This is a genomic window from Pseudomonas sp. ABa2 (assembly GCF_056676075.1).
This window is the reverse complement of the sequence record NZ_CM155239.1, coordinates 168,036-278,508: the sequence shown is the minus strand read 5'-3', so window position 1 is coordinate 278,508 and position 110,473 is coordinate 168,036. Positions and strand designations below refer to the sequence as shown.

The 110,473-nt window shown below is 68.2% G+C and carries 106 protein-coding genes and 1 tRNA gene (2 of these 107 only partly in view); 49 read left to right on the top strand and 58 right to left on the bottom strand.

Features of this window, described 5'->3' with window-relative positions:
- A protein-coding gene (locus tag AC1G9C_RS01355) for an NADPH:quinone oxidoreductase family protein (RefSeq protein WP_021443358.1) crosses the window boundary here: on the top strand, positions 1-426 show its 3' end. The gene continues 555 nt to the left of window position 1, outside the view; 426 of the gene's 981 nt are visible here — the last part of the coding sequence; the start codon falls outside the window, past its left edge; the stop codon is at positions 424-426.
- 77 nt (positions 427-503) lie between these two features.
- Here the strand turns inward: AC1G9C_RS01355 and AC1G9C_RS01350 are convergent, their stop codons facing one another.
- The 5 genes from AC1G9C_RS01350 to AC1G9C_RS01330 all read right to left on the bottom strand — a co-directional run bounded on the left by AC1G9C_RS01350 (position 504) and on the right by AC1G9C_RS01330 (position 5,688).
- Positions 504-1,472: a CDP-6-deoxy-delta-3,4-glucoseen reductase gene (locus tag AC1G9C_RS01350; protein ID WP_480409254.1), complete on the bottom strand. Its 969-nt coding sequence runs from the start codon at positions 1,470-1,472 to the stop codon at positions 504-506.
- Complete coding sequence (gene ubiD / locus AC1G9C_RS01345; RefSeq protein WP_480409253.1) at positions 1,472-2,938, bottom strand: 4-hydroxy-3-polyprenylbenzoate decarboxylase; 1,467 nt, start codon at positions 2,936-2,938, stop codon at positions 1,472-1,474. The genes AC1G9C_RS01350 and ubiD overlap by 1 nt, the downstream gene beginning before the upstream one ends.
- Positions 2,939-3,070: 132 nt before the next feature.
- Positions 3,071-4,330 (bottom strand): transcription termination factor Rho, encoded by a 1,260-nt coding sequence (gene rho / locus AC1G9C_RS01340; protein WP_021443361.1) that lies wholly within the window; start codon positions 4,328-4,330, stop codon positions 3,071-3,073.
- 232 nt (positions 4,331-4,562) lie between these two features.
- Positions 4,563-4,889 (bottom strand): thioredoxin TrxA, encoded by a 327-nt coding sequence (trxA, locus tag AC1G9C_RS01335; protein ID WP_021443362.1) that lies wholly within the window; start codon positions 4,887-4,889, stop codon positions 4,563-4,565.
- Between the two features lie 94 nt (positions 4,890-4,983).
- Positions 4,984-5,688: a FadR/GntR family transcriptional regulator gene (locus AC1G9C_RS01330; protein ID WP_021443363.1), complete on the bottom strand. Its 705-nt coding sequence runs from the start codon at positions 5,686-5,688 to the stop codon at positions 4,984-4,986.
- A gap of 286 nt (positions 5,689-5,974) precedes the next feature.
- Here AC1G9C_RS01330 and AC1G9C_RS01325 point away from each other — a divergent pair, with 286 nt between their 5' ends.
- From AC1G9C_RS01325 to ppx, 6 genes are all read left to right on the top strand, one after another.
- Positions 5,975-6,760 carry a transporter substrate-binding domain-containing protein gene (locus AC1G9C_RS01325; protein WP_457788278.1) on the top strand — a complete coding sequence of 262 codons (786 nt, stop codon included), beginning with the start codon at positions 5,975-5,977 and terminating at the stop codon, positions 6,758-6,760.
- 20 nt (positions 6,761-6,780) lie between these two features.
- Positions 6,781-7,446, top strand: a complete 666-nt coding sequence (locus AC1G9C_RS01320) for an amino acid ABC transporter permease (protein ID WP_480409252.1) — start codon at positions 6,781-6,783, stop codon at positions 7,444-7,446.
- Entirely contained in the window at positions 7,443-8,093 is a 651-nt protein-coding gene (locus AC1G9C_RS01315; RefSeq protein ID WP_177342887.1) for an amino acid ABC transporter permease, read from the top strand. The genes AC1G9C_RS01320 and AC1G9C_RS01315 overlap by 4 nt, the downstream gene beginning before the upstream one ends.
- Entirely contained in the window at positions 8,080-8,811 is a 732-nt protein-coding gene (locus AC1G9C_RS01310) for an amino acid ABC transporter ATP-binding protein (protein WP_480409251.1), read from the top strand. The genes AC1G9C_RS01315 and AC1G9C_RS01310 overlap by 14 nt, the downstream gene beginning before the upstream one ends.
- Positions 8,808-9,329, top strand: coding sequence for an ureidoglycolate lyase (locus tag AC1G9C_RS01305; RefSeq protein ID WP_480409250.1), 522 nt, complete (start codon positions 8,808-8,810; stop codon positions 9,327-9,329). The genes AC1G9C_RS01310 and AC1G9C_RS01305 overlap by 4 nt, the downstream gene beginning before the upstream one ends.
- Before the next feature lie 86 nt (positions 9,330-9,415).
- Positions 9,416-10,918 (top strand): exopolyphosphatase, encoded by a 1,503-nt coding sequence (gene ppx, locus AC1G9C_RS01300; RefSeq protein ID WP_397497560.1) that lies wholly within the window; start codon positions 9,416-9,418, stop codon positions 10,916-10,918.
- Positions 10,919-11,036: 118 nt separating this feature from the next.
- On the opposite strand, the gene ppk1 is transcribed toward ppx, so the two are convergent.
- Positions 11,037-13,226: a polyphosphate kinase 1 gene (gene ppk1, locus AC1G9C_RS01295; RefSeq protein ID WP_480409249.1), complete on the bottom strand. Its 2,190-nt coding sequence runs from the start codon at positions 13,224-13,226 to the stop codon at positions 11,037-11,039.
- Positions 13,227-13,245: 19 nt separating this feature from the next.
- Positions 13,246-14,259: a porphobilinogen synthase gene (gene hemB / locus AC1G9C_RS01290; RefSeq protein ID WP_021443371.1), complete on the bottom strand. Its 1,014-nt coding sequence runs from the start codon at positions 14,257-14,259 to the stop codon at positions 13,246-13,248.
- Between the two features lie 196 nt (positions 14,260-14,455).
- On the opposite strand from hemB, the gene AC1G9C_RS01285 reads away from it, so the two are divergent.
- Complete coding sequence (locus AC1G9C_RS01285; protein ID WP_021443372.1) at positions 14,456-15,010, top strand: DedA family protein; 555 nt, start codon at positions 14,456-14,458, stop codon at positions 15,008-15,010.
- Here the strand turns inward: AC1G9C_RS01285 and AC1G9C_RS01280 are convergent.
- Entirely contained in the window at positions 14,978-16,228 is a 1,251-nt protein-coding gene (locus AC1G9C_RS01280) for a sterol desaturase family protein (protein ID WP_480409248.1), read from the bottom strand. The two genes, AC1G9C_RS01285 and AC1G9C_RS01280, sit on opposite strands and share 33 nt — an antisense overlap.
- A gap of 211 nt (positions 16,229-16,439) precedes the next feature.
- Here AC1G9C_RS01280 and elbB point away from each other — a divergent pair, with 211 nt between their 5' ends.
- Both elbB and AC1G9C_RS01270 read left to right on the top strand, forming a co-directional pair.
- Complete coding sequence (gene elbB / locus AC1G9C_RS01275) at positions 16,440-17,099, top strand: isoprenoid biosynthesis glyoxalase ElbB (RefSeq protein WP_021443374.1); 660 nt, start codon at positions 16,440-16,442, stop codon at positions 17,097-17,099.
- Positions 17,100-17,340: 241 nt separating this feature from the next.
- A complete protein-coding gene (locus AC1G9C_RS01270) occupies positions 17,341-17,808 on the top strand; it encodes a thioesterase family protein (RefSeq protein ID WP_397497556.1) in 468 nt (155 codons plus the stop codon).
- Between the two features lie 111 nt (positions 17,809-17,919).
- Here AC1G9C_RS01270 and AC1G9C_RS01265 read toward each other — a convergent pair whose 3' ends face one another.
- Positions 17,920-18,369 (bottom strand): YaiI/YqxD family protein, encoded by a 450-nt coding sequence (locus AC1G9C_RS01265; RefSeq protein WP_021443376.1) that lies wholly within the window; start codon positions 18,367-18,369, stop codon positions 17,920-17,922.
- Between the two features lie 66 nt (positions 18,370-18,435).
- Here AC1G9C_RS01265 and AC1G9C_RS01260 point away from each other — a divergent pair, with 66 nt between their 5' ends.
- Complete coding sequence (locus tag AC1G9C_RS01260; RefSeq protein WP_457788286.1) at positions 18,436-19,209, top strand: SDR family NAD(P)-dependent oxidoreductase; 774 nt, start codon at positions 18,436-18,438, stop codon at positions 19,207-19,209.
- A gap of 1 nt (position 19,210) precedes the next feature.
- Here AC1G9C_RS01260 and AC1G9C_RS01255 read toward each other — a convergent pair whose 3' ends face one another.
- The 6 genes from AC1G9C_RS01255 to AC1G9C_RS01230 all read right to left on the bottom strand — a co-directional run bounded on the left by AC1G9C_RS01255 (position 19,211) and on the right by AC1G9C_RS01230 (position 25,704).
- Positions 19,211-19,546, bottom strand: a complete 336-nt coding sequence (locus AC1G9C_RS01255; RefSeq protein ID WP_122109427.1) for an enhanced serine sensitivity protein SseB C-terminal domain-containing protein — start codon at positions 19,544-19,546, stop codon at positions 19,211-19,213.
- Between the two features lie 119 nt (positions 19,547-19,665).
- A complete protein-coding gene (locus tag AC1G9C_RS01250; RefSeq protein ID WP_480409247.1) occupies positions 19,666-21,558 on the bottom strand; it encodes an FTR1 family protein in 1,893 nt (630 codons plus the stop codon).
- 167 nt (positions 21,559-21,725) lie between these two features.
- Positions 21,726-22,358: a LysE family transporter gene (locus tag AC1G9C_RS01245; protein ID WP_480409246.1), complete on the bottom strand. Its 633-nt coding sequence runs from the start codon at positions 22,356-22,358 to the stop codon at positions 21,726-21,728.
- A gap of 58 nt (positions 22,359-22,416) precedes the next feature.
- Positions 22,417-23,184, bottom strand: coding sequence for a TerC family protein (locus tag AC1G9C_RS01240; protein WP_021444988.1), 768 nt, complete (start codon positions 23,182-23,184; stop codon positions 22,417-22,419).
- Between the two features lie 70 nt (positions 23,185-23,254).
- On the bottom strand, positions 23,255-23,794 hold the full coding sequence (locus tag AC1G9C_RS01235; RefSeq protein WP_021444987.1) for a mechanosensitive ion channel family protein: 540 nt from the start codon (positions 23,792-23,794) through the stop codon (positions 23,255-23,257).
- On the bottom strand, positions 23,794-25,704 hold the full coding sequence (locus tag AC1G9C_RS01230) for an ATP-binding cassette domain-containing protein (RefSeq protein ID WP_480409245.1): 1,911 nt from the start codon (positions 25,702-25,704) through the stop codon (positions 23,794-23,796). The genes AC1G9C_RS01235 and AC1G9C_RS01230 overlap by 1 nt, the downstream gene beginning before the upstream one ends.
- Before the next feature lie 38 nt (positions 25,705-25,742).
- On the opposite strand from AC1G9C_RS01230, the gene AC1G9C_RS01225 reads away from it, so the two are divergent.
- Positions 25,743-26,183 carry a TIGR02444 family protein gene (locus tag AC1G9C_RS01225; RefSeq protein ID WP_397497552.1) on the top strand — a complete coding sequence of 147 codons (441 nt, stop codon included), beginning with the start codon at positions 25,743-25,745 and terminating at the stop codon, positions 26,181-26,183.
- Here the strand turns inward: AC1G9C_RS01225 and AC1G9C_RS01220 are convergent.
- Complete coding sequence (locus AC1G9C_RS01220) at positions 26,180-27,148, bottom strand: AlgP family protein (RefSeq protein ID WP_480409244.1); 969 nt, start codon at positions 27,146-27,148, stop codon at positions 26,180-26,182. The two genes, AC1G9C_RS01225 and AC1G9C_RS01220, sit on opposite strands and share 4 nt — an antisense overlap.
- 136 nt (positions 27,149-27,284) lie before the next feature.
- Here AC1G9C_RS01220 and AC1G9C_RS01215 point away from each other — a divergent pair, with 136 nt between their 5' ends.
- Positions 27,285-27,932 carry an FKBP-type peptidyl-prolyl cis-trans isomerase gene (locus AC1G9C_RS01215; RefSeq protein ID WP_480409243.1) on the top strand — a complete coding sequence of 216 codons (648 nt, stop codon included), beginning with the start codon at positions 27,285-27,287 and terminating at the stop codon, positions 27,930-27,932.
- Positions 27,933-28,020: 88 nt separating this feature from the next.
- Here the strand turns inward: AC1G9C_RS01215 and AC1G9C_RS01210 are convergent, their stop codons facing one another.
- From AC1G9C_RS01210 to AC1G9C_RS01175, 8 genes are all read right to left on the bottom strand, one after another.
- A complete protein-coding gene (locus tag AC1G9C_RS01210; RefSeq protein ID WP_021444668.1) occupies positions 28,021-28,494 on the bottom strand; it encodes an Rsd/AlgQ family anti-sigma factor in 474 nt (157 codons plus the stop codon).
- A gap of 307 nt (positions 28,495-28,801) precedes the next feature.
- Positions 28,802-29,293, bottom strand: a complete 492-nt coding sequence (locus AC1G9C_RS01205) for a disulfide bond formation protein B (RefSeq protein ID WP_021444667.1) — start codon at positions 29,291-29,293, stop codon at positions 28,802-28,804.
- A gap of 143 nt (positions 29,294-29,436) precedes the next feature.
- Entirely contained in the window at positions 29,437-30,684 is a 1,248-nt protein-coding gene (locus tag AC1G9C_RS01200) for a heme biosynthesis HemY N-terminal domain-containing protein (RefSeq protein WP_480409242.1), read from the bottom strand.
- Positions 30,681-31,799: a uroporphyrinogen-III C-methyltransferase gene (locus AC1G9C_RS01195; RefSeq protein WP_480409241.1), complete on the bottom strand. Its 1,119-nt coding sequence runs from the start codon at positions 31,797-31,799 to the stop codon at positions 30,681-30,683. Before AC1G9C_RS01195 ends, AC1G9C_RS01200 begins: the two co-directional genes overlap by 4 nt.
- A gap of 13 nt (positions 31,800-31,812) precedes the next feature.
- Entirely contained in the window at positions 31,813-32,586 is a 774-nt protein-coding gene (locus AC1G9C_RS01190) for a uroporphyrinogen-III synthase (RefSeq protein WP_480409240.1), read from the bottom strand.
- Positions 32,583-33,521 carry a hydroxymethylbilane synthase gene (gene hemC, locus AC1G9C_RS01185; protein ID WP_480409239.1) on the bottom strand — a complete coding sequence of 313 codons (939 nt, stop codon included), beginning with the start codon at positions 33,519-33,521 and terminating at the stop codon, positions 32,583-32,585. The genes AC1G9C_RS01190 and hemC overlap by 4 nt, the downstream gene beginning before the upstream one ends.
- A gap of 97 nt (positions 33,522-33,618) precedes the next feature.
- Positions 33,619-34,365, bottom strand: a complete 747-nt coding sequence (locus AC1G9C_RS01180) for a LytR/AlgR family response regulator transcription factor (protein ID WP_021443294.1) — start codon at positions 34,363-34,365, stop codon at positions 33,619-33,621.
- Positions 34,362-35,444, bottom strand: a complete 1,083-nt coding sequence (locus AC1G9C_RS01175; RefSeq protein ID WP_021443295.1) for a sensor histidine kinase — start codon at positions 35,442-35,444, stop codon at positions 34,362-34,364. Before AC1G9C_RS01175 ends, AC1G9C_RS01180 begins: the two co-directional genes overlap by 4 nt.
- A gap of 245 nt (positions 35,445-35,689) precedes the next feature.
- On the opposite strand from AC1G9C_RS01175, the gene argH reads away from it, so the two are divergent.
- The 4 genes from argH to AC1G9C_RS01155 all read left to right on the top strand — a co-directional run bounded on the left by argH (position 35,690) and on the right by AC1G9C_RS01155 (position 40,770).
- A complete protein-coding gene (gene argH, locus AC1G9C_RS01170) occupies positions 35,690-37,084 on the top strand; it encodes an argininosuccinate lyase (RefSeq protein WP_480409238.1) in 1,395 nt (464 codons plus the stop codon).
- Positions 37,085-37,163: 79 nt separating this feature from the next.
- Positions 37,164-37,439, top strand: a complete 276-nt coding sequence (locus AC1G9C_RS01165) for a hypothetical protein (protein WP_480409237.1) — start codon at positions 37,164-37,166, stop codon at positions 37,437-37,439.
- Positions 37,440-37,543: 104 nt separating this feature from the next.
- Positions 37,544-37,795 (top strand): TIGR02647 family protein, encoded by a 252-nt coding sequence (locus tag AC1G9C_RS01160; protein WP_480409236.1) that lies wholly within the window; start codon positions 37,544-37,546, stop codon positions 37,793-37,795.
- A gap of 116 nt (positions 37,796-37,911) precedes the next feature.
- Positions 37,912-40,770, top strand: a complete 2,859-nt coding sequence (locus tag AC1G9C_RS01155) for a class I adenylate cyclase (RefSeq protein ID WP_480409235.1) — start codon at positions 37,912-37,914, stop codon at positions 40,768-40,770.
- Positions 40,771-40,776: 6 nt separating this feature from the next.
- On the opposite strand, the gene AC1G9C_RS01150 is transcribed toward AC1G9C_RS01155, so the two are convergent.
- The 5 genes from AC1G9C_RS01150 to AC1G9C_RS01130 all read right to left on the bottom strand — a co-directional run bounded on the left by AC1G9C_RS01150 (position 40,777) and on the right by AC1G9C_RS01130 (position 43,799).
- Complete coding sequence (locus AC1G9C_RS01150) at positions 40,777-41,577, bottom strand: lipase family protein (protein ID WP_480409234.1); 801 nt, start codon at positions 41,575-41,577, stop codon at positions 40,777-40,779.
- Positions 41,578-41,637: 60 nt separating this feature from the next.
- Positions 41,638-42,045: a nucleoside diphosphate kinase regulator gene (gene rnk / locus AC1G9C_RS01145; protein ID WP_021443480.1), complete on the bottom strand. Its 408-nt coding sequence runs from the start codon at positions 42,043-42,045 to the stop codon at positions 41,638-41,640.
- Between the two features lie 119 nt (positions 42,046-42,164).
- Positions 42,165-42,371 carry a DUF1289 domain-containing protein gene (locus tag AC1G9C_RS01140; protein WP_122109444.1) on the bottom strand — a complete coding sequence of 69 codons (207 nt, stop codon included), beginning with the start codon at positions 42,369-42,371 and terminating at the stop codon, positions 42,165-42,167.
- Entirely contained in the window at positions 42,361-42,693 is a 333-nt protein-coding gene (gene cyaY / locus AC1G9C_RS01135; protein WP_021443482.1) for an iron donor protein CyaY, read from the bottom strand. Before cyaY ends, AC1G9C_RS01140 begins: the two co-directional genes overlap by 11 nt.
- Positions 42,694-42,761: 68 nt before the next feature.
- The gene (locus tag AC1G9C_RS01130) at positions 42,762-43,799 is read right to left on the bottom strand and encodes an AraC family transcriptional regulator (RefSeq protein WP_480409233.1); all 1,038 of its coding nucleotides are present in this window, start codon (positions 43,797-43,799) and stop codon (positions 42,762-42,764) included.
- Positions 43,800-43,977: 178 nt separating this feature from the next.
- Here AC1G9C_RS01130 and lptM point away from each other — a divergent pair, with 178 nt between their 5' ends.
- From lptM to AC1G9C_RS01100, 6 genes are all read left to right on the top strand, one after another.
- Entirely contained in the window at positions 43,978-44,103 is a 126-nt protein-coding gene (lptM, locus tag AC1G9C_RS01125) for an LPS translocon maturation chaperone LptM (RefSeq protein ID WP_003242379.1), read from the top strand.
- Between the two features lie 11 nt (positions 44,104-44,114).
- Positions 44,115-45,362 (top strand): diaminopimelate decarboxylase, encoded by a 1,248-nt coding sequence (gene lysA / locus AC1G9C_RS01120; RefSeq protein WP_480409232.1) that lies wholly within the window; start codon positions 44,115-44,117, stop codon positions 45,360-45,362.
- A 10-nt stretch (positions 45,363-45,372) separates the two neighbouring features.
- Positions 45,373-46,203 carry a diaminopimelate epimerase gene (gene dapF / locus AC1G9C_RS01115; RefSeq protein ID WP_031302963.1) on the top strand — a complete coding sequence of 277 codons (831 nt, stop codon included), beginning with the start codon at positions 45,373-45,375 and terminating at the stop codon, positions 46,201-46,203.
- Complete coding sequence (locus AC1G9C_RS01110) at positions 46,200-46,898, top strand: DUF484 family protein (RefSeq protein ID WP_021443486.1); 699 nt, start codon at positions 46,200-46,202, stop codon at positions 46,896-46,898. Before dapF ends, AC1G9C_RS01110 begins: the two co-directional genes overlap by 4 nt.
- Before the next feature lie 140 nt (positions 46,899-47,038).
- Complete coding sequence (gene xerC / locus AC1G9C_RS01105) at positions 47,039-47,941, top strand: tyrosine recombinase XerC (RefSeq protein WP_122109447.1); 903 nt, start codon at positions 47,039-47,041, stop codon at positions 47,939-47,941.
- Positions 47,938-48,630, top strand: a complete 693-nt coding sequence (locus AC1G9C_RS01100) for an HAD family hydrolase (protein WP_480409231.1) — start codon at positions 47,938-47,940, stop codon at positions 48,628-48,630. The genes xerC and AC1G9C_RS01100 overlap by 4 nt, the downstream gene beginning before the upstream one ends.
- A gap of 64 nt (positions 48,631-48,694) precedes the next feature.
- Here the strand turns inward: AC1G9C_RS01100 and sutA are convergent, their stop codons facing one another.
- The 4 genes from sutA to glnK all read right to left on the bottom strand — a co-directional run bounded on the left by sutA (position 48,695) and on the right by glnK (position 51,530).
- Entirely contained in the window at positions 48,695-49,015 is a 321-nt protein-coding gene (gene sutA, locus AC1G9C_RS01095; RefSeq protein ID WP_021444673.1) for a transcriptional regulator SutA, read from the bottom strand.
- Positions 49,016-49,092: 77 nt separating this feature from the next.
- A complete protein-coding gene (locus AC1G9C_RS01090; RefSeq protein WP_480409230.1) occupies positions 49,093-49,518 on the bottom strand; it encodes a secondary thiamine-phosphate synthase enzyme YjbQ in 426 nt (141 codons plus the stop codon).
- Between the two features lie 98 nt (positions 49,519-49,616).
- On the bottom strand, positions 49,617-50,867 hold the full coding sequence (locus tag AC1G9C_RS01085; RefSeq protein WP_480409229.1) for an ammonium transporter: 1,251 nt from the start codon (positions 50,865-50,867) through the stop codon (positions 49,617-49,619).
- Positions 50,868-51,191: 324 nt separating this feature from the next.
- A complete protein-coding gene (glnK, locus tag AC1G9C_RS01080) occupies positions 51,192-51,530 on the bottom strand; it encodes a P-II family nitrogen regulator (protein ID WP_003096476.1) in 339 nt (112 codons plus the stop codon).
- A gap of 409 nt (positions 51,531-51,939) precedes the next feature.
- On the opposite strand from glnK, the gene AC1G9C_RS01075 reads away from it, so the two are divergent.
- Both AC1G9C_RS01075 and AC1G9C_RS01070 read left to right on the top strand, forming a co-directional pair.
- Positions 51,940-52,200, top strand: coding sequence for an accessory factor UbiK family protein (locus AC1G9C_RS01075; protein WP_037052746.1), 261 nt, complete (start codon positions 51,940-51,942; stop codon positions 52,198-52,200).
- A 30-nt stretch (positions 52,201-52,230) separates the two neighbouring features.
- The gene (locus tag AC1G9C_RS01070; protein WP_457788306.1) at positions 52,231-53,724 is read left to right on the top strand and encodes a YifB family Mg chelatase-like AAA ATPase; all 1,494 of its coding nucleotides are present in this window, start codon (positions 52,231-52,233) and stop codon (positions 53,722-53,724) included.
- Positions 53,725-53,734: 10 nt separating this feature from the next.
- On the opposite strand, the gene AC1G9C_RS01065 is transcribed toward AC1G9C_RS01070, so the two are convergent.
- Positions 53,735-54,652 carry a LysR substrate-binding domain-containing protein gene (locus AC1G9C_RS01065; RefSeq protein WP_480409228.1) on the bottom strand — a complete coding sequence of 306 codons (918 nt, stop codon included), beginning with the start codon at positions 54,650-54,652 and terminating at the stop codon, positions 53,735-53,737.
- A 139-nt stretch (positions 54,653-54,791) separates the two neighbouring features.
- On the opposite strand from AC1G9C_RS01065, the gene AC1G9C_RS01060 reads away from it, so the two are divergent.
- Positions 54,792-56,177: a NorM family multidrug efflux MATE transporter gene (locus AC1G9C_RS01060; RefSeq protein WP_480409227.1), complete on the top strand. Its 1,386-nt coding sequence runs from the start codon at positions 54,792-54,794 to the stop codon at positions 56,175-56,177.
- 16 nt (positions 56,178-56,193) lie between these two features.
- On the opposite strand, the gene AC1G9C_RS01055 is transcribed toward AC1G9C_RS01060, so the two are convergent.
- Complete coding sequence (locus AC1G9C_RS01055) at positions 56,194-57,867, bottom strand: putative bifunctional diguanylate cyclase/phosphodiesterase (RefSeq protein WP_457788309.1); 1,674 nt, start codon at positions 57,865-57,867, stop codon at positions 56,194-56,196.
- A gap of 220 nt (positions 57,868-58,087) precedes the next feature.
- Positions 58,088-59,749 carry a putative bifunctional diguanylate cyclase/phosphodiesterase gene (locus AC1G9C_RS01050; RefSeq protein ID WP_021445824.1) on the bottom strand — a complete coding sequence of 554 codons (1,662 nt, stop codon included), beginning with the start codon at positions 59,747-59,749 and terminating at the stop codon, positions 58,088-58,090.
- A gap of 177 nt (positions 59,750-59,926) precedes the next feature.
- Between AC1G9C_RS01050 and rep the strand changes: the two genes are divergently transcribed.
- Both rep and AC1G9C_RS01040 read left to right on the top strand, forming a co-directional pair.
- Positions 59,927-61,936 carry a DNA helicase Rep gene (gene rep, locus AC1G9C_RS01045; RefSeq protein WP_480409226.1) on the top strand — a complete coding sequence of 670 codons (2,010 nt, stop codon included), beginning with the start codon at positions 59,927-59,929 and terminating at the stop codon, positions 61,934-61,936.
- Positions 61,937-62,053: 117 nt separating this feature from the next.
- On the top strand, positions 62,054-62,626 hold the full coding sequence (locus AC1G9C_RS01040; protein WP_021445826.1) for a xanthine phosphoribosyltransferase: 573 nt from the start codon (positions 62,054-62,056) through the stop codon (positions 62,624-62,626).
- Between the two features lie 108 nt (positions 62,627-62,734).
- On the opposite strand, the gene AC1G9C_RS01035 is transcribed toward AC1G9C_RS01040, so the two are convergent.
- The 5 genes from AC1G9C_RS01035 to dadA form a co-directional block, all read right to left on the bottom strand.
- Positions 62,735-63,154: a c-type cytochrome gene (locus AC1G9C_RS01035; RefSeq protein WP_021445827.1), complete on the bottom strand. Its 420-nt coding sequence runs from the start codon at positions 63,152-63,154 to the stop codon at positions 62,735-62,737.
- A 113-nt stretch (positions 63,155-63,267) separates the two neighbouring features.
- A complete protein-coding gene (locus AC1G9C_RS01030) occupies positions 63,268-63,816 on the bottom strand; it encodes a cupin domain-containing protein (RefSeq protein WP_031303843.1) in 549 nt (182 codons plus the stop codon).
- A 302-nt stretch (positions 63,817-64,118) separates the two neighbouring features.
- Positions 64,119-65,192 carry an alanine racemase gene (alr, locus tag AC1G9C_RS01025; protein WP_480409225.1) on the bottom strand — a complete coding sequence of 358 codons (1,074 nt, stop codon included), beginning with the start codon at positions 65,190-65,192 and terminating at the stop codon, positions 64,119-64,121.
- 178 nt (positions 65,193-65,370) lie between these two features.
- Positions 65,371-65,721, bottom strand: coding sequence for a RidA family protein (locus AC1G9C_RS01020; RefSeq protein ID WP_011920546.1), 351 nt, complete (start codon positions 65,719-65,721; stop codon positions 65,371-65,373).
- 38 nt (positions 65,722-65,759) lie between these two features.
- Complete coding sequence (dadA, locus tag AC1G9C_RS01015; RefSeq protein ID WP_480409224.1) at positions 65,760-67,058, bottom strand: D-amino acid dehydrogenase; 1,299 nt, start codon at positions 67,056-67,058, stop codon at positions 65,760-65,762.
- Between the two features lie 156 nt (positions 67,059-67,214).
- On the opposite strand from dadA, the gene dadR reads away from it, so the two are divergent.
- Entirely contained in the window at positions 67,215-67,703 is a 489-nt protein-coding gene (gene dadR, locus AC1G9C_RS01010) for a transcriptional regulator DadR (RefSeq protein ID WP_013713454.1), read from the top strand.
- Positions 67,704-67,948: 245 nt separating this feature from the next.
- On the opposite strand, the gene AC1G9C_RS01005 is transcribed toward dadR, so the two are convergent.
- Entirely contained in the window at positions 67,949-68,302 is a 354-nt protein-coding gene (locus tag AC1G9C_RS01005; RefSeq protein WP_480409223.1) for a YkgJ family cysteine cluster protein, read from the bottom strand.
- A gap of 206 nt (positions 68,303-68,508) precedes the next feature.
- Between AC1G9C_RS01005 and AC1G9C_RS01000 the strand changes: the two genes are divergently transcribed.
- On the top strand, positions 68,509-69,822 hold the full coding sequence (locus AC1G9C_RS01000; RefSeq protein ID WP_480409222.1) for an NAD(P)/FAD-dependent oxidoreductase: 1,314 nt from the start codon (positions 68,509-68,511) through the stop codon (positions 69,820-69,822).
- Between the two features lie 331 nt (positions 69,823-70,153).
- Here AC1G9C_RS01000 and AC1G9C_RS00995 read toward each other — a convergent pair whose 3' ends face one another.
- Positions 70,154-71,479, bottom strand: a complete 1,326-nt coding sequence (locus AC1G9C_RS00995; RefSeq protein ID WP_480409221.1) for a tetratricopeptide repeat protein — start codon at positions 71,477-71,479, stop codon at positions 70,154-70,156.
- Positions 71,480-71,630: 151 nt separating this feature from the next.
- On the opposite strand from AC1G9C_RS00995, the gene AC1G9C_RS00990 reads away from it, so the two are divergent.
- A complete protein-coding gene (locus AC1G9C_RS00990) occupies positions 71,631-72,590 on the top strand; it encodes an AraC family transcriptional regulator (RefSeq protein ID WP_021445351.1) in 960 nt (319 codons plus the stop codon).
- 147 nt (positions 72,591-72,737) lie between these two features.
- On the opposite strand, the gene AC1G9C_RS00985 is transcribed toward AC1G9C_RS00990, so the two are convergent.
- A complete protein-coding gene (locus tag AC1G9C_RS00985; RefSeq protein ID WP_457788317.1) occupies positions 72,738-72,959 on the bottom strand; it encodes a DUF1127 domain-containing protein in 222 nt (73 codons plus the stop codon).
- A gap of 173 nt (positions 72,960-73,132) precedes the next feature.
- Between AC1G9C_RS00985 and AC1G9C_RS00980 the strand changes: the two genes are divergently transcribed.
- Positions 73,133-74,554, top strand: a complete 1,422-nt coding sequence (locus AC1G9C_RS00980; protein ID WP_397497526.1) for an aminotransferase-like domain-containing protein — start codon at positions 73,133-73,135, stop codon at positions 74,552-74,554.
- A gap of 1 nt (position 74,555) precedes the next feature.
- Here AC1G9C_RS00980 and AC1G9C_RS00975 read toward each other — a convergent pair whose 3' ends face one another.
- Both AC1G9C_RS00975 and AC1G9C_RS00970 read right to left on the bottom strand, forming a co-directional pair.
- Entirely contained in the window at positions 74,556-75,728 is a 1,173-nt protein-coding gene (locus tag AC1G9C_RS00975) for an MFS transporter (protein ID WP_122109466.1), read from the bottom strand.
- Between the two features lie 163 nt (positions 75,729-75,891).
- Positions 75,892-77,385 (bottom strand): aldehyde dehydrogenase, encoded by a 1,494-nt coding sequence (locus tag AC1G9C_RS00970; RefSeq protein WP_480409220.1) that lies wholly within the window; start codon positions 77,383-77,385, stop codon positions 75,892-75,894.
- A 226-nt stretch (positions 77,386-77,611) separates the two neighbouring features.
- On the opposite strand from AC1G9C_RS00970, the gene aptA reads away from it, so the two are divergent.
- Together aptA and AC1G9C_RS00960 are read left to right on the top strand one after the other, a co-directional pair.
- Entirely contained in the window at positions 77,612-78,928 is a 1,317-nt protein-coding gene (gene aptA / locus AC1G9C_RS00965) for an omega-aminotransferase AptA (protein WP_480409219.1), read from the top strand.
- A 23-nt stretch (positions 78,929-78,951) separates the two neighbouring features.
- Positions 78,952-79,314 (top strand): cupin domain-containing protein, encoded by a 363-nt coding sequence (locus AC1G9C_RS00960; RefSeq protein WP_480409218.1) that lies wholly within the window; start codon positions 78,952-78,954, stop codon positions 79,312-79,314.
- Positions 79,315-79,716: 402 nt separating this feature from the next.
- Here the strand turns inward: AC1G9C_RS00960 and gabT are convergent, their stop codons facing one another.
- Positions 79,717-80,997, bottom strand: a complete 1,281-nt coding sequence (gene gabT / locus AC1G9C_RS00955; RefSeq protein ID WP_021443611.1) for a 4-aminobutyrate--2-oxoglutarate transaminase — start codon at positions 80,995-80,997, stop codon at positions 79,717-79,719.
- A 256-nt stretch (positions 80,998-81,253) separates the two neighbouring features.
- Positions 81,254-82,705, bottom strand: a complete 1,452-nt coding sequence (gene gabD / locus AC1G9C_RS00950) for an NADP-dependent succinate-semialdehyde dehydrogenase (protein ID WP_480409217.1) — start codon at positions 82,703-82,705, stop codon at positions 81,254-81,256.
- A gap of 334 nt (positions 82,706-83,039) precedes the next feature.
- On the opposite strand from gabD, the gene AC1G9C_RS00945 reads away from it, so the two are divergent.
- Positions 83,040-83,116, top strand: a tRNA-Arg gene (locus AC1G9C_RS00945).
- 68 nt (positions 83,117-83,184) lie between these two features.
- Here the strand turns inward: AC1G9C_RS00945 and AC1G9C_RS00940 are convergent.
- On the bottom strand, positions 83,185-84,615 hold the full coding sequence (locus AC1G9C_RS00940; RefSeq protein WP_480409216.1) for an HD domain-containing phosphohydrolase: 1,431 nt from the start codon (positions 84,613-84,615) through the stop codon (positions 83,185-83,187).
- A 116-nt stretch (positions 84,616-84,731) separates the two neighbouring features.
- Between AC1G9C_RS00940 and AC1G9C_RS00935 the strand changes: the two genes are divergently transcribed.
- Positions 84,732-85,508 carry an alpha/beta fold hydrolase gene (locus AC1G9C_RS00935; protein ID WP_480409215.1) on the top strand — a complete coding sequence of 259 codons (777 nt, stop codon included), beginning with the start codon at positions 84,732-84,734 and terminating at the stop codon, positions 85,506-85,508.
- Between the two features lie 92 nt (positions 85,509-85,600).
- On the opposite strand, the gene AC1G9C_RS00930 is transcribed toward AC1G9C_RS00935, so the two are convergent.
- Together AC1G9C_RS00930 and AC1G9C_RS00925 are read right to left on the bottom strand one after the other, a co-directional pair.
- Positions 85,601-86,206, bottom strand: a complete 606-nt coding sequence (locus AC1G9C_RS00930) for a glutathione S-transferase (protein WP_480409214.1) — start codon at positions 86,204-86,206, stop codon at positions 85,601-85,603.
- 188 nt (positions 86,207-86,394) lie between these two features.
- The gene (locus tag AC1G9C_RS00925; protein WP_480409213.1) at positions 86,395-87,369 is read right to left on the bottom strand and encodes a GGDEF domain-containing protein; all 975 of its coding nucleotides are present in this window, start codon (positions 87,367-87,369) and stop codon (positions 86,395-86,397) included.
- 311 nt (positions 87,370-87,680) lie between these two features.
- Here AC1G9C_RS00925 and AC1G9C_RS00920 point away from each other — a divergent pair, with 311 nt between their 5' ends.
- The 6 genes from AC1G9C_RS00920 to AC1G9C_RS00895 all read left to right on the top strand — a co-directional run bounded on the left by AC1G9C_RS00920 (position 87,681) and on the right by AC1G9C_RS00895 (position 96,136).
- On the top strand, positions 87,681-89,492 hold the full coding sequence (locus tag AC1G9C_RS00920; protein ID WP_480409212.1) for a DUF1302 domain-containing protein: 1,812 nt from the start codon (positions 87,681-87,683) through the stop codon (positions 89,490-89,492).
- 20 nt (positions 89,493-89,512) lie between these two features.
- Positions 89,513-90,874 (top strand): DUF1329 domain-containing protein, encoded by a 1,362-nt coding sequence (locus AC1G9C_RS00915; protein WP_003242248.1) that lies wholly within the window; start codon positions 89,513-89,515, stop codon positions 90,872-90,874.
- 134 nt (positions 90,875-91,008) lie between these two features.
- Positions 91,009-91,932 (top strand): LysR family transcriptional regulator, encoded by a 924-nt coding sequence (locus tag AC1G9C_RS00910; RefSeq protein WP_480409211.1) that lies wholly within the window; start codon positions 91,009-91,011, stop codon positions 91,930-91,932.
- A gap of 127 nt (positions 91,933-92,059) precedes the next feature.
- A complete protein-coding gene (locus tag AC1G9C_RS00905) occupies positions 92,060-93,355 on the top strand; it encodes an MFS transporter (protein ID WP_480409210.1) in 1,296 nt (431 codons plus the stop codon).
- 17 nt (positions 93,356-93,372) lie between these two features.
- A complete protein-coding gene (locus AC1G9C_RS00900; protein ID WP_480409209.1) occupies positions 93,373-94,842 on the top strand; it encodes a CapA family protein in 1,470 nt (489 codons plus the stop codon).
- Positions 94,843-94,984: 142 nt separating this feature from the next.
- The gene (locus tag AC1G9C_RS00895; RefSeq protein WP_480409208.1) at positions 94,985-96,136 is read left to right on the top strand and encodes a M14 family metallopeptidase; all 1,152 of its coding nucleotides are present in this window, start codon (positions 94,985-94,987) and stop codon (positions 96,134-96,136) included.
- 42 nt (positions 96,137-96,178) lie between these two features.
- On the opposite strand, the gene glcC is transcribed toward AC1G9C_RS00895, so the two are convergent.
- On the bottom strand, positions 96,179-96,952 hold the full coding sequence (gene glcC / locus AC1G9C_RS00890) for a transcriptional regulator GlcC (protein ID WP_021443330.1): 774 nt from the start codon (positions 96,950-96,952) through the stop codon (positions 96,179-96,181).
- A gap of 239 nt (positions 96,953-97,191) precedes the next feature.
- Here glcC and glcD point away from each other — a divergent pair, with 239 nt between their 5' ends.
- From glcD to AC1G9C_RS00855, 7 genes are all read left to right on the top strand, one after another.
- Positions 97,192-98,691 (top strand): glycolate oxidase subunit GlcD, encoded by a 1,500-nt coding sequence (glcD, locus tag AC1G9C_RS00885; protein WP_480409207.1) that lies wholly within the window; start codon positions 97,192-97,194, stop codon positions 98,689-98,691.
- Positions 98,691-99,746, top strand: a complete 1,056-nt coding sequence (gene glcE / locus AC1G9C_RS00880) for a glycolate oxidase subunit GlcE (RefSeq protein WP_480409206.1) — start codon at positions 98,691-98,693, stop codon at positions 99,744-99,746. Before glcD ends, glcE begins: the two co-directional genes overlap by 1 nt.
- 3 nt (positions 99,747-99,749) lie before the next feature.
- The gene (gene glcF / locus AC1G9C_RS00875) at positions 99,750-100,967 is read left to right on the top strand and encodes a glycolate oxidase subunit GlcF (RefSeq protein ID WP_480409205.1); all 1,218 of its coding nucleotides are present in this window, start codon (positions 99,750-99,752) and stop codon (positions 100,965-100,967) included.
- A gap of 89 nt (positions 100,968-101,056) precedes the next feature.
- On the top strand, positions 101,057-101,455 hold the full coding sequence (locus AC1G9C_RS00870; protein WP_480409204.1) for a heme-binding protein: 399 nt from the start codon (positions 101,057-101,059) through the stop codon (positions 101,453-101,455).
- 78 nt (positions 101,456-101,533) lie between these two features.
- Complete coding sequence (locus AC1G9C_RS00865; RefSeq protein ID WP_480409203.1) at positions 101,534-103,711, top strand: malate synthase G; 2,178 nt, start codon at positions 101,534-101,536, stop codon at positions 103,709-103,711.
- 305 nt (positions 103,712-104,016) lie between these two features.
- Positions 104,017-105,717, top strand: coding sequence for an L-lactate permease (locus AC1G9C_RS00860; protein WP_480409202.1), 1,701 nt, complete (start codon positions 104,017-104,019; stop codon positions 105,715-105,717).
- A gap of 111 nt (positions 105,718-105,828) precedes the next feature.
- Positions 105,829-105,996, top strand: coding sequence for a rubredoxin (locus AC1G9C_RS00855; RefSeq protein ID WP_021442321.1), 168 nt, complete (start codon positions 105,829-105,831; stop codon positions 105,994-105,996).
- 179 nt (positions 105,997-106,175) lie between these two features.
- On the opposite strand, the gene flgN is transcribed toward AC1G9C_RS00855, so the two are convergent.
- The 6 genes from flgN to AC1G9C_RS00825 all read right to left on the bottom strand — a co-directional run.
- A complete protein-coding gene (flgN, locus tag AC1G9C_RS00850) occupies positions 106,176-106,619 on the bottom strand; it encodes a flagellar protein FlgN (RefSeq protein WP_021442320.1) in 444 nt (147 codons plus the stop codon).
- On the bottom strand, positions 106,616-106,894 hold the full coding sequence (gene flgM / locus AC1G9C_RS00845) for a flagellar biosynthesis anti-sigma factor FlgM (protein ID WP_480409201.1): 279 nt from the start codon (positions 106,892-106,894) through the stop codon (positions 106,616-106,618). Before flgM ends, flgN begins: the two co-directional genes overlap by 4 nt.
- Positions 106,895-107,029: 135 nt before the next feature.
- Entirely contained in the window at positions 107,030-107,455 is a 426-nt protein-coding gene (locus AC1G9C_RS00840; protein WP_480409200.1) for a flagellar FliJ family protein, read from the bottom strand.
- Positions 107,452-108,768 (bottom strand): flagellar protein export ATPase FliI, encoded by a 1,317-nt coding sequence (fliI, locus tag AC1G9C_RS00835; RefSeq protein ID WP_021442317.1) that lies wholly within the window; start codon positions 108,766-108,768, stop codon positions 107,452-107,454. The genes AC1G9C_RS00840 and fliI overlap by 4 nt, the downstream gene beginning before the upstream one ends.
- Before the next feature lies 1 nt (position 108,769).
- Positions 108,770-109,462, bottom strand: coding sequence for a flagellar assembly protein FliH (gene fliH, locus AC1G9C_RS00830; RefSeq protein WP_021442316.1), 693 nt, complete (start codon positions 109,460-109,462; stop codon positions 108,770-108,772).
- A 1-nt stretch (position 109,463) separates the two neighbouring features.
- Positions 109,464-110,473 carry the 3' portion of a FliG C-terminal domain-containing protein gene (locus AC1G9C_RS00825; RefSeq protein ID WP_480409199.1) on the bottom strand. It continues 55 nt past the right edge of the window, so the window shows 1,010 of its 1,065 coding nt (coding positions 56-1,065); its start codon lies off the right edge, out of view — the gene reads right to left on this strand; the stop codon is at positions 109,464-109,466.

Here is a 110,473-nt window from a genome sequence, read left to right as displayed (position 1 = left end):
GACGAGCTGATCAACTACAGCGAGCAGAGCCTGAAGGACGAGGTGAAGAAGCTCACCGGCGGCCAGGGCGTCGACGTGATCTACGACCCGGTGGGCGGCGCGCTGTTCGAGGAAGCCTTCCGCAGCATCGCCTGGAACGGCCGCTTCCTGGTGGTCGGCTTCGCCGCCGGCGGCGGCATCCCGGCGCTGCCGGCCAACCTGCCGCTGCTCAAGGGTGCGTCGCTGGTGGGCGTGTTCTGGGGCTCCTTCGCCCAGCGCCAACCGCAGGACAACGCCGAGAACTTCCAGCAGCTGTTCGCCTGGCACGCCGAAGGCAAGCTCAAGCCGCTGGTGTCGCAGAGCTTCCCGTTGGCGCGGGGCGGCGAAGCGATCGACGCCCTCGGCCAGCGCAAGGCGGTGGGCAAGGTGGTGGTGCAGGTTCGCTAGGGTGCGCCATGCGCACCGAGCCCGACTCGGTGCGCACACCGGCATGAGCAAAGCCGCCCTGGGGCGGCTTTTTCAATTCAGCCTCTTGGCGCGTAGGCGAATACGTCGGCGCGCATCTGGTGGGCGTCCATGCCGGCTTCGACCAGCGCATCCAGCGTGGCGTAGACCATCGCCGGCGAGCCGCTGGCGTAGACGTGCAGCGCCTTGAGATCGGGAAAGTCCTCGCGCACCGCCTCGTGCAGCAGACCGCAACGGCCCGCCCAGACGCCCGAATCGCTGACCACCTGATGCAGGTGCAGGTTGGTCAGGCGCTGCCAGTCGCTCCAGTGCGGCAGGGCGTAGAAGTCCTCGGGCCGCCGCGCGCCCCAGTACAGGTGCACCGGATGGGCGAAACCGGCGGCGCGACAGTGTTCGATCAGGCTGTGCATCTGCGCCATGCCGGTGCCGGCGGCGATCAGCACCAGCGGTCCGTCCGGCAACTCGGCCAGGTGGGTGTCGCCGAACGGCAGCTGCACGCGGGCCAGCCCCTGCTCACGCAGATAGACGAGCAATGCCCGGGTGTTGTCGTCGCGCGCCAGGATATGCAGCTCCAGCTCGCGCCCGCAGTGCGGTGCCGAGGCCAGGGAGAAGGCCGCCATCTCGCCGTCGTGCCGCTGCAGCAGCAGGTATTGCCCGGCGTGGTAGCGCGGCGGCTTGCCGGCCGGCGCGCGCAGGCGCACGCGGAACACGTCGCCACCGACGTCCTGGCATTCGATCAGCTGGCAGCTGAGTTCGCGCACCGGCAGCTCGCCGGGCGCCAGCACGCCGTCCCAGTGCAGCACGCAGTCTTGCAGCGGCTCGGCCAGGCAGGTGAACAGCTCGCCGTGATCCAGCTCGGCGCCGTTCTGCCGCACCCGCCCTTCCACCAGCAAGGCGGCACAGATATGGCAGTTGCCGTTGCGGCAGCTCTGCGGGCAGTCGTAGCCGAGGCGGCGGGCGCCGTCGAGGATGCGTTCGCCGGGCTGCAGGGCGAGGGTGACGCCGGAGGGTTGCAGGGTGACGTTCATCAATCGATTCCCAGCTCACCCCAGAGTGCGTCGACGCGCGCCACCACGGCCGCATCCTTCTCGATCACCCGCCCCCATTCGCGACTGGTCTCGCCCGGCCACTTGTGGGTGGCGTCGAGGCCCATCTTCGAGCCGAGGCCGGAGATCGGCGAGGCGAAGTCGAGGTAGTCGATCGGCGTGTTGTCGATCATCACCGTGTCGCGCTTGGGGTCCATGCGCGTGGTAATCGCCCAGATCACGTCGTTCCAGTCCCGTGCGTTGATGTCGTCGTCGGTGACGATAACGAACTTGGTGTACATGAACTGTCGCAGGAACGACCACACCCCCAACATTACGCGCTTGGCGTGGCCCGGGTACTGCTTCTTCATGGTCACCACCGCCATGCGGTAGGAGCAGCCCTCCGGCGGCAGGTAGAAGTCGGTGATCTCGGGGAACTGCTTCTGCAGGATCGGCACGAACACCTCGTTCAGCGCCACGCCGAGAATCGCCGGCTCGTCCGGCGGCCGGCCGGTGTAGGTGCTGTGGTAGATCGGCTGGCGACGACGGGTGATGCGCTCGACGGTGAACACCGGGAAGGTGTCGACCTCGTTGTAGTAGCCGGTGTGATCGCCGTAGGGGCCTTCCGGCGCGGTCTCGCCCGGATGGATCACGCCTTCCAGGACGATCTCGGCGCTGGCCGGCACCTGCAGGTCCGAGCCGATCGCCTTGATCAGTTCGGTGCGATGCCCGCGCAGCAGGCCGGCGAAGGCATATTCGGACAGGGTATCCGGCACCGGGGTGACGGCGCCGAGAATGGTCGCCGGGTCGGCGCCGAGGGCCACGCATACCGGGTAGGGCTGATCCGGATGCTTCTGGCACCACTCGCGGTAATCCAGCGCGCCGCCACGGTGGCTGAGCCAGCGCATGATCACCTTGTTGCGGCCGATCACCTGCTGACGGTAGATGCCGAGGTTCTGCCGTTCCTTGTTCGGCCCCTTGGTGATGGTCAGCCCCCAGGTGATCAGCGGCGCTACGTCGCCCGGCCAGCAGTGCTGGATCGGCAGCCGGTTCAGATCGACCTCGTCACCCTCCTCGATCACTTCGTGGCAGGGCGCGTCCTTGACCACCTTGGGTGCCATGGAAATGACCTTCTTGAAGATCGGCAGCTTGCTCCAGGCATCCTTGAGGCCTTTCGGCGGCTCCGGCTCTTTCAGGAACGCCAGCAGCTTGCCGATCTCGCGCAGCTCGCCCACATCCTCGGCGCCCATGCCCAGGGCCACACGCTTTGGAGTGCCGAACAGGTTGCCGAGCACCGGCACGTCGAAGCCGGTGGGCCGCTCGAACAGCAGCGCCGGACCACCCTTGCGCAAGGTGCGATCGCAGATTTCGGTCATTTCCAGGATGGGCGAAACCGGGGTCTGGATACGCTTGAGTTCGCCGCGCTGTTCAAGTTCGCGGATGAAGTCGCGTAGGTCGCGATACTGCATGCAGGAGCCTCGTGTCGGGCTGGCTGGAGTCGGGCGCAAAGTTTAGCGCCGAAGTCGGGCTTTCAGAAGGCGCGGCGGGAGCGCAGATAGCAAAAGGCCGGGTTTCCCCGGCCTGGTGACAAGACGCGACGCTTACTTGCGCTTCATCGACAGGAAGAACTCGTCGTTGGTCTTGGTCGCTTTCAGCTTGTCGATGAGGAACTCGATGGCGGCGATTTCGTCCATCGGGTGCAGCAGCTTGCGCAGGATCCACATGCGCGACAGCTCTTCCTCGCCGGTCAACAGCTCTTCGCGACGGGTGCCGGACTTGTTGATGTTGATCGCCGGGAACACGCGCTTCTCGGAGACGCGGCGGTCGAGGATCAGCTCCATGTTGCCGGTGCCCTTGAATTCCTCGTAGATCACCTCGTCCATCTTCGAGCCGGTTTCCACCAGCGCGGTGGCGATGATGGTCAGCGAGCCGCCCTCCTCGATGTTGCGCGCGGCGCCGAAGAAGCGCTTGGGCTTCTCCAGGGCATGGGCATCGACACCACCGGTGAGCACCTTGCCGGAGCTGGGGATGACGGTGTTGTAGGCGCGCGCCAGGCGGGTGATGGAGTCGAGCAGGATGACCACGTCCTTCTTGTGCTCGACCAGGCGCTTGGCCTTCTCGATCACCATCTCGGCGACCTGCACGTGGCGGGTCGGTGGTTCGTCGAAGGTGGAGGCGACCACTTCGCCGCGCACGGTGCGCTGCATTTCGGTCACTTCTTCCGGGCGCTCGTCGATCAGCAGAACGATCAGGTGGCACTCGGGGTTGTTGCGGGTGATGTTCGAGGCGATGTTCTGCAGCATGATGGTCTTGCCCGCCTTCGGCGGGGCGACGATCAGGCCGCGCTGGCCCTTGCCGATCGGCGCGCAGAGGTCGATCACCCGGCCGGTGATGTCCTCGGTGGAGCCGTTGCCGGCCTCCATGGTCAGGCGCTTGGTCGGAAACAGCGGCGTCAGGTTCTCGAACAGGATCTTGTTCTTGGCGTTTTCCGGACGGTCGAAGTTGATGCTGTCGACCTTGAGCAGGGCGAAGTAACGCTCGCCTTCCTTCGGCGGACGGATCTTGCCGACGATGGTGTCACCGGTACGCAGGTTGAAACGGCGGATCTGGCTGGGCGAGACGTAGATATCGTCGGGGCCGGCCAGGTAGGAGGAGTCGGCGCTACGGAGGAAGCCGAAACCGTCCTGGAGAATCTCCAGCACGCCGTCACCGGAAATTTCCTCGCCGCTTTTGGCATGCTTTTTCAGCAGGGCGAAGATGATGTCCTGCTTGCGCGAACGGGCCATGTTTTCCAGGCCCATCTGTTCGGCCATGTCCAGCAGTTCGGCAATCGGCTTTTGCTTGAGTTCGGTCAGATTCATAGGAATGACGTGATCATCGAGAGGAGAAGAAAGCTGTTAGCTTGAGAGGCCGCGCCGCAGGGAAGGCGACAGGATCGCGAACGAGTTCGTATAGGAATGAGTCGGCGACGGCATGCAGAGGGCTGCATAGGAAATGCAGCGAGGCCGAATTTAACACCGTGAAAAATCAGCGTCTAGCCCCGAAAACGAAAAAACCCCGCACCAGGCGGGGCTTCTTCACGAGCGACGAAACTCAGATATTGCTGTCGAGGAAGGCCGCCAGTTGCGACTTGGACAGCGCGCCGACCTTGGTCGCCTCGACGTTGCCGTTCTTGAACAGCATCAGGGTCGGGATGCCGCGTACGCCGAACTTCGGCGGGGTTTCCTGATTCTCGTCGATGTTCAGCTTGCACACCTTGAGCTTGCCTTGGTAGTCCTTGGCGATCTCGTCGAGCACCGGCGCGATCATCTTGCACGGGCCGCACCACTCAGCCCAGTAGTCGACCAGAACCGGACCCTCGGCCTGGAGGACGTCCTGGTCGAAGCTGGCATCGCTGACGTTGGTGATGAATTCGCTCATGGGGAGTCTCCGTGATCGGAAGCAAAAAGTGGCGCCATCATAGCCCGGCTTGCCTGACACCGAAAGGCACTGGCGATTGAGCCACTCAATAGTTTCAATCACCAAGCGTGATGAAGGCTATTCCAGTGCGCAGCGCGGCGGCGCGAATGTGCTGCTGCATGGCCTTCTGCGCCGGGCCCGCGGCATGCCGGGCCAGGGCCTTGAGGATCTTGCGGTGCTCCTGCCAGGTTTCCATGGCCCGCTCCGGGCGGATGAACGGCAGCTTCTGGCTCTCCAGGAAAATCTCGGCGCTGGAGGCCACCAGGGCGAACATCGCCTGGTTGCCGCTGGCGGCGAGGATGCGCTGGTGGAACTCGAAATCCAGCCGCGCCGCCCGCTCGAAGTCGCCGGCGCGCAGCTCGCGGCGCATCTGCTCGACGTTGTCTTCGAGCAGGTCCAGCTCCTGCGCGGTCAGCACCCCGGCCGCCAGGCCGCAGGCGAAGCCCTCCAGGGCGAAGCGCAGCTGAAAGGTATCGGCCGCCGACACCTGCGCGGCGAAGGGCCAGACGAAAGCGCCGGCCGCCTCGCCCTTGGCCGGCTCCTGGACGAACACGCCCTTGCCGGCCTGCACGCTGACCAGGCCCAGCGCGCTGAGCGACGACAACGCCTCGCGCAATGACGCACGGCTGACGCCCAGGCGTTCGGCCAGGTCGCGCTGCGACGGCAGCGCATCGCCCGGGCGATAGCCCTCGCTCTCGATCAGCTGACGGATCGCCTGCAGGGCGTATTCGGGTACGGCGCGGGGAGCGGTGGCGTGCATGACTGTTCGGGCCGGTCAGTCCAGTGAAGCCGCCTTTGTACGGCCAGACGCCCACTCCAGGCAAGCGACGCCCCCTTGTGGAACAGCACTCCGCGCGAACGCACCGAGATGGCACAGCCCCTCCCTGACCAATTGGTCAGCTACGCCAACTGTTCAGACCAGTAAGACCTTGCTTCCACTCGCCTGCAGCGATGCAAGCCCTGATTTCATTGAATTTGGCACAGGCAATGCACTGCACGAGCCAGGCAAAACGCTGCAGTTTTCGTTTATTCATCGGGAGTTCGACATGCGCACATTTCACCGCACCCTGCTGGGTACCCTGTTCGCCGCCCTGGCCTTCGGCGCCAGCACCGTTCACGCCGATGCGCTCGACGACATCAGCAAGGCCGGCGTGCTGAAAGTCGCCGTGCCGCAGGACTTCCCGCCGTTCGGCTCGGTCGGCCCGGACCTGCAGCCGCGCGGCCTGGATATCGACACCGCGCAGCTCTTGGCCGACAAGCTGGCGGTGAAGCTGGAGCTGACCCCGGTCAACAGCACCAACCGCATTCCCTTTCTCACCACCGGCAAGGTCGACCTGGTGATCTCCAGCCTCGGCAAGAACCCCGAGCGTGAAGCGGTGATCGACTTCTCCGCCGCCTATGCGCCCTTCTACCTTGGCGTGTTCGGCCCGGAAGACGCCGCCATCGCCAGCCTCGACGACCTGGCCGGCAAGACCATCAGCGTCACCCGCGGCTCCATCGAGGACATCGAACTGAGCAAGGTCGCGCCGCAAGACGCCACCATCAAGCGCTTCGAGGACAACAACTCGACCATCGCCGCCTACCTGTCCGGCCAGGTCGAGCTGATCGCCAGCGGCAACGTGGTGATGGTGGCCATCGCCGAACGCAATCCCAAGCGCATTCCGAGCATGAAACTCAAGCTCAAGGACTCGCCGGTCTACGTCGGCGTGAACAAGAACCAGACCGCGTTGCTGGACAAGGTCAATGCCGTCATCGCCGCCGCCAAGGCCGACGGCAGCCTCGAGGCGATCAGCCAGAAGTGGCTGAAGCAGCCGCTGCCGGCCGGCCTCTGAGCCGCGCGGAGCGCTGAGCCATGGCCTACCAGTTCGACTTCGCCGCCGTCCTGCAACAGTCCGACCTGCTGCTGCAGGGCGCGGCCTTCACCCTCGGCCTGACCGCCGTCGGCACAGTGCTTGGCGTCGGCCTGGGCATAGTCGGGGCGATACTGCGCGCCTGGCGCATCCGTCCGTTCGACCGCCTGTTCGGCGTCTACGTGGAGCTGATCCGCAACACGCCCTTCATCGTCCAGCTGTTCTTCATCTTCTTCGGCCTGCCCTCGCTCGGCGTACGCCTAAGCGAATGGGAAGCCGCGGTGCTGGCCATGGTGATCAACCTCGGCGCCTACTCCACCGAGATCATCCGCGCCGGCATCCAGGCCATTCCCCACGGCCAGCTCGAGGCGGCCGCGGCGCTGGCCATGAGCCGCTTCGAGAGCTTTCGCCACGTGGTGCTGCGCCCGGCGCTGGGCAAGGTGTGGCCGGCGCTGTCGAGCCAGATCATCATCGTCATGCTGGGTTCGGCGGTGTGCTCGCAGATCTCCACCGAGGAGCTGTCGTTCGCCGCCAACTTCATCCAGTCGCGCAACTTCCGCGCCTTCGAGACCTACCTGCTGACCACCGCGCTGTACCTGCTCATGGCCATCCTGATTCGCCAGCTGCTGGCCTGGATCGGCCGGCGCTTCGTCATGGGAGAGCGCTGATGGACTTCACCCTCTGGGACATCCTGCGCAACCTGCTCACCGGCCTGCAGTGGACGCTGTTGCTGTCGCTGGTGGCCTTCGTCTGCGGCGGCATCGCCGGCCTGCTGGTGCTGCTGGCGCGTATCGCCCCGCTACGGGTGCCGCGCCTGTTGGCCAAGGGCTATATCGAACTGTTCCAGGGCACGCCGCTGCTGATGCAGCTGTTCCTGGTGTTCTTCGGCATCGCCCTGCTCGGCATCGACGTGTCGCCCTGGCTGGCCGCCGCCTGCGCCCTGACCCTGTTCACCAGCGCCTTTCTCGCCGAGATCTGGCGCGGCTGCGTCGAGGCCATCGGCCGCGGCCAGTGGGAGGCCGCCGAGAGCCTGGCCATGAGCCGCCTGGAAACCTTGCGCCATGTGGTGCTGCCGCAGGCGCTGCGCATCGCCGTGGCGCCCACCGTGGGCTTCTCGGTGCAGGTGGTCAAGGGCACCGCGGTGACCTCGATCATCGGCTTCACCGAGCTGACCAAGACCGGCAGCATGCTGGCCAACGCCACCTTCGAGCCCTTCATGGTCTACGGCTTCGTCGCCCTCGGCTACTTCCTGCTCTGCTACCCGCTCTCGCTCGCCGCATACCGCCTGGAAAGGAGGCTGAATGTCACTGCTTAACGTCACCGCCCTGCACAAGTATTACGGCGACAACCACGTGCTCAAGGGCATCGACCTGGCGGTCGAGGAAGGCGAAGTGGTCGCCATCATCGGGCGCAGCGGCTCGGGCAAGAGCACCTTCCTGCGCACCCTGAACGGCCTGGAATCGATCAACGACGGCGTGATCGAAGTCGACGGCGACTACATCGACGCCGCCCGCGCCGACCTGCGCAGCCTGCGGCAGAAGGTCGGCATGGTGTTCCAGCAGTTCAACCTGTTTCCCCACCTGACGGTCGGCGAGAACGTCATGCTGGCGCCGCAGGTGGTGAAGAAGATCCCGCGCGCCGAAGCCGAGCAAGTCGCGCGGCAGATGCTCGACCGGGTCGGCCTGGCGGAGAAGTTCGACGCCTACCCCGAGCGCCTGTCCGGCGGCCAGCAGCAGCGCGTGGCCATCGCCCGCGCCCTGGCGATGTCGCCGAAGGTGCTGCTGTGCGACGAGATCACCTCGGCGCTCGACCCGGAGCTGGTCAACGAAGTGCTGGCGGTGGTCAAGCAGCTGGCCAGCGAGGGCATGACCCTGATCATGGTCACCCACGAGATGCGCTTCGCCCGCGAGGTCGGCGACAAGCTGGTGTTCATGCACCAGGGCAAGGTGCACGAGATCGGCGACCCCAGGGCGCTGTTCGCCGCGCCGCAGACCGAGGAGCTGCGCAACTTTATCGGCTCGGTGAACCTGTGAACGCGCCGGCGCCCCTGGCGCTGCGCATCGAGCCGCTGAGCCGCGAAGCCTTCGCCGCCTTCGGCGAGGTGATCGAAGCGGCCGGCGCCACATCTTTTGCGATCAACGCCGGCACCACCACCCGCTACCACGACCTGGCCCGCATCGAGACGGCCGGGAGCGCATCACGGGTGCTGCTGAGCCTGTTCGAGGGCCAGGCCTGGCACGCGCCTATCGAGATCCGCATGCTCGAACGCCACCCGCTGGGCAGCCAGGCCTTCTACCCGGTGGACGGCGCGCGCATGCTGATCGTCGTCGCCCCGCCCGGCGCGCTGGACGAGTCGAAGATCCGCGCCTTCGTCAGCGCACCGGATCAGGGCGTCAACTATGCCCGCGGCACCTGGCACCACCCGCTGCTGTGCCTGGAGCGCCCCGGGCGCTTCCTGGTGGTGGATCGCGGCGGCGCCGGGTCCAACTGCGACGAGCAGTACCTGCGGCAGCCCTTGCTGGCGCTGGCGCTCGGGGCGCCAGCGGTCTAGACCAGTTTCATGCGACATCCGTATGCGTTGGCTCATCCGCTCAGTCGTGGCACGATGGCGCGGATATCGACCGAGATGCCGCCACCATGCCCCAAGCCCCCGCCGAGAGTTTTCCCCTGATCGCCGCCATCGACCTGGGCTCGAACAGCTTCCATATGGTGCTGGCCAAGGCCGACCATGGCGAGATCCGCATCCTCGAGCGCCTCGGCGACAAGGTGCAGCTGGCCGCCGGCATCGACGACGAGCGCCAGCTCAGCGAAGAAGCCATGCAACGCGGGCTCGACTGCCTGCGCCGCTTCGCCCAGCTCACCGCCAGCCTGCCGGAAGGCGCGGTGCGCATCGTCGGCACCAACGCCCTGCGCGAGGCGCGCAACCGCGCGGTGTTTATCCGTCGCGCCGAGGAGATTCTCGGCCACCAGGTGGAGGTGATCTCCGGCCGCGAGGAAGCGCGGCTGATCTACCTCGGCGTGTCGCACAGCATCGCCGACACCCCCGGCAGGCGCCTGGTCGCCGATATCGGCGGCGGCAGCACCGAGTTCATCATCGGCCAGCGCTTCGAGCCGCTGCTGCGCGAGAGCCTGCAAATGGGCTGCGTCAGCTACACCCAACGCTATTTCAAGGACGGCAAGATCACCCCGGCGCGCTACGCCCAGGCCTATACCGCGGCGCGCCTGGAACTGATGGGCATCGAGCAGGGCCTGCGCCGGCTCGGCTGGGAGGACGCCGTCGGCGCCTCCGGCACCATCAAGGCCATCGGCCTGACCATCAAGGGCGCCGGCCTGGGCAACGGCGAGGTCAACGCCGAGGGCCTGGCCTGGCTCAAGCGCAAGGTGTTCAAGCTGGGCGAGGTGGACAAGCTCGAACTCGACGGCATCAAGCCGGACCGGCGCAGCATCTTCCCCGCCGGCCTGGCGATCCTCGAGGCGATCTTCGACGCCTGCGAGATCCAGCGCATGAGCCACTCCGAAGGCGCGCTGCGCGAAGGCGTGCTCTACGACCTGCTCGGTCGTCACCAGCACGAGGACGTGCGCGAACGCACCCTGTCGGCCTTTATGGAGCGCTACCACGTCGATGTGGATCAGGCCGCACGGGTCGAGGCCAAGGCGCTCTCGGCGCTGGACAAGGTGGCCGACGACTGGGGGCTGAACGACGACTGGCACCGCGAACTGCTGAGCTGGGGCGCCAAGGTGCACGAGGTGGGCCTGGACATCGCCCACTACCAGTACCACAAGCACGGCGCCTACCTGATCGAGCACTCCGACCTGTCCGGCTTCTCCCGCCAGGATCAGCAGATGCTCGCCCTGCTGGTGCGCGGCCACCGGCGCAACATCCCCAAGGACAAGTTCGCCGAGTTCGGCGAGGAAGGCGTCAAGCTGATGCGCCTGTGCGTGCTGCTGCGCTTCGCCATCCTCTTCCACCATATCCGCGGCAGCCAGGACATGCCGCAGGTGCAGCTCAAGGCCGGCGACAACAGCCTGGAGATTCACTTCCCGGATGGCTGGCTGGCGGCCAACCCGCTGACCCAGGCGGACTTCGAGGCCGAAGCGGCCTGGCTCAAGCGCATCGACCTGGACCTGAGCGTCAGCTGATCACTTGAGCCAGCGGGATTTGTCACCCCTCTCCCGTTTACGGGAGAGGGGCTGGGGGAGAGGGCCAAAAACACCGTGAAACAGGGCCACGAAGCCCTCTCCCGGCCTGCGGCCTTTTTTATCGAGCGCTGATCAGCGGTGCGGTGAGCTTCTCCAGCAAGCCGGACTGGGCGCTGCGCGGGTTCTGGTTGCCGGTGGGCTGCAGGCGCAGGTAGCGGCCGTCGGGCTGCAGCACCCAGGCCTGGGTATTGTCGGTCAGGTAGGCCTCCAGCTCCTTCTTCACCCGCAGGATCAGCTTCTTGCCCTCCACCGGGAAGCAGGTCTCGACGCGCTTGTCGAGGTTGCGCTCCATCCAGTCGGCGCTGGACAGGTAGATCTTCTCGTCGCCGCCGTTGAGGAAGTAGAACACCCGGGTGTGTTCGAGGAAGCGGCCGATGATCGAGCGCACCTGGATGTTGTGCGACACCCCGGCGATGCCCGGGCGCAGGCAGCACATGCCGCGCACCACCAGGTCGATCTTCACCCCGGTCTGGCTGGCCTTGTACAGCGCGCGGATCACCTTGGGGTCGGTCAGCGAGTTGAACTTGGCGATGATCTGCGCCGGCTTGCCCTCGGCGGCCGCCGCGGTTTCCTTGGCGATCAGCTCGAGCAGGGTCTTCTTCAGGGTGAAGGGCGCGTGCAGCAGCTTCTTCATGCGCAGGGTCTTGCCCATGCCGATCAGCTGGCTGAACAGCTTGGCCACGTCCTCACCGAGCGCCACGTCGGCGGTCAGCAGGCTGTAGTCGGTGTACAGGCGGGCGTTGCCGGCGTGGTAGTTGCCGGTGCCGAGGTGGGCGTAGCGGACGATCTCGCCGTTCTCGCGGCGCAGGATCAGCATCATCTTGGCGTGGGTCTTGAAGCCGACCACGCCGTAGATCACCACCGCGCCGGCCTGTTGCAGGCGGCTGGCCAGCTGCAGGTTGGACTCCTCGTCGAAGCGCGCGCGCAGCTCGATCACCGCGGTGACCTCCTTGCCGTTGCGCGCCGCTTCCACCAGGGCATCGACTATCTCCGAGTTGGCCCCGGAGCGGTACAGGGTCTGCTTGATCGCCAGCACGTGCGGGTCCTTGGCGGCCTGGCGCAGCAGATCGACCACCGGGGTGAAGGACTCGAAGGGGTGCAGCAGGAGGATGTCCTGCTTGCTGACCACGCTGAAGATGTTCTCGGCGTTCTGCAGCAGCTTGGGGATCACCGGGGTGAACGGCGTGTACTGCAGCTCCGGGTGGCTGTCCAGGCCGGTGATGCTGAACAGCCGGGTCAGGTTGACCGGGCCGTTGACCTGGTACAGCTCGTGCTCGGTCAGGCCGAACTGCTTGAGCAGGTGGTCGCGCAGGTGCTTCGGGCAGGTGTCGACCACCTCCAGGCGCACCGCATCGCCGTAGCGGCGGGAAAACAGCTCGCCGCGCAGCGCGCGGGCCAGGTCCTCGACGTCCTCGGTGTCCACCGACAGGTCGGCGTTGCGGGTCAGGCGGAACTGGTAGCAACCCTTGACCTTCATGCCCTGGAACAGGTCGTCGGCGTGGGCATGGATCATCGAGGAGAGGAACACGTAGTTGTCGCCGGCACCACCGACCTCCTCCGGCACGCGGATGATCCGCGGCAGCAGGCGCGGCGCCGGGATGATCGCCAGACCGGAATCGCGACCGAAGGCATCCACGCCTTCCAGCTCGACGATGAAGTTCAGGCTCTTGTTCACCAGCAGCGGGAAGGGGTGGGTCGGGTCGAGGCCGATGGGGGTGATGATCGGCGCGATCTCGTCGCGGAAATAACGCCGCACCCAGGCCTTGAGCTTGGTGGTCCAGAAGCGCCGGCGGATGAAGTTGATATTGTGCTTGGCCAGGGCCGGGAACAGGGTGTCGTTGAGGATGGCGTACTGCCGCTCGACCTGTTCGTGCACCAGCTCGCTGATGCGCGCCAGCGCCTGGTGCGGCTGCAGGCCGTCGGCGCCGGCCTGCTCGCGGGCGAAGTTAATCTGCTTCTTCAGGCCGGCGACGCGAATCTCGAAGAACTCGTCGAGGTTGCTGGAGAAGATCAAGAGGAACTTCAGCCGCTCCAGCAGCGGGTAGGACTCGTCCAGCGCCTGCTCCAGCACGCGGATATTGAATTGCAGCTGCGACAGCTCGCGGTGGATGTACAGGCTGCTGTCGTCCAGGCCGGGCACCGCCACCGGTGCCGGCGGCGGGCTTTCCACCGCGGGCGGATCGACCGCCACCTCCGCCGGCACCAGGGGTGCGTCAAGCAATTCGCTACTGAGTCCTTCGGTGTTCATTGCTGGGTTCCTGGGGGCGTCAGCGCCCCTGTTGCAAGAGTTCTGCCGCACGTACGGCGAAGTAGGTGAGGATGCCATCGGCGCCGGCGCGTTTGAAGGCGGTCAGCGATTCCAGTATGACCGCCTCGGACAGCCAGCCGTTCTCGATCGCCGCCATGTGCATGGCGTACTCGCCGCTGACCTGGTAGACGAAGGTCGGCACCTTGTAGGCATCCTTCACCCGCCAGAGGATGTCCAGGTAGGGCATGCCGGGCTTGACCATGACCATGTCGGCGCCTTCGGCCAGGTCGGCGGCCACTTCGTGCAGGGCCTCGTCGCCGTTGGCCGGGTCCATCTGGTAGCCGAGCTTGTTGCCCTTGCCGAGGTTGGCGGCCGAGCCCACCGCGTCGCGGAACGGGCCGTAGTAGGCGCTGGCGTACTTGGCCGAGTAGGCCATGATGCGCACGTTGGGGTGATCGGCCAGCTCCAGCGCCTCGCGGATCGCCTGCACGCGGCCGTCCATCATGTCCGAGGGGGCGACCACCTGGGCGCCGGCCTCGGCGTGCGACAGCGCCTGCTTGACCAGCGCATCGACGGTGATGTCGTTCTGCACGTAGCCGGACTCGTCGAGGATGCCGTCCTGGCCGTGGGTGGTGAAGGGATCCAGGGCCACATCGCTGATCACCCCCAGCTCGGGGAATTTCGCCCGCAGGGCGCGAATGGCACGCTGGGCGATGCCATCCGGGTTCCAGGCCTCGGCGCCGTCGAGGGATTTCTTCTCCAGCGGCGTGACCGGGAACAGCGCCAGCGCCGGAATACCCAGCGCCACCCAGTGCTCGGCCTCTTGCAGCAGCAGGTCGATAGACAGCCGCTCGACGCCCGGCATCGACGGCACGACCTCGCGGCGGTTGTCGCCGTCGAGGACGAACACCGGCAGGATCAGGTCGTCGACGCTCAGGCGATGCTCGCGCACCAGGCGGCGGGAGAATTCGTCGCGGCGGTTGCGGCGCAGGCGGGTGGCGGGGAACAGGCGATTGGCGGGGGTAACGCTCACGGCAGACTCCAGAGCCCGCACGGGCGGGCCAGTGTGACGGTTATAAGCGGCCATTATGACCAAATGATGACAGCTGAATGACCGGATGCGACGGCGGGTCGCACGCTTTGCCGGGCATTGTGGCATGCGCCGGCGCTTTTCGGGCGCACCGCGGCAGGAGTAGGCTGAGCGCCTTTCCCATAGGCGCAGACCGTCCATGCTGCACGACCTGATCCGCCAGTTCGGCTACCCGGCGCTGATCCTCGGCACCTTCCTCGAAGGCGAGGTATCGCTGCTGCTGGCCGCCTACCTGGCAGTGCGCGACCTGCTGCAGATCGAATGGGTGGCGCTGTGCGCCTTCCTCGGCACCTTCGCCAGCGACCAGCTGTGGTTCCACCTCGGCCGCCGTCACGGCCGCGCGCTGCTCGCCCGGCGGCCGCGCTGGCAACCGCTGGGCGAGCGCGCCAGCGCCCTGCTCAGGCGTCATCCGGACCTGTGGGTGCTGGGCTTTCGCTTCCTCTACGGGCTGCGCACGGTGATGCCGCTGGCCATCGGCCTGTCCGGCTACTCCTGGCGCCGCTACCTGCTGCTCGACGCCATCGGCGCCGGGCTCTGGGCCGGCGGTCTGAGCCTGCTGGCCTACAGCCTGGGCCACGCCATGGAGGGCCTGCTCGACGAACTGCGCCGCTACCAGCTGTACCTGCTCGGCGGCCTGGCCCTGCTGCTGACGCTGACCTGGCTATACCGGCGGCGCCAGGGCCGCAGTGGCTGAGCCGCGCGAGCGCGCCAGCCACATTGCCAGCAGGCTGGCCAGGCTGTAGACGGCCAACCCGCACCAGGCGGCCAGGTCCATGCTCAGCAGACCGAGCGCTTCGGCAAGCCAGAACGCCGGCAGATTCAAGCCCAGCCGCAGGCACTCCAGGCGCACGGCGCCAGCGCGATTCTCCAGCCACAGGCCGATGCTGGACAGACCCAGGCCCAGCCACAGGCACGCCAGCAGCACGCCGCCCACTGCCAACGAATCGCCCCGCGCCAGCAGCCACACCCCGGCCAGCAGGTAGCAGACGAACTGCAGCAAGGCATAGAGCTGCGCACCGCGCCCCAGCGTCACCTCGAACTTGCGAAAGCGGCTCAGGTCCGGCTTCTCCTGCGGGTAGCGCGCCGCCACATCGGCCGGGCGCCAGCCGGTGGGCATAAACCAGATGCGCAAGCGATCCCACCAGGACGCCGCGCGCCGCGCATCGCGCCACAGCCCGGCATACACCTGCAGGTTGGCCCATAGAGGGTTCCAGCTGGCCAGCGGCGTGGTCACGCCGAAGATCACCGGTTCGTCGTCCAGCTCCTCCTGGAAGGTGGCGAACATTCGATCCCAGACAATGAACACGCCGCCGTAATTGCGATCCATGTACACAGGGTTCTGCGCATGATGCACGCGGTGGTTGGAGGGCGTGATGAACAGCCACTCGAACCAGCCCAGCTTGGGGATATGCCGGGTATGCACCCAGAACTGATAGAGCAGGTTGAGCGCCGCCACCGTGAGGAACACCAGCGGCGGCACACCGGCCACCGCCATCGGCAGGTAGAACAGCCAGCCGAAGACGAAGCCGGTGCTGGTCTGGCGCAGCGCGGTGGAGAGGTTGTAGTCCTCGCTCTGGTGGTGCACCGCATGGGCTGCCCAGAGCACGTTGCGTTCGTGGCCCAGGCGATGGTTCCAGTAGTAGCAGAAGTCGTAGAAGACGAAGGCCAGCAGCCACACCCACAGGCTATCGGCGGAAAGCTCGAACAACGCCAGCTGTTGCCAGGCGAAGGTGTAGGTGAGCAGGCCGACCGCCTTGGTCAGCAGCCCGGTGGCCTGCGACAGCACCCCGGTGCTGAGGCTGCTGACGGCATCGGCCAGGCGATAGCTGCGCATGCCGCGCCAGCGATCGGCGAGCAGTTCGAGGCCGATCAGGAGAAAGAAGAAGGGCACCGCATAGAGGACGTAATTCATGGCCGAGCCGTATCGTTGTGCTTGTCTTGGGGCTAGTCTGTTATTCATCCTAGTCCTCGGACCGCCGCGGCTCGCGGCGGCAAATGACAGTCTGAGCGGCATTTGACGACAGCATGCGCACGCCTCGCCGCCACCCCGCATCGGCAACAGCCGCCGCCCGCCGCACCCAGGTGCCGGCGCGGGCGACCTTTACCCTCACCAGGAGTCGAGCATGAACAAAAAAGTCGCAGTGATTCTGTCCGGCTGCGGCGTCTACGACGGCGCCGAAATCCATGAAAGCGTGATCACCCTGCTGCGCCTCGACCAGCGCGGCGCCACGGTGCAGTGCTTCGCCCCCAACGTGACGCAGCTGCACGTGGTCGATCACTACAGCGGCGACGAGATGGACGAGACGCGCAACGTGCTGGTGGAGTCGGCGCGCATCGCCCGCGGCAAGATCAAGGACGTCAAGGAGCTGCACGTGGCCGACTTCGACGCACTGATCCTGCCCGGCGGCTTCGGCGTGGCGAAGAACCTCTCCGACTTCGCCATCAGCGGCGCCGCCTGCAGCGTGCAGCCCGACGTGCTGGCCGCGTGCAAGGCCTTCGCCAGCGCCGGCAAGCCGCTCGGCCTGATCTGCATCGCCCCGGCCCTGGCGGCGAAGATCTTCGGCGCCGGGGTGATCTGCACCATCGGCACCGACCACGACACCGCCGCCGCGCTGACCCAGATGGGCGCCGAGCACCATGAATGCGAAGTCAGCGAAATCGTCGAGGACCACGCGCACAAGCTGGTCACCACCCCCGCGTACATGCTCGCCCAGTCCATCGCCGAGGCGGCGTCGGGCATCAACAAGCTGGTCGACCGGGTGCTGGAGCTGGCGCACCACTGACGGGTTGGAGCGCAGGTGGCGTTGCGCTGTACTTGGCGATAACGCCAAGCCGTGCCCTGTAGGGTGGTCTTTAACCCACATTGAGCACCATTGGTGGGCTAAAGCGGAACGCCGCCCGACCCACCCTACAGGCTGCCAGCCGAGGCCGATCCGGCCAATGCTCAGGGTACTCCTGCATTGCCTCTGGCCAAGCCTGGCGCGCTGCGGCAGCGTGGCGACAGGATTTCCCGGAGCCCCTGCCATGTCCCAACCCTTCGTCCTCAGCCCCGACCTGCAACAGGCGGTGGCCGGCTTCTTCCAGCGCATCCCGTTCAACCAGGTGCTCGGCATCGAGCTGGACGAACTGAGCCTGGAGCGGGTGACCATGCACCTGCCGATGAAGCCCGAGCTGATCGGCAACTTCGTCCACGGCATCCTCCACGGCGGGGTGATCTCCTCGCTGCTCGACGTCTGCGGTGGCGCCATGGCGTTGATCGGCGCCTTCGCCAACCACCAGCACCTGCCGGCCGCCGAGCGCATGGCCAAGCTGTCCAAGCTGGGCACCATCGACCTGCGCATCGACTACCTGCGTCCCGGCCGCGGCCAGCGCTTCACCGCCACCGCGGTACCGCTGCGCGCCGGCAACAAGGTGGCGGTGGTGCGCATGGAGCTGCACAGCGACGACGGCACCCTGGTGGCGGTGGGCACCGGTACCTATCTGTGTGGGTAGCGATGTCCAGGCATTGTGGGAGGGGCTTTAGCCGCGACTGGCTCCACCTCGATCGCCGCTAAAGCGCCTCCCGCCAAAGCTGTCCGTAGCCCGGATGCGATCCGGAACGAGTTACCGGCTCAAGCGGGTCAGGATCCGGTCCAGCGCATTGGCGAAGGCCTGCCGATCCTTTTCCGCGTAAGGCGCCTGGCCGCCGCCGACCTGGCCCTGCTCGCGCAGGTCGGTGAACAGGTTGCGCACTGCCAGGCGCTCGCCCATGTTGCGCTCGTCAAACTCGCGGCCGCGCGGATCGAGCGCCGCCACGCCCTTCTTCACCAGGCGGTCGGCCAGCGGCACGTCGCTGCAGATCACCAGCTCGCCGGGCTGGGCGTGTTCGACCAGATGATCGTCGGCGGCGTCGGGGCCGCTGGGCACCACGACCAGTTTGACGCAGGCGAAATTCGGCCGCGCCACCGCCTGGCCCGCCACCAGCACCACCTCGAACCCCCGCTTGAGGGCGAACTTCACCACCTGGTCCCGCGCCGCCCGAGGGCAGGCGTCGGCATCGATCCACACGCGCATGCTGCACTATCCTGAACAAGCCAGCGGCCAGTATGCCAGCTGCGCCCCCACCAGCAGGAGCACCCCATGACGTTCTGGCAGCGCCTGTCCGCCCCCGCCGAAGTGCTGATCTGCGGCGCCAGCCGCGGCATCGGCCTGGCCCTGACCGAGCGCTTGCTGGCGCGCGACGACGTCGCCCGGGTGTGGGCGCTGGCGCGCCATGCCAGCCAGTCGGCGCCGCTCGACGACCTCGCCGGGCGCCACGGCGAACGCCTGCAATGCCTGGACGTGGACGCCTGCGACGAACGCGAACTGCACAGCCTGAGCCGCCACCTGCAGAACGCCGAGGTGCGCCTGAACCTGCTGCTGTGCAGCGTCGGCACCCTGCAGGAAGGCGCCAGCCGCGCCGAGAAGACCCTCGCCCAACTCGACCTGGCCGGCCTGCAGGCGACCTTCGAGCGCAACACCTTCGCCCCCATCCTGCTGCTCAAGCACCTGCTGCCGCTGCTGCGCGGCCAGCACCCCTGCACCGTGGCGGCGCTGTCGGCGCGGGTCGGCTCGATCGGCGACAACCGCCTCGGCGGCTGGTACAGCTACCGTGCCAGCAAGGCGGCGCTGAACCAGCTGCTGCGCAGCGCCAGCATCGAACTGCGCCGGCTCAACCCGCAGAGCTGCGTGCTGGCGCTGCACCCGGGCACCACCGACACCGAGCTGTCGCGGCCGTTCCAGGCCAACGTACCGGCGGATCAGCTGTTCACCCCGGCCTTCGCCGCCGAATGCCTGCTCGCCGTGCTGGAAGGCCAAGGCCCGGAACAGAGCGGCAGCTTCTGGGCCTGGGACGGCCAGCCGATTCCCTGGTGACTCAGGCCGGGTAGAAAGCCTGGCAACGCTCGCGCACCGCACGCGACAGGTTGTCGTCGGCCAGCTCGATCAGGTCCAGCTCGACCTCGTCCGGCAGCAGCTCGGCCACCAGCGCCGCCAGGCGCCGCTGCACCCGCACGTCGGCGCCGGCCACCGCCAGCAGCAGGCGCGGCTGCGGACCGATGGCCGGGTCGCGCAGCGCCGCCAGATAAGCCTGCCGCACCGCCAGCTCGGCACAGGCGGCAGACAGCGCCTGCTCCAGCGGCGGATGACGCAACGCCGCCAGGGCCAGGTCGGGACTGTCGGCGTAATGGGTGGAGTTAATGGTGGAAGACATGCGCGCACTCGCCAGAGGGAAATCGGATCAGCCTAGGCGCACTGAGACCGGCTGTCGTGGCGGCGGTTCACGCTCTCGGCATGCGCAGGCGACGCACGGCCGCCTGCACTCGCCTCGCCTCAATCCAGCGCCGCTACCCGATGCCGCTCGGCCAGCCGGCTACGCCCATACAGCAGAGCGATGGCGGCCAGCGCCAGGCCCTGGGCCGACAGGCTCCAGGCGTCGGCGTGGATGCCCAGCCAGTCGAACTCGAAGAAGGCCACCGGCTGCGTGCCGAGCACCCCGGCCTCCTGCAGCGCCGCCACGCCATGGCCGGCGAACACCACCGAGAGCAGGCACAGCAGCACCGCGTTGACGCCGAAGAAGGTCGCCAGCGGCAGCCTGCGCGAGCCGCGCAGGATCGCCCAGGCCAGGCCGAGCAGCAGCACCAACGCCGCCGCCGCACCGGCCAGCACCGCGCCGTGGCCCTGCGGCCCGGCCTGCAGCCAGAGGGTCTCGTAGAACAGGATGACCTCGAACAGCTCGCGATAGACCGAGAAGAACGCCAGCACGGCGAAGCCGAAACGGCCGCCGCCGCCGACCAGGCTGCTGTTGATGTAATCCTGCCAGGCCGCGGCGTGGCGACGGTCGTGCATCCACACCCCGACCCACAGCAGCACCGCACTGGCGAACAGCGCCGTGGCGCCTTCCAGCAGTTCGCGCTGGGCGCCGCTGATGTCGATCAGATAGGCCGCCACTGCCCAGGTGGCGAGGCCGGCCAGCAGTGCCAGGCCCCAGCCGACATGCACGCTGCGCAGCGCCTGCGGCTGGCCGGTGTTACGCAGGAAGGCGAGGATCGCCGCCAGCACCAGGATCGCCTCCAGGCCTTCGCGCAGCAGGATCAGCAGGCTGGCGAAGAAGCTCAGGCTGCCATCCATGGCGCCATCGGCCAGCAGCGCGGCGGACTTGTCCAGCTCCACCCTCGCCTGTTCCAGCGCCTGCGCCGCCTGCGCCACGCTGGCGCCGTCCTGCAGCACCTGGCGGTAGGCCATCAAGGCGCGCTCGGTGGTCTTGCGCTGGACCGCATCGAGGTTGTCGAGGGCACTTTCCACCAGCTCGAAGCCCTCCAGATAGGCGCCGACGGAGAGGTCGTAGGCCTGCTCCCGGTCGCCCGCGCGATAGGCCGCCAGGCTGCTCTGCAGGGTGCTGCGGCTGTAGTCGATCAGCGCCTGCGGGCCGCGCTGCTGCAGCGGCGGATGGCTGCGCTGGGCGCGGAAGGCGGCCGCATCACCGCCGTCGGCCGCCACCTCGGCGGGCGTGCGCGCGGCCAGTTGCGCCAGGCTGAAGCCGGCCTGCCCGGCCGCCTGGGGCGGCGCGCTGAAGCCGGCGATATAGCTGGCCAGGTCCCAGCGCTGGCGTTCGTCCAGCTGATCGGCGAAGGCCGGCATATCGGTGCCGTCGATGCCCAGGCCGAGGGTGTTGAACAGGTCGTACAGACTCAGTCGATCCAGCCGCGCGGCGTCGCCCAGGTTGGCCGGCGGCGGCTCGAGGCCGAGCCCGGCCGGGCCGTCGCCGGCGCCGTGGTCGCCGTGGCAGACCGCGCAGTGCTGGGCGTAGAGCGGCGCGCCGCGCGCGGGGTCGGGGGTCAGCGCCGGCGTCTGCGCGACCCGGTACAGCTCGGCCAGACGCGCGGCGAGCCGCCGCGCCGCGCCGGCCACCTGCTCGCCGGGTTGGCGCCGGGCGACGGCCTGGCGCAGGGCGGCGGCCCCCTGCTCCAGCTCGGCGCGCTCGGCCTGGGCCGGCAGGGCGAGGATCAGCCCCTGCAGCACATCGAGAAACTCCAGCTGTTCCTGGTATTCCGTGGCGTCGACCACCTGGCCGGCGGCCACGCTGGCAGGGTAGTCGGCGCCGATATAGCCGAGCAGGTGCAGGGCCTGGGCGGCGCCGTCGAGGGGTTCGCCGAGGGCGAGAAAACTGAGACTGGCCAGCAGCGGCAGCAGCAGCCAGGCCAACAGGGATCGAGAACGACTCATCAATGCATCCCAAACGAGAATGGGTGGCATTAAATTGTTGCCGTCCTAAGGATCGCACACAAGGACAATCTGACACATCTGGTAACAATCAGGCGAACGGACTGTTCGAAGAAGCGCCGGCACCCCGCACCTCGGCCGCCATTGCGGCGGCCGAAGGGGGGCAGGCGTCACACCGCGGCGCGCTTGACCGTGGCCAGCAGCCCGGCGGCGGCGACGAACAGCGCGGCGAAGCTGCGGTTCATCAGGCGCTGCTGACGCGGCGTGCGCAGCACCCGCAGCACCCGCGAGGCGAGGCCGGTGTAGCCGGCCATGACGATCAGGTCGACCACTATCATGGTCGCGCCCATCAGCAGGTACTGCGGCAGCAGCGGCTGCTGCGGGGCGATGAACTGCGGCAGCACGGCGAGCATGAAGACGATCGCCTTGGGGTTGCTGGCGTTGACCAAAAAGCCACGCAGCACCAGGGTCAGCGGCCGGCCGCTGGGACGCTCGGCGGCGCCGGTGGCGAGGTCGCTGGGCAGCGCGACCCACTGCCGGTAGGCCAGGTACACCAGGTAGGCGACGCCGAACCACTTGATCAGGCTGAAGGCCAGCGCCGAGGCGGCGAGGATGGCGCCGACACCGGCGGCGACTATGGCGATCTGCAGGGCCAGGCCCAGTTGCAGGCCGAGGGCGTTCCAGTAGCCGCGCCAGAAACCGTATTGCAGGCCGGCGGACATGGAGGCCACGGCACCGGCGCCGGGCGACAGGCTGATCACCCAGCAGGCGACGAAGAAAGCGAGCCAGGTTTCCAGGGCCATGGCGGATTACCTCGGGAGGGAAGAACGGGAGCAGGCCCTACAGCCTACTCCCGGCCGCTCAATCCGGCGAGCCCTTGCGCAGCTGCACCGGCTCCAGCTCCTCCTTGCGCGCCCGCGCCTGGGCGCTGCGCAGGCGGATATTGATCGCCTCCACGGCCAGCGAGAAGGCCATGGCGAAGTAGACGTAGCCCTTGGGCACGTGCACGCCGAAGCTCTCGGCAATCAGCACGGTGCCGACCACGATGAGGAACGACAGCGCCAGCATCTTCAGGCTCGGGTGCTTGTCGATGAAGGCGCTGATGGTGCCGGCCGACAACATCATGACGATCACCGAGATGACGATGGCCGCCACCATCACCGGCACGTGCTGCACCAGGCCGACGGCGGTGATCACCGAGTCGAGGCTGAAGACGATGTCGATGATGGCGATCTGGATGATGATGCCCATGAAGCCGTAGCTCTTCTTCGGCCCGCCCTGCGCGGCCTCCTCGGCGCCTTCCAGGCTGTGGTAGATCTCCGCGGTGCTCTTGAACAGCAGGAACAGGCCGCCGAAGAACAGGATCAGGTCGCGCCCGGAAATCCCCTGCTCGAAGACGTGGAACAGGTCGTCGGTCAGGCGCATCACCCAGGTGATCGACAGCAGCAGCAGGATGCGCGTGCCCATGGCCAGGGCCAGGCCGAAGAAGCGCGCCTTCGGCTGCTGCTCGACCGGCAGGCGGCTGACCAGGATCGAGATGAAGATGATGTTGTCGATGCCGAGGACGATCTCCAGGGCGGTCAGGGTCAGAAACGCGACCCAGATTTCCGGGTTGCTCAGCCATTCCATTCAGGGATGCTCCAATGAGTTCAGGTTGTGTAGGAAAGGTGCCGCATATGGGGCAGCTTTCGTGCAAAACCTAGCGCCAACGGCGCACGGATTTCTGGAAGAACAGGCTGTTGGGCACCTGCAGCAGCGCGCCGGCGGCCTCTTCGCTGACATCCTGCAGCGTGGTGTAGAACAGGTTGATGGCCAGCACCCGCCCCTTCACGCCCGGCTTGTCGGCGCTCTCGATCACCTCCACGGTATCGCCCAGGCGGAACGGCCCCATGGCGAAGATCAGTAGCGCGCAGAACATGTTCGACAGCACGCTCCAGATGGCGAAGAAGGCCACCGCCGCCACGGCGGTGAAGCCGGTGATGGCGGTCCACAGCACCGTGGCCGACACGCCCAGGCGCTCGAGCACCAGCATGAAGGCGCTGCCCAGGATCAACCAGCGCAGCAGGCCGCGCAGCGGCAGCAGCACCTCCTGCGGCAGCAGGCTGTAGCGCGCGCCGAGGCGGCTGATGGCGCGGGTCAGGATGCGCTGGGCGAGCCACGCCAGCAGCAGGATCAGCAGCACCTGGCCGGCGCGGATCAGCGGTTCGCGCCAGGCCGTGAGCAGTTCCAGCGATTCCATCACTCGGTCTCCTCCAGTTGCTGCTGCAGCGCTTCGAGCGTCTCCAGGGCCAGCAGCCAGCTTTCCTCCAGCTCGGCCTCGCGCGCCTTGAGCGTCGCCTGCTCGGCCAGGCGTTCGCGCAGCTCGTCCTTGCGCGCCGCCTCGTACAGGCCGCTATCGGCCAGCTGCGCTTCCACCTTGGCCAGGGCCTGGTGCAGCTTGTTCAGCTCCTGCTCGAGCTTGTCGGCCTGCTTCTTGTGCGGCGCCAGCTGCTGGCGCAGGGCGGCGGCGGCCTGGCGCTGGGCGCGCTTGTCGGTCTTGTCCGCCGCCGGGGTCGCCGCGCTCGGCGGCTGCTGGCGGGCGCGGAAGTCGATCAGCCAGCGCGCGTAGTCGTCGAGATCGCCCTCGAACGGCTGGATGCGGCCGTCGGCCACCAGGAGGAATTCGTCGGTGGTGCTTTTCAGCAGGTGGCGGTCGTGCGACACCACCAGCACGGCGCCGGAGAACTCCTGCAACGCCATGGTCAGGGCCAGGCGCATTTCCAGGTCGAGGTGGTTGGTCGGTTCGTCGAGCAGCAGCAGGTTGGGCTTCTGCCAGGCGATCAGGGCCAGGGCCAGGCGCGCCTTCTCGCCACCGGAGAAATTCAGCACCGGCTCGTCGCAGCGCTCGCCGCGGAAATCGAAGCCGCCGAGGAAGTCGCGCAGGGTCTGCTCGCGCTCGCTCGGCGCCAGGCGCTGCACGTGCAGCAGCGGGCTGGCCTTGGGGTCCAGCGCATCGAGCTGGTGCTGGGCGAAGTAGCCGATGGCCAGGTTCTCGCCGCGGGCCAGCTCTCCGCCGAGCGCGGCGAGGTCGCCGGCCAGGGTCTTGATCAGGGTCGACTTGCCGGCGCCGTTGGGCCCCAGCAGGCCGATGCGCGCGCCGGGCGCCAGGCTCAGCTTGACCTTGTCCAGCACCACCTTGTCGCCGTAGCCGAGGCGCGCCTCGGACAGGTTGAGCAGCGGACTGGAGACCTTGTCCGCTTCACGGAAGACGAAGTCGAAGGGCGAGTCGACATGCGCCGGGGCCAGCTCCTCCAGGCGTTCCAGGGCCTTGATCCGGCTCTGCGCCTGGCGCGCCTTGGTCGCCTGGGCCTTGAAGCGGGCGATGTACTTTTCCATGTGCGCGCGCTGCGCCTGCTGCTTCTCGTAGGCCTGCTGCTGCTGCGCCAGGCGCTCGGCGCGGGTGCGCTCGAAGGCCGAGTAGCCGCCGCGGTAGAGGGTCAGCTTCTGCTGCTCCAGGTGCGCCACATGGTCGACCACGGCATCGAGGAAGTCGCGGTCGTGGGAGATCAGCAGCAGGGTGCCGGGATAGCCCTTGAGCCACTCTTCCAGCCAGAGGATGGCATCGAGATCCAGGTGGTTGGTCGGCTCGTCGAGCAGCAGCAGCTCGGACGGGCACATCAGCGCCTGGGCCAGGTTCAGGCGCATGCGCCAGCCGCCGGAGAAGTCGCCGACGCGCCTGTCCATCTGCTCGCTGGTGAAACCGAGGCCGGCCAGCAGCTTGCGCGCGCGGGCGTCGGCCGTGTAGCCCTGGGCATTGTCCAGTTCGCTGTGCAGGCGGGCGATGGCGGCGCCGTCGTGGACCGCCTCGGCCCGGGCCAGCTCGGCCTGGATCGCGCGCAGGTGCAGGTCGCCGTCGAGCACGTAGTCCACCGCCAGGCGCTCGAGGTTGTCCACCTCCTGGCGCATATGGGCGATGCGCCAGTCCGGAGGCAGCCGGCAGTCGCCGGCGTCGGGGCCGAGTTCGCCGCGCAGCAGGGCGAACAGGCTGGACTTGCCGGCGCCGTTGGCACCGATCAGGCCGACCTTCTGGCCGGCGTGCAGGGTCAGCTCGGCGCCTTCGAGCAGGCGCTGCGGACCACGCTGTAGAGTGAGGTTCTGGAGTCGGATCATAATGGCGGCGGAGTCTATCAAATCGCCCTGGAGGCCGCGTGCAGGATCTGTGGAATTTCGCCGTACGGCTCTATGCCCGACCGGGCGTGGAAGACGCCTGCCTGCAGCTGCAGGAGGCCGGCGGCGACGTCTGCCTGTTGCTCGCCGGCGCCTGGCTGCAACGCCGCGGCGTGCCCTGTCGCGCGCCCTACCTCGAGGCGCTGCAGGCGCTGGCCGAACCCTGGCAGCGCGAGGTGGTCGCGCCGCTGCGCCAGTTGCGGTGCGACTGGCGCACGGCCGCCGCCGCGGACGCCGAGCTGGCGACGCTGCGTGAACGGATCAAGCAACTGGAACTGGAAGCCGAACGGCTGCTGTTGCAGCGGATCGAGACGCTGGTGGAGAACTGGCCGCGCGAGGACGGCGAAAACGACTGGCTGAGTCGCCTGGCGGGAGACGACAGCGCCGCGCTGCAGGTGCTGCGCGGCGCCGCCGATTCTTAAGAGGCGCTCGGCGCCGTCGCACCATTGCTGGCGACGGGTGCCACGGCGGCTGCCGGGACCTCCGGCTTGGCCGGCGCAGCAGCGGGGGCGGCGGCGGCCGGTTTCGCCGCGGGCTTGGCCGGGGCCTTCTTCACAGCGGCCTTGGGCGCCGCCGGCTTCTTCACCGCGACCGGCTTGCTGGCGGACTTGGCTGCCGGTTTGGCAGGTGCGGCCTTGGTCGCCGGCTTGGCGGCAGCCGGCTTGGCGGCAGCAGGTTTAGCGACAGGCTTGGCCGCCGCTGGCTTGGCCGGTGCTTTGGCGGCGAGTTTACCGGCGGTAGGCTTGGCAGCGGCTTTGGCGGCCACGGGTTTCGCCGCGGCCTTAGTTGCCACGGTTTTGCTCGCAACCGCTTTGCTGGCGGCCGCCTTGCTGGCCACCGGCTTGGCGGCGGGCTTGCTTGCTGCGGCGAGCTTGGCCGCGGCAGGTTTGGCGGTGGCCTTCTTCGCCGGCGCCTTCGCGGCAGCGGGTTTCTTCGCCGCCACGGCTTTGCCGGCCGGTTTCGCGGCCGGGGCGGCCGCCTTGGCCTCGCGACCATCGAGCGCCTTGCCGGCGGCCTCCTTGACCTTGCCCACGCCCTGGGCCAGCTTCAGGCTCTCCTGGGCGTCGCGCTTGAGCTGCAGGATATAGGCGCGGGTCTCGCTCTGACGGGCCTTGAGAGCGTCGAGCAGCTCTTCCAGCTCGGCCACCGCGTCCTTGGCCTTGGCCTGCGCCTTGGCCTTGCCGGCGACGGCGGCGTCCTGCAGCTTGCTGCGTGCCTTGTGCAGTTTTTCCTGGGCCTTGCCGCGCTGCTTCTCCAGCTTGGCGAGCAGTTTCTCGGCATCGACCAGCGCTTGCGAGCAGGCGTTTTCCAGGTGCTCGAGCAGGCTGGTGGAGAGTTGGTGCAGCAGGTGCAAAGGGGTACTGATGGTCTTCTTCTTGGCCGACATGGCGCGCCTCCTGGCGGATGTGGATGCGCCCATACTAGACGCCCGCGCCCGACCCTGCCATAGGCCTTTTGGCGACCCGGGCAGGCAGCCGCGCGGGCTGGCATAATCGCCGCCATCTTGATCGGGAGACATCGCCATGAGCCGCGCCGCCTTCGCCCTCTTCGTTCTCTGCTCGAGCCTCGCGGCACAGGCCGACAGTCACCAGCGGGATCTGGCCTACAGCCTCGGCGCACGCCTGGGCGAACGCCTGCGCGAGGAGGTGCCGCAACTGCCGCTGAACGACCTGCTGGAAGGTCTGCGCCAGGCCTACGCCGGCCAGCCGCTGCGCCTGGAAGAGGCGCGCATCGAAGAGTTGCTCGACCAGCACGAGGCGCGCATCGCCGCCGACCCGCAGCGCCATGCCCAGGCCATCGCCGCGCAGCGGCGCTTTCTCGCCGAGCAGCGAATCCGCCCCAATGTGCGGGTGATCGAGGGCGGCGTGCTGGTCAGCGAGCTGCGCGCCGGCAGCGGCGCCAAGCCTGGCCCCGGCAGCCGGGTGCAGGTGCGTTACCGCGGCACCCTGGCCGACGGCAGCTCGTTCGACGAGAGCAGCGAACCGCAGTGGTTTCGCCTGGACAGCCTGATCGCCGGCTGGCGCAGCGCGCTGCTGCAGATGCCCAGCGGGGCACGCTGGCGCCTGGTGGTACCGTCGGATCAGGCTTACGGGGAAGAGGGCGCGGGCGATCTGATTCCGCCCCATGCGCCGCTGGTATTCGATCTGGAACTGCTCGACGTGGCCGACTAAACGTCGGCCCGGCTGACAGCTTCTGGCCCGGATGCAAGCCAGGGCCGCCGACCTGTTGCCCGGATGCAGCTAAGCGGCCGTCGCAGGCTCAGAGCGCCGGCGCGGCCTGCTCCTGGTGGGCGTTGTGCAGCACCTCGATCAGGCAGTCTTCCAGCTCGAAACGTTCGTGCAGCAACTGTCCCAGGCGACCCAGCTCGGCCACCAGCGACACGCTGTCGCGGCAGTCGCCGTTGTCGCAGTGATCGTTGAAGGCCAGCGCCACCTCGGTGATGGCTTCGATGCGCGGGTAGATCTGCTTGGCCAGTTCCAGGCCGCGCTGGTCGTTGAACGCCTTGGCCTCGCTGGTGAGCTGCTCGTAGACCTCGAAGTGACCGGCCGAGACGTAATCCACCAGGATTTCGCAGAAGCCCTGCAGGGCCTCGCCGTTGGCCGCCGGCGCCTGTGGCGACTCGACCAGGGCACTGTAGGCCTGCACCAGTTCATGGCGCTCGCCCAGCCAGCGATCGATCAGTTGGTGGACCCCACCCCAGCGTTCCTGTGCGTTCTGGCAACTTTCGAGCATGATGGACCTCGCTTCCCTTATCGCTAATGCCTGTTATGCGTCCGCTCCCGAGACGATTTTTCTGTGGCCTACCGGCGGCCAGCCTGCGCGGGGCGTCGCACTCGACGCCACAAATCGCTCCCGACGCTTTTTTGTCAATCGGTGCTTGGCTTTGGGAAGGCAACCGCGAAACGGCGTTTTTCCGGCGGTGCGTGCGAGCCAGATTATGCCCGTGGGCAGGCGCCATCAAGGCACCGCCGGGAGATAATTTCATACGAGCGTTTAATCGACGACCCGCGACAGCCGTGGCCTGGGCGATGGACCGCGATCAGCTGCGGCGCAGCAACTGGAACAGGCAGAAACCGAGCATGGCGACGAAACCGAGCAGGCTCCACTCGGGAATGCTCATGCCGAACAGGCTCCACTTGACCTCAGCGCAGTCGGCGCTGCCCTGGAACACCAGGCGCACGATGTCCTGCATCGGCAGGGCCTGCATCATGAATTCCAGGCTCGGCAGGCAGGCCTCCAACTGGTCGGCCGGCACGCTCTGCAGCCAGATCTGCCGACCGGCCGTGGCGGCGCCGGCGCCGGCGAACAGCAGCGCCAGCAACGCATAGACCCGCCGGCCGAAACGCGCCGGACCGTGCACGGCGGCCACCAGGCAGACCAGGCCGAAGGCGATCACGCAGATGCGCTGCAGCACGCACATCGGGCAGGGCTCCAGGCCGACCACGTGTTCCAGGTACAGGGCCGCCGCCATCAGCAGCAGACTGCCGACGAATGCCAGGAAGAACAGGGGACGCGGACTGGCCAGGTACATGGAGGCTCCGGGGGAGAGAAATCGAGGGCAGTTACGGTAGAGGAAAGCGCGGGCGCCTTTCAAGGCGCCTCACGTGCTGCCGCGCGCTGTTCGTCCACCCAGCGCGCCCCTTCGTCCGCTGCGCGACGATCGGCCGCAGCGGCTCAGCCGCGCACGCCCTGCGGCTGCGGCAGCGCCGGCAGGCCCTGATGGAGCAGGCCGAGGCTCTCCTGCAGCAGCTGGTTGCTGCGCTCCAGCTCGCCCAACTGGGCCAGCAGGCGCGCCAGCTCGGCGCAGGTTTCCGGGTGGCGCTCCAGCTTCAGGCTGGTCTCGAAGTAGTCGCGCGCCTTGCCCCACAGCTGGTTCTGCAGGCACAGCCGACCGAGGGTCAGCAGCAGCGCCGGGTCCTGCGGGTGCTGCTTGAGCCAGAGCTCGGCGGTGTGCAGCTGCTGCGCCGGATCGGCGCCGCGCAGCACGCCGTAGAAGCGCGCCAGGCGGCTGTCGTAGGCGCGCTTGAGGGCGCTGCGCAGCACCTGTTCGGCCTCTTCCTGGGCGCCCAGGCGACGCAGCTGCTCGACGTAGGCGGCGATCAGCTCGGGCTCCTGGCGCAGCGGCGCGGAGAGCTGCTGCCAGGCCTGGGTCAGCGGCTGCAGGGCGGTTTCGCCATGGCCCAGACCGGCCTGCCCGGCATCACCCAGGCGACCGCGCCAGGTCGCGCGCTCCAGCTCGTCCAGCTCGGCGGCCGGCAGGGCCTTCTCCTTGCGCAGCTCCGGCAGCAGGCCGAGCAGCGCCGACCAGTCCTGGCGCTGCAGGTACAGGCGCTGCAGCTGGCGCAACACCAGGTGATGGCCGGGATGGCGCTCGCGCATCGCCTGCAGGGTCTCCAGCGCCGCGTCGCTCTCGCCGCGGCTCTGCTGCAGTTCGGCATGGGCCAGGGCGATGGCCAGTTCGGCCTGCGGCTGGCGCGCCAGGGCGCGCTCGAGCATGGCGTCGCTCTGCTCGTGCTGGCCCAGCTTGTGCGCCGCGCGGGCGGCGCCGAGGTAGTACATCAGCGGCTGGGGTTCGTCTTCGGCGGCCCGACTCAGCTGGCGCAGCGCGCGCGCCCAACGGCCCTCGGCCAGGTCGAGCAGGCCCTGCTGCGAGGCCAGCCGCGCCCGACGGTGGCGATGCAGGCGCGACCAGGGATTGGCCAGGCGCGTCGAGGCGAGCAACAGGCGCAGGCTGGCGCGCAGCAGGTAGAGCAGCAGCACCACCACCAGCACCAGGGCGAGGAAGGCCCACAGCCCGGACTGGTAGCGGAAGCCCTGGTAGGCGAACAGCACGTAGCCGCGGTCGGCCTGGATCGCCAGGCCGAGCAGATACAGCAGGCCGCCGACGGCGAGCAGGAGCAGCAACCAGAGCAGGCGCTTCATGGCGCCTCCCCGGCCGCGGCGGCCCCCTGCCGGCGCTGCGCCTGCTTGCGCTGCAGGTAGGCCTGCAGCGCCTCGAGCGACTCGCTCAGATCCGGCACCTGCACCTCGACCCGCTCGTCGGCCAGCTCGGCGAAGCGCTGACGCAGGGCGCGACTATCGGGGTTGTCCAGATTGAAATGGGCGTCGAGGATCTCCCCGGCCTGCTTCAGCGCCTGCCGATAGACCCCGCTCTGGCCATGCAGCGCGGCCCACTGCGCCTGCTCCAGGGCCAGCGACAGGCTCAGGCGCACCTGGCTCAGGCTCTGCCCGGAGAGCAGCGGACGGATGTTGCGGTCGGCGTCGAACTCGATGCGGAAGTACTGCGCCAGGGTCGCCAGCCATTCGCTCCACCAGGCGCGGCCATCGCCCTCGGCGGCCAGGTCGGCGAGCACGTCGCCCTGCCCCGCGAAACTCGGCGCCAGCGGGTTGAGGCTGGCGGCCTGCTCGCGCAGCGCGCCCAGTTGCAGGAACAGGCCGACGCGATCCGGCCGCTGGGTGGTGCGCAGCGCTTCCAGGCTACGGCTGAGCTGCTCGCGGGCGGCGAAGGCGGCGGGGTCGTCCTGCTCGCGGAGGATCTCGTCGGCGGCCAGCACCAGGGCCTCGGCGCTGGCCACGTCCTGCAGCGCGGACAGGCGCAGGGTGGCCAGGCGCAGCAGGTGCTCGGCCTCGTCCAGGCGCCAGTCCTGGCGGCTGCCGTCGAGCACGCTTTCCAGGCGCTGGCTGAGGCGCTGCTGATCGCCCTGCAGATTGGCCAGCAGACGCCGGCGCTCGTCCAGCTCATCGGCGCTGGGCAGCTGGTTCAGACGGCGTTCGAGTTGCCCGATCAGCTCGCCGACCTTGCCGCTCTCGGCGCGCGCGCTCTGCAGCTGATCGCGCTGCTGCTGATCCTGCTGCTGCAACTGCTGCAGCTGCCACAGGCTCCAGCCACCGGCACCGGCGCCGCCCAGGCCGACCAGCAGGGCGAACGCGGCGAGGCCGCGGCCGGCGTTGCGCGGGGCCTTGGCGGGAGCTGCGGGGGGAGTGGCGGTGGCCTCGCTGGCCGGCGTCTGGTCTTGCGGGGTGGCTGCTTCGCTCACGTATCCATCCTTTCTAGAGGGCAGCGGCCGGGTATCGTTCCAGCGCTGCCAGCAAGGCCGCGGCGCTGGCGCCGCGACAATCCACAACGATCTGTGCACCCGCGCGGCGTGCCTGCTCGGCGACCCGCGGGCTGGGCAGGAACAAGGGTAGCCGAGCCAGTTCGGGCCAGTCGGCAGCGGCCAGTTCGATCAGGTGTTCGAGCCCCTGCCCACTGCTGACCACCAGGGCGTTCAGGCGTTCCGCACGCACCCGTGCGGCCAGTTCGCCCGGCGCGTAGCTGGGCAGCAGGCGGCGGTACAGTGGCAGATAGTCGACCGTCGCACCTTGGCCGCGCAAGCGTTCGGCGAGGAATTCTCGGCCACCCTCGCCGCGCAGGATCAGCACCCGCGGCGCCGGCGCGGCGGCGAGCGCCTGCTGCAGGCGCGGCAGGGCCAGCAGCGCCTCGCTGTCGTCGCCGTCGTCCGGGCAGTGGGCGTTGAGGCCATGCTCGGCGAGCACCGCGGCGGTCGCCGCGCCGACCGCGAACCAGGGCTGCTCGGCCGGCGCCGGCACGCGGTGGCGTTCAAGCAGGGCCAGGCCCAGGCGCGCGGCCGGCTTGCTCACCGCGATCACCGCGCTGTAGTGCGCCAGCTCGAGGGTGGCGGCGCGCTGCGCGGGCGTTTCCGCCAGCGGCTCGATGACCAGCAACGGCAGGCTGTGACTGGCGATGCCGCGCTCGGCCAGGGTCTGCGCCAACGCCGCGCACTCCTCGGCCGGCCGCGTCAGCAGCAGGCGCCAGGCGCTCACGGATGGCCGGCCTCGCCGTAGACCGCCTTGAGGATGGCCTCGGCGCCCTGCGCCAGCAGCGCTTCGGCCACCCGCACGCCGAGCGCTTCGGCATCGGCGGCGGCGGCACGCGCCTCGGCGCGCAGCAGCTGGCCGCCATCGGGCTGGCCGACCAGGCCGCGCAGCCACAGCTGCTCGCCTTCGAGCAGGGCGTAACAAGCGATGGGCACCTGGCAGCCGCCGTTGAGGCGCTTGTTCAGCGCACGCTCGGCGGTGACCCGCAGCGCGGTCTCGCGGTGGTGCAACGGCGCCAGCAGGGCGTGGATCTCGGCGTCGGCGCTGCGGCACTCGATGCCGACGGCGCCCTGGCCGCCGGCCGGCAGGCTGTCCTCGGCGCTGAGTGAGCTGCGGATGCGCTCCTCGAAGCCGAGGCGGATCAGCCCGGCGGCGGCGAGAATGATGGCGTCGTACTCGCCGGCATCCAGCTTGGCCAGGCGGGTGTTGACGTTGCCGCGCAGGAACTGGATCTTCAGGTCCGGCCGGCGCGCCAGCAGCTGGGCCTGGCGGCGCAGGCTGGAGGTGCCGACCACGGCGCCGGCCGGCAGCGCATCGAGGCTGGCGTAGCGGTTGGAAACGAAGGCGTCGCGCGGGTCTTCGCGCTCGCAGATGCAGTACAGGCCCAGGCCTTCGGGGAAGTCCATCGGCACGTCCTTCATCGAGTGCACGGCGATGTCGGCCTGGTTCTCCAGCAGCGCGGTTTCCAGCTCCTTGACGAACAGGCCCTTGCCGCCGATCTTCGCCAGCGGCGCGTCGAGCAGTTTGTCGCCGCGGCTGACCATGGGCACCAGGCTGACCTTGAGGCCAGGGTGGGCCGCTTCGAGACGGGCTTTGACGTGCTCGGCCTGCCACAGGGCCAGGGCACTCTTACGGGTGGCGATACGGATTTCGCGGGACATGGGGCAAATTCCAGAAAACGGATTGCCGCGAATCATAACAGGCTCGCCCGGCGCCAGCTGATGGGTGGCGGCTATCGGCCGCAGCCGGCACCCGGCGCTACAGCGACTGCATCAGCTTGCGCACCCCGGCCACATGGCGCCGGCTGACCACCAGCGAATCGCCCTCCAGCCCCTTGAGGAACAGCTGGAAGTGCCCCAGCGGCGTGCGCTGCAGGCGCTCGATGCGCTCGCGGGCGACCAGGGCGTTGCGGTGGATGCGCACGAAGCGCTCGCCGAACTCGTCTTCCAAGGCCTTCAGCGGCTCGTCCAGCAGCACCTCGCCACCCTCGTGGCGCAGGGTCACGTACTTGTGATCGGCGATGAAATAGACCACGTGATCCAGCGGGATCAGCTCGATGCCCTTGCGCGTGCGCGCGCTGATATGGCTGCGCGGGCCGCTGCCGCTCTCGGCGGCCGGCCGGGTCAGCGCCGCCAGCTGCACCCGGTTGGGCCGCTCGGCCTTCTTCAGCGCCTCGCTGAGGCTCTCGGCGCGCACCGGCTTGACCAGGTAGCCGACCGCGCTGACCTGGAAGGCTTCCAGGGCGAATTCATCGTGCGCCGTGCAGAAGATCACCGCCGGCGGCGCCTCGCGCTCGCACAGCTTGGCGGCGACCTGCAGACCGTCCAGCCCGGGCATGCGGATATCCAGCAGGACCACGTCCGGCTTGAGACTGTCAATCAGGGTCAGGGCCTCCTCGCCATTGCTGGCGGCGGGCTCCAGGACCCGGTAGCCCTCGAGTTCGCCGACCATGCGGCTGAGGCGCTCGCGGGCGAGGGGTTCGTCGTCGACGATCAGGACATTCATATTGCTCTGGCTTCCTGCGTGAGTCTCGCACAAGGATAGCGTAGACAGCTGTAATGGCGGCCGTCACGGCGCTCCACGCTGAGACTGGCGCGCGGCCCGAAAAGTGCCGCCAGGCGCGCGTCGATATTGCTCAGCGCTTGGTGCGTTCCCCGCGACGGGTGCTGCTCGCCCCGCTCTTCATACGGATTGCTGACACACAAGCTGAACACACCATCCTGGTAGTCCGCCTCGATCCGCACCAAGCCGCCCTCGATGCGCGGCTGAATGCCGTAGATCAACGCATTTTCCAACAGCGGTTGCAGGGTCAGCTGGGGAATCGGCAGATCCTCCGGCACACCCTCGACCTCCCACTGCAACTGTAGCCGTTCGCCGAGCCGATAGTGCTCGATCGACAGATATCGTTTCGCCAGTTCCAGTTCCTCCTTCCAGGGCACCAGACTGCCGGGCTTGGCCAGACTGGCGCGAAACAGGTCGGACAGATCCAGCACCGCCTGTTCGGCCTTGAGCGGGTCGACCGCCACCAGGCTGGCGATGCTGTTCAGGCTGTTGAACAGAAAATGCGGGCGGATGCGCGCCTGCAGCGATTCGATGCGCGCACGCAGCTCGGCCTGCTCCTGCCGCCGCCATTGGCTCTGCAGGTAGAAATAGCGTAGCAGCAGCGCGGACATGATCAGGCCGATCAATGCATGGCGCAGATAAAGGTTGACCTCGCCGCTGCGTGGCAGCGGCCCGCCCAGCTCGTAGTAGTCGGCCACCGCCGTGCAGCCCAGGGTCAGCAGCACCACCAGGGCGCAGCACAGGCCGCCGGCCAGCGCCGGACGCAGGCGCGCCAGCAGCGGCCGCAGGCGGCACAGCAGCGCCGCCGAAAGCAGCACGATCCACTGCACGAACAGCGAGGTCAGCGCCAGGCGCACCCAGTCGAAGCCGGGCAGCATCGGCTCGGACAGCACCAGCACCAGCACCAGCAGCTCGGCCAGCAGCACCATGCTCAGCAGCGCTTCCGGCTGGCACAGTTCGGGAACGAAGAAGTCGTCGGCAGACGCGTTGTGGTTGTTCTTGGCAGGGACTTGTTTTGGCATCGACGCAGTTTCCGTGTCGCCCGGCGAGCCGGCAAGCCAGACGGCTCCGGCCGGGCAAAATAAAGCACCGAAATGCCGCCGCCGCGACAAAATTGTGAAGCAGCCGACAGCGCCGACGCCTGCCGGGCGGCAAACGCAGCGCGGCGAAAGGGCCGCCGACCCTGTTATTATCGGCGCACTTTGTCCGCCATGCCGGCCGCCGCACGCGGCCCGCCCGATCCAGAGCCCGAACCAGAGCACGTGCCATGAGCAGCGAAAAAACCAACCAATCCTGGGGCGGCCGCTTCAGCGAGCCCGTCGACGCCTTCGTCGCCCGCTTCACCGCCTCGGTCGAATTCGACAAGCGCCTGTATCGCCACGACATCATGGGTTCCATCGCCCACGCCAGCATGCTGGCCAAGGTCGGCGTGCTCACCGATGCCGAGCGCGACGCCATCATCGACGGCCTGAAGCAGATCCAGGCCGAGATCGAGGCCGGCAGCTTCGACTGGCGCGTCGACCTGGAAGACGTGCACATGAATATCGAGGCGCGCCTGACCGACCGCATCGGCGTCACCGGCAAGAAGCTGCACACCGGGCGCTCGCGCAACGACCAGGTGGCCACCGACATCCGCCTATGGCTGCGCGACGAGATCGACCTGATCCTCGCCGAGATCACCCGCCTGCAGCAGGGCCTGCTGGGTCTGGCCGAAGCCGAGGCGGACACCATCATGCCCGGCTTCACCCACCTGCAGACCGCCCAGCCGGTGACCTTCGGCCACCACCTGCTGGCCTGGTTCGAGATGCTGTCGCGCGACTACGAGCGCCTGGTGGACTGCCGCAAGCGCACCAACCGCATGCCCCTGGGCAGCGCCGCGCTGGCCGGCACCACCTACCCGATCCAGCGCGAGATCACCGCACAGTTGCTGGGTTTCGACGCCGTTGGCGGCAACTCCCTGGACGGCGTGTCGGATCGCGACTTCGCCATCGAATTCTGCGCCGCCGCCTCCCTGGCGATGATGCACCTGTCGCGCTTCTCCGAAGAGCTGGTGCTGTGGACCAGCGCCCAGTTCCAGTTCATCGACCTGCCGGACCGTTTCTGCACCGGCAGCTCGATCATGCCGCAGAAGAAAAACCCCGACGTACCGGAGCTGGTACGCGGCAAGAGCGGCCGGGTGTTCGGCGCGCTGATGGGCCTGCTGACCCTGATGAAAGGCCAGCCGCTGGCCTACAACAAGGACAACCAGGAAGACAAGGAACCGCTGTTCGACGCCGCCGACACCCTGCGCGACAGCCTGCGCGCCTTCGCCGACATGGTCCCGGCGATCAAACCCAAGCGCGCGATCATGCGCGAGGCGGCGCTGCGCGGCTTCTCCACCGCCACCGACCTGGCCGACTACCTGGTGCGCAAGGGCCTGCCGTTCCGCGACTGCCACGAGATCGTCGGCCACGCGGTGAAATACGGCGTGGACAGCGGCAAGGACCTGGCCGAGATGAGCCTGGACGAGCTGCGCCAGTTCAGCGGCGAGATCGAGCAGGACGTGTTCGCCGTGCTGACCCTGGAAGGCTCGGTCAATGCCCGCGACCATATCGGCGGCACCGCGCCGAACCAGGTGCGCGCCGCTGTGGTGCGTGGCCGCGAGCTGCTGGCAGCACGCTGAACGAGCAGCGCAACGGGCCTGCCTTTTCTCCAGCGGAAGAAGGCAGGCGGCACGCAACACTTAGCGGAGAATCCCTCGCATGAGCGACCACGACGACAACGAAGAAGACTTCGCCGAAGCCACCCTGGTCCAGGCTATCGAGAACCAGCTGGAAGCCGGCGAGCCGGCCGCCGCGCAGGCGGTGTACAACAAGCTCAGCCTGGTCGGCTACGCGCGTGAGGAAATCCTCCAGTTGATGGCCCTGGTGCTGGCCCACGAGGTCGACGCCATGCTGCGCGACGACCGCCCGTTCGACTCAGCCTGGTACGAGCAGGCCCTGCGCGCCCTGCCGGAGTTGCCCGAGCAGCAGGACTGAATGCGGCGAAGGTCGCACAGGCAAGCGCGCAAATCCCTCACTACACTGCATAGACCCAAGCCCGGCAGTCGCGTCGGCCTAATAACAACAAGAGCGGAGTCGCCATGAAATCCTTTACCCCCGAACTGATCGACGAGCTGGAAATCCTCGCCCTGTACAACCTGGACAATCACCAGGAGGGGCTCAAGGTGCACAACAACGCCTCGTTCAAGGCCCAGGGCGCCATCACCCGCCTGCATGAGAAGGGCCTGGTCAGCCAGGCCGACGGTGGCTATCTGACCAGCCTGGGCATCGATGCCGCCGAACACGCGCAGTGCCTGCTGACCATTCTCAGCACCAGCAAGACGCCCGCTTAAGCAAGATCCTTCGCCCGCCGCCCTACACTATCGGCCCCGGCGGGCGATATAGCGTCAGGCACTGCAGTGGATGCGCGCCGCTGATAGGCTTGCACCATTCCCCGTAGAGCTCGAGCATGACGCGCACCCTGGAAATTCGCCCGGACATCGACGACGGCATCGACCGCAAGGTGCTGGCGCAGCTGCGCGCGCGCTTTCTGCAGATCAACCAGGGCCGCCTGCAGCGCGCGAGGCAGGGTCTGTCGACGCGCCAGCAGCTGGTGCTCAAATTGCTGCCGCTGCTGCTGCACGTCAACCACCCGCTGCTGCCGGGCTATGTCTGCGCCAACACGCCGGCCGGCCTGAGCGGCTTCGAGCCGGACGACGAGGTGCTCGCCGAAGTCCAGCGTCTGACCCGCTCCTTCGTCTACAAGCCGCGCCGCGGCCAGGGCGCCGCGCCGCTGCACGGCCTGTTCCTGATGGGCAGCCTGGGCACCGTGGCGCAGGCCGAGCAGAGCGACATGGACCTGTGGCTGTGCCACGCGCCGATCCTCAGCACCCGGGAACTGCAGGACCTGCGCAAGAAGTGCGACCAACTGGAAAGCTGGGCCGCCACCCAGGGCGCCGAGGTGCACCTGTTCCTGGTCGACCCGCAGCGCTTCGCCCAGGGCGCGCGCGAGGCGCAGCTGAGCTCCGACGACTGCGGCACCACCCAGCACTACCTGCTGCTCGACGAGTTCTACCGCACGGCGATCTGGCTCGGCGGACGCACGCCGATCTGGTGGCTGGTGCCGGTCTACGAAGAGCCGCGCTACCACGACTACTGCCGCACCCTGCTGAGCAAGCGCTTCGTGCGCGCCGAGGACGTGCTCGACCTCGGCCACCTGGCGCACATCCCGCCGGAGGAGTTCATCGGCGCCGGCATGTGGCAGCTGTACAAGGGCATCGAGTCGCCCTACAAGTCGGTGCTCAAGCTGCTGCTCACCGAGGTCTACGCCAGCGAGCACCCCAGGGTCGAGTGCCTGTCGCTGCGCTTCAAGCAGGCGGTGTTCGAGGGCCGCCTCGACCTCGACGAGCTCGACCCCTATATCGTCGTCTACCGGCGCCTGGAGGAGTACCTCGGCGCCCGCGGCGACCGCGAGCGCCTGGAGCTGATTCGCCGCTGCCTGTACCTGAAGGTGAACAAGAAGATCAGCCGGCCGCCGACCCGCGGCCGCACCAAGAGCTGGCAGCGCCTGCTGCTCGAACGCCTGACCGGCGAGTGGGGCTGGGATGCGCGCCAGCTCAGCCTGCTCGACAGCCGCAGCCAGTGGAAGGTGCGCCAGGTCGGCGCCGAGCGGCGCGTGCTGGTCAACGAACTGACCTACAGCTACCGCTTCCTCTCCCAGTTCGCCCGCAGCGCACAGACCGGCAGCTCGCTGAACAACCGCGACCTCAACGTACTGGGCCGACGCCTGTACGCCGCCTTCGAGCGCAAGGCCGGCAAGGTCGAGTTCATCAACCCGGGCATCGCCCCGGACCTGGCCGAGGACACCCTGACCCTGGTGCGCCACCCCAGCCCGGAATCGCCCGAGGAACATCAGTGGGCGCTGTTCAACGGCAGCCTGGGCACCCAGGAATGGCCCGACTTCGCCCCGCTGAAGCGCGCCCGCGAGCTGATCGAACTGCTCGCCTGGTGCCACCGCAACGGCGTGATCGACGCCAGCACGCGGCTGTCGCTGCACCCGGGCAACAGCGATCTCAGCGAGTTCGAGCTGTCCAACCTGATCGCCAGCCTGCAGCAGGCCTTCCCCCTGCCGCTGCCCAGCGTGGCGGAGGCCGCCCTGCTGCGCGCCAGCCGCCCCAGCCAGGTGCTGCTGCTGGTCAACGTCGGCGTCGACCCGCTGCCGCAGCACAGCCAGATGAACGTGCACATGACCAGCGGGCGCACCGACGCCCTGGGTTATTCCGGGGTGCGCGAGAACCTGGTACTGACCCTCGACCAGATCGTGCTCAACAGCTGGAACGAGTTGCAGGTCAGCCGCTACGACGGCGCCGACGCCCTGCTCGACTGCCTGCGCGACCTGCTCAACAGCCTGCCGTCGGACGGCGCGCAGCCCCAGGTGCAGGTGCGCTGCTTCTGCCGCAACCGCGCGACGGCCATCGCCGAGCGGGTCGAGGAGCTGCTGCGCGACCTGCTCGCCACCTACGCCGAGGGCCGCCAGGCGCGCTACCTGGTGCAGATCCGCCAGCACTACCACGTGCTGCAGCTGACCCCGGGCCAGGTCAGCCATGCCGTGCTGGGCGATTTGCCGGCGCTGCTCGACCACCTCGGCGGCGAGCAGGAGCTGTACAGCCCGCTGCACCTGGACCGCCACGCGCTGGACGGCGATGACCTGGCGCTGATCCTGCCGATGGGCCGGCCGCAGTGCATCCAGCTGTTCTATCGCCTGCACGAGAGCACCGGCGACGCCGAGCTGACCCTGCTCGACGAACACAACGCGCTGTGGCGCCGGCGCCTGCCGTTTCGCGACGAACAGAGCCTGCTCACCCCGCTGCAGCGCTTCCTGCAGTCGCTGCTGTACCGGCGCAACGCCATGCTGCCGCTGGACAGTGGCGATGCCGGGCCGGCGCTGGAAATCCTCTACTACCAGCTGCTGCCCGCCGCGCCGCTTCGCGCCCAGCGCCTGGAGCGCCGGCCGCCGCCGCAGGCGCCGGTCAGCCACCCGTTCTACGACGTGCAGGCGATCCTCGAACCGGGCGACGGCCGCCAGCCGCACGTCACCCTGTACTGCAACCACCGCGAGTTTTCCGAGCTGGAGTACGGCCGCGAGCTGTACCGCGCCGTGGCCCGGCATATCCTCGCCCAGCGCGCCGGCGGCGAGCGCTACCCCTGCTACATCACCGACCTCGACCTGTCCGCCCTGCTCGCCAGCCAGCAGGCGCAGACCGTGCACTACCTGCGCTACAAGAGCGAACTGGAGGATGCACTGAACGCGGCGCTGCAGCAGGCCTGAGAGCCCTCAGTCGCGCATCGGCGCCTGGGGATGGAGCAGGGCGTAGAGATAGCAGTCGGCCAGGCTGTGGTTGTCGGCTACACCGCCGTAGCTGGCAGTGAAGCTCACCGCCAGGCCCAGGTGCTGGTACAGCCAGCGGTCGCTGACCGCGGGCGGCACCTCGGGCACCAGGTCGCTGTCGTTGACCAGGCGATAGGTGGGTACGTCCAGACCGTTGTAGTAGGCGGCAAAGGCCGGTGCGGCCAGGCGCGGACTGGCGAAGTTGTAGTGCTGCAGCGGCAGCGAGGGCCAGCGCAGGCGCAGATCGGGCACCGCCAGGCTGCTCAGTGCGCAGCCCAGGCTATGCCCGCAGAGCCATAGCGCCTGACTCGGCTGCAGGTCGTCGAGTGCCTGCAGGGCCTGGTCGCGCAGCGAAGCATAGAGCGTGAGGAAACCGTCATGCACCTGACCGACGCCGGCCTGCCAGGGGTAGGCCCGCTGGTCCAGGTCGAGGTCGTCGAGCCAGTCCTGCACCGACTCGGTGCCGCGGAACACCAGGTAGCAGTCGCCCCGCGGATCGCAGGCGGCGAAACCGAAAGGCTCCGCCTCGTCGAATATCCAGAACTCGGTGAGGCTGCTCCACACCACCGCGGAAAAACGCCAGCCCGGCAGCGCCGGCGCTTGCCAGTGGAAATCCTGTGCCCGTCGCGGCCGGCCCTGGGCCTGCCACTGCTGGTACTGATCGTAGGCCGCGACCACCAGCTGGGCGCAGCCCAGGGCGCGGGACAACTGGAAACCTTGGGGGAAATAGAGGGGCAGACTGGGCATCGCAGGGCCTCCTTGCCGGACAAGCTCATACTCTAGTCCAGCGCCCCGCGCAGCGGCCACTCAGCGAACGTATTCGCCCGCGGCCTCCGGCTGGTATTCCACCGCCAGCAGGGTCAGCTTGAGCAGTTTGCCGCCAGGCGCCGGCCAGTCGATATGCTGGCCGACGGACAGGCCGAGCAGGGCGCAGCCGATCGGCGCGAGGATGCTGACGGTGCCCTCGCCGCCGGCGTCCTGCGGGTAGACCAGGGTCAGGTGGTAATCCTTGCCGCTGCTCTCCTCGCGGCAGTGCACGCGCGAGTTCATGGTCACCACGCCGGCCGGCACCTCGTCGTGCCCGACCACCTCGGCACGATCCAGCTCGGCCTGCAGCGCGGTGGCGCCGGGGCCGAAATCCTCCAGGCTGTCGAGCAGACGCTCGAGGCGCTGCAGGTCGAGACGGGTAATGGTGATAGCGGGCGTGTTGCTCATGATGGCGGCCTGACTCCTCGTGCTGGGCGCAGAAAAAGCAAAACCCCGCCCGAAGGCGGGGTTTTGCGAAACCTTAGGCCGACCCTAACACAGCCGGGCAAATAAACAAGACCGCCCGGTCAGGGCGCCGCCTTGCGCTGGCGCAGGCGCTGTTCGGCCTCGCGGCAGATCTGCCGGCGCCGGGCGTCGTCGGCCGCGCCCCAGTCGAGGATGTCCTGCAGGGTGCGACCGCAGCCGAGGCAGACGTCGCCGCCGTCCAGGCAACACTGGCGTCGGCAGGGCGAGGCCAGCGGCGCGGTGTCGCGCGAGCCGGGCTCAGAGCTCATCGAACTCCAGCTCGGTGCCGCACTGCTCGAGGGTGATACGCACCAGCATCTCGCCCAGCTGCTCGTCGCTGCTGTCGCAGATCCAGCGCTCGCTGGCTTCGTCGAAGTCGAAGTGGAAACCGCCGGAACGCGCCGCCAGCCACAGCTGACGGATCGGCTCCTGACGGCTGAAGATCAGCTGGCTGCCGTTGTCGAAACGCACGGTGAGCACGCCGCCGCTGTTCTCCAGGTCGACGTCCAGACCGCTGTCGTCAAAGATGTCTTCCACCGCCTGCTGGGTGGCATCGACCAGGTCGTGGAAGCGGGCTTCGCTCAGGCTCATCGGGGTGTCCTCACAAGGTGCAGCGACTGCAGAAAAATAGGCGAAAACGCCAGACCGGGGTAGCCGGCCTAGCCGAGAAGGTGGCGACGGTACTCGCCCGGACTCGCTCCCGTCCAGCGGCGAAAGGCGCGCGCCAGCGAACCGGGCTCGCTGAAGCCGACCAGAAAGGCGATTTCCGCCAGCCCCAGCGCCGGGTCGCGCAGGTAGTGCAGCGCCAGTTGCTGGCGCGTCTCGTCGACCAGCTGACTGAACGACAGGCCGCCTTCGCGCAGGCGCCGCTGCAGGGTACGCGGGCTGAGCGCCAGGGCGCTGGCGATGGCCTCCAGATCCGGCCCCTGCTCGGGCAGCTGGCGCGCCAGCTCCAGCCGCGCCCGATCCAGCACGCTGTGACCCTGGCGCAACTCGCCGAGCAGGCGGTCGGCGTAGGCGTCGAGCATCAGCCGCACCTGGGCGTCGGCCTGGCCCAGCGGCACCGCCAGCAGGCGCTTGGGGAACACCAGGGCGTTGTCGGCCTGGCCGAACAGCACCGGGCACCGGAAGATCCGCTCGTGCTCGGAGGTATCGGCCGGCGCCGGGTGCTGGAAGCGCACCTCGCTGGGCGGGATGTCCAGGCCGCTGATCCAGCGGCCGAAGCTGACCCAACCGGCCAGGGTCTCCTCGCTGAGCTGCCGTTGCTGCTGCGCCAGCAGCGGCTGCCAGCTGTGCGCCACCAATGGCTCGCCACCGGGGCGCGCCGGCTCGTCGTCGAGGCCGACCAGGCCCAGGTTGCCGACCAGGGCGGCATAACGCGCCTGGCGATGCAGGGCATCGGCCAGGGTCGCGCAGCTCATGATCAGGTAGCCAAGCACTCCGTAGTAGCCGGGCCGCACCGCCTCGCCCAGGTGCAGGCCGAGGCAGTCGTCACCGCTCAGCCGCACGCCTTCGCCGAGCAGGCTCAGGTAGGCACTGGCGGCGATGCGCTGGTCGCGCTGACCGAGCACTTCGGGGGCCAGCTGGGCATGGGCGAGCAGCGCCGCAGGGGCTATGCCCTGGCGTTGCAGGTGATCGACCAGGCCCTGCAGGTAGGCGACCGAGACCGAACTGGCCAGTGGGGCGGGATTGTCCATCGAGGCTCCTTGGGCTTGCCCCATGCTAACCCAGGCGTCGGCAAACGCCGCGCACGCTGGCGCCAGGGCCACGCGCAGATTGAGCCAGCCCCCGCCAGGCGGGCGCCTGGCGCATAGGCAAGGGGGCGGGGGGTCGGTATACTCCGGCGCAATTCACGCTTATTTCAAGGACCGCCCCATGAAGCGACTGACCCTCGCGCTCCTCGCCGCCGTCTGCCTGCTGGCCGGCTGCGGACAGAAAGGCCCGCTGTACCTGCCGGGCGACGAAAACGCCGGTAACAGCCGAGACCGTTTCGAACTCTGAAGGAGCACCCCATGGAAGCCTTTACCTACCGCGACGGCGAGCTGTTCGCGGAAGGTGTCGCCCTGTCCGCGCTGGCCCAGCGCTTCGGCACACCGACCTACGTTTACTCGCGCGCCCATATCGAGGCGCAGTACCGCGCCTATGCCGATGCCCTGGCCGGCCTGCCGCACCTGGTCTGCTTCGCCGTCAAGGCCAACTCCAACCTCGGCGTGCTGAACGTGCTGGCGCGCCTCGGCGCCGGTTTCGACATCGTCTCCAGCGGTGAGCTGGAGCGCGTCCTGGCCGCCGGCGGCGAACCCAGCCGCATCGTCTTCTCCGGCGTCGGCAAGAGCCGCGACGACATGCGCCGCGCCCTGGAAGTGGGCGTGCACTGCTTCAACGTCGAATCCAGCGTCGAGCTGGAACGCCTGCACAAGGTGGCGTCCGAACTGGGCGTCAAGGCGCCGGTCTCGTTGCGGGTCAACCCGGACGTGGACGCCGGCACTCACCCCTACATCTCCACCGGCCTCAAGGAAAACAAGTTCGGCATCGACATCGAGCAGGCCGAGGCGGTCTACGCCCGAGCCGCCGAACTGGCGAACCTGGAAGTGATCGGTGTCGATTGCCATATCGGCTCGCAGCTGACCACCCTCGAGCCCTTCCTCGATGCCCTGGATCGCCTGCTGCTGCTGGTCGACAAGCTGGCCGACCGCGGCATCCACATCCGTCACCTGGACCTGGGCGGCGGCCTCGGCGTGCAGTACCGCGACGAGCAGCCGCCGCTGGCCGGCGACTACATCAAGGCCGTGCGCGAGCGCATCAAGGGCCGCGACCTGGCCCTGGTGTTCGAGCCGGGCCGTTTCATCGTGGCCAATGCCGGCGTGCTGCTGACCCAGGTGGAATACCTCAAGCACACCGAGCACAAGGACTTCGCCATCGTCGATGCGGCGATGAACGACCTGATTCGCCCGGCGCTGTACCAGGCCTGGATGGACGTCTCGCCGGTGCAGCCGCGCGCCGGTGAGCCGCGCAACTACGACCTGGTCGGGCCGATCTGCGAGACTGGCGACTTCCTCGCCAAGGATCGCCATCTGGTGCTGGCCGAAGGCGACCTGCTGGCGGTGCGTTCGGCCGGTGCCTACGGCTTCGTCATGAGCTCCAACTACAACACCCGCGGCCGCGCCGCCGAGGTGCTGGTGGATGGCGAGCAGGCCTATGAAGTGCGTCGGCGCGAGACCGTCCAAGAGCTCTATGCCGGCGAAAGCCTGCTGCCGGCCTGAGGGCGACGCCATGCTATTGCGCTTTACCAAGATGCACGGCCTGGGCAACGACTTCATGGTCCTCGACCTGATCAGTCAGCACGCCCACGTGCAGCCCAAGCACGCCAAGCAATGGGGCGACCGCCACACCGGCGTCGGCTTCGATCAGTTGCTGATCGTCGAGCCGCCGAGCCACCCGGACGTCGACTTCCGTTATCGCATCTTCAACTCCGACGGCTCGGAAGTGGAGCAGTGCGGCAACGGCGCGCGCTGCTTCGCCCGCTTCGTGCTGGACAAGCGCCTGACCACCAAGAAGGTGATCCGCGTCGAGACCAAGAGCGGCGTGATCGAGCTGCGTGTACAGAACGACGGCCAGGTCTGCGTCAACATGGGCGCGCCGCGCCTGGAGCCGGCGCAGGTGCCGTTCCAGGCCGAACAGGCGGCGCTGAGCTACAAGGTCGAGGTGGACGGCGAGACGGTCGAGCTGGCCGCATTGTCCATGGGCAACCCGCACGCCGTGCTGCGCGTCGACAGCGTCGACGACGCGCCGGTGCGTGAGCTGGGGCCGAAGCTGGAACATCACCCGCGCTTCCCGCAGCGGGTCAACGTCGGCTTCCTCCAAGTGCAGGACCGCCAGCATGCGCGCCTGCGCGTGTGGGAACGCGGCGCCGGCGAGACCCTGGCCTGCGGCACCGGCGCCTGCGCCGCGGCGGTCGCGGCGATCCGCCAGGGCTGGATGGATTCGCCGCTGCAGCTGGAACTGCCGGGCGGCAAGCTGTCCATCGAGTGGGCAGGCGAAGGGCAGCCGGTTATGATGACCGGGCCCGCTGCGCGCGTATACGAAGGACAGGTTCGCCTATGACAGACCAGCAGGATTGCCCCAAGCCGCTCGACTCGGAAACGGTCGCCGCCTACCTGCGCCTGCATCCGGAGTTCTTCATCGACCATGAAGAACTCATTCCCGAGCTGCGTATTCCGCACCAGCCCGGCAACGCCGTGTCGCTGGTCGAACGCCAGGTCAAGCTGCTGCGCGAACGCAACATCGAGATGCGCCACCGCCTCGGCCAGCTGATGGACGTGGCGCGCGACAACGACCGCCTGTTCGACAAGACCCGCCGCCTGGTGCTCGACCTGCTCGACGCCGGCAGCCTGGAAGAGGTGGTCGGCGCGGTGGAAGACAGCCTGCGCCACGAGTTTCAGGTACCCTTCGTCGGCCTGATCCTGTTCAGCGACAACAAGCTGCCGGTAGGCCGCTCGGCCACCCTGGCCGAAGCGCATGCGCAGATCGGCGGCCTGCTCAGCGGTGGCAAGACCGTCTGCGGCGTGTTGCGTCCGCACGAGCTGGAGTTCCTGTTCGGCAAGGACGACGCTGCCCGGGTCGGCTCGGCCGCCGTGGTTTCGCTCAGCCATCAGGGGCTGCACGGCGTGCTGGCCATCGGCAGTGTCGATCCGCAACACTACAAGAGCTCGCTCGGCACCCTGTTCCTCGGCTATATCGCCGAAGTGCTGGCGCGCGTGCTGCCCGGCTTCGCCACGCCGCTGCGCTCGGTACGCTAACGACTGTCGTCGGATGGGTTGAGCGGCGCACTATCCATCATGGCTCGATAGATCACCCGATGGTTACGCGCCGCGCGAGTGGCGCCACGCCCTCAACTCTAGTGTCTGGCGCCGCGAACCCATCCTACGAGGCTTGAAGCTTGAAGCTTGCAGCTGACCTTGACGCCTACCTCGAATACCTGCGTCGCGAGCGCCAGGTGTCGCTGCACACCCTCGACGGCTATCGCCGCGACCTCGGCAAGGTGCAGGCCTTCTGCGAGGCGGAGGGGTTGGCCGACTGGGCCGCGCTGGATACCCGCGAGCTGCGCCGCCTGGTCGCTCGCCTGCACCAGCAGGGCCTGGCCAGCCGCAGCCTGGCGCGCCTGCTCTCGGCCACCCGCGGCCTGTACCAGTACCTGCTGCGCGAAGGCCTGTGCCGTCACGACCCGGCCGCCGGCCTCAGCCCGCCCAAGCGCGAACGGCGCCTGCCGCGCACCCTCGATGCCGACCGCAGCGCCCAGCTGCTCGACGGCGCGGTGGAGGACGACTTCATCGCCCGCCGCGACCAGGCCATGCTCGAGCTGTTCTATTCCTCCGGCCTGCGCCTGTCCGAGCTGGTCGGCCTGGATCTCGACGGCCTCGACCTGGCCGCCGGCCTGGTGCGGGTGCGCGGCAAGGGCAACAAGGTGCGCGAGCTGCCGGTCGGCCGTATGGCGCGCCAGGCGCTGGAGCAGTGGCTGGCGCTGCGCAAACTGGCGAATCCCGGCGACGGCGCGGTGTTCGTCAGCCAGCAGGGCCGCCGCCTCGGCGCTCGCGCGGTGCAGCTGCGGGTGCGCCAGGCCGGCGTGCGCGAGCTGGGCCAGCACCTGCACCCGCACATGCTGCGCCACAGCTTCGCCAGCCATATGCTGGAGTCGTCGCAGGACCTGCGCGCGGTGCAGGAGCTGCTCGGCCACGCCGATATCGCCACCACGCAGATCTACACCCACCTGGACTTCCAGCACCTGGCCAAGGTCTACGACCAGGCCCATCCGCGCGCCAAGCGCAAAGGCGGTTCCGCATGAGCATTGAGCTGATCACCTTCGACCTCGACGACACCCTGTGGGACGTGACCCCGGTGATGCAGGACGCCGAGGCCGCCCTGCGCAACTGGCTGGCGATGCACGCGCCGCGCCTGGGCGCGGTGCCGGTGGAACACCTGTGGCAGATCCGCAGCGGCCTGCTGAGCGCCGAGCCGATGCTCAAGCACCGCCTCAGCGAACTGCGCCGGCGCATCCTCCTGCATGCCCTGGAAGGCGCCGGCTACAGCCATGGCGAAGCCCTGGCGCTGGCCGAGGCGGGGTTCCAGGTGTTTCTCAACGCGCGCCACCAGGTCGAACTGTTCGCCGAGGTGCACCCCACGCTGGAAGCCCTGGCCGAGCGTTACCAGCTCGGTGTGATCACCAACGGCAACGCCGACGTGCGCCGCCTGGGGCTATCGGAATACTTCCGCTTCGCCCTCTGCGCCGAGGAGCTGGGGGTGGGCAAGCCCGACCCCAAACCCTTCCGCGAGGCGCTCAGGCGCGCCGGGGTGGCGGCCGAGCGGGCGGTGCATATCGGCGACCACCCCAGCGACGATATCGCCGGCGCCCAGGCTGCCGGCCTGCGTGCGATCTGGTTCAACCCGCAGGGGCTGAGCTGGCAGGCCGAGACCACGCCGGACGCGCAGATCGCCAGCCTGGCCGAACTGCCGGCGCTGCTCGCTAGCTGGTAAGCCGTAGCCCGGGCCGGGCACAAAAAACCCGCCACAGGGGCGGGTTTCGTGCAGCGTGCCGTCCTCAGATAGGGCGGCTGCCATATTTGCTGTCGGGCTTCTTGGGCGGGTCGGCGACCACGTTGGGCTCCACCTCCTGCACCTTGCCGCCACGGGCGAGGAAATCTTCCATCGCCTTGGCCAACGCGTCGCGCTCTTTCTGCTTGGCTTCGATGCTCGGCAGCTCGTCGACTTCGACGGCCTTGGCCTTGCTCTTCTTGCCGCCGGCTACGACTTCGCCGTCGCCCTCGTCGCCGCTGTCGCCGTCGTCGGCAGCCGCCAGCTCCTCACCGTCGTCCTCGTCGGCCCCTTCCAGGTCGTCTTGTTCCAGGTCTTCGTCGCTCATGTTCAACCTCATGACTTGCGAAAAGCAGGTTAGTTATAGCCCAGTCGCGCAGGCTTCACTGCCCGACCGGAAAAAATTCAAATGACCTCGCCTTGCCAGGTCGCCAGCACCCGCCGGGCGCCGCCATGGTCGCGGTGCTCGCCGAGGTAGATGCCCTGCCAGCTGCCCAGCGCCAGGCGCCCGTTCTGTATCGGCAGCAGCAACTGACAGCCCAGCAGGCTGGCCTTGAAGTGCGCCGGCAGGTCGTCCGGGCCTTCGTCGTCGTGTTCGTAGCCGCCCTCGCCCTGCGGCACCAGGCGGTTGAAGAAACGCTCGAAATCGCGGCGCACCGCGGGGTCGGCGTTCTCGTTGACGCTCAACGACGCCGAGGTGTGCTGCAGCCACAGATGCAACAGACCGACGCGCAGCTGCGCCAGTTCCGGCAAGGCGGCCAGCAGTTCGTCGGTCACCAGGTGGAAACCGCGACTGCGCGGACGCAGGCTGACGGTGCGTTGCTGCCACATCCGACTCTCGCTCCCGATGGCTTCAGCGCGCGCATTCTAGCGCGCCGTCAGAAAAAACAAAGGGCGCCCGAAGGCGCCCTTTGCGATTACCGGGAAAATCACTTGTTGGTGAATTCCGGGTAGGCCTCCATACCGCACTCGGCGATATCCACGCCCTCGTACTCTTCCTCTTCGCTGACGCGCAGGCCGATCACCGCCTTGATGATGCTCCAGACGATCAGGCTGGCGCCGAAGACCCAGGCGAAGATGCTGGCGATACCCAGCAGCTGGGCGCCCAGGGTGGCGTCGCCGTTGGTCAGGCACACTGCCAGCAGGCCCCAGATACCGACCACGCCGTGCACCGAGATGGCGCCGACCGGGTCGTCGATCTTCAGCTTGTCCAGGCCGAGGATGGAGAACACCACCAGCACGCCGCCGACGCCGCCGATCAGGGTCGCCTGCAGACCGCTCGGGGTCAGGGGTTCGGCGGTGATGGCCACCAGGCCGGCCAGGGCGCCGTTCAGCGCCATGGTCAGGTCGGACTTGCCGAACAGGATGCGCGCCACGATCATCGCCGCGATCAGGCCACCGGCGGCGGCCATGTTGGTGTTGACGAACACCTGGGCCACGGCGTTGGCATCTTCGATGGTGCTCATCTTCAGCTGCGAGCCGCCGTTGAAGCCGAACCAGCCCATCCACAGGATGAAGGTGCCGAGGGTGGCCAGCGGCAGGTTGCAGCCGGGGATGGCATTGACCTGGCCACCCGCGCCGTACTTGCCCTTACGCGCACCGAGCAGCAGCACGCCAGCCAGGGCCGCCGAAGCGCCGGCCATGTGCACCACGCCGGAGCCGGCGAAGTCGAGGAAGCCGGCTTCGTTGAGGAAGCCCGAGCCCCACTTCCAGAAACCCTGAACCGGGTAGATGAAACCGGTCATAACCACGGCGAAGGCGAGGAAGGCCCACAGCTTCATGCGCTCGGCCACCGCACCGGAGACGATCGACATGCAGGTCGCGGCGAACACCACCTGGAAGAAGAAGTCGGAACGGGCCGAGTAGTAAGGCGCATCGTCGCCACCGGCGAGTACCGAGTCGACGCTGTTCTCGTCGCCGATCAAAAAGCCCAGGCTCGGCAGGATGCCGCCTTCCGGGCTGGAGTACATGATGTGGTAGCCGATCACCAGGTACATCACGCTGGCCACCGCGTACAGGGCGATGTTCTTGGTGAGGATCTCGGTGGTGTTCTTGGCGCGGACCAGGCCGGATTCGAGCATGGCGAAGCCTGCCGCCATCCACATCACCAGGGCACCGCAGATCAGAAAGTAGAAGGTATCGAAGCCGTACTGCAATGCAGTCAATGCTGTGTTGTCCATTTTTCACCTCTTGCCGGCGCTTATTGTGCGCTGTTCGGTTAAGACGCCCGGGTTGGCTCCGGACGCGTTCCGTATGCTTTACAGGTAGTTGCCACGCTCGATCTGGATCGCTGAACCCCCTGCGCCGCAAGGCGACCAGGTGTTCCCATCACGGAGCGCGAAACCTGCGAGGGTCAGGCACAGCGGGGCGGCGAGGACTTCGCCGACTCCGGCATTCGTCGTCGACAGCGGCGCGGGACCGCCAATCGAGGGCAAAAGGGCTCCTAGCCCTGCGAAAGTTCGCAGAGTCATGGGTTTACTCCTGGGGCGTGGGGTTCGGAGGTTTTAGATCGCGTCGGTATCGGTTTCGCCGGTACGGATGCGGATCGCCTGTTCCAGATTGACCACGAAGATCTTGCCGTCGCCGATCTTGCCGGTGTTGGCCGCCTTGGTGATGGCCTCGATGACGCGATCGAGCTGATCGTCGGCGATGGCCACGTCGATCTTCACCTTGGGCAGGAAGTCGACCACGTACTCGGCGCCGCGATACAGCTCGGTGTGACCCTTCTGGCGGCCGAAGCCCTTGACCTCGGTGACGGTAATGCCCTGCACGCCGATCTCCGACAGCGACTCGCGCACATCGTCCAACTTGAACGGCTTGATGATGGCAGTGACTAGCTTCATGAAACTTTCTCCCGTGTAAGGTGGACTTGCCCCAGGAATTGCGAACCCGGCTCAAGTCTAAGCGCAGTGTCTGGCTTTTGTAATGCACCGACCGCCCAGCCTGGCGTGGCCGATACCCACCAACCGCTCCCGACGAAACACTCCCCCGCTCCGTCCGACGCACCGGTACTGCATCGGTGCATGAGTCGCTAGGCCCTAAGCAGAAAGCTTGCCAGCTCCCATAAAAGCGCCGCGATTCAGGGTTTTACCTGCAGCCTGATGCAACCGGGGCGAGGCCGCGGCGGCACTTACGCACAAGATTGGTGCGCCATGCGCGCCGACCGTGCGCAAAAATCGTGCAGCTGACGGGACGACGTCCCGCCGCCGACCACGTGCTACACTGCCCGCCGTCTGTACTCGGAACCCGCCCATGCTGCCGCCCAAAGCCCTGCTCGACACCCTCAGTAGCCACGCCTCGCGCCTGTTCAGCGGCGACAGCCCGCTACCGCGCGCGGAGCTGGAGGCCCAGTTCAAGGCCCTGCTGCAGAGCGGCTTCAGCAAGCTCGAGCTGGTCAGCCGCGAGGAGTTCGACAGCCAGATGGTGGTATTGGCCCGCACCCGCGCGCGCCTGGAGGCACTGGAAGCCAAGGTTGCCGAGCTGGAAGCCAAGCTCAACCCACCCGCCGACTGATCCAGCGGCGGGACCGATCAAGGAGTGATCATGTCCCTGGCCCTCGTCCACAGCCGCGCCCAGGTCGGCGTCGAAGCGCCCACCGTCACCGTCGAGGCGCACCTGGCCAACGGCCTGCCATCCCTGACCCTGGTCGGCCTGCCGGAGACCGCGGTCAAGGAAAGCAAGGACCGCGTGCGCAGCGCCATTCTCAACGCCGCCTTCGAATTTCCCAGCAAACGCATCACCCTCAATCTGGCCCCCGCCGATTTGCCGAAGGACGGCGGTCGCTTCGACCTGGCCATCGCCCTGGGCATTCTCGCCGCCAGCGGTCAGGTACCGGCCCCATCTCTCGATGCATACGAGTGCCTGGGCGAACTGGCGCTGTCCGGCGCCGTGCGCCCGGTGCAGGGCGTGTTGCCGGCGGCGCTGGCCGCCCGCGAAGCCGGACGCACCTTGCTGGTGCCGGCGGCCAATGCCGAAGAGGCCAGCCTCGCCTCCGGGCTCAGGGTGATCGCCGTCGACCACCTGCTGCAGATCGCCGCGCACCTCAACGGCACGGCCCCCATCGAACCCTATGCCGCCCAGGGCCTGCTCCGGCAGAGCCTGCCCTACCCCGACCTGGCCGAAGTGCAGGGCCAATTGGCGGCCAAGCGCGCCCTGCTGGTGGCGGCCGCCGGCTCGCACAACCTGCTGCTCAGCGGCCCGCCCGGCACCGGCAAGACCCTGCTCGCCAGCCGCCTGCCAGGCCTGCTGCCGCCGCTGGACGAAAGCGAGGCGCTGCAGGTGGCGGCGATCCACTCGGTGGCCAGTCATACGCCGTTGCAGCACTGGCCGCAGCGCCCCTTTCGCACCCCGCACCATAGTGCCTCGGGGCCGGCGCTGGTCGGCGGTGGCAGTCGTCCGCAGCCCGGCGAGATCACCCTGGCGCATCAGGGCGTGCTGTTCCTCGACGAGCTGCCGGAGTTCGACAGGAAGGTCCTGGAGGTGCTGCGCGAACCGCTGGAGAGCGGCCATATCGTCATCGCCCGGGCGCGCGACAAGGTGCGTTTCCCGGCGCGTTTCCAGCTGGTGGCGGCGATGAATCCCTGCCCCTGCGGCTACCTCGGCGATGCGAGCAACCGCTGCCGCTGCACCCCGGAGCAGATCCAGCGCTACCGCGCCAAGTTGTCCGGGCCGCTGCTCGACCGCATCGACCTGCACCTGACCGTGGCGCGCGAAAGCACGGCGCTGGAGGTCCCGGCACAGGATGGCGAAAGCACCGCTGAGGCCGCGGCCAAGGTCGCCGCCGCGCGTCAGCGCCAGCTGCGGCGCCAGGGCGTGGCCAACGCCCTTCTCGACCTGCCCGGGCTGCGTCGGCACTGCGCCCTGAGCGAAACGGATCGCCACTGGCTGGAGAATGCCTGCGAGCGCCTCGGCCTGTCGCTGCGCGCCGCGCACCGGGTACTCAAGGTGGCACGCACCCTGGCCGACCTGGCGGACGAGGAGCGGATCGCCCGCGGCCACCTGGCCGAGGCGCTGCAGTATCGACCGGGGATGGGCTGAGACACCGTCGCTACAACCGTTGCACCTCGGGCAGGCGCATCGCCGCCACCTCCGCCAGCAGGTAATCGCGCAGTCGTTGCAGGCGCGCCTGGGCGCGGTGCGCCTTGGGCCACACCAGGTAATAGCTGGAGCCGCTGTAGACCGCCTGCCGCCACGGCAGGCCAAGGCGGCCGGCATTCACGTCCTCGGCCATCAGCAGCAGATCGCCGATGGACACCCCATAGCCGCGCGCCGCCGCGACTATGCCCAGTTCGAGCATGTCGAACAGCTGGCCGCTCTTCAGCGGAATCCGCTCGGCCAGCCCGGTGATCTGCAGCCATTGCCGCCAGTCGCGCCGGTCCGGGGTCGGGTGCAATTGTTCGGCGGCCTGCAGCCGCGCCAGCGGCCAGGGGCCGCCGGCGACATCGGCGGCGGCGCAGACTGGGATCAGCCATTCCTCGAACAGCAGCACGCTGTCCCACTCCTCCGGGAACTGGCCGTCGGCCAGCAGCACCGCGCAGTCGAAGGGCTCGTGGCGAAAATCCACCTTGTCCACGTCCATCCAGGCGCTGGTCAGCTGCACCTCGCTCTCCGGGTAGGCCAGGCGAAAGTGCGACAACCGCGCCAGCAGCCAGCGCATGGTCAGGGTCGAGGGCGCCTTCAGGCGCAGCACGCTGTCGTCGGCGCGCAGCGCGGAGCAGGCCCGCTCCAGCGCATCGAAGCCGTCGCGCAGGCCGGGCAGCAGGGCGCGCGCCGGGTCGGTCAGCTGCAGGCTGCGGCCACGGCGCTCGAACAGGCGGCAGGCGAAATGTTCCTCGAGGGTACGGATATGCCGGCTCACCGCGCTCTGGGTAATGGCCAGTTCCTCGGCGGCGCGGGTAAAGGAGGCATGCCTCGCCGCCGCCTCGAAGGCGCGCAGGGCGTAGAGCGGCGGCAGACGCCGGTTCATCGCGTCAAACCATGATTTTTAATCATGACTGGCATGGCTATTTTCCTTTTGTGGGCAACTCGCTAAACCCAGAGAATAGCTGTCATTGCTAATCCTCAGACAGTCTGGGGAGGCCTATCCTGCCGAAGTTTTACTCATCATGAAGAATGCCCTTGGCCACGAGCTGGGCGCGCTGCTGCGCCTGGCCGGCCCACTGATCTCCGCCCAGCTGGCCCACGCGCTGATGATCTTCACCGACACGCTGATGATGGCGATGCTCGGCCCGCAGCAACTGGCCGGCGGCGCGCTGGGCGCCACCTGCTATTTCATCTTCTCGATCTTCTGCACCGGGGTGATCGCCGCCGTGGGCAGCCTGGTCGCCATCCGCCACGGCGCCGGCGACCCAAGCGGCGTCGCCCGCCTGCTGCACAACGGCCTGTGGCTGGCCCTGCTGCTGGGCATGGTCAGCGCGCTGTGCCTCAACGGCCTGGGCCCGCTGCTGCCGCACCTGGGCCAGGCGCCTGACGCCGCGGGCCTGGCCATGGAGTTTCTGCGCCCGTTGTCGCTGGCCCTGCCCGGCTACCTGTGCTTCATGGCCTTGCGTGGCTTCACCAGTGCCATCGGCCATCCCGGCCCGGTGATGGCCATCAGCATCGTCGGCACGGCGGCCAACTTCGTCATCAACTATGCGCTGATCAAGGGCTGGTTCGGCCTGCCCAGCCTGGGCCTGGGCGGTATCGGCATGACCACCGCGCTGGTCAGCAGCGGCATGGCCCTGGCGTTGGCGCTGTATATCCTGCTCGCGCCCCACTACCGCCTGTACAAGCTGCGCAGCGGCCTGGGCCGTCCGCAGCGCGCGGAGATGCGCGCCCTGCTGCGCCTGGGACTGCCCATCGGCGGCACCTATGCTGCCGAGCAGGGCCTGTTCACCTTCGCCACCCTGTGCATGGGCGCGCTGGGCAGCGTGCAGCTGGCGGCGCACCAGATCGCCATGCAGACGGTGGCGCTGGCCTTTATCGTGCCGCAGGGGCTGTCCTACGCGGTGACCTTCCGCGTCGGCCTGCACTACGGCGCCGGGCGCCTGCCGCTGTCGCGCCTCAGCGGCCATCTGGGCATAGCCCTGGGGGCGGCGTTGATGCTGCTGTTCGCCCTGCTGTTCTGGCTGCTGCCGGAATGGATCATCGGCCTGTTCCTCGACCGCCACGATCCGGCCTTCGCCGAGATCGTCACCCTGGCGGTGAGCCTGCTGGCGATTGCCGCCTGGTTCGAACTGTTCGATGGCCTGCAGAGCATCGCCATGGGTGCGATCCGCGGGTTGAACGACGGCCGCACCACCTTGTTGATCGGCCTGAGTGGCTACTGGTGCGTCGGTGCGCCACTGGCCTGGCTGCTGGCCTTCGTGCTCGGCTGGGGCGCCGCGGGCGTCTGGTGGGGCTTGGCGGCCGGCCTGGCGGTGACGGCGAGCGGCCTGGTGCTGGGCTTTCAGTGGAAGACGGCACGCTTGCAGCAGGCGGACCGGGTAACAGGCGAAGCCTGCCTGTCGTAATGGCGCAGCCTGCGCGTTAGGAAGGCGTTACCGACAACAGCGGCTGGCGCTGGCCGAACACCAGAAAGCGCGCCAGCTCGGCCAGCGGCACGGCCTTGCTGATCAGGTAGCCCTGCACCTGGTCGCAGCCGAACTGGCGCAGCATGTCCAGCTGTTCGATGTTCTCCACCCCTTCGGCGACCACCTCGAGGTTGAGGTTGTGCGCCAGGTTGATCATCGCCCGCACCAGCTGGCGATTCTCGGCGCGCTCGCCCATGCCGCCGACGAAGCTCTTGTCAATCTTCAGCAGGGTGATCGGCAGGTTGTTGAGGTGAACGAAGGAGGAGAAGCCGGTACCGAAGTCGTCCAGCGAGAAGCGCACGCCGAGCCGCCCCAGGGCCAGCATGGTCTGCTGCACCTGGTCGCTGCGGCGCATCACCGCGGTCTCGGTCAGCTCGAACTCCAGCCACTGCGCGTCCACCCCGCGCTCCTCAATCAGCCGACTGAGGGTCGGCAGCAGCTGGCTGTCCTGGAACTGGCGGAACGACAGGTTGATCGCCATGTGCAGCGCCGGCAGGCCGCGCCCGCGCAGCCACTGCATGTCGCGCAGGGCGCGGGAGATCACCCAGTAGCCGAGCGGCACGATCAGCCCGGTTTCCTCGGCCAGCGGCACGAACTCGTTGGGCGCCAGCAGGCCGCGCTCGCCGTGCTGCCAGCGCACCAGCGCCTCCAGGCCGACGATGCGCCCGCTCTGCAGGCACAGCCGCGGCTGGTAGTGCAGCTCCAGCTCGTCGCGGCGCAGGGCGCGGCGCAGCTCGCCTTCCAGATCGGCCTGGCTGCGCGCGCTGCGGTTGATGCGCTCGTCGTAGACGTGGAACACGCAGCCCTGCTGACTCTTGGCCTGCTGCATGGCGATGTGCGCGTGCCACAGCAGCGGGTCGGCGCCCTCTCCGGCGCGGGCATGGGCCAGGCCCAGGCTGCAGCCGATCAGCAGGCTCTCGCCGTCGACCCAGTAGGGTTCGGCCAGCACCTCGGTGATGCGTTCGGCCAGGCGCTCGGCGCGCTGCGGGTCGCGGCGGGTGTCGAGGAGCAGGGCGAACTCGTCGCTGCCCAGACGCGCGAGCTGGTCGCAGGGCTGCAGCAGGCTCTTCAGGCGCGCCACCACCTGCAGGATCAGGCGGTCGCCGGCCTGGTAGCCGAGGGCGTCGTTGGCGTGGCGGAAGTTGTCCAGGTCGAGATGGCCGAGCACCAGGCCGCGTCCGCCGCACTCGGCCAGGCGCGCGGCGAGCAGGGTCTGGAAGCCCTGGCGGTTGGCGATGCCGGTCAGCGGGTCCTGCTCGGCCAGGCGCTGCAGGGTCTGCTTGAGGTTGCCCTGCTCGCGCACGTAACGCAGGCAGCGGCGCAGCACGTCGACACTGAAGGCGCCGGCCACCAGCCAGTCGCAGACCCCGACGGGCTCCTCGGCCGGCTCGGCCTCCAGCAGCAGCACGAGCGGCACGCTGCAACTGTCGGCGGGCGGTCGGCAGTCGGGGGTGCAGAACACCAGGCCCTGGCCGCCGTCCTCGAACAGGTTGCTGGCCGCCGCCCAGGACGGCGCGGTGATCAGCCCCGGGACGGTGCCCAGAGCGTCGATGGCCCGGCGCAGACGCGCCGACCACTCACCTGAGGCGGTCAGCAGTAACAGTCGCATGGGCTCGACGGAATCGGACACTGGGCTTCCCCGGACAGTGGCGTGCCGCCGGCGGCGGTCACTGCCGCGCCAGATCCCGGCGCTGATTCTCTCGACGCATCCCGCGCCGATGTGCGGTCAAGACACCGACACTGTGCCGACAAGCTAACCAAGTACGCGCCCGCTCACCAGCGCCTCACGCGGAACTGTGAGTGAGTTCAGATTCTGGCGCTGGAGTGCGCGCTAGAGCCCGTGCTGGGGCTCAGGCGGAAATCGACTGAGGGCGGCTGGCGCGGGCGATGCGACCGAGCAGGAACTGCCGCAGCTCGGCCAGCGGCAGCGCCTTGCTGATCAGGTAGCCCTGGCCCTGGTCGCAGCCGAACTGGCGCAACAGCTCCAGTTCGGCCTCGGTCTCCACGCCCTCGGCGACCACTTCCAGGCCCAGGTTGCGTGCCAGGTTGATCATGGCGTTGACCAGCCGGCACTGCTCGCCGCGTACGGCCATGCCGGAAACGAAGCTCTTGTCCAGCTTGAGCAAGGTGATCGGCAGGCTGGCCAGGTGGACGAAGGAGGAGAAGCCGGTGCCGAAGTCGTCGAGGGAGAAACGCACGCCAAGCTCGCCCAGCGTGCGCATGGTGTCCAGCACGTAGTCGCTGCGGCGCATCACCGCGGTCTCGGTCAGCTCGAACTCGAGCCAGCCGCCATCCACCCCGCAGCGCTCGATCAGGCGCTGCACCGTGGGCAGCAGCTGGCTGTCCTGGAACTGGCTGAACGACAGGTTGACCGCCATGTGCACCGGCAGGCGCTCCTGCATCAGCCACTCCAGATCGCGCAGGGCCCGCGCCACCACCCAGTAGCCGAGCGGAATGATCAGGCCGCTCTGCTCCGCCAGGGGAATGAAGTGCTGCGGGTAGAGCAGGCCGCGACTCGGGTGGCGCCAGCGCACCAGCGCCTCGAGGCCGACGATGGCGCCACTGGCCAGGTTCATCCGCGGCTGATAATGCAGCTCCAGCTCGTCGCGGCGCAGCGCCTGGCGCAACTCCGCCTCGAGGTCGGCGATATTGCGCGCGTCGCTCGAGGTGCGTTCATCGTAAAGGTGGTAGGTGCAGCCCTCGCGCCCCTTGGCCTGCTGCATGGCCATGTGCGCGTGCCACAGCAGCGGGTCGGCGTCCTCGCCGGCACGGCAGTAGGCCAGGCCCAGGCTGCAGCCCAGGGTCAGGCTCTCGCCGTTGATCCAGTAGGGCTCGGCCAGCGACTCCATCAGCGCCTGGGCCATGGGTTCGACGCGCTTGGCCGAGCGGCTGACGTCCAGCAGCAGGGCGAATTCGTCGCTGCCCACCCGCGCCAGGCCGTCACCGGGCTCGAGCAGCAACTTGATGCGCTCGGTGACCTGCTGGATCAGCTGGTCGCCGGCCTGGTGACCGAGGCTATCGTTGGCATGGCTGAAGTTGTCTAGATCCAGATAGCCGAGCAACAGGCCGCGGCCACGGTTGTACTGCAGACGTTTGCGCAGCAGGCTCTGGAAACCCTGGCGATTGGCGATGCCGGTGAGCGGATCGCGCTCGGCCAGGGTTTGCAGAGCCTGACGCTGTCGGCTGTACTCCAGACAGCGACGCAGCACCTCGCCGGTCAGGCTATCGCGGGCCAGCCAGTCCTGGGCGTCACGCGGCGCCTCGAGCGGCGGGCGGTCGAGCAGCAGGATGGGGGGGAGCGGGCAATGCTCGGCGGCGGGCTGGCACTGCGGCGTGCAGAACAGCAGATCCGGCAGGTGCTGGCGGTACAGGCGCTCGGCGTCGTGCCAACTGCTGGCGGCGAACAACCAGACCGGCTCGGGCAACTCGCCCAGCAAGGCATCGAGCAGAGCGACCCAATGGTCGTCCGTCGTCAGCACCAGCAGCCGCCTGAACTCGCTTTGGCAGGACACGATACCTCCGCAGCACGCTTTTAATAAACCACTTTAACTTATAGCCGCATTTCGCTAATTAGGCGCAAGAATCTACTCACCTATTTGCAACGCTGCAAGGCCGCTCGGCGGCGCCGCGGCCAAGCCGGGTGCATCCTGCTAGAATCGCCGGCCATTCATCCGCAGCCCCGTACCCCCATGTCCCGACTGAACCCCCGGCAACAAGAGGCCGTGAACTACGTCGGCGGCCCGCTTCTGGTGCTCGCCGGTGCCGGTTCCGGCAAGACCAGCGTGATCACGCGCAAGATCGCCCACCTGGTGCAGAACTGCGGCATCCAGGCCCGTCATATCGTCGCCATGACCTTCACCAACAAGGCCGCGCGCGAGATGAAGGAGCGCGTCGGCAGCCTACTCAAGGGCGCCGAGGCGCGCGGCCTGACCGTGTCCACCTTCCACAACCTGGGCATGAACATCATCCGCAAGGAATATGCGCGCCTGGGCTACAAGCCCGGCTTCTCGATCTTCGACGACGGCGACATCAAGGCGTTGCTGTCGGACATCATGCAGAAGGAATACGCCGGCGATGACGGCGCCGACGAGGTGAAGAACCTCATCGACAGCTGGAAGAACGACCTGATCCTGCCCGACGAGGCCCTGGCCAAGGCGCGCGGGCCCAAGGAGCAGACCGCCGCCATCGTCTACCTGCACTACCAGCGCACGCTCAAGGCGTACAACGCGGTGGACTTCAACGACCTGATCCTGCTGCCGGTCAAGCTCTTTCAGGAGCACGCCGACATCCTGGAAAAATGGCAGAACCGCATCCGCTACCTGCTGGTCGACGAATACCAGGACACCAACGCCAGCCAGTACCTGCTGGTCAAGCTGCTGGTGGGCATGCGCAACCAGTTCACCGTGGTCGGCGACGACGACCAGTCGATCTACGCCTGGCGCGGCGCGCGCCCGGAAAACCTGATGCTGCTGAAAGAGGACTACCCCTCGCTGAAGGTGGTGATGCTGGAGCAGAACTACCGCTCCACCAGCCGCATCCTCAAATGCGCCAACATCCTCATCGCCAACAACCCGCACGTGTTCGAGAAGCAGCTGTGGTCGGAGATGGGCGTGGGCGACGAGATCCGCGTGATCCGCACGCGCAACGAGGACGCCGAGTGCGAGCGGGTGGCCCTGGAAATCCTCACCGAGCACCTGCGCACCCAGCGCCCCTACAGCGACTTCGCCATCCTCTACCGCGGCAACTACCAGGCCAAGCTGATGGAGCTGAAGCTGCAGCACCACCAGATTCCCTATCGCCTCTCCGGTGGCACCAGCTTCTTCGCCCGCCAGGAGGTGAAGGACCTGATGAGCTACTTCCGCCTGCTGGTCAACCCGGACGACGACAACGCCTTCCTGCGGGTGATCAACGTGCCGCGCCGCGAGATCGGCTCGACCACCCTGGAAAAGCTCGGCAACTACGCCAGCCAGCGCGGCATCAGCATGTACGCCGCCGCCGACGAGATCGGCCTGGGCGAACAGCTCGACAGCCGCTACACCGAGCGCCTGGCACGCTTCAAGCGCTGGATGGACGGCGTGCGCCAGCAGTGCGCGCAGAACGACCCGATCGCCGCGATCCGCAGCATGGTGATGGACATCGACTACGAGAACTGGCTGCGGCAGAACGCCTCCAGCGACAAGGTGGCCGAGGCGCGCATGGGCAACGTCTGGTTTCTCGTCGATGCGCTGAAGAACACCCTGGAGCGTGACGAAGACGGCGACATGACCATCGAGGACGCCATCGGCAAGCTGGTGCTGCGCGACATGCTCGAGCGCCAGCAGGAAGAGGAGGAAGGCGCCGAGGGCGTGCAGATGATGACCATGCACGCCTCCAAGGGCCTGGAATTCCCCTCGGTGTACATCATCGGCTTCGAGGAGGAGATCCTCCCGCACCGCTCCAGCATCGAGGCCGACACCATCGAGGAGGAGCGGCGCCTGGCCTACGTCGGCATCACCCGCGCCAAGCGCAACCTGGCGCTGACCTTCGCCGCCAAGCGCAAGCAGTACGGCGAGGTGATCGACTGCTCGCCGAGTCGCTTCCTCGACGAACTGCCGCCCGAGGATCTGGTCTGGGAAGGCCAGGAGGAGGCGCCGGTGGAGGTCAAGACCGCGCGCGGCAACGACGCGCTAGCCAATATGCGCGCGCTGCTTAGAAAATGACCGGCGCGCGGCGACGGCCCGCAAGGTCATCAAATAGAGTTACTTCGTAGCCCGGATGCAATCCGGGGAAACCGTCCCGGATTGCATCCGGGCTACGTTCAGCATGAGGACAACCGCGTGGAAGCGCTAAAACAGAAGATTCGCGAAGAAGGCATCGTACTGTCCGAGCAGGTGCTCAAGGTCGACGCCTTTCTCAACCACCAGATCGACCCGGCACTGATGCAGCAGATCGGCCACGAGTTCGCCCAGCGCTTCGCCGGCCAGGGCATCAGCAAGATCGTCACCATCGAGGCCTCCGGCATCGCCCCGGCGATCATGGCCGGCCTGGAGCTGGGCATTCCGGTGATCTTCGCGCGCAAGTTCCAGTCGCTGACGCTCAAGGACGACCTGCTGATCTCCAAGGTGTTCTCCTTCACCAAGCAGACCGAGAGCACCATCGCCATCTCCTCGCGCCACCTGACCGCCGCCGACACCGTGCTGGTGATCGACGACTTCCTCGCCAACGGCCACGCCGCCAAGGCGCTGATCGACCTGATCCAGCAGGCCGGCGCGCGGATCGCCGGCATCGGCATCGTCATCGAGAAGTCGTTCCAGGAAGGCCGCACGCTGCTGGAGAGCGAGGGCTACCGGGTCGAGTCGCTGGCGCGCGTCGCCGCCCTGGAAAACGGCCAGGTACGCTTTCTCGACTAAACCATTGGGGTGCGCACCCGGCAACCGATCGCCAGCGGTGCGCACGGCCTAGCCTGCGGACATAAAAAAACCGCCTGCAAGAGGCGGTTTTTTATCGAGCGCCGGGTCTTACAGACCGGACATCTTCTTGATCGCGTCGCGCAGCTCGTCGTCGGAGCAGTCGGCGCAGGTGCCTTTCGGCGGCATGGCGTTGATGCCGGAGATGGCCTTGGCCAGGATGCCGTCGAGGCCGCCCTGGTGGTCGGCGCGCTCTTTCCAGGCGGCGGTGTCGCCGATCTTCGGCGCGCCCAGCACGCCGGCGCCATGGCAGGCGTTGCAATGCTTGGCGATGATGTCGTCGGTGCTGCGCGCGCCGCCGGCGGCCACGGCAACGGCGCCGACGCCCTTGCATTCTTCGCCCATGATGCACACTTCGCCGACCGGCTTGAGGCGTTCGGCGATGGCTTCATCGGTCGTGGCCTGAGCAGTCACTGCCCACAGGGCCAATACGGCAGCCGGTGCCACCAGCATTTTCTTCATCAGATTCACGGTACACCCTCTTCGTGGCTAGTCACGCCCGCGGCCACGGTTTCGCGAGCGGGCGACAGTATAACGGCAAGCCGCCCGGGCCGAAACAACCCAGATTGTCGCAGGGTTATTGATCAGAAATTCGCCGGTGTGGTGGCGCTGATCAGCCGCGCCGGCGCGTCGAAGGGGTTGCGGAAGCGGTGCGGCTTGCTGCTCTCGAAGTAGTAGCTGTCGCCCGGCTCGAGGATGAACACCTCGCTGCCCACGGTCAGTTCCAGCTTGCCTTCCACCAGCATGCCGGCCTCCTCGCCCTCGTGGGCGTACATCTCGTCGCCGGTGTCGGCGCCGACCGGGTAGGTCTCGTCGAGGAAGGCGATGGCACGGCTCGGATGGGCCTTGCCGATCAGCTTCATGGTGATGGCGCCGCTGCAGATATCGGTCAGTTCGGAGGCCCGGTAGACCACCTGGGCCTGGTTCTCCTGCTCCAGGTCGAGGGAGAAGAACTCCACCAGCGACATGGGGATGCCGCCGAGCACCTTCTTCAGCGAGCTGATCGAAGGGCTCACGCTGTTCTTCTCGATCATCGAGATGGTGCTGTTGGTGACCCCCGCACGCTTGGCGAGTTCACGTTGGGAAAGGCCTTTGAGCTTACGAATCGATTGCAGTCGAACGCCGACGTCCAATGCTGGTGTCCCCCCTGGGGCAGATGCGGAAAAAGTGTCCGTATCATGGCACAGCGTTCGGAATTTACAACACTGGCGTTCGCGCTCGCCTACACCGCCCCCGTTAGAGCCTATGCAAAGGCTCGCGAGCTAGAGCCATGCAAGGCAAAAACAGGCGAGGAAGCGGAGTTTACGAGTTGTAAATGAGCATTACTCGTTGCACTCGCCCTTCGGGCCGCGCTGAAGCGCGTTAGCCGCAAGCGGCTTGCCGAGCCTGTTTTTAACGCAGCAGGGCCGACGCGCAGCAGCCTTTGAACAGGCTCTCAGCCGCCGAGATAGAGCAGCGGCGCCCGGCGCACATTGCAGAACAGCTGGTAGGGAATGCTGCCGGCGGCCAGGGCCACGTCGCTGGCCAGCACCTGCTTGCCCCACAGCTCCACGCGGCTGCCGAGGCCGGCTTGCGGCAGGTCGGTGAGATCGACGGTGAGCATGTCCATCGACACCCGGCCGATCAGCCGGGTCAGCTGGCCGTCCACCGCTACCGGCGTGCCGGTCGGCGCGTGGCGCGGATAGCCGTCGGCATAGCCCATGGCGACCACGCCGACGCGGGTCGGTCGCTCGCTGACGAAGCGCGCGCCGTAGCCCACCGGCTCGCCGGCCGGCAGTTCGCGCAGGCTGATGACCTTCGACTCCAGGGTCATCACCGGCTTGAGCCGCGCCGCCTGCGCCTGGGCCTGCTCGAAGGGAGTGGCGCCGTACAGCATGATGCCGGGGCGCACCCAGTCGCTTGGCACCTGTGGCCAGCCGAGCACGGCAGGCGAGTTGCGCAGGCTGACCTCGGCGGCCAGGCCTTCGCGGGCCTGCTGGAACACCGCCAGCTGTTCGGCGGTGCGCGGGCAGTCGGGCTCGTCGGCGCGGGCGAAGTGGCTCATCAGCACGATCTTGCTCACCTTGCCGCTGGCCAGCAGCCGGCGGTATGCGCCCTGGTAGTCGGCCGGATGCAGGCCGACGCGGTGCATGCCCGAGTCCAGCTTGAGCCAGACATTCAATGGCGTGCCCAGACTCGCCTGCTCGATGGCCTCGACCTGCCACAGCGCGTGGACCACGCACCACAGCTGGTGCTGCTCGATCAGCGCCAGCTCGGCCGCCTCGAAGAAGCCTTCCAGCAGCAGGATCGGCGCGCGGATGCCGGCCTCGCGCAGGGCCAGCGCCTCCTCGATGCAGGCCACGGCGAAGCCGTCGGCCTCGCGCTCCAGGGCCTGGGCGCAGCGCACCGCGCCGTGCCCGTAGGCATCGGCCTTGACCACGGCGAGGGCGCGGGCGCCGCTCAGTTCGCGGGCCAGTTGGTAATTGTGACGCAGGGCGTCGAGGTCGATCAGGGCACGGGCGGGACGCATGGTTCGCAGTCTCTCGATGCTTCGCCGAGGCGAGGTGTTTGGCGCAGCCCGGATGCCATCCGGGCTACGCGCTACCAGTCAAAAAAAGCCCGGCGGGACAGCCGGGCGAAAAGCCAACACAAAAAATTCCGGGAGAAATTTTTGACGTCGCTCCACGACGGTCCGGAGGGTGGCCGCCTTAGAGGGCCGCCACCACCATCATTTCCACCAGCACCTCGGGCTTGTACATCTTCGCCTCGACGCAGGCGCGCGCCGGCGCGGCACCCTCGGCGACCCAGGCGTCGTACTCGGCGTTGAGGCCGTCGTAGTGGGCGTCCATGTCCTTGAGGTAGATGGTCACGGAAAGAATCTTGCTCTTGTCGCTGCCGGCCTCGGCCAGCATGCGGTCGATATTGGCCAGGGTCTCGCGGGTCTGCTGGCGGATGTCGCCGCTGTAATCGTCGGCCAGCTGGCCGGCGAGGTAGACGGTGCCGTTGTGGATCACCACTTCGCTGTAGCGTTTTTCCACATGCAGGCGCTGGATCGACATAGGGGTAAAGCTCCTTGGATTACGGGACGCGCAGCCTATCAGGTGCGCAGCGGCTGCGGCGCAGCCTCGAGCTCGCGGGTCTTGCCCGAGTAACGCGAGATATCCAGGCCTTCGGCGCTGATCTGCGGGCGCTTGTTGCCGATCAGATCCGCCAGCAGGCGACCGGAGCCGCAGGCCATGGTCCAGCCCAGGGTGCCGTGGCCGGTATTAAGGAACAGGTTGCGGTAGGCGCTGGCGCCGACGATCGGCGTGCCGTCCGGGGTGGCCGGGCGCAGACCGGTCCAGAACTCGGCCTGCTTGAGGTCGCCGCCCTCGGGATAGAGGTCGGCGGTGATCATTTCCAGGGTGGCGCGACGCTTGGGGTTGAGGCTCAGGTCGAACCCGGCGATCTCGGCCATGCCGCCGACGCGGATGCGGCCGTCGAAACGGGTGATCGCCACCTTGTAGGTCTCGTCGAGGATGGTCGAGGTCGGCGCCATCTCGGCGTTGGTGATCGGCACGGTCAGCGAGTAGCCCTTGAGCGGGTAGACCGGCGCGCGCACGCCCAGCGGCTTGAGCAGCTGCGGGCTGTAGCTGCCCAGCGCCAGGACATAACGGTCGGCGGTTTCCAGCTTGCCGTCGATCCACACGCCGTTGATGCGGTCGCCGACAGCGTCCAGGCGCTGGATGTTCTGCCCGAAGCGGAATTCCACCCCCAGCTTGACGCACATCTCGGCCAGCTTGGTGGTGAACATCTGGCAGTCGCCGGTCTGGTCGTTGGGCAGGCGCAGGGCGCCGGCCAGCTTGTGCTTGACCCCGGCCAGGGCCGGTTCGACGCGGGCGATGGCGTCGCGGTCGAGCAGCTCGAAGGGCACGCCGGAGGCTTCCAGCACGGCGATGTCCTTGGCCGCGGCATCGACCTGGGCCTGGGTGCGGAACAGCTGGGTGGTGCCGAGCTGGCGACCTTCGTAGGCGATGCCGGTCTCGGCGCGCAGCTCGTCGAGGCAGTCGCGGCTGTACTCGGACAGGCGCACCATGCGCTCCTTGTTCACCGCATAGCGGCTGGCGGTGCAGTTGCGCAGCATCTGCGCCATCCACAGGTACTGGTCGATATCGCCGGTGGCCTTGATCGCCAGCGGGGCGTGCTTCTGCAGCAGCCACTTGATGGCCTTGAGGGGGATGCCCGGGGCGGCCCAGGGCGAGGCGTAGCCGGGGGAGACCTGGCCGGCGTTGGCGAAGCTGGTTTCCAGGGCCGGGCCGTTCTGGCGGTCGACCACCACCACCTCGAAGCCCTGACGGGCCAGGTAGTACGCACTGGCGGTACCGATCACACCACTGCCGAGAACCAGAACACGCATGCTTTTCTCCCCGCCGCGCCAGGGCACGGACGTCCAAGACCAGAGTTGTCGTTGGGGCGCAGTATAGGGAGAGCCGTGCAGTGCTTTTCACCATATACACAGCTATATTTGGCGAGAATTCTTGGCAAAAATCGCTTTTACAGAGGCGGATTCCCCATGAGAACCCAACATCAGAGTCGTCGCGAACTGGACAAGATCGACCGCAACATCCTCCGCATCCTGCAGGAGGACGGGCGCATCAGCTTCACCGAACTGGGCGAGCGGGTAGGCCTGTCCACCACGCCCTGCACCGAGCGGGTACGTCGCCTGGAGCGCGAGGGGATCATCATGGGCTACCACGCCCGGCTCAATCCGCAGCACCTCAAGGCCAACCTGCTGGTGTTCGTCGAGATCAGCCTGGACTACAAGTCCGGCGACACCTTCGAGGAATTCCGCCGCGCCGTGCTCAAGCTGCCGCACGTGCTCGAATGCCACCTGGTGTCCGGCGACTTCGATTACCTGGTCAAGGCACGGATCAACGAGATGGCCAGCTACCGCAAGCTGCTCGGCGACATCCTGCTCAAGCTGCCGCACGTGCGCGAGTCGAAGAGCTATATCGTCATGGAAGAGGTGAAGGAGTCGCTGGCGCTGCCGGTGCCGGAATAAGGCGGTTAACAAGCTGCAAGCGACAAGCCCCAAGTTGAAAAGCGAGTTGGATGGAAAACCGCGAAGCGTTTCCCACCATGGCCGTGCAACACCTTAGAGCCCCTATTGGTGGATAAGCTTCGCGTTATCCACGTGCAAAGGCCCCGTAGGGTGGGCTTTAGCCCACCAACGGCGGTCAGCGTGGGCTAAAGCCCACCCTACAAGAGCCTCTGGCGGGTCGTGGCGATCAGGTGGTGCACCTGGCTCTACACCAGCCGCTGGCGAGTGGTCGCGATCAGCCGATGCACCTGGCGCTCCACCGCCGGCGCGATCGGTTGCTCGGGGCCGCGACCGTGCGGACAGGGCAGGTTCGGCGTGGTGCCGAACAACCGGCAGATCAGCGGGCGTTGCTCGTAGACCTGGCAGCCCTGCGGGCCCAGATGCACGCAGTTGTAGGCGGCCAGCGCCGCGTCGTGTTCGGCCTCGCTCTTCACCGGCAGCCGCGCCAGTTCCTCCGAGGAGGCGGTGACCGGCCCGCAGCAGTCGTGGCAGCCGGGCACGCAGGCGAAGCGCGGGATCTGCCGGCGCAGGTGGTCGATCTTGCGGTCGGTGCAGCTCATGCTCGGGCATCCGGAAAACGATGCCGGCAGTGTACTGCGCCGCGCGGGCCGGTGCTGCAGGAGCGACTGCAGCCGCGAATCGGCGCGTCATGGTAGCGGCTAAGGCCGCTCCTGCATTGATTTTTCCGGCGGCCCCCTTGGCGTCATGCAGATTCCGCGCTTATGCTGCGTTGAATTTTCCACACACAAAAATCAGGATTTCACACATGAACGCCCGCGTTCACCAGCCGGTTCACGGCCCCCAGCACGCCGCCTCCTACTACGCCGCCAGCGTCAATCGCCAGCTGGCCTACCCGCCTTTGGGCGGCGAGCTGCAGGTGGACGTGTGCATAGTCGGCGGCGGCTATTCCGGCCTGAACACCGCCATCGAGCTGGCGCGCAAGGGCCTGACGGTGGCGCTGCTGGAGGCGCGCAAGATCGGCTGGGGCGCCAGCGGGCGCAACGGCGGCCAGCTGATCCGCGGCGTCGGCCACGGCGTCGAGCAGTTCGCGAACGTGATCGGCCAGGATGGGGTGCGTGAGCTCAAGCTGATGGGCCTGGAGGCGGTGGAGCTGGTGCGCCGGCGCGTCGAAGAGTTCCAGATCGACTGCGACCTGACCTGGGGCTACTGCGACCTGGCCAACAAGCCCGAGCACCTGGCTGGTTTCGCCGAGGACAAGGCCGAGCTGGAGAGCCTCGGCTACCGCCACCAGCTGCGCCTGCTGCAGCCGGAGCAGATGCACGAGGTGGTCGGCTCCGACAACTATGTCGGCGGCATGATCGACATGGGCTCGGGTCACCTGCACCCGCTCAACCTGGCCCTGGGCGAAGCGGCGGCGGCCGCGAGCCTGGGCGTGCAGCTGTTCGAGGACTCGCCGGTGACGCGCATCGACTACGGCCGCGAGCTGCGCGTGCACACCGCCCGCGGCCAGGTGCGCGCCAAGTACCTGGTGCTGGCCTGCAACGCCTATATCAACGGCCTGGAGCCGACCCTGAGCGGCAAGGTGCTGCCGGCCGGCAGCTACGTGATCGCCACCGAGCCGCTGTCCGAGGCCCAGGCGCGTTCGATCATTCCGCAGAACATGGCCCTGTGCGACCAGCGCGTGGCGCTGGACTACTACCGCCTCTCGGCCGACCGGCGCCTGCTGTTCGGCGGTGCCTGCCACTATTCCGGGCGCGATCCGGCGGACATCGCCGCCTATATGCGGCCGAAGATGCTCAAGGTCTTCCCGCAGCTGGCCGACGTGCGCATCGACTACCGGTGGGGCGGCATGATCGGCATCGGCGCCAACCGCCTGCCGCAGATCGGCCGGCTCAAGGATCAGGCCAACGTGTTCCACGCCCAGGCCTATGCCGGCCACGGGGTCAACGCCACCCACCTGGCCGGCAAGCTGCTCGCCGAGGCCATCGCCGGCCAGGAGAGCCGCGGCTTCGAGCTGTTCGCCAAGGTGCCGCACATGACCTTCCCCGGCGGCAAGTACCTGCGCTCGCCACTGCTGGCCCTCGGCATGGCCTGGCATCGGTTGAAGGAATTGCTGTAGGTCGGCGCCTGGCGCGGATGCCATCCGGGACGGCCGAGGATGTCCCCGGATTGCAGCCGGGCTACAGGGGCGCGCTGGAAGCGCCGGCTGGCCGGCGTAGGGAGGGCCGGGCGGCGATCCGCTTTAGTCCAGGCCAACCACCGCTGGTGGGCTACAGCCCACCCTACGGCCTCTGCCCACCAACACTTAACGCAGACATAGCCTCAGGGAGGGGGCCCAACGAGTTTTGTGCTCATTGCCCACCCTCTGCCCCATCCCCTCTCCCGTAAGCGGGAGAGGGGATGACGAGGCCGATTCTTCTGTGCACGACATTAGGCCCGGCTCACCCCAGCTAGGCCGCCAGCTCGGCGGCGCGCTGGCTGTAGCGCCGGGCCACGCCGTTGTGCGGCTTGGCCTGCAGGCGTTCGGCCGCCAGCGCCCGGCCCAGGGCCAGCTGGCCGCCGCGCAGGGCCGCTTCCAGCAGGGTCAGGTCGAGCAGGTCACGCTGCGCGTGGCTGCCGCCGAAGCGCTGGGCGATGGAGCGGATCGGCCGCAGCAGCTCGACACAGCGGCGGTACTCGCCCTGGCCGAACGCCTGCAGCGCCAGGCACAGCGGCTGACCGACCTCGGCGGTGAAACGCCGGTTGTCGGCGTCGCCCTGCAGGGCCCGGTGCTGCGCGGCGAGCAGCGCCGCTGCGGCCTCGTCGCGGCCGGCACCGACGAAGGCCATCATCGCGTGGGCATCGTTGAAGGCGTACTGGCCGGCCGTGGCCAGCGGCGCCCAGCCGTCGGCCACCGCCTGCCAGCGCGAGCCCAGCTCGACGCCCTGCAGGTGCAGGCGCCAGAGCAGCGCGGCGGCGTCCACCAGATCCAGCACCAGGCTCGAACGGGCGCCGAAGATCGGCCCGTCGAACAGCGCCAGCGCCTCGTCGACCTCGCCCAGATCCAGGTAGTAGAGCGCCAGGTGCCACCAGTTGTGGCCCTGGATGAAACTGTCGCCGGTCCAGTGCTGCTGGTTGCCGCGCATCCAGGCGATGCCCTCGCGCTGGCGGTTCTGCATCTCCAGCACATGGGCCACGGCGTGCTGCGCCCAGCCGTCGCGCGGCTGCAGCTCCACCGCGCTGCGCCCGGTGGCCTCGGCCGCGGCGTAGTCGCCGTTTTCCTCCAGGCCGAAGGCGTACATGCCGAGCAACGCGTGGTAGCCGGGCATGCCCATCCGCCAGTGCGGCAGGGCACGGGCGATGCGGTCGCGCAGCATGCGCGAGTGGCCGCTGAAGAAGTCCACCTGGTGCCCGGCCTGCAGGGCCAGGATGTCCTGTGGCGCGTCGATGGCGACGTCTTCGAGGATCAGTCCGGCGCGGCTCCAGTGGCCGTCGAGCAGCGCCGCGATGGCGGCCAGGTGGCCACGCTCGCGGGCATCGGCCGGCAGGCCTTGGGCCTGCTGCAGGCACTGCCGCGCCACCGCCAGGCCCTCGGGCTCGGTGCCCAGCAGGTGCAGGTAGGCGCGCAGGACATGGGCCATGACGAAGTCCGGACGCAGCGCCAGGGCCGCCTCGACCGCGGCGAGCGGATCGCCGGCATAGCACTGGAACTGGGCCAGCCCCCTTTCGTAGTGTTCCAGGCTGTGCGGGTCGGCGCCGCTCAGGCTCAGGCCCAGGTTGTCGCGCAGGCTGTTCATGGCTGTCCTCTGCTGGTTGTCTACCGGTCATCGCGGACGCCGCCGACTGCCGGGCTGCGGCTTCACACCGGTGCTACGGTAAGAGGGACCGGGAGGGACGGATATAGCCCGGCCGCCGTCATTCTTGATCCAGCCGCCGCCCGGAGGATCAATGGACGCACTCTCTCACGTGCTCGCCGCCGTCCACTTGTCGGCCGGGGCCTTTCTGCACGCCGAATTCAGCGCGCCCTGGTGCATCCGCGCCCAGGTCAACGCCGAGGACTGCCGCCTGGCCGGCACCCAGCCGGCGCACCTGATGGCCTATCACTACGTGCTCGACGGACGGTTGCTGCTGGGGATAGACGACGCCCCGCTGCTGCCGCTGGAAGCCGGCGAGATCGTCCTGCTGCCGCGCAACGACCCGCACCTGCTGGCCAGTGCCAGCGGGCTGCCGGCGCGGGTGATCGACCACCTGATCCAGTCGCCCGCTCAGGGCAGCGGCCTGGCCAGCCTGCGTCACGGCGGCGGCGGCGCCAGGACCCACCTGATCTGCGGCTTTCTCGGCTGCGCGGTGCCGGACAACCCGCTGGTGCAGACCCTGCCCAGCGTGCTCAAGCTGCAGGTCGGCAACAGCCCCGGCGGCGCCTGGATCGAGCAGGCCTTCCGCCTCGCCGCGGTGGAAAGCGCCGGCCAGCGTCAGGGCGCCGGCACGGCACTGAACAAGCTGGCCGAGCTGCTGTTTATCGAGGCGGTGCGGCGTTACCTGGAAGCGCTGCCGAGCGACCGCCACGGCTGGCTCGCCGGCCTGTGCGACCCGCAGGTGGGCAAGGCCCTGGCGCTGCTGCACCGGCAACCGGCCGAACACTGGACCACCGAGGCCCTGGCCCGCGCCGTGGGCCTGTCGCGCTCGGCCTTCGCCGAACGCTTCAGCCGCCTGATCGGCCAGCCGCCGATCCGCTACCTGGCGCACTGGCGCCTGCAACTGGCCGCCGCCCAGCTGCGCGAAGGGCGCAGCCTGGCGCAGATCGCCTACGACATCGGCTACGGTTCGGAGGCAGCGCTCAACCGCGCCTTCCGCCAGCACTACGGGCAGCCGCCCGGTAGCTGGCGCAAGGAGCACGCCGCGGCCTGAGAACCTGTTCAAAGTCTGCTGCGCGTCGGCACTGCTGCGTTAAAAACAGGCTCGGAATGCTCATTTACAGCTCGTAAACTCCGCTTCCTCGCCTGTTTCTGCCTTGCATTGCTCTAGCTCGCGAGACTTTGAACAGGCTCTGAGGCGCTACAGCCGCCAGAACGGCAGGCGCGCCTCGCGCTCGGCCTCGGCGCGGCTCAGGCCGATATCGGCGAGCTGGCGCTCGTTCAGCCGCAGCAGGGCGCGGCGGGTGTGCAGGCGGCGCCAGAACGCCGGCCAGTCGCGGCCGAAATGACGCAGCGCGCCCGTCGCCTGTGGCGGCGCAGCCCGCCGCGCCCTGTCGAAACCTATCTCGCTGAAGCCGTTCATCGCCTTCTCCTGCAGCCAGTGCCCATGGGAGCTCAGGATGACCCGGGGAGAAAAGCCATGACAGATTCAATAAAACCTTATTTACTCCATACAGTTTTCGCCGAATCCCGGCTGAATCGGAATTTTCGCCGGCATCTGTACCGGTCGCTGCATTCCTGAACGAGGCAACTGTCATGACCCTCTACCTGAATCTGGCCGAACTGCTCGGCGCGCGCATCGAGCAGGGCCTGTACCGTCCCGGCGACCGCCTGCCCTCGGTGCGCAGCCTCAGCCAGGAGCACGGCGTCAGCCTGAGCACGGTGCAGCAGGCCTACCGCCATCTGGAGGATCAGGGCCTGGCCACGCCGCGGCCGAAGTCCGGCTACTTCGTCCCGGCCGAGCGCCAGGTGCCGGCGCTGCCGCAGGTCAGCCGGGCGGCGCAGCGGCCGGTGGAGGTGTCGCAGTGGGATCACGTGCTGGCGCTGATCAGCAGCTCGCCGCAACGCGAGCTGCTGCAGCTCGGCCGCGGCCGCCCGGATATCGGCAGCCCGACGCTCAAGCCGCTGCTGCGCATGCTGGCGCGCCAGGCGCGGCGCCAGGACCCGGAGGTGCTGACCTACGGCTGCATCCGCGGCGAGCTGCGCCTGCGCGAGCAGATCGCGCGGCTGCTGCTCGATTCCGGCTGCCGCATCCCCGCCGAGGACCTGGTAATCACCACCGGCTGCCACGAGGCGCTGTCGGCGGCGATCCGCGCCATCTGCCAGCCCGGCGACATAGTCGCGGTGGACTCGCCGAGCTTCCACGGGGTGATGCAGGCGCTCAAAGGCTTCGGCATGAAGGCCCTGGAGCTGCCCACCGACCCGCTCACCGGGATCAACCTCGAGGCCCTGGAGATGGCCCTGGAGCAGTGGCCGATCAAGGCCATCCAGCTGACCCCGAACTGCAACAACCCGCTCGGCTACATCATGCCGGAGGCCAACAAGCGCGCCCTGCTGCAGCTGGCGCAGCGCCACGACGTGGCGATCATCGAGGACGACGTGTACGGCGAGCTGGCCTACGCCTACCCGCGCCCGCGCACCATCAAGTCCTACGACGAGGACGGCCGCGTGCTGCTCTGCAGCTCCTTCTCCAAGACCCTGGCGCCGGGCCTGCGGGTCGGCTGGATCGCCCCCGGGCGCTACCTGGAGCAGGTGCTGCACATGAAGTACCTGGGCACCGGCAGCACCGCCCAGCTGCCACAGCTGGCGCTGGCCGAGTTCCTCGAGGCCGGCCACTACGAGCCGCACCTGCGGCGCATGCGCGCCCAGTACCTGCGCAGCCGCGACCTGATGGTGGACTGGGTGTGCCGCTACTTTCCGGCAGGCACCCGCGCCAGCCGGCCGCAGGGCAGCTTCATGCTGTGGGTGGAGATGCCCAGCGGCTTCGACAGCCAGCGGCTCAACCGCGCGCTGCTGCCGCACAAGATCCAGGTGGCGCCGGGCAGCATCTTTTCCGCCGCCGGCAAGTACCGCAACTGCATCCGCCTGAACTACGCCGAGCCGCCCAGCGCGGCCATCGAGGCGGCCGTGCGCCAGGTCGGCGCGACCATCGCCGAGCTGCTCGCCGAAGCCCCCTGAATCAGCGCGGGGCGGCCCCCGGCATGGCCTCGTTGCCCGTTTCGACCTCGCTGAAGGCACCGCGGCGCCAGGCCAGGACGATGAACACCAGCGCGCCGAGGGCCATCAGCAGCGGCAGCGCGTGGCCGCTCAGCCACTGGCTGGCGGCGCCGGTGGACAGCGGCCCGAGCAGGCAGCCGACGCCCCACAGCAGGGCGATATGGGCATTGGCGCGCACCAGCGCATCGTCGCGGTAGCGCTGGCCGACCAGGATCAGCGACAGGGTGTAGAGGCCGCCGGCGCTGGCGCCGAAGCTGAGCAGCAGCGGCCAGATCAGCGGCGTGTGCAGCGCCGCCGGGATGCACAGGCTGGAGCCGAGCAGTATCACCCCGCAGGCGCGCATCAGCGCCTGCCGCGGCACGCGGTCGGCCAGCCAGCCGATCGGCAGCTGCAGCGCGGCGTCGCCCACCACCACGGTGCTGACCATGATCAGCGCCATCTGCTGGGCGAAGCCCTCGCGCAGCAGGTAGACCGGCAGCAGGGTCAGCACCATGGCCTCGAACGCGGCGAACAGCACCACCGCCCAGGCAATCGCCGGCAACTTGCGGCAGAACAGCCCCAGGCCCTTGCCCGAGGCGCTGTGGGCATCCACCGCCGGCGCTCCCGTGCGGCCGATCAGCAGCAGGCTGCCGGCCACCAGCAGGCTGGCGGAGACCCAGAAGCCGCGGTCGCTGGCGGTGCCCAGGGCGGTCAGCAGCAGCGGCCCGCACAGCTGGCTCAAGGCGAAGCCGGTGCCGTACAGCGCCACCAGGCGGCCGCGCAGGCGATCTTCCACCAGTTGGTTGATCCAGCTCTCGCCGAGCACGAAGACCACGGTCAGCGACACGCCGATCAGCAGGCGTAGCAGCAGCCACAGCGGGTAGCTCGGCCACACCGCCAGCAGGCTGACCGACACCGCGCTGGCCAGCAGGCACAGGCGCAGCGTCTGCGGCGAGCCGAACCAGCCGGCCAGGCGGCCGGTCAGGCGCGCGCCGAGCAGCACGCCGATGGCCGGCATCGCCGCCATCACGCCGATGGCGAAGGGCCCGTAGCCCCAGGCCTCGAGACGCAGGGACACCAGCGGCAGGGTCACCCCCAGCGCCAGGCCGACTATCACCACCGCCGCACTGACGGCGAAATAGGTCATCCAGTTCATCGTTCCACTCCAGTCCATGGCGCGCGCGGCGCCGGTCGCAGTGCCCGGCGCGCAAATGCAAGGCGGCCGGGTTCCAGGGGAACCCGGCCGCAGGTGTGGCTCGCGGGGAGCCGGCCCCGAAGGGCGGACCTTCAGGCGGCCAGCGGCCGCCCGTGACGCGGTGTCAGAGTTTGATCCAGGTGGCCTTCAGCTCGGTGTACTTGTCGAAGGCGTGCAGCGACTTGTCGCGGCCGTTGCCGGACTGCTTGAAGCCGCCGAACGGCGCGGTCATGTCGCCGCCGTCGTACTGGTTGATCCAGACGCTACCGGCGCGCAGGGCCTTGCCCACCAGGTGGGCGCGCGACAGGTTGCTGGTCCACACCGCCGCGGCCAGGCCGTAGACGGTGTCGTTGGCGATGGCCACCGCTTCCTCCTCGCTGTCGAAGCCGATCACCGACAGCACCGGGCCGAAGATTTCCTCCTTGGCGATGCGCATGGCGTTGCTCACGCCGTCGAAGATGGTCGGCTCGACATAGGTGCCGCCAGTTTCTTCCATCACCCGCTTGCCGCCGGCGACCAGCTTGGCGCCGTCGTCGTGGCCGGCCTGGATGTAGCCCAGCACGTTGTTCAGCTGGGTGGTGTCGACCAGGGCGCCGACGTTGGTCGCCGGGTCCAGCGGGTTGCCCGGCTTCCAGGCCTTGATCGCCTCGACCACCATGGGCACGAACCTGTCCTTGATCGAGTTTTCCACCAGCAGGCGCGAGCCGGCGGTGCACACCTCACCCTGGTTGAAGGCGATGGCGCTGGCGGCGGCCTCGGCGGCGGCCTGCAGGTCCGGGGCGTCGGCGAAGACGATGTTCGGGCTCTTGCCGCCGGCCTCCAGCCAGACGCGCTTCATGTTCGACTCGCCGGCGTAGATCATCAGCTGCTTGGCGATCTTGGTCGAACCGGTGAATACCAGGGTGTCGACGTCCATGTGCAGGGCGAGCGCTTTACCGACCGTGTGGCCGAAGCCCGGCAGCACGTTGAACACCCCGGCCGGGATGCCGGCCTCGATGGCCAGCTGGGCGATGCGGATGGCGGTCAGCGGCGATTTCTCCGACGGCTTGAGCACCACCGAGTTGCCGGTGGACAGCGCCGGGCCGAGCTTCCAGCAGGTCATCAGCAGGGGAAAGTTCCACGGCACGATGGCGGCGACCACGCCGACCGGCTCGCGGGTCACCAGGCCCAGCTGGTCATGGCTGGTGGCGGCCACTTCGTCGTAGATCTTGTCGATCGCCTCGCCGCTCCAGCGCAGGGCGTTGGCGGCGCTGGCGACGTCGATGCTCAGCGAGTCGCTGATCGGCTTGCCCATGTCCAGGGTTTCCAGCAGGGCCAGCTCCTCGCCGAGCTGCTCGATCAGCTCGGCGAAGCGGATCATCACCTGCTTGCGCTTGGCCGGCGCCAGGCGCGACCAGACGCCGGAGTCGAAGGCGGCACGGGCGTCACGCACGGCGATCTCGGCGTCGGCGGCGTCGCAGCTGGCGACCAGGCCGAGCAGACGGCCGTCCACCGGGCTGATGCACTCGAAGGTGGCGCCGGACTCCGCCGGGCGGTATTGGCCGTGGACGAAGGCGCGGGTTTCGATGGTCAGGGTCTTGGCGCGCTGTTCCCAGTCGGCACGAGTCAGGCTAGTCATTCCGGCATCCTCTAGGGGTGGAGGTGGCGCCTCGCCGAGGCGCGCACTGTAAATAATTCTGCAAGGCCAGCGAAGTGGCCAAATCCTGTGCGCCACACTAAACCAGAGGGCTGCACCTTTTCAATATTTTTGACAAAGGCCAGGAAAACCCCCTTGTCATGTTCGTTTTATTAAACATAGACTGCCGCCACGCGCACCCTCCTCACCTCGCGCTTCGGTAGCTGACATGACAATAGACAACACCCGGCTCGAAGATTTCTGGATGCCCTTTACCGCCAATCGCCAGTTCAAGGCCAAGCCGCGCCTGCTGGAAAGCGCCGAGGGCATGTACTTCACCGCCAGCGACGGGCGCCGGGTTCTGGACGGCACCGCCGGGCTGTGGTGCTGCAACGCCGGCCATGGCCGGCGCGAGATCACCGAGGCGGTGAGCCGGCAGATCGCCAAGCTGGATTTCGCCCCGACCTTCCAGATGGGCCACCCGCTGCCGTTCGAGCTGGCCAGCCGCCTGGCGGCGATCGCCCCGGCCGGGCTGAACAAGGTGTTCTTCACCAACTCCGGCTCCGAGTCGGCCGACACCGCGCTGAAAATCGCCCTGGCCTACCAGCGCGCCATCGGCCAGAGCAGCCGCACCCGCCTGATCGGCCGCGAGCTGGGCTATCACGGGGTCGGCTTCGGCGGCATCTCGGTCGGCGGCATGGTCAACAACCGCCGCGCCTTCCCCCTGCAGCTGCCGGGCGTCGACCACCTGCCGCATACCCTGGACCTCGCCCGCAACGCCTTCAGCCGCGGCCTGCCCGAGTTCGGCGTGGACAAGGCCGAGGAGCTGGAGCGCCTGGTGACCCTGCACGGCGCGGAGAACATCGCCGCGGTGATAGTCGAGCCGATGTCCGGCTCGGCCGGCGTGGTGCTGCCGCCGGTGGGCTACCTGCAGCGTCTGCGCGAGATCACCCGCAAGCACGGCATCCTGCTGATCTTCGACGAGGTGATCACCGGTTTCGGCCGCGTCGGCCAGGCCTTCGCCGCGCAACGCTGGGGCGTCACCCCGGACATCATCACCTGCGCCAAGGGCCTGACCAACGGCGCCATCCCCATGGGCGCGGTGCTGGTCGATGAAAAAATCTATGACGCCTTCATGCAGGGCCCGGACGGCATCGAGCTGTTCCACGGCTACACCTACTCCGGCCATCCGGTGGCCTGCGCCGCCGCCCTGGCGACCCTGGATATCTACCAGGACGAGCGTCTGTTCGAACAGGCCATCGAGCTGGAAGGCTACTGGCAGGACGGCCTGCACAGCCTGCGCGAGCTGCCCAACGTCATCGATATCCGCGCCGTCGGCCTGGTCGGCGGCGTGCAGCTGGCGCCGAGCGAGGCCGGTGCCGGCAAACGCGGCTACCAGGTGTTCGAGCGCTGCTACCAGGACGACCTGCTGGTGCGGGTGACCGGCGACACCATCGCCCTGTCGCCGCCGCTGATCGTCGAGAAGGCGCATATCGACAGCCTGGTGGAGAAGCTCGCCGACGCCATCCGCCAGGCCGCCCACTGACCCCCACCCACGGAAAGCAGAAGATGAAAATCGAGCAGATCCTCGACTTCGCCCAGGCCGCCACCGCTGCCGAACACTACCGCCCGGCGCCGGAGAAAGTGCTCAAGGGCGACCCCGAGCAGAGCGTGCGCAACCACTACGCCAGCCCCTGCGGCCAGTTCAACGCCGGCATCTGGGAGGGCGCGGTGGGCCAGTGGACGGTGAACTACACCGAGCACGAATACTGCGAGATTCTCCAGGGCGTGTCGGTACTGCGCGACGCCGAGGGCAACGCCAAGACCGTGCGCGCCGGCGACCGCTTCGTCATCCCCGCCGGCTTCTCCGGCACCTGGGAAGTGCTGGAAGCCTGCCGCAAGGTCTACGTGATCTTCGAGCAGGCCAAGTAAGGATTCCTGTTGCTTGTCACCCTTTGGCCCGCCTCGTGCGGGCTTTTTTATCAGTGGAGAAAATGCCCCGGATCGTGCGAGGGGCTTTAGCCGCGATGCTTGCAGAGCCGAGAGACCTGCAGCCGGATGCAACCTGGGAACGCCCCCGCGCCAGGCACCGGGCCTGGGGAAGCTCTGCAATAGCCGTCATTCCCGCGCAGGCGGGACAGCAGCTTTATCGCTGAACAGCGCTTGCGCTGGCCCGAAGGGGAATAACCCAGAACCTGCAGTCCCTGGGCTCCCGCCTGCGCGGGAGTGACGATAAATGGCTTTTTCAGAACTTCCCTAGGGGTTGCGGGAGCCCCAAACAAGAAGACCCGCTTGCGCGGGTCTTGGGTACAGCATCCGGACCGCGTGGAAACGTCAGGCCAGCTCGTCGAAGCACTCGGCGATGATCGCCAGGCCCTTGTCCAGCTGGGCGTCCGGCGCGGTCACCGGCACCAGCACGCGCAGCACGTTGCCGTAGGTGCCGCAAGACAGCAGGATCAGGCCCTTCTCGCGGGCCTTGGCGACCACCTGCGCGGTCAGCGCGGCGTTCGGCTTGTGCAGGTCGCCGTTCTCGAACAGCTCGACGGCGATCATCGAACCCAGCGCGCGCACGTCGCCGATGGCCTTGTGCTTGGCGGCGATGGCCTTGAGTCCGGTGACCAGGCGTTCGCCGACCGCCTTGGAGCGATCCAGCAGCTTCTCCTCCTCGAACACCTCCATCACCGCCAGGGCCGCGGCGCAGGCGATCGGGCTGCCGGCATAGGTGCCGCCCAGGCCGCCCGGGGCGATGGCGTCCATGTACTCGGCCTTGCCGCACACCCCGGCCAGCGGGAAGCCGCCGGCGATGGACTTGGCGAAGGTGGTCAGGTCGGCGGCCACGCCCATCTGCTCCATGGCGAAGAAGGTGCCGGTACGCCCGGCGCCGGTCTGCACCTCGTCGGCGATCAAGAGGATGCCGTGCTGGTCGCACAGCGCACGCAGGCGCTGCATAAATTCCTTCGGCGCGACGTAGAAACCGCCCTCGCCCTGCACCGGCTCGATGATGATCGCGGCGATGTCGCGCGGCTCGGCATCGTTCTTGAAGACGCGCTCGATGCTAGCCATGGCGTCGTCGACGCTGACGCCGTGCAGCGCGCAGGGATACTGGGCGCGGAACACGCCGCCGGGCATCAGGCCCATGCCGGCTGAGTAGGGGTTGACCTTGCCGGTCAGGCTCAGGGTCATCATGGTGCGGCCGTGGTAGCCACCGGTGAAGGCGATCACCCCGGCGCGGCCAGTGGCGGCGCGGGCGATCTTCACCGCGTTCTCCACCGCCTCGGAGCCGGTGGTGACCAGCAGGGTCTTCTTGGCGAAGTCGCCCGGCACACGCGCGGCGACCTTCTCGGCCACTTCCACGTAGGGTTCGTAGGCCAGCACCTGGAAGCAGGTGTGGGTCAGCTTGGTCAGCTGCTCCTGCACCGCGGCGATGATCTTCGGGTGCAGGTGACCGGTGTTGAGCACGGCGATGCCGCCGGCGAAGTCGATGAATTCGCGACCCTCGACGTCGGTCACGGTGGCGTTTTCCGCCTTGGCAGCGAAGATCGGGTGGATCTGCCCCACGCCACGCGGAACGGCGGCGGTGCGGCGTTGCATCAGGGATTCGTTGGTCTTGCTCATGGTGTCCTCATGGCCGTCATCGCGGCGCAGGTGAAGGATGAAACGCCCCCGGGTTGGCCAGGGCAGCATGCGATGATCGACTGCCGCGGCCACGGGGGCTCGGTGAATTCGGGCCCGTTACAGCCTAGAGCAAAGCGCTAGGCGCGTAGCGAGCGATGGCCGGGCCAGGCGGCGGGATCGGGAAAAGCGCAGCTGGCCGTAGCCAATGAGCATTTTCCCGGTTCCGCCAGCAACGCCCGGCCGAGCGCAGCAGCGATTAGATGCCGCCCAGGCACATGTATTTGATCTCGAGGTAATCCTCGATCCCGTACTTGGAGCCTTCGCGGCCCAGGCCCGAGGCCTTGACCCCGCCGAACGGCGCCACTTCGTTGGAGATCAGCCCGGTGTTGATGCCGACCATGCCGTACTCCAGCGCCTCGGCCACGCGGAACACGCGGCCCAGGTCGCGGGCATAGAAGTAGGAGGCCAGGCCGAACTCGGTATCGTTGGCCATGGCGATCACCTCGGCCTCGTCCTTGAAGCGGAACAGCGGCGCCAGCGGGCCGAAGGTCTCTTCCTTGGCCACCGCGGCGGTTTTCGGCACGTCGAGCAGGATGGTCGGCTCGAAGAAGGTGCCACCGAGTGCGTGCGGCTTGCCGCCCAGGGCCAGCTTGGCGCCTTTGCCTACGGCGTCCTCGATGTGTTCCTGCACCTTGGCCACGGCCTTGCTGTCGATCAGCGGGCCGGTGGTGGTGCCGTCTTCCAGGCCGTTGCCGATCTTCAGTTTGCCCACGGCGGCGATCAGCTTCTCGGCGAAGGCATCGTAGACGCCGTCCTGCACGTAGATGCGGTTGGCGCAGACGCAGGTCTGGCCGTTGTTGCGGTACTTGGAGATCAGCGCGCCTTCCACCGCGGCGTCCAGGTCCGCGTCGTCGAAGACGATGAACGGCGCGTTGCCGCCCAGCTCCAGCGACACCTTCTTGATGTCCTGGGCGCATTCGGCCATCAGCTGGCGACCGATCTCGGTCGAGCCGGTGAAGGAGAGCTTGCGCACGATGGGGTTGCTGGTCAGCTCGCCGCCGACTTCGCCGGCGCTGCCGGTGACCACGCTGAGCACGCCTTTCGGGATGCCGGCGCGCTCGGCCAGCTCGACCAGGGCCAGGGCGGAGAACGGCGTCTGCGAGGCCGGCTTGATCACCATGGTGCAGCCGGCGGCCAGCGCCGGGCCGGCCTTGCGGGTGATCATCGCGGCGGGGAAGTTCCACGGGGTGATGGCCGCGGTGACGCCGATCGGCTGCTTGATCACGATCAGGCGCTTGTCCGGCTGGTGGCCGGGGATCACGTCGCCGTAGACGCGCTTGGCTTCCTCGGCGAACCACTCGATAAAGGAGGCTGCATAGGCGATCTCGCCCTTGGCCTCGGCCAGCGGCTTGCCCTGCTCCAGGGTCATCAGGCGACCAAGGTCGTCCTGGTTCTCCATCAGCAACTCGAACCAGCGGCGCAGCTTGTTGGCGCGCTCCTTGGCGGTCAGCGCGCGCCAGGCCGGCAGGGCGCGCTCGGCAGCCTCGACGGCGCGACGGGTCTCGGCGCGGCCCATCTTCGGCACGTGGCCGATGATCTCGCCGGTGGCCGGGTTGTTCACCGCGATGGTCTGGCCGCTGTCGGCGTCCAGCCACTGGCCGTCGATATAGGCCTGCTGGCGGAACAGCTGGGTGTCTTTCAGTTGCATGGCAGTCTCCTTCAGTCCCGACACCCAGGCGTCGGCGTGTGCTCGTTGGAGTCGTGGGCAAGGCCCGGAAAGCGCCGCAGGCGCCTGTCGCAAGGATTCAGAGCCGCCGCCAGGCCGGTTGTTCCGGATAAGCCAGCAGCCCGTTTGAAATCTCAAACGAATCCTAGGGTCGAAGGGGGTAAAGGGCAAGAGCCTGTTCGAAAAAATTAACGAAATATTCAACGCCATGATGCGCCGGCACAGGCACCGACGGCTTCTGCACCTGCGTTCGATATCGCGAACGGGGCGGGCATGGACGCCCAAGGCCGAGATGCGTATGATTGCGCCCCGCAACGCATCCGTAGCTCAGCTGGATAGAGTACTGCCCTCCGAAGGCAGGGGTCGTGGGTTCGAATCCCGCCGGATGCGCCAGATACCAAAGGCCCCAGGTGCAAACCTGGGGCCTTTTCTTTTGTTCGGGCGGCGGCTCCGCAGGGGGCTCAGATCACTCCCAGGGTCAGCGCCTTCAGCGTCGCGGCCGCGCGGGTCGAGCACTGCAGCTTGCGGAACAGGCTCTCGACGTGGGTGCGCACCGTGCTCGGGCTGATGCCCAGGTCGCGCGCCACTTCCTTGTTGCTCGCCCCGCTGCTGATGCGCCGCAGAATTTGCGTCTCGCGCTCGCTCAAGAGGCCGTTGCCCGCCCTGGCAGCCATTGGCCGTTGCTCGCCGCGCGCCGCGGCGATCACCGCCTGGCAGGCAAGCGGGTCGAAGCGGCCCCGCTGCGCCTCGTCCTGCAACAACCGCGCGGCCTGTTCCTCGCTGAACGCCGGGCGCCAGGGGCGTGCGCCACGCAGTGCCTGCCAGGCCAGGCTGGCGGCCAGCAGGCGGTGCTCGGCCTGCAGCGCATCGCCGGCGAGGGCGCGGAAGTAGCCGCTGCCATCGAGCCGCTCGTAGGCATGCGCGGCCAGTTGGCCCGCTTCGACTAGACCGCCCGTCTGGGCGCAGGCGCGCTGGGTCCAGTAGGGCACCAGGCGTACCTGCTCCAGGTCACCGGCGAGCAGCGGCCCCGGCAGGTTCCAGATGCGGTTGGCCACCGAAGCGCGGCCGATGCCGTGGAGCAACGCCGCGCGGCCCAGGCGCTCGACACCCGCCTCCGCCAGCCCCCAGAGCCGCGCCGCCGCGCGCGCCAGTTCGGCGGCCTGGCGCGAATAGCCGGCCAGCCAGGGCAGCTTGAGGTCGATCACGTCGCCCACCAGGGTCAGCGAGACCTGCGGCCCGCTGTCGGGCGCAACGGCCTCGGGCTCGCGCAGCGCCTCGAGCCAGTCCCGCGCATGACGCAGGAGTTCGCCGGCCAGCGCGGCCGGGTAGAGGCGATCGCCCTGGCCGTCGATCCACTCAAGCGCGGCGTCCAGTCCGTGCACGCGGGAGAGGATCTCCAGGTCGCCGGCCAGCACCACCTGATAGACCACCTCCGGCACCTCGGGATGGCGCAAGCCGGCGGGGCGGCCCTGGCCGTCGAACTGCTCGAACACGTGGCGCAGGCCCTGCTCCACGGCCGTGTCGAGGCCGAGGGTGCGGGCGATATCGCCGGCGACCTCGCAGTGCACCTGGGCCAGCGGCGTGGTGCGCAGCATGGCGCGTTGCCCCGCCGCATCCAGGGTTTGCGCAAGCATGGCGCGGCGCCCGCCGACGTCGTCGCCGAGCAAATGCATGAAGCCCTCGGCGTTGGCCGTGCAGCCGGACCAGCGCAGCAATGCCACCTGGCGGGCGGCATCCGCCTGCGCCCGATCACCACCGCAGGCCTGCACCAGCCATTGCGCCAGGCGTGCGGTGCGGCGCGACTGGTCGATGGGCTGGCCCATGCTCAGATCGCCGACCATGGCCAGCGCCAGCATGGCGTCCTGCAGCGCGACGCCCTCAGTCTCCTGCATCTTGGTTCCCCACCCCTGTTCTGCACATTTTCGCGCCGCCCTCGGATAAACGACCGATACCGGGGCCGGCGAGCCCGCCCGACACTGGCGTCTCCCACTACTCAGGAGAATCCGCCATGCACCTACCCAAGCCCCTCGCCCTGGCCCTGGCCCTATCCGCCACGCTGCTGAGCGCCGCCAGCCAGGCCGCCACCGCTCAGCCCGCGGTGGTCATCGTCCACGGCGCCTTCGCCGACGGCTCCGACTGGGCCAAGGTCGTGCCGCTGCTGCAGAACCGGGGGATCGCCGTCACCGTGGTGCAGAACCCGCTGACCTCGCTGGCCGACGACGTCGCCGCCACCCAACGCGTGCTGAACAATCAGGACGGCGACGTGGTGCTGGTCGGCCACTCCTGGGGCGGCACGGTGATCAGCCAGGCCGGCACCGACGACAAGGTGCGCGGGCTGGTCTACGTCGCCGCCTTCGCACCCAATCCCGGCCAGTCCAGCGGAGAGCTCTATGGTGGCTATCCCACCGCACCGGGTTCCAGCCAGATCGCCGCCGACAAGAACGGCTATCTGTACCTGACCACGCAGGGCATGGCCAACGATTTCGCCCAGGATCTGCCACGCGAACAGACCGCGGTGATGAGCGCCACCCAGGGCCCGATCCGCGCCGCCGCCTTCGAGGAGCGCACCAGCGTCGCCGCCTGGCAGCAGAAGCCGTCCTGGTACATCGTCGCCAGCGACGACCGCATGATCGTGCCGCAGATGCAGCGCGACTTCGCCAAAAAGATCGGCGCTCAAACCACCGAGCTCGCCGCCAGCCACGTACCGCAGCAATCGCGCCCCGAGGAGGTGGCCAAGGTGATACTCCAGGCGGTGCAGGAGAGCCAGGCGCGAGCCGGCAAGTAAACCCTGCCGCAACGGGCAAGACGCGCGCCAGCGATGGCGCGCGCCTTGCTCATGCCTGGGGCGACTAGCCTCCGCGCAGCGGCGTATCTCGATCAGGCCGGCGCGCTGGCCAGCATCGAGGGACGTTGGGCAAAGGCCTGCTGGAACCGGCTCAGCGCCGGATGCGCGGCGCGCCAGTCGAGATCGGCGAAACGGAAATCCAGATAGCCCAGAGCGCAGGCCACGCCGATCTGCGCCAGATCGACGGGGCCCTGCAGCCGGTCGGCCTGGCGCTCCAGCTCGGCCAGGGCGCGCTGCACCTTGCCCAGTTGCCCCTCCAGCCAGGCCTGCGACTGCTGCTCGGCTTGGCGCACGGCCTTTTCGTAACGCGCCAGCAGCGCGGCGTCCATCAGCCCGTCGGCCAGCGCCGCCAGGCGCAGCACCGGCCAGCGCGTATGGTCCTGCGGCAGCAGACGGGCGCCGTCGTGCAGGGTGTCGAGGTACTCGCAGATCACCCGGCTGTCGTACAGCGCCTCGCCGTCGTCGCTCAGCAGCACCGGGATCTTGCCCAGCGGGTTGAGCGCGTTGACCCGCTCGTTGAGGGTGGTCGGCAGCACGGCGGTGTCGAGCAGCTCGATGCGCGCCAGCAGCCCGGTCTCGAAGGCCAGCACGCGAACCTTGCGGGCGAAGGGGGAGGCGGCGGCATAGATCAGTTGCATGTTTCTACTCTCCTCATGGGGCTCGGCGCATCTGCCGACGAGTTCTAGCAGGCTGTTGAAAAACTACCTACGTTGCCATTGCTGCGTTAAAAACAGGCTCAAAATGCTCATTTACAGCTCGTAAACTCCGCTTTTTCGCCTGTTTTTGCCTTGCACTGGCTGCCTCGCCTACGTTTTTCAACGGCCTGCTAGCCCGAACCAGGCACCTGCTCGGGCAGCGATTGGCCCTGCACCGGCGCCATTTCCAGGCGATCGCGGCCACGCTGCTTGGCGCGGTAGAGCAGCTTGTCCACCGCGTTGAGGAAGTCCACCGCGCGGTCCTGGGCCTCGGGCACCGTGGTGCCGACGCCGAGGCTGATGGTCAGCAGCGGCGCCACCGTGGATTTCTCGTGGGGGATGCGCCGCTGGCGCACCAGCTGGCGGCAGCGTTCGGCGATATGGCGGGCGGCGGCGGCATCGGTTTCCGGCAGCACCAGGACGAATTCCTCGCCGCCGAAACGCCCGACGAAATCCCGTGGGCGGCTGGCGGCGCGGGTCAGGGCCTGGCCGACGCTCTTCAGGCAGTCGTCGCCCTGGATATGGCCGTAATGATCGTTGTACTGCTTGAAGTGGTCGATATCCAGCAGGATCAGCGACAGCGGCTGCTGGCTGCGCTGGGCACTGGCCCACTCGCTGGCGAGTACCCGGTCGAACATGCGCCGGTTGGCCACGCCGGTCAGGCCGTCCTGATAGGAATACTCCTCCAGCTGCTTCTGCAGGGTCAGCAGTTGCTCCTCGGTCTGCTTGCGTTCGCTGATGTCGAACATGAAGCCGATCAGCGAGTCCACCTCGCCCTTGTCGTCGCGCACCACGTGCACCACGTCGCGGATCCACACGTAGTCGCCGGCGGCGGTCAGCGCGCGGTAGTCGGCCTCGTGGTCGACACCGTTCTGTGACTGCGACACGCAGAAGCCCACCACTCGCTCGCGGTCCTCCGGGTGCATGCGCGCGGCCCAGTCCTCGGCGCTGACCCAGCTGGCCTGCGACCAGCCCAGCAGCGTCTCGATCTGCGGGCCGATGTAGGCAAAGGTCATGGTCTTCCAGTCGATCTTCCAGGGGATCGCCCGGGTCGATTCGAGCAGGGTCTTGTAGACCGCGCTGTCGGTTTCGATGGCTTGGTTCACGGGCAATCCTCCGGCGGCGGATACGGCTGCCCGTCCGTTATACACCAGGCCCGGCCACCGGCGGCAAGCGCCGCGAAGCGGCCGTCCTGCCTATCGGGATAACCGGCGGTTATGCCGCCGGGTCCCTGTCAGGGGGGGGTCTCCGGCCGGCGCGCGGCGCCGCTCTCACCTTTGGCTATGGGCATAAGGATTATTCAGAGGCCAGCCGGCCGACCCCGCCCTTAGCATGGCCGCGCACCTGTTCCCAGGCTGCACGCCCTGCGGCACCAGAACCGCAGGCGGACATCGAGCAGATATCAGGGGAGTACGGCATGACAACAACAACCCGCCTCGGCGCCCTGCGTCCGACGGCCTTGAGCCTGGCCCTCGGCCTGGCCGCCACGCAGCCGGCGCAGGCCGCCAGCTTCACCATCGGCGAGATCGAGGCGCGCTTCGATTCCTCGCTGTCAATCGGCGCCAGCTGGGCGATGGATGCGCCGGACAAGCGCTTCATCGGCCGCGCCAACGGCGGCACGGCCTCGACCCGCACCAGCGACGACGGCCGCCTCAACTTCAAGCGCGGCGAGACCTTCTCGAAGATCTTCAAGGGTATCCACGACCTGCAGCTCAGCCATGGCGACAGCGGCCTGTTCCTGCGCGGCAAGTACTGGTACGACTTCGAGCTCAAGGACGAGAGCCGCCTGCTCTACGACATCGACGACAGCGGCCGCGACCGCGCCGCCAAGGCCTCGGGCAGCGAGCTGCTGGACGCCTTCGTCTACCACAACTACCAGCTCGGCGAGCTGCCCGGCAGCGTGCGCGCCGGTCGCCAGGTGGTCAGCTGGGGCGAGAGCACCTTTATCGGCAACGGCATCAATGCCATCAACCCGGCCGACGTCGCCGCCTTCCGCCGCCCCGGTTCGGAGATCAAGGAAGGCCTGATCCCGGTGAGCATGCTCTACCTGACCCAGGGTCTGAGCGAGAACCTGTCGATCGAAGCCTTCTACCAGCTGCAGTGGGAGAAGACCGTGCTGGACAACTGCGGCACCTTCTTCGGCGGCGACGTCGCGCCCCAGGGCTGCGACCTGGGCATGACCACCTTCGGCAGCGACTTTAACCGCGACCCGGCGGTGTACGGCTGGGTGCCACGCCTGGCGGATAAAGAGGCGCGCGACGGCGGCCAGTTCGGCGTGGCGCTGCGCTGGCTGGTGCCGGCGCTGAACGACACCGAGTTCGGCGTTTACGCGCTGAACTACCACAGCCGCACCCCGGAAAGCTCGTGGCGCACCGGCCAGCCGAGCTTCGCCGCGATCAGCGGCGCCCCTGGCCCGGCCAGCGCCCGCTACGGCCTGGAATACCCCGAGGACATCCGCCTCTACGGCCTCAGCTTCGCCACCAGCCTGGCCAACGGTACGGCGCTGTCGGGGGAGATCAGCCATCGGCCGAACATGCCGCTGGCGCTCAACGGCACCGAGGTATCCACCGCCGCCAGCGTCGGCCAGCTGAACGACCTGCTCGGCCTCGACGGCCTGGCCATCTTCGACACTGGCTGGGCTGCCACCGCCCCGGGCAGCCGGGTACAGGGCTACAAGCGCATGCCCTTTACCCAGGCCCAGCTCAGCGCGGTGCAGGTGTTCGATCAGGTGCTGCGCGCCGACCGTCTGACCCTGGTCGGCGAAGTCGGCTTCAGCCATATCGGCGACCTCGGCCCCAGCGACGGCTCCGACCTGCGCTTCGGCCGCAGCAGCGTCTACGGCTACGGCGTGCTGCCGGACTCGGCCAGCGGCCTGGGCTTGAGCGGCAACCAGTTGTGCACCGCGCTGCTCAACAGTGCCAACCCGGACCAGTGCAGCGACAAGGGCTTCTACACCCAGAACTCCTGGGGCTACCGCCTGCGCGCCATGCTCGAGTTCAACAGCGCCATCGCCGGGGTCAACCTCAAGCCCAACCTGGCCTTCGCCCACGACGTCGAGGGCTACGGGCCGACCTTCACCGAGGGCAACCAGTCGCTCAGCATCGGCATCGACGCCGACTACCTGTCCAGGTACAGCGCCAGCCTGAGTTACACCGACTACTTCGGCGGCGACTTCAACACCAACACCGACCGCGACTTCGTCGCCCTGAGCTTTGGCGTCAGTTTCTGACGCCCGATAAGGAGCACGCCATGATTCACAAGCAGTTGATCCAGGCCGGTTGCCTGGGCCTGAGCCTGCTCGCCGCCCAGGTACTGGCGGCGGTGCCGGCCGACCAGCTCGCCCGCCTCGACGGCGACCTCACCCCGGTCGGCGCCGAGCGCGCCGGCAACGCCGACGGCAGCATCCCGGCCTGGACCGGCGGTATCGGCCAGGACGCCGGCCAGCGCGACGCCGACGGTTTCCTCAGCGATCCCTTCGCCGCCGACCAGCCGCTGTTCGTCATCACCGCAGCCAATGTCGAGCAGTACCGGGACAAGCTCACCCCCGGCCAGCTGGCGCTGTTCCAGCGCTATCCGGCCACCTACCGCATCCCGGTCTACCCGACCCGGCGCTCGGTCACCCTGCCGCAGAGCTATCTCGATGCCACCCGCGCCAACGCCGCCGCCACCCGTCTGGCCGAAGGCGGCAACGGCCTGCTCGACTACCGCAGCGGCGGCCTGCCGTTCGCCATTCCGCAGAACGGCCTGGAGGTGATCTGGAACCATATCGGCCGCTACCGCAGCCTGAGCTTCCAGCGCCAGGTGGTGCAGGCCTCGCCGCAGGCCAACGGCGCCTACACCCCCAGCGTGATCCGTCAGCAGCTGGCCTACCCGGCCGGGCTGTCGGACTACGCGCCGCAGGAAATGGCCAACGTCCTCTACTACTACCGCGAGGAGTTCCTCTCCCCGGCGCGCCTGGCCGGCGGCGTGCTGCTGGTGCACGAGACCATCAATCAGGTCAAGGAACCGCGCATGGCCTGGCAGTACAACGCCGGCCAGCGCCGCGTACGCCGCGCGCCGCAGATCGCCTACGACAGCCCCGGCGCCGAGGGCATGCGCACCATGGATGACCTCGATCTGTTCAACGGCTCGCCGGATCGCTTCGACTGGCAGCTGCTGGGCAAGAAGGAAATCTACATCCCCTACAATAGCTACAAGCTCGGCTCGCCCAAGCTCAAGTACGCCGACATCATCCAGCCCGGGCATATCAACCCCGAGCACACCCGCTACGAGCTGCACCGGGTCTGGCACGTCAGCGCCACGCTGAAGCCGGGGCAGCGCCACGTCTACTCGCGACGTGACCTCTACATCGACGAGGACAGCTGGCAGGCCGCCCAGGCCGATGCCTACGACGGCCGCGGCCAGCTGTGGCGAGTGTCCGAGGGCCACGCCAGCTTCTTCTACGACCAGCAGAGCCCGCAGTACAACGCCGAGACCCACTACGACGTGCTGTCCGGGCGCTATGCAGTCAACGCCCTGTACAACGAGGAGAAGCAGGCCTACCGCTTCGACCAGACCTTCAACCGCAAGCAGTTCACCCCCAGCGCCCTGCGCGCCAGCGGTATCCGCTGACCCACCGACCTTGCATCGCGCTAACCTCACGGCGGCTTCGGCCGCCGCTTTTTTATCCTCGCCGCGCGAGTTCCCCATGGGGCGTTTTTTGCTTTAAATTCCGTCCGTTACCCTCACGTTAGCGCGGATATCCGATGAAACTGCACCAGCTGCGCGCCCTGCTCGCGATCTGCGAAAGTGGCAGCATCCAGGAGGCCTCACGCCTGCTGCATATCTCCCAGCCGGCCCTGTCCAAAGGCATCAAGGAGCTCGAGGCGGAGCTCGGCGTACCGCTGCTGGTGCGCTCCAACCGCGGCATCACCGTCACCGAATACGGCGAGCGTCTGGTGCGCCGCGCGCGCCTGATCCTCGAGGAGGTGCGCCGCGCCCGCGAGGAGATCGAGAGCCTCAAGGGCACCATGGACGGCAAGCTGGCCATCGGCGTGTCGCCGGTCACCCCCGGCGCGCAGTTCATCACCAGCCTCAACCGCTATCGCAAGCGCTACCCCAAGGTACAGGTGCAGATCCACGAGCTGCGCCCGTCCAAGCTGATCGAGGGCCTGCGCGAGGGCCAGCTCGACCTGGTGCTGACCTCGCTGCCGGCCAGCCGCTGCGGCGACGGTTTCCACTGGACCGAGCTGTTCTCCCAGCCAGCGGTGCTGGCGGTGCGCAAGGGCCACCCGCTGGGTGGCGCGCGGTCGCTGCGCGAGCTGCTCGACGAGGAGTGGCTGCTGCAGGATACGCTGGAGCTGTCCAAGGTCGGCATGATGTTCGAGCAGCACCGCATCGAGCCGCCGCAGCGGGTCATCGAGTGCGCCTCGGTGGTGCTGTTCTCCGAGCTGGCGCTGAATACCGACGCGGTCAGCTACTGGTCGCGGCGGCTGCTCGACCACGTGCAGAAGCTCGGCCAGGAGCTGCAGGTGCTCGACCTGCAGGAGCAGGTGCCGCCGATGAACATTTCCCTGGTCTGCCGCGACCAGGAGCTGATGACCCGCGAAGCCAAGATCCTGGCCGACGAGCTGGTCTACGCCTATACCAGTCCGCACGCGGCCAGGCCGGCGGGCAGCGACGCCCCATAACCAGGGGCGATAAGCATGCGCAGAGGTGATTATTCAGCCTCGGCGCCCTGCGGCATGCTGCGCAGCACTGGCCGCCACCTCGCCCGCTGCGCAGGTGGCTCGCCCCCAGCCTGCCACGGAGCCCCGCATGACCCAGCCCACCCCCTCGCGCCGGATTCTGGTGGTCGCCCTGCTGATGGCGGTGATGATCATCAGCGTGCTGGACAAGACCATCTTCGCCTTCGCCGGCCCGCAGATCATCGACGAGCTGCAGCTGTCGCCGGAGCAGTTCGGCTTCATCGGCAGCGCGTTCTTCTTCCTCTACTCGATTTCCGGGGTGCTGGTGGGCTTTCTCGCCAACCGCCTGCCGAGCCGCTGGATTCTCTCCGGCATGTCGCTGGTGTGGATGGCCGCGCAGCTGCTCACCGCGCTGGCGACCAGCTTCTTCGCCCTGGTCGCCAGTCGCCTGCTGCTCGGCGCCGGCTGCGGCCCGGGCACCGCGGTGACCCAGCACGCCTGCTTCAAGTGGTACGCACCGCGCGAGCGGGTGCTGCCGGCGGCCTTGATCCAGGTGGCGATCATGCTCGGCGCCATCGCCGGTGCCCTGGCCCTGCCGCTGCTGATCGAGCGCCTGGGCTGGCGCGCCGGCTACCTGCTGCTGGCCGGCGTCGGCCTGCTCTGGCTGCTGCTGTGGCAGCTGTTCGGCCGCGAGGGCCAGTACGACGACGCCAATGACGGCAGCGGCGGCGTCGCCCTGCCGTACCGCCGCCTGCTGCTCAACCGTACCTTCGTCGGCATCACCCTGATCGCCTTCTGCAGCTACCTGCCCAATGCCCTGCTCTACAGCTGGCTGCCCACCTACCTGCAGAAGGGCCTGGGGCTGACGCCGATGCAGTCCGGCTACCTGGTGCTGGCCACCACCCTCGGCGTGATCGTCCTCAACCTGCTGGTTTCCAGCCTGTCGCAACGGGCCCTGCAGCGCGGCGCCAGCGTGCGCGCGGCGATGGTCATGCCGCCGCTGCTGGCCTGCCTGGTCGCCGCCCTGGCCTTCGCCCTGATGGGCCTGAGCGCCACCGGCCTGGCCGCCACCCTGGGCCTGTTCCTCGTCGGCGGCATCCTGGTCAACCTGCTCTCGGCCTTCGGCTACAGCATCGTCGCCTACATAGTCCCGGCGCGGCAGCGCGGCAGCATGCTGGCCATCCATATCGGCCTGCTGACCAGCGCCGGCATGCTCGCCCCGCACCTGGTCGGCCAGGCCATCGGCTGGCAGGGCGGCGACCTGGTCGCCGGCTTCGAGCTGGCCATCGGCCTGTTCGGCCTTGCCCTGCTGGCCAGCACCCTGCTCGGCCTGCTGCTGGTCGACCCGGAGCGCAGCCGCCGCGACCTGGCCGTGCCTGCCGACACCCCCGAATCCACCCCCGCGCCGGCCCCGAGCCAGGCCTGAGTCAGGAAGCCTCCGCCATGCAGCATCGCGTCCCCACCCCGCAGCAACGCCCCGAGTCCCTCGAACTGCAGCCGAACTGGCGCCAGGCCGAGGTCGAGGACGGCTTCTGCGTGGTCGCCGTCGGCGACATCATCATCACCCACGCCATCGCCGCGAAGCTGGCGCGCAACTCGCCCGAACTGCTGCAGATCCTGCGCCGCGGCGACGTGCTGGTGGGCAACTACGAAGGCACCGCCATCGACCTGAACAGCTTCGCCGGCTACCCCGAGGCGCTGTCCGGCTTCTCCTGGCTGATCAGCGACCCGGACGCCCCGGCGGACCTGGCCGAGCTCGGCTTCAACCTGCTGGCGCGGGCCAACAACCACGCGCTGGACTGGGGCGTGGCCGGCATGCGCATGACCGACGCGCTGCTCGATGCCGCCGGCATCGCCCACGCCGGCACCGGCGACAGCCTGGCCGCCGCGCGGGCGCCGGCCTTCGTCAATACCGCCAAGGCGCGGGTGTCGCTGACCTCCTACGCCACCACCTTCGAGGCCAACGCCCCGGCCGCCGACGGCCTCGGCCAGGTGGCGCCGCGGCCCGGCCTCAATCCGCTGCGCACCACGCCGCACCGCCTGGTCAGCGCCGAGGACTTCGCCGTGCTCAAGCGCCTCAACGCCCAGGAGGCCTACCAGGACCATTACCTGCTCAAGGCCCTGCACGGCGAACACAGCCTGCACCTGGGCATGGCCCTGCACTACCGCGTCGACCCCGATGCCGCGCCGGGCAGCCTGCGCATCCACTACCAATGCGACCCGCGCGACCAGGCCGAGATCCTCCGCCACCAGCGCCAGGCCAAGCAGACCAGCGACTTCAGCATCGTCGCCCAGCACACCCATGAGCCGGACAACTTCACCGCCGCGGTGCCCGATTACCTGCCGGCGCTGGCCCGCCAGCTGGTCGACAACGGCGCCGACATGCTCTGCGGCCACGGCCCGCATCAGCTGCGCGGCATCGAGATCTACGCCGGCAAGCCGCTGCTCTACTCGCTGGGCAACTTCTGCTTCATGGACAACAGCATGCAGATCGTCCCGGCGGACAAGTGGGAGAGCCGCGAGTGGCAGGCCGCCGAGGCGCTGATCGGGCCCAAGGGCATCACCAACCCACGCCAGAGCACCCCGGCCGAGTTCCTCGAATGGAAGCGCGTGGCCGGCCTGTTCGGCGCGCCGATCTGGTTCGAAAGCGTGGTCGCCGAGTGCCGCTTCCGCGCCGACGGCCAGCTGCGCGAACTGCTGCTGCACCCCATCGAACTGGGCCATGGCGGACGCGACGCCGAACGCGGCATTCCGCGCCTGGCCTTCGATACGGCGGACAACCAGAACCAGGCCCGGCGCATCCTCGAGCGTCTGGCCGGGCTGTCTGCCGAGTTCGGCACACACATCGAGATCGAGACGGTGGAGTACGCCGGCCGGGCCAGCAGCCTGGGCCGCATCGTGCTCGACGCCTGACCCCGGCCGGCCGCCCAAAAGGCCGCCGGCGCCGCACCACCACCCACTCGCCGTCGCCCGGCGCAGGCCAACCGCCTGCGCCACGGGCCCGGCCATGCCCGCCCACCCGCGCGGGCGCCCTACCACCGACACGGAACGCGCCATGAACCTGTCCTGTTTCGCCCAGAGCTACGCCGAAGCCCGGCAGAAATTTCTCGCCAGCTGCGCCCATCGCGGCCTCGCCGTGGACAGCCACGTCCACCCGCTGCCCGGCCGCGATGGCGAACAACTGGCCATCGACGTGGCCCGCCTCGGTGCCGCCGACGCCGCCAACCTGCTGGTGCTGAGCAGCGGCTGCCACGGCATCGAGGGTTTCTGCGGCTCGGCCATCCAGATCGACCGGCTCGACGACGACGCCTGGTTCGCCGCCTGCCAGCGCGGCGACCTGGCGCTGCTGTATATCCATGCGCTGAATCCCTATGGCTTTTCCTGGCAGCGCCGGGTGACCCAGGAGAACGTCGACCTCAACCGCAACTTCCAGGACTTCGCCGCGCCGCTGGCGGACAACCCCGACTACCGCGCGGTGGCCAAGCTGCTGCTGCCCGAGCGCTGCCCGCCGACCCTGGCCAGCACCCTGGGGCTGTACGGCTACGCCCTGCGTCATGGGCGCAAGGCGCTGCAGGCGGCGATCTCGCGCGGCCAGCACGGCGACCCGCGCGGCCTGTTCTTCGCCGGCACCGAGCCGACCTGGAGCAACCGCCAGCTGCGCCAGATTCTTCGTCAGCATGGCCGCCAGTGCCGGCGCATCGGCTGGATCGACGTGCACACCGGGCTCGGCCCCAGCGGCTACGGCGAGCGCATCTACAAGGGCCGCCAGGAGCCCGCGGACATCGCCCGCGCACGTCAGTGGTGGGGGCCGCAGGTAACCAACAGCGCCGAGGGCAACTCCGCCTCCAGCGAGCTCAACGGCACCCTCGACCTGGCAGTGCTGGCCGAATGCGCCCAGGCCCAGTACAACGGCCTGACCCTGGAGTACGGCACCCAGCCGGGGCTCAAGGTGCTCACCGCGCTGCGCGCCGAGCAGTGGCTGGAGAACCGCCCGGACACCGACGCCGCCACCCGCGCACGGATCAAGGCGCAGCTGCGCGCCGCCTTCTACGTCGAGACCGACGCCTGGAAACGCCAGGTGCTGGAACAGGCCCGCGAGGTCCTGGAACTGACCCGCCAGGGCCTGGCCACGCCGCTGCATGCCCCGCGCCAGAACGCGAGCCAGCCAATTGCCGAGCAATATCCGGGAGTGCGCGCCGGTTCATAAACCCGGCAGCGCACGGGCCCACAGGGTCCGGCCATAACGTCCCTAACCCCAGCCCTCCAGGCGCATGGTGGCGCGCACCAGGCGCTGCTCTTCCTGCTCGATCTCCTGCAGGTTGTCGCGGATGCTGTGGATATGGTCGCGCGCGGCGCGCTGCGCCTGTTCCGGCAGGCGCTCGATCACCGCGTGATACAGGCGCGAGTGCTGGCGGTCGATCTGCCGTTTCTGCGCCGGGCGGTGATAGAGGTTGTTCACCGAGGCGAACACCGTGCTGAGCATCAGGTCGGTCAGCGACTGCAGGGTGTGCACCAGCACCGGGTTGTGCGAGGCCTCGCAGATGGCCAGGTGGAAGGCGTGGTCGAGGCGCGCGTGCTCGCGCGGGTCGACCGGGCTGTCCTGGGTATGGGCGGCGAGCATTTCCTCGTAACGCCGGGTCAGCAACACGAAATCCGCCTCGGTGCCGCGCAGCGCCGCCAGGCGCGCCGACTCGCCCTCGAGCAGGCCGCGCACTTCCAGCAGGTCGTAGAGCGTGCGCGGTTGCGAGTTGAACAGGTGCATCAGCGGGCTGGCGTCGCGCTCGCCGCTGAGCTTGGCCACCCGCGAATCGCGGCCCTGGGCGGTGTCGATGATGCCGCGCCCGCGCAGCACCTTGAGCCCCTCGCGCAGCGCCGAACGGGAGATGCCCAGCTTCTCGCACAGGCGCCGTTCCGACGGCAGCGGCTGGCCCACCTTGAGCACGCCGTCGACGATCAGCCGCTCGATGCGCTCGGCCACCACGTCGCTGACCTGGCGCCGCGCCGCGCCCTGTTGCCCGTCCATTGCCACCTCCACAGTACTGGTCGTACCAATTTCTAATGGCCACCTTAGATCGCGCGCACGCCCAGAGGCAAGCCGCAGCGGATAAGACCTTAGGCCAATCCAGGACGAAGGCCTGGCGCAAGAAACTGGTCCTACCAGCGCCCAAGAAGATGGACGCAGGGACAAGGCCGACCTAAACATGCGGCCCATGGTCGCAGCCTGACCCTTGATAACAATTACGTTCCCGAATCGAGCCTGCCATGAGCATTCTGTACGACGAGCGCATCGACGGCGCGCTGCCCAAGGTCGACAAGGCCGCCCTGCTGGCGGAATTGCGCCAGCGCCTGCCCGACCTCGACATCCTGCACACCACCGAAGACCTCACGCCCTACGAGTGCGACGGCCTGTCCGCCTACCGCACCACGCCCATGCTGGTGGTGCTGCCCGAGCGCATCGAGCAGGTGCAGCAGCTGCTGCAGCTCTGCCACGCCCGCGGCGTACCGGTGGTGGCGCGCGGCGCCGGCACCGGCCTGTCCGGCGGCGCGCTGCCGCTGGAGCAGGGCATCCTGCTGGTGATGGCGCGCTTCAACCAGATTCTCGAGATCAACCGCGAAGGCCGCTTCGCCCGCGTCCAGCCCGGCGTGCGCAACCTGGCGATCTCCCAGGCCGCCGCGCCCTTCGACCTGTACTACGCGCCGGACCCCTCGTCGCAGATCGCCTGCTCCATCGGCGGCAACGTCGCCGAGAATGCCGGCGGCGTGCACTGCCTGAAGTACGGCCTGACCGTGCACAACCTGCTCAAGGTGGAGATTCTCACCGTCGAGGGCGAGTTCATGACCCTCGGCAGCGACGCCCTCGACGCCCCCGGCTTCGACCTGCTGGCGCTGTTCACCGGCTCCGAGGGCATGCTCGGCATCGTCACCGAAGTCACCGTCAAGCTGCTGCCCAAGCCGCAGGTGGCCAAGGTGCTGCTGGCGGCCTTCGACTCGGTGGAAAAGGCCGGCCGCGCAGTGGGCGACATCATCGCCGCCGGCATCATTCCCGGCGGCCTGGAGATGATGGACAACCTGGCCATTCGCGCGGCGGAAGACTTTATCCACGCCGGCTACCCGGTGGAGGCCGAGGCCATCCTGCTGTGCGAGCTGGACGGCGTCGAAGCCGACGTGGCCGACGACTGCGAGCGGGTGCGCGCGGTGCTGACGAAGGCCGGCGCCACCGAAGTGCGCCAGGCCCGCGACGAGGCCGAGCGGGTGAAGTTCTGGGCCGGACGCAAGAACGCCTTCCCCGCGGTCGGGCGCATCTCGCCGGACTACTACTGCATGGACGGCACCATCCCGCGCCGCGAGCTGCCCGGCGTACTGCGCGGCATCGCCGAATTGTCCACCGAATACGGCCTGCGCGTGGCCAACGTGTTCCACGCCGGCGACGGCAACATGCACCCCTTGATCCTCTTCGATGCCAACGTGCCCGGCGAGCTGGAGCGGGCCGAGGCCATCGGCGGCAAGATCCTCGAACTCTGCGTCAAGGTCGGCGGCAGCATCACCGGCGAGCACGGTGTCGGCCGCGAGAAGATCAACCAGATGTGCGCGCAGTTCAACAGCGACGAAATCACCCTGTTCCATGCGGTGAAGGCGGCGTTCGACCCGGCCGGCCTGCTCAACCCGGGCAAGAACATTCCCACCCTGCACCGCTGCGCCGAGTTCGGCGCCATGCACGTGCACCACGGCCAACTGCCCTTCCCGGAACTGGAGCGTTTCTGATGTCGCATGATTTCGACGCCAGCGCCGCGCTGCTGGAACAGGTCAACCACGCGCTGAACAGCGCCACCGTGCTGCGCATCCAGGGCAGCGCCAGCAAGGCCCATCTCGGCCGCGCCACCGCCGGCGAAGTCCTGGATACCCGCAGCCATCGCGGCATCGTCAGCTACGACCCGACCGAGCTGGTGCTCACCGCCCGTGCCGGCACGCCGCTCGCCGAGATCGAGGCGGCGCTGGAGGCGAATGACCAGATGCTGCCGTGCGAACCGCCGCACCTGGGCGATGGCGCCACCCTGGGCGGCATGGTCGCCACCGGGCTGTCCGGCCCGCGCCGGCCCTGGGCCGGTTCGGTGCGCGACCAGGTGCTCGGCACCCGCGTGATCACCGGTCAGGGCAAGCTGCTGCGCTTCGGCGGCGAGGTGATGAAGAACGTCGCCGGCTACGACCTGTCGCGCCTGCTGGCCGGCAGCTTCGGCTGCCTCGGCCTGCTCACCGAGGTGTCGCTCAAGGTGCTGCCCAAGCCGCGCCAGGCGCTCAGCCTGCGCCTGGAAGTGGACGCCCTGCACGCGCTGAACAAGCTCGCCGAATGGGGCCAGCAGCCGCTGCCGATCAGCGCCGCCAGCCACGACGGTGCGGCGCTGCACCTGCGCCTGGAAGGCGGCGAAGGTTCGGTGCAGGCTGCGCGCCAGCGCCTCGGCGGCGAGGAAATCGACAACGGCTACTGGCTGCAGCTGCGCGAACAGCGCCTGCCGTTCTTCGCCGGTGAAGGATGCCTGTGGCGCCTGTCGCTGCCGGCCAACAGCGGCCTGCTCGACCTGCCCGGGCGCCAGCTGATCGACTGGGGCGGCGCCCAGCGCTGGCTGAAATCCGACGCCGATGGCGCGCTGATCCAGCGCGTGCTGGCCAAGCTCGGCGGCCACGCCACCTGCTTCGCCGCCGGCCAAGCCAACCCCTTCCAGCCGCTGGCCGCGCCGCTGCTGCGCTACCAGCGCCAGCTCAAGCAACAGCTCGACCCCCAGGGCATCTTCAACCCTGGCCGCATGTACGCCGAGGTATAAGCCGTGCAGACCAACCTGAGTGAACAAGCCAAGCGTCTGCCGCGCGCCGAGGAAGCCGAGCGGGTGCTGCGCTCCTGCGTGCATTGCGGCTTCTGCAACGCCACCTGCCCGACCTACCAGCTGCTCGGCGACGAGCTGGACGGCCCGCGCGGGCGCATCTACCTGATCAAGCAGATGCTCGAAGGCGGCGAGGTCACCGCCAAGACCCAGCAGCATCTGGACCGCTGCCTGACCTGCCGCAACTGCGAAACCACCTGCCCGTCCGGCGTGCAGTACCACAACCTGTTGGATATCGGCCGCGAACTGGTCGAACAGGCGGTGCCGCGGCCGCTGAGCGAGCGCCTGCTGCGCCAGGGCCTGCGCGCCGTGGTGCCGCGCCCGGCGCTGTTCAAGGCGCTGACCCAGACCGGCCTGGCCCTGCGCCCGCTGCTGCCGACCACGCTCAAGGCCAAGCTGCCGCGCGAGGTTCGTCCGGCCAAGCCGCGCCCGACGCAGCAGCATGCCCGCCGCGTGCTGATGCTCGAAGGCTGCGTGCAACCGGGGCTGTCGCCCAACACCAACGCCGCCACCGCGCGCGTGCTGGATCGTCTGGGCATCAGCGTCACGCCGATCCGCGAGGCCGGTTGCTGCGGTGCCGTGGACTACCACCTCAACGCCCAGGAAGCCGGGTTGCAACGCGCGCGGCAGAACATCGACGCCTGGTGGCCGGCCATCGAAGCCGGCGCCGAGGCCATCGTGCAGACCGCCAGCGGCTGCGGCGCCTTCGTCAAGGACTACGGCCACCTGCTCGCCGGCGACCCCGCCTATGCGAGCAAGGCGGCGCGGGTCAGCGCCCTGGCCAAGGACCTGGTCGAGGTGCTGCAAGGCGAGCCGCTGGAGCAGTTGCAGGTACGCGCCGAGCAGCGCCTGGCCTTCCACTGCCCCTGCACCCTGCAGCACGCGCAGAAACTCGGCGGCGCCGTGGAAGGCGTGCTGAGCCGCCTCGGCTTCGGCCTCACCGCCGTGCCGGATGGCCACCTGTGCTGCGGCTCGGCCGGCACCTATTCGCTGACCCAGCCGGAGCTGTCGCGGCAGCTGCGCGACAACAAGCTCAATGCCCTGGAGAGCGGTCAGCCCGACGCCATCGTCACCGCCAATATCGGCTGCCAGACCCACCTGGACGGCGCCGGGCGCACGCCGGTAAGGCACTGGATCGAGCTGGTCGAAGAGGCCATGCACTGATCGCCGTAGCCCGGATGCAATCCGGGACAACGAACGCCGCAAATCCCGGATTGCCTCCGGGCTACGAAACCACGAATACGAGGTATGCCATGCAGCACAAAGCCGTACTCAGCCAGAACGAAGTCACCCTGATCATCCAGGCGGCCCGCAGCGAAGCGCAGCAACAGGGCTGGGCCGTGGCCATCGCCGTGGTCGACGACGGCGGCCACCCGCTGGCGCTGGAACGCCTCGACGGCTGCGCGCCGATCGGCGCCTACATCGCCACCGAAAAGGCGCGCAGCGCCGCCCTCGGCCGCCGCGAAACCAAAGGCTACGAGGACATGGTCAACGGCGGCCGCAGCGCCTTCCTCAGCGCACCGCTGATCACCTCGCTGGAAGGCGGCGTGCCGGTGCTGGTGGACGGCCAGGTAGTCGGCGCCGTCGGCGTGTCGGGGGTCAAGGCCGAACAGGACGCGCAGGTGGCCAAGGCGGGTATCGCGGCGCTGTAAGCCGCGCGCCGTTTCTTCCCGCCAGACGAATTTCACAGGCATCCCAGACAACCCGGATGCAGACAGGAGAACAGCAAAATGACCGAACGCGTGCAATGTCAGCGCCTGCAGGTGGCCGCCGAACTCAAGCAGTTCATCGAAAGCGAAGTGCTGCCCGGCAGCGGTATCGAGGCGGCGGCCTTCTGGAGCGGCTTCGACGCCCTGGTGCACGACCTGGCGCCGCGTAACCGCGCGCTGCTGGCCGAACGCGACCGCCTGCAGACCGAGCTGGATACCTGGCATCGCGCCAACCCCGGCCCGATCCGCGACATGGCCGCCTACCGCGCCTTCCTCGAGTCCATCGGCTACCTGCTGCCGCAGCCGGAGAAGGTCAAGGTCAGTACCGCCAATGTCGACAGCGAGATCGCCAGCCAGGCCGGCCCGCAGCTGGTGGTGCCGGTGATGAACGCGCGCTACGCGCTGAATGCCGCCAACGCCCGCTGGGGCTCGCTGTACGACGCGCTGTACGGCACCGATGCGATCAGCGAAGCGGGTGGCGCCAGCAAGGGCCCGGGCTACAACGAAGTGCGCGGCGCCAAGGTGATCGCCTTCGCCCGCGCATTCCTCGACCAGGCGGCGCCGCTGGCCAAGGGCTCGCACGCCGACGCCCGCGCCTATGCCGTGGTTGCCGGCCAGTTGCAGGTGACCCTCGGCAGCGGCGCGCAGAGCGCCCTGGCCCAGCCGGAGAAGTTCGTCGGCTACCAGGGCGAGGCGGCCACGCCGAGCGCCGTGCTGCTGAAGAACCACGGCCTGCATTTCGAGATCCAGATCGACGCCAGCAGCCCCATCGGCCGCAGCGACGCCGCCGGGGTCAAGGACGTGCTGATGGAGGCGGCGCTGTCGACCATCATGGACTGCGAGGACTCGGTGGCCGCCGTCGACGCCGCCGACAAGGTGCTGGTCTACCGCAACTGGCTGGGCCTGATGAAGGGCGACCTGGCCGAGGAGCTGGACAAGGGCGGCAAGCGCATCGTCCGCCGCCTCAACCCGGATCGGGTCTATACCGCCGCCGACGGCAGCGAGCTGTGCCTGCACGGCCGCTCCTTGCTGTTCGTGCGCAACGTCGGCCACCTGATGAGCAACCCGGCGATCCTCGATGGCGAAGGCCAGGAGATCCCCGAGGGCATTCTCGACGCGGTGGTCACCAGCCTGATCGCCCTGCACGACCTGCAGCGCCGCGGCAACTCGCGCAGCGGCAGCGTCTATATCGTCAAGCCGAAGATGCACGGCCCCTTCGAGGTGGCCTTCGCCAACGAGCTGTTCGGCCGTGTCGAGCAGTTGCTGGGCATGCCGGCCAATACCCTGAAGATGGGCATCATGGACGAGGAGCGGCGTACCAGCGTCAACCTCAAGGCCTGCATCGAAGCCGCCAGCGCACGGGTGGCCTTTATCAACACCGGCTTCCTCGACCGCACCGGCGACGAGATGCATACGGCGATGGAGGCCGGCGCCATGCTGCGCAAGGGCGACATGAAATCCAGCGCCTGGATCGCCGCCTACGAGCGCAACAACGTGCTGGTCGGCCTGGCCTGCGGGCTGCGCGGCAAGGCGCAGATCGGCAAGGGCATGTGGGCCATGCCGGACCTGATGGCGGCCATGCTCGAGCAGAAGATCGGCCACCCCAAGGCCGGCGCCAACACCGCCTGGGTGCCGTCGCCGACCGCCGCCGTGCTGCACGCCCTGCACTACCACCAGGTGGACGTGCAGGCGGTGCAACGCGAGCTGGAGCTGATCGACCTGGCCGAGCAGCGCGACGGCCTGCTGAACGACCTGCTCAGCGTGCCGGTCAGCGCCGAGCGGCCGTGGAGCGCCAGCGATATCCAGCAGGAACTGGACAACAACTGCCAGGGCATCCTCGGTTACGTGGTGCGCTGGGTCGAACAGGGCGTCGGCTGCTCCAAGGTGCCGGATATCCACAACGTCGGCCTGATGGAAGACCGCGCCACCCTGCGCATCTCGGCTCAGCACATCGCCAACTGGCTGCACCACGGCGTGGTCGGCGAAGCCCAGGTGCGCGAGGCGCTGCAGCGCATGGCCCAGGTGGTCGACGGGCAGAACGCTGGCGACGCCGCCTACCGGCCGATGGCGCCGAACTTCGACCGCTCCCACGCCTTCCGCGCCGCCTGCGACCTGGTGTTCAAGGGCCGCGAGCAGCCGTCCGGCTACACCGAGCCGCTGCTGCATGCCTGGCGCCTGCGCTTTAAAGAGGAGGTTTGAGCATCTCACCGATCATGTAGGAGCGGCGCCCCGCCGCGAAGCTGGAGAAAAGCTTCGCCCCCGGGGCGGGGCTCCTACACAAGCGGGTTAACAACCGTGGATGGCTCTTGACGCCTCCACGGAGCAGTAGCAAGCCCTGACGGCTCCTGGCCGTCGGGGCTTTCGAGCATGAGCGCGGCGGCGGGCGATCCCCCTCGCCGCAGCTCCCGGAAGGGTCGGTGCCGTGGCGCCCGGCCGTTCCAGATGCGTGGCGCCGGGTCATCCCCGGAAAACTGTGGTTCACAAGAAAAAGAAGGAACCAACCCATGAGTCAAACGCTGCTGTCCATCCTGGCATTCGTGCCGCTGGTGCTGGCGGGGGTACTGCTGATCGGCTTTCGCTGGCCGGCCAAGTACGCGATGCCGCTGGTGTTCGTCCTCACCGCCCTGATCGGCCTGACGGCCTGGGACATGTCCCTCAACCGGGTCGTCGCCTCCAGCCTGCAGGGGCTGATCCTCACCGCCTCGATCCTGTGGATCATCTTCGGCGCCATCCTGCTGCTCAACACCCTCAAGCATTCGGGGGGCATCAGCGCGATCCGCCGCGGCTTCTCCAACATCACCCCGGATCGCCGGGTGCAGGCGCTGATCGTCGCCTGGCTGTTCGGCTGCTTCATCGAGGGCGCCTCCGGCTTCGGCACCCCGGCCGCGGTGGCCGCGCCGCTGCTGGTGGCGCTGGGCTTCCCGGCGCTGGCCGCGGTGGTACTGGGGATGATGGTGCAGTCCACCCCGGTGTCCTTCGGCGCGGTGGGCACGCCGATCCTGGTGGGCGTCGGCGCCGGCCTGGACAAGACCGGCATCAGCGCCCAGCTGGTGGCCAACGGCAGCGACTGGGAGACCTTCTTCCACCTGATCTACTCGCGGGTGGCGATCACCCACGGCCTGATCGGCCTGCTGATGCCGCTGGTCATGGTGATGATCATGACCCGCTTCTTCGGCAAGAATCAGAGCTGGAAGGAAGGCCTGGCGGTAGCGCCGTTCGCCATCTTCACCGCCTTCGCCTTCTCCCTGCCATATATGGCCGCCGGGGTGTTCCTCGGCCCCGAGTTCCCGTCGATGATCGGCGCCCTGGTCGGCCTGGCCATCGTGGTGCCGGCGGCCAAGGCCGGCTTCCTGCTGCCCAAGGAGCAGTGGGACTTCGCCGACCCCAAGGACTGGCCCGCCGAGTGGATGGGCAAGATCGAGATGAAGCTGGACGACATCGCCGGCAAGACGCCGATCTCGGTGCCCATGGCCTGGGCGCCCTACCTGCTGCTGGCGGTGTTCCTGGTGATCTCGCGTACTTTCCCTGAAGTGAAGGCGGCCATGATGAGCCTGAGCTTCGGCTGGAAGGACATCCTCGGCGAGACCGGCGTGTCCGGCACCATCGAGCCGCTGTACCTGCCCGGCGGCATCCTGTGCATGGTGGTGCTGGCCACCTTCTTGCTCCATCGCATGCGTTTCGCTGAGCTCAAGGCGGCAGTGGGCGAATCGAGCAAGACCCTGCTCGGCGCCGGCTTCGTGCTGATCTTCACCATCCCCATGGTGCGCATCCTGATCAACTCGGGGGTCAATGGCAGCGACCTGATGTCGATGCCGGTGGCCATGGCGCAGCTGGTGGCCGATAGCGTCGGCGGCGTCTATCCCTTCTTCGCCCCGGCCGTGGGCGCGCTGGGCGCCTTCATCGCCGGCTCCAACACGGTGTCGAACCTGATGCTGGCGCAGTTCCAGTTCAACACCGCTGGGCTGATCGGGGTATCCGGGGCGATGATGGTGGCGCTGCAGTCGGTGGGCGCGGCGGCCGGCAACATGATCGCCATCCACAACGTGGTGGCGGCCTCGGCCACCGTCGGCCTGCTCGGGCGCGAGGGCATCACCCTGCGCAAGACCATCCTGCCGACCCTCTACTACCTGCTGGCCGCCGGCTCCATCGCACTGATCGCCATGTACCTGATGCTGATCAGCGACCCGCTGCATATGGCCGGCTGAGACCCGACTTTGGTTGGCCCGCGCGGGGCGGCATTCGTCGCCCCGCCGCTTGGCGCCTGTCGGCAATTGCGGTAGCGTGCGTCGCGCAACTGAGATTCGCCTGAGGTTTATATGAAGAAGTGGCAATGCGTGGTCTGTGGACTGGTATACGACGAGAGCCAGGGCTGGCCTGACGAAGGCATCGCCGCCGGCACCCGCTGGGAAGACGTGCCGGAAGACTGGCTGTGCCCCGACTGCGGCGTCGGCAAGATGGATTTCGAGATGATCGAGATCGGCTGATCCCAACTCATCCCAGATAAAAGGCGACCCTAGGGTCGCCTTTTATCTGGGGCTAGTAGCGGAGCCCCGCGTATCACGTTGCGGGGCTGCCCAGCATCGATTGCAAGGCAGGCGCTATTGGGGGGCACCCCGTCGCGACCAAATCGGTGCCGGCGAAGCCGCCGAGCTCGCGCTCGCCATTAGTAGGGCTGCGGCGCGTACAGCTGGCCGGCGCCCGGCTCGCCGAGCAGCTGTTCGAGGATTTCGTGGTGCATGGCCAGCAGCTTGCCGTTGCGCTCGTTGAGACGCTTGCACTGGCCGGCCAGCTGGCCGAGCTGCTGCCAGGTGTGTTCGAGGTTGTTGCGCTGGGTCTGCGGGTAGCGCGCCAGCAGTTGCTGCATGGCGGCGTTGCCGCTGCCCAGCTGGAAGGCGGCCAGCACCTTGCTGCGCCGCTCGGCGCGGGCCCTGGCCTGCTCGACCAGGGGCGTGACCTGTTCATTGAGCAGGTCGATCTGCCGGCTGTCACGCTTGAGCAACTGCTGATACAGCTCCTGCATCAGACCGCGCAGTTTCAGGTAGTCGGCGCAGTCCTGGTGCAGGTCCTGCTCGATCACCTGAAGCAGCTGTTGCTCACGCGCCGTCACGCATCGCTACCGCTGTGGTAAGTCAGCATGCTACCGGCCAGCGCTTGCGGGTCGCTGCTCAGCTCGCCGCGCGCCAGCGCGGCCTTGAGCTGGGCGACCTTGTCCAGATCGACCTCGGGCAGGCTGCGCAGGGCCTCCTGCAGTTGCTCCAGACGCGGCTCGGCGCTGGCCGCCGCACGCGAGGCGGTGCTGGTCTGCGCACGGGCGCCCTGTACCTGGGCCGGCGCGTCGCTGGGCAGGTTGAGGCTGGGCTTGAGGTGCCTGCTGATTTCCATGATTCGAATCCAACTCGTGGTGTTATGAGGCTAAAGCGACCGACCGCGGCCGGCACTTAAATCCCTTGCCGCAAAAAATCCTCGGGAGCGATCTTTGACCTCGTCGGCGACCCCCATGGCTGGCGTGCTCGCCACTCAGCCCACCTGCGCCCGCCACCAGGCCTGGGCGGCCAGGCCATCCTGGATCTTCTGTTCCTGCTGGGCAAGCAGTTGCTGCCACTGGCTCATCTTGTGTTCGAGAAACTGGTTGATCGCCTTCTCGCTGCGCATCGCCGCCAGCAGCTCGCCCTGGATGCGCGCCAGGTTCTCCTCGGCCAGCGCCAGCTCGCGGCGCTGCAGTTCGACCATCTTGTACAGGGTGGCCTTGTAGCGCTGCTGGTTGTCGCGCTGCAGCGGCGTGGTCATCGGCACGCTGAAGCCGCACAGGCGGCTGAGCCCGGTGATGTTGTTGCGGTAGCGCTGGCACAGGTTCTGCTGGTAGCTGACCCGGCCGAGCATCTGCTGCACCTTGCTGCCGCGCAGGCTGGCCAGGCGGCCGAGCACTTCGATCTGCTGTTTCATTTGATGATGCCCTGCAGGGTGGCGATGCTGGCGCCGAGTTCGGCGCCGGCACCGACCTCCTGGCGCAGGAAGCGCTCGAGGCTGGGCGCCAGCTGCACGGCGCGGTCGGTCTTGGCGTCCATGCCGGGGGTGTAGCCGCCCAGCGGGATCAGCTCCTTGATCTTCTCGAAGGTGCTGTAGAACTCCTTGAACTGACGCGCCGCGCCCTGGTGCGCCGGCTCGCTGACCTGGCTCATGCAGCGGCTGACCGAGGCGGCGATGTCGATGGCCGGGTAATGGCCGACGTCGGCCAGGCGCCGCGACAGCACGATATGGCCGTCGAGAATGGCTCGCGCGCAGTCGACGATCGGGTCCTGCTGGTCGTCGCCCTCGGCCAGCACGGTGTAGATGGCGCTGAGGCTGCCGCTGCCGCTCTCGCCGTTGCCGGCGCTTTCCACCAGCTCCGGCAGCATGCCGAACACCGACGGCGGATAACCCTTGGTCGCCGGCGGCTCGCCGAGGGCCAGGGCGATCTCGCGCTGGGCCATGGCGTAGCGGGTCAGCGAATCGACCAGCAGCAGCACGTCCCGGCCCTGGTCGCGGAAGTAGGCGGCGATGCTGTGGCACAGCTCGGCGGCCTTCAGCCGCATCAGCGGCGACTCGTTGGCCGGCGCCACCACCACCACGGCCTTGCGCAGGCCCTCCTCGCCCAGCGAATGCAGGAGAAACTCCTGCACCTCGCGGCCGCGCTCGCCGATCAGCCCGACCACCACCACCTCGGCCTTGGTCTGCCGGGTGATCATGCCCAGCAGCACGCTCTTGCCCACCCCGCTGCCGGCAAACAGACCGACGCGCTGGCCCTTGCCCAGGGTCAGCAGGGCATTGATGGCGCGCACGCCGACGTCCAGCGGCGCCCCCACCGGCCGGCGCTTGAGCGGATTGACCGTGGGCAGCTCGACCGGTAGCGGGTCGCGCCCGCCCAGCTTGCCGCGCTCGTCGAGCGGCTCGCCGAGGCCGTTGACCACCCGGCCGAGCCAGGATTCATCGATCTGCAGCAGCGCTTCGTCCTTGGCCGGGAACACCCGCGAGCCGGCGGCCAGGCCGACCGGCTTCTTGAACGGCATCAGGTAGGTGATATCGCGGTTGAAGCCGACCACCTGGGCGTCCAGCAGCGTGCCGTCGGCCTGCTCGACGCGGCAGCGCTGGCCGGTGCTGCGCTGGCAGCCGAGGCTCTCCAGCAGCAGCCCGGAAACCCGCACCAGGCGCCCGGCCACCTTGGCCAGCTGCACGCCGTCGAGCGAGCGCAGCGCTTCGTCGAGCTTGTAGTCGAGCATCTCAGGCCTCGGTCAGATGCAGGTGTTCGGCCAGGGTGTCGAGGCAGGCATCCAGGCGCTGCTGGCAACCCACGTCGGCCTCGGCCTGCGGCGTGATCACCCGGCACTCGCCGAGGGCCAGGCGCTCGTCGGCCACCAGTTTCCAGCCGGCCGCGCGCTCCGGCGCCAGCGCCTTGATCCGCGCGTATTCCTCGGGGCTGAGCAGCACCTGCACCTCGTCCGCCTCGCCCGGCATGCTCGCCAGGGCTTCCTCGACCAGGGTCAGCAGCTGGGTCGGGTGCAGGGTCAGCTCGCAGCGGATGACCTGCTGCGACACCTTCTTCACCAGCTCCAGCAGCTCCTGGCGGCGCTTGTGCTCCAGCTCGCCGAGGTACTGCTCGAGACGCTCGCTGATGCGCTGCAGCGGCTGCGCCGCCTGCTCGAATTCGCGGCGGCCTTCGCTGCGGCCCTCCTCGCGGCCCAGGCGCAAGCCCTCGGCCCGGCCTTGTTCGAAGCCGGCCTGGCGCCCGGCGTCCTCGCCCTGCTGCAGGCCGTCCTGGTAGCCCTTCTCGATGCCCTGCTGGAAGCCATCGGCCATCGCCCGCTGCAGGCCGGCGGCATCGCCGCGCCAGTCCGCCGCCGGCTGGCTGCTGCGCGGCGGGAAGCGATAGGCGCGCCACTGGCGGGCATCGCCCCTGATCACCTTGAGCGTCATCTCATTCCACCGTCTGTTCGCGGAACAGCTGCACCTGCAGCTCGCCGCTGGCCGACATCTCGCGCACCACGGCCATGATGTCCTTGCGCACCTGCTCGACCCGGCTCAGCGGCACCGGCCCCTGGCGGCGGTTGATCGACTCCATCTGCTGCGCCTGGCGCTTGGGCATGGCGCCGGTGATGGCGCGCACCAGCTCGGGCTCGGCGCCCTTGAGGGCGACCACCCATTCCTCCAGCGGCACCGCCTCGAGCAGCGCCTGCAGCACGTCCTGGTTCTGCCGCGAGAGGATGAAGAAGTCGTACATCTCGTCCTCGATGCGCTCCACCAGCTGGTCGTCATGGGCGCGCAGCAGCTCGAACATCTGGTTCCGGTCGCCCTTGAAGCGGTTCATGATGTCCGCCGCCTGCTTCACCCCGCGCACCTGCGAGCCCTGGGTGCTGAGCACTGCCAGGCTGCGGTCGATCAGCTGCTCCAGCTCGGCGATCACGTCGCTGTTGACCTCGCTGAGGTTGGCGATGCGATAGAGCAGCTCGTCCTGGCGCTCCCTGGGCATGCATTCGAGCACTTCGCTGGCCATGCCCGGCGGCAGGAAGGCGAGGAACACCGCCTGCATCTGCGCGTGCTCCTTGGCGATCAGCACGGCGAACTGCTTGGGATCGAGCCACTCCATCTTGGCCATCTTGGCGCGGATCTCCTCGCCGTAGATGCTGTCGAGCAGCGACCGGGTGATCTCGCTGCCCAGCGCCTTGCTGAGCATGCCGGCCAGGTAGCCGCGCGAGGCACCCTTGATGCTGCTCTGCTCCTTGTAGTCCTCGAAGAAGCGGCCGATCACGTCGGAGACCATCGGCTGCTTGACGTTGGACAGGCGCGCCATGGCCTGGCTGATGGCGACGATCTCCTCGCGCGAGAAGTGGCGCAGCACCCCGGCGGAAATCTCGTCGCCCATGCTCAGCATGAGGATGGCGGCCTGCTCGGAGGAGCTCAGCGAACGGTTCTGCACGCGCAGGCGCA

What these genes read in the sequence shown, in the direction of transcription:
- AC1G9C_RS01180 (WP_021443294.1), bottom strand. Translation starts at nt 34,365, where the DNA reads ATGAATGTCCTGATCGTCGACGACGAACCCCTCGCCCGCGAGCGCCTC.
- AC1G9C_RS00905 (WP_480409210.1), top strand. Translation starts at nt 92,060, where the DNA reads ATGACCCAGCCCACCCCCTCGCGCCGGATTCTGGTGGTCGCCCTGCTG.
- AC1G9C_RS01230 (WP_480409245.1), bottom strand. Translation starts at nt 25,704, where the DNA reads ATGATCCGACTCCAGAACCTCACTCTACAGCGTGGTCCGCAGCGCCTG.
- AC1G9C_RS00975 (WP_122109466.1), bottom strand. Translation starts at nt 75,728, where the DNA reads ATGAACTGGATGACCTATTTCGCCGTCAGTGCGGCGGTGGTGATAGTC.
- AC1G9C_RS01100 (WP_480409231.1), top strand. Translation starts at nt 47,938, where the DNA reads ATGAGCATTGAGCTGATCACCTTCGACCTCGACGACACCCTGTGGGAC.
- AC1G9C_RS00900 (WP_480409209.1), top strand. Translation starts at nt 93,373, where the DNA reads ATGCAGCATCGCGTCCCCACCCCGCAGCAACGCCCCGAGTCCCTCGAA.
- AC1G9C_RS01285 (WP_021443372.1), top strand. Translation starts at nt 14,456, where the DNA reads ATGCTGCACGACCTGATCCGCCAGTTCGGCTACCCGGCGCTGATCCTC.
- sutA (WP_021444673.1), bottom strand. Translation starts at nt 49,015, where the DNA reads ATGAGCGACGAAGACCTGGAACAAGACGACCTGGAAGGGGCCGACGAG.
- AC1G9C_RS01000 (WP_480409222.1), top strand. Translation starts at nt 68,509, where the DNA reads ATGAACGCCCGCGTTCACCAGCCGGTTCACGGCCCCCAGCACGCCGCC.
- AC1G9C_RS01150 (WP_480409234.1), bottom strand. Translation starts at nt 41,577, where the DNA reads ATGCCCAGTCTGCCCCTCTATTTCCCCCAAGGTTTCCAGTTGTCCCGC.
- gabT (WP_021443611.1), bottom strand. Translation starts at nt 80,997, where the DNA reads ATGAGCAAGACCAACGAATCCCTGATGCAACGCCGCACCGCCGCCGTT.
- AC1G9C_RS01205 (WP_021444667.1), bottom strand. Translation starts at nt 29,293, where the DNA reads ATGTACCTGGCCAGTCCGCGTCCCCTGTTCTTCCTGGCATTCGTCGGC.
- ppx (WP_397497560.1), top strand. Translation starts at nt 9,416, where the DNA reads ATGCCCCAAGCCCCCGCCGAGAGTTTTCCCCTGATCGCCGCCATCGAC.
- AC1G9C_RS01005 (WP_480409223.1), bottom strand. Translation starts at nt 68,302, where the DNA reads ATGAGCTGCACCGACCGCAAGATCGACCACCTGCGCCGGCAGATCCCG.
- fliI (WP_021442317.1), bottom strand. Translation starts at nt 108,768, where the DNA reads ATGCTCGACTACAAGCTCGACGAAGCGCTGCGCTCGCTCGACGGCGTG.
- hemC (WP_480409239.1), bottom strand. Translation starts at nt 33,521, where the DNA reads ATGTCCCGCGAAATCCGTATCGCCACCCGTAAGAGTGCCCTGGCCCTG.
- AC1G9C_RS01165 (WP_480409237.1), top strand. Translation starts at nt 37,164, where the DNA reads ATGAGCGACCACGACGACAACGAAGAAGACTTCGCCGAAGCCACCCTG.
- lysA (WP_480409232.1), top strand. Translation starts at nt 44,115, where the DNA reads ATGGAAGCCTTTACCTACCGCGACGGCGAGCTGTTCGCGGAAGGTGTC.
- AC1G9C_RS01320 (WP_480409252.1), top strand. Translation starts at nt 6,781, where the DNA reads ATGGCCTACCAGTTCGACTTCGCCGCCGTCCTGCAACAGTCCGACCTG.
- AC1G9C_RS01110 (WP_021443486.1), top strand. Translation starts at nt 46,200, where the DNA reads ATGACAGACCAGCAGGATTGCCCCAAGCCGCTCGACTCGGAAACGGTC.
- cyaY (WP_021443482.1), bottom strand. Translation starts at nt 42,693, where the DNA reads ATGAGCCTGAGCGAAGCCCGCTTCCACGACCTGGTCGATGCCACCCAG.
- glcD (WP_480409207.1), top strand. Translation starts at nt 97,192, where the DNA reads ATGAGCATTCTGTACGACGAGCGCATCGACGGCGCGCTGCCCAAGGTC.
- rho (WP_021443361.1), bottom strand. Translation starts at nt 4,330, where the DNA reads ATGAATCTGACCGAACTCAAGCAAAAGCCGATTGCCGAACTGCTGGAC.
- AC1G9C_RS01020 (WP_011920546.1), bottom strand. Translation starts at nt 65,721, where the DNA reads ATGTCGATCCAGCGCCTGCATGTGGAAAAACGCTACAGCGAAGTGGTG.
- AC1G9C_RS01240 (WP_021444988.1), bottom strand. Translation starts at nt 23,184, where the DNA reads ATGGAATGGCTGAGCAACCCGGAAATCTGGGTCGCGTTTCTGACCCTG.
- AC1G9C_RS01310 (WP_480409251.1), top strand. Translation starts at nt 8,080, where the DNA reads ATGTCACTGCTTAACGTCACCGCCCTGCACAAGTATTACGGCGACAAC.
- AC1G9C_RS01350 (WP_480409254.1), bottom strand. Translation starts at nt 1,472, where the DNA reads ATGAACGTCACCCTGCAACCCTCCGGCGTCACCCTCGCCCTGCAGCCC.
- argH (WP_480409238.1), top strand. Translation starts at nt 35,690, where the DNA reads ATGAGCAGCGAAAAAACCAACCAATCCTGGGGCGGCCGCTTCAGCGAG.
- AC1G9C_RS00840 (WP_480409200.1), bottom strand. Translation starts at nt 107,455, where the DNA reads ATGAAACAGCAGATCGAAGTGCTCGGCCGCCTGGCCAGCCTGCGCGGC.
- AC1G9C_RS01325 (WP_457788278.1), top strand. Translation starts at nt 5,975, where the DNA reads ATGCGCACATTTCACCGCACCCTGCTGGGTACCCTGTTCGCCGCCCTG.
- AC1G9C_RS00870 (WP_480409204.1), top strand. Translation starts at nt 101,057, where the DNA reads ATGCAGCACAAAGCCGTACTCAGCCAGAACGAAGTCACCCTGATCATC.
- rnk (WP_021443480.1), bottom strand. Translation starts at nt 42,045, where the DNA reads ATGAGCAACACGCCCGCTATCACCATTACCCGTCTCGACCTGCAGCGC.
- AC1G9C_RS00855 (WP_021442321.1), top strand. Translation starts at nt 105,829, where the DNA reads ATGAAGAAGTGGCAATGCGTGGTCTGTGGACTGGTATACGACGAGAGC.
- AC1G9C_RS01155 (WP_480409235.1), top strand. Translation starts at nt 37,912, where the DNA reads ATGACGCGCACCCTGGAAATTCGCCCGGACATCGACGACGGCATCGAC.
- alr (WP_480409225.1), bottom strand. Translation starts at nt 65,192, where the DNA reads ATGCGTCCCGCCCGTGCCCTGATCGACCTCGACGCCCTGCGTCACAAT.
- AC1G9C_RS00910 (WP_480409211.1), top strand. Translation starts at nt 91,009, where the DNA reads ATGAAACTGCACCAGCTGCGCGCCCTGCTCGCGATCTGCGAAAGTGGC.
- aptA (WP_480409219.1), top strand. Translation starts at nt 77,612, where the DNA reads ATGACAATAGACAACACCCGGCTCGAAGATTTCTGGATGCCCTTTACC.
- AC1G9C_RS00865 (WP_480409203.1), top strand. Translation starts at nt 101,534, where the DNA reads ATGACCGAACGCGTGCAATGTCAGCGCCTGCAGGTGGCCGCCGAACTC.
- AC1G9C_RS01250 (WP_480409247.1), bottom strand. Translation starts at nt 21,558, where the DNA reads ATGAGTCGTTCTCGATCCCTGTTGGCCTGGCTGCTGCTGCCGCTGCTG.
- AC1G9C_RS01220 (WP_480409244.1), bottom strand. Translation starts at nt 27,148, where the DNA reads ATGTCGGCCAAGAAGAAGACCATCAGTACCCCTTTGCACCTGCTGCAC.
- AC1G9C_RS01060 (WP_480409227.1), top strand. Translation starts at nt 54,792, where the DNA reads ATGAAGAATGCCCTTGGCCACGAGCTGGGCGCGCTGCTGCGCCTGGCC.
- elbB (WP_021443374.1), top strand. Translation starts at nt 16,440, where the DNA reads ATGAACAAAAAAGTCGCAGTGATTCTGTCCGGCTGCGGCGTCTACGAC.
- AC1G9C_RS01270 (WP_397497556.1), top strand. Translation starts at nt 17,341, where the DNA reads ATGTCCCAACCCTTCGTCCTCAGCCCCGACCTGCAACAGGCGGTGGCC.
- glcE (WP_480409206.1), top strand. Translation starts at nt 98,691, where the DNA reads ATGTCGCATGATTTCGACGCCAGCGCCGCGCTGCTGGAACAGGTCAAC.
- AC1G9C_RS00960 (WP_480409218.1), top strand. Translation starts at nt 78,952, where the DNA reads ATGAAAATCGAGCAGATCCTCGACTTCGCCCAGGCCGCCACCGCTGCC.
- glcC (WP_021443330.1), bottom strand. Translation starts at nt 96,952, where the DNA reads ATGGACGGGCAACAGGGCGCGGCGCGGCGCCAGGTCAGCGACGTGGTG.
- lptM (WP_003242379.1), top strand. Translation starts at nt 43,978, where the DNA reads ATGAAGCGACTGACCCTCGCGCTCCTCGCCGCCGTCTGCCTGCTGGCC.
- dadR (WP_013713454.1), top strand. Translation starts at nt 67,215, where the DNA reads ATGAGAACCCAACATCAGAGTCGTCGCGAACTGGACAAGATCGACCGC.
- AC1G9C_RS01070 (WP_457788306.1), top strand. Translation starts at nt 52,231, where the DNA reads ATGTCCCTGGCCCTCGTCCACAGCCGCGCCCAGGTCGGCGTCGAAGCG.
- AC1G9C_RS01210 (WP_021444668.1), bottom strand. Translation starts at nt 28,494, where the DNA reads ATGCTCGAAAGTTGCCAGAACGCACAGGAACGCTGGGGTGGGGTCCAC.
- AC1G9C_RS00970 (WP_480409220.1), bottom strand. Translation starts at nt 77,385, where the DNA reads ATGACTAGCCTGACTCGTGCCGACTGGGAACAGCGCGCCAAGACCCTG.
- AC1G9C_RS01330 (WP_021443363.1), bottom strand. Translation starts at nt 5,688, where the DNA reads ATGCACGCCACCGCTCCCCGCGCCGTACCCGAATACGCCCTGCAGGCG.
- AC1G9C_RS01065 (WP_480409228.1), bottom strand. Translation starts at nt 54,652, where the DNA reads ATGAACCGGCGTCTGCCGCCGCTCTACGCCCTGCGCGCCTTCGAGGCG.
- flgM (WP_480409201.1), bottom strand. Translation starts at nt 106,894, where the DNA reads ATGGAAATCAGCAGGCACCTCAAGCCCAGCCTCAACCTGCCCAGCGAC.
- AC1G9C_RS01280 (WP_480409248.1), bottom strand. Translation starts at nt 16,228, where the DNA reads ATGAATTACGTCCTCTATGCGGTGCCCTTCTTCTTTCTCCTGATCGGC.
- AC1G9C_RS01215 (WP_480409243.1), top strand. Translation starts at nt 27,285, where the DNA reads ATGAGCCGCGCCGCCTTCGCCCTCTTCGTTCTCTGCTCGAGCCTCGCG.
- AC1G9C_RS00985 (WP_457788317.1), bottom strand. Translation starts at nt 72,959, where the DNA reads ATGAACGGCTTCAGCGAGATAGGTTTCGACAGGGCGCGGCGGGCTGCG.
- AC1G9C_RS00930 (WP_480409214.1), bottom strand. Translation starts at nt 86,206, where the DNA reads ATGCAACTGATCTATGCCGCCGCCTCCCCCTTCGCCCGCAAGGTTCGC.
- AC1G9C_RS00915 (WP_003242248.1), top strand. Translation starts at nt 89,513, where the DNA reads ATGATTCACAAGCAGTTGATCCAGGCCGGTTGCCTGGGCCTGAGCCTG.
- rep (WP_480409226.1), top strand. Translation starts at nt 59,927, where the DNA reads ATGTCCCGACTGAACCCCCGGCAACAAGAGGCCGTGAACTACGTCGGC.
- glnK (WP_003096476.1), bottom strand. Translation starts at nt 51,530, where the DNA reads ATGAAGCTAGTCACTGCCATCATCAAGCCGTTCAAGTTGGACGATGTG.
- AC1G9C_RS01130 (WP_480409233.1), bottom strand. Translation starts at nt 43,799, where the DNA reads ATGGACAATCCCGCCCCACTGGCCAGTTCGGTCTCGGTCGCCTACCTG.
- AC1G9C_RS01175 (WP_021443295.1), bottom strand. Translation starts at nt 35,444, where the DNA reads ATGCCAAAACAAGTCCCTGCCAAGAACAACCACAACGCGTCTGCCGAC.
- AC1G9C_RS00860 (WP_480409202.1), top strand. Translation starts at nt 104,017, where the DNA reads ATGAGTCAAACGCTGCTGTCCATCCTGGCATTCGTGCCGCTGGTGCTG.
- fliH (WP_021442316.1), bottom strand. Translation starts at nt 109,462, where the DNA reads ATGACGCTCAAGGTGATCAGGGGCGATGCCCGCCAGTGGCGCGCCTAT.
- AC1G9C_RS01235 (WP_021444987.1), bottom strand. Translation starts at nt 23,794, where the DNA reads ATGGAATCGCTGGAACTGCTCACGGCCTGGCGCGAACCGCTGATCCGC.
- AC1G9C_RS00980 (WP_397497526.1), top strand. Translation starts at nt 73,133, where the DNA reads ATGACCCTCTACCTGAATCTGGCCGAACTGCTCGGCGCGCGCATCGAG.
- AC1G9C_RS01140 (WP_122109444.1), bottom strand. Translation starts at nt 42,371, where the DNA reads ATGAGCTCTGAGCCCGGCTCGCGCGACACCGCGCCGCTGGCCTCGCCC.
- AC1G9C_RS00935 (WP_480409215.1), top strand. Translation starts at nt 84,732, where the DNA reads ATGCACCTACCCAAGCCCCTCGCCCTGGCCCTGGCCCTATCCGCCACG.
- AC1G9C_RS01090 (WP_480409230.1), bottom strand. Translation starts at nt 49,518, where the DNA reads ATGTGGCAGCAACGCACCGTCAGCCTGCGTCCGCGCAGTCGCGGTTTC.
- AC1G9C_RS01200 (WP_480409242.1), bottom strand. Translation starts at nt 30,684, where the DNA reads ATGAAGCGCCTGCTCTGGTTGCTGCTCCTGCTCGCCGTCGGCGGCCTG.
- AC1G9C_RS01160 (WP_480409236.1), top strand. Translation starts at nt 37,544, where the DNA reads ATGAAATCCTTTACCCCCGAACTGATCGACGAGCTGGAAATCCTCGCC.
- gabD (WP_480409217.1), bottom strand. Translation starts at nt 82,705, where the DNA reads ATGCAACTGAAAGACACCCAGCTGTTCCGCCAGCAGGCCTATATCGAC.
- AC1G9C_RS01075 (WP_037052746.1), top strand. Translation starts at nt 51,940, where the DNA reads ATGCTGCCGCCCAAAGCCCTGCTCGACACCCTCAGTAGCCACGCCTCG.
- ppk1 (WP_480409249.1), bottom strand. Translation starts at nt 13,226, where the DNA reads ATGAACACCGAAGGACTCAGTAGCGAATTGCTTGACGCACCCCTGGTG.
- trxA (WP_021443362.1), bottom strand. Translation starts at nt 4,889, where the DNA reads ATGAGCGAATTCATCACCAACGTCAGCGATGCCAGCTTCGACCAGGAC.
- AC1G9C_RS01260 (WP_457788286.1), top strand. Translation starts at nt 18,436, where the DNA reads ATGACGTTCTGGCAGCGCCTGTCCGCCCCCGCCGAAGTGCTGATCTGC.
- AC1G9C_RS00990 (WP_021445351.1), top strand. Translation starts at nt 71,631, where the DNA reads ATGGACGCACTCTCTCACGTGCTCGCCGCCGTCCACTTGTCGGCCGGG.
- AC1G9C_RS00940 (WP_480409216.1), bottom strand. Translation starts at nt 84,615, where the DNA reads ATGCAGGAGACTGAGGGCGTCGCGCTGCAGGACGCCATGCTGGCGCTG.
- AC1G9C_RS00995 (WP_480409221.1), bottom strand. Translation starts at nt 71,479, where the DNA reads ATGAACAGCCTGCGCGACAACCTGGGCCTGAGCCTGAGCGGCGCCGAC.
- ubiD (WP_480409253.1), bottom strand. Translation starts at nt 2,938, where the DNA reads ATGCAGTATCGCGACCTACGCGACTTCATCCGCGAACTTGAACAGCGC.
- AC1G9C_RS01085 (WP_480409229.1), bottom strand. Translation starts at nt 50,867, where the DNA reads ATGGACAACACAGCATTGACTGCATTGCAGTACGGCTTCGATACCTTC.
- dadA (WP_480409224.1), bottom strand. Translation starts at nt 67,058, where the DNA reads ATGCGTGTTCTGGTTCTCGGCAGTGGTGTGATCGGTACCGCCAGTGCG.
- AC1G9C_RS00895 (WP_480409208.1), top strand. Translation starts at nt 94,985, where the DNA reads ATGAACCTGTCCTGTTTCGCCCAGAGCTACGCCGAAGCCCGGCAGAAA.
- AC1G9C_RS00920 (WP_480409212.1), top strand. Translation starts at nt 87,681, where the DNA reads ATGACAACAACAACCCGCCTCGGCGCCCTGCGTCCGACGGCCTTGAGC.
- AC1G9C_RS01255 (WP_122109427.1), bottom strand. Translation starts at nt 19,546, where the DNA reads ATGTCTTCCACCATTAACTCCACCCATTACGCCGACAGTCCCGACCTG.
- dapF (WP_031302963.1), top strand. Translation starts at nt 45,373, where the DNA reads ATGCTATTGCGCTTTACCAAGATGCACGGCCTGGGCAACGACTTCATG.
- AC1G9C_RS01245 (WP_480409246.1), bottom strand. Translation starts at nt 22,358, where the DNA reads ATGGCCCTGGAAACCTGGCTCGCTTTCTTCGTCGCCTGCTGGGTGATC.
- AC1G9C_RS01265 (WP_021443376.1), bottom strand. Translation starts at nt 18,369, where the DNA reads ATGCGCGTGTGGATCGATGCCGACGCCTGCCCTCGGGCGGCGCGGGAC.